110 protein-coding genes and 1 pseudogene (1 of these 111 only partly in view) are annotated in these 113495 nt (G+C 64.0%); 47 read left to right on the top strand and 64 right to left on the bottom strand.

Annotated features, from left to right (window positions below; all coding sequences use genetic code 11):
* Positions 1–228: the 3' portion of a flavin reductase family protein gene (locus IE116_RS17395; protein WP_229828256.1), read on the top strand. 393 nt of this gene lie to the left of the window's left edge; 228 of the gene's 621 nt are visible here — the last part of the coding sequence; the start codon falls outside the window, past its left edge; the stop codon is at positions 226–228.
* 22 nt (positions 229–250) lie between these two features.
* Complete coding sequence (locus IE116_RS17390; protein WP_189614179.1) at positions 251–892, top strand: DsbA family oxidoreductase; 642 nt, start codon at positions 251–253, stop codon at positions 890–892.
* 31 nt (positions 893–923) lie between these two features.
* On the opposite strand, the gene IE116_RS17385 is transcribed toward IE116_RS17390, so the two are convergent.
* Positions 924–2474: a cryptochrome/photolyase family protein gene (locus IE116_RS17385; RefSeq protein WP_189614731.1), complete on the bottom strand. Its 1551-nt coding sequence runs from the start codon at positions 2472–2474 to the stop codon at positions 924–926.
* Positions 2475–2529: 55 nt separating this feature from the next.
* A complete protein-coding gene (locus IE116_RS17380; protein ID WP_189614178.1) occupies positions 2530–2718 on the bottom strand; it encodes a DUF2256 domain-containing protein in 189 nt (62 codons plus the stop codon).
* A 240-nt stretch (positions 2719–2958) separates the two neighbouring features.
* Here IE116_RS17380 and IE116_RS17375 point away from each other — a divergent pair, with 240 nt between their 5' ends.
* The 6 genes from IE116_RS17375 (at position 2959) to otnI (ending at position 8412) form a co-directional block, all read left to right on the top strand.
* On the top strand, positions 2959–3756 hold the full coding sequence (locus tag IE116_RS17375) for an enoyl-CoA hydratase/isomerase family protein (protein WP_189614177.1): 798 nt from the start codon (positions 2959–2961) through the stop codon (positions 3754–3756).
* Between the two features lie 158 nt (positions 3757–3914).
* Positions 3915–4922 carry a Bug family tripartite tricarboxylate transporter substrate binding protein gene (locus IE116_RS17370; protein ID WP_189614176.1) on the top strand — a complete coding sequence of 336 codons (1008 nt, stop codon included), beginning with the start codon at positions 3915–3917 and terminating at the stop codon, positions 4920–4922.
* Between the two features lie 14 nt (positions 4923–4936).
* The gene (locus IE116_RS17365) at positions 4937–5740 is read left to right on the top strand and encodes a class II aldolase/adducin family protein (RefSeq protein WP_189614175.1); all 804 of its coding nucleotides are present in this window, start codon (positions 4937–4939) and stop codon (positions 5738–5740) included.
* Between the two features lie 37 nt (positions 5741–5777).
* On the top strand, positions 5778–6713 hold the full coding sequence (locus IE116_RS17360) for a 2-hydroxyacid dehydrogenase (protein WP_189614174.1): 936 nt from the start codon (positions 5778–5780) through the stop codon (positions 6711–6713).
* A 43-nt stretch (positions 6714–6756) separates the two neighbouring features.
* Complete coding sequence (locus IE116_RS17355) at positions 6757–7620, top strand: NAD(P)-dependent oxidoreductase (protein ID WP_189614173.1); 864 nt, start codon at positions 6757–6759, stop codon at positions 7618–7620.
* Positions 7621–7623: 3 nt separating this feature from the next.
* Positions 7624–8412 (top strand): 2-oxo-tetronate isomerase, encoded by a 789-nt coding sequence (gene otnI, locus IE116_RS17350; protein ID WP_189614172.1) that lies wholly within the window; start codon positions 7624–7626, stop codon positions 8410–8412.
* 106 nt (positions 8413–8518) lie between these two features.
* Here otnI and IE116_RS17345 read toward each other — a convergent pair whose 3' ends face one another.
* The 12 genes and pseudogenes from IE116_RS17345 to rpmH form a co-directional block, all read right to left on the bottom strand.
* Positions 8519–9445, bottom strand: a complete 927-nt coding sequence (locus IE116_RS17345; protein ID WP_189614171.1) for a LysR substrate-binding domain-containing protein — start codon at positions 9443–9445, stop codon at positions 8519–8521.
* Positions 9446–9506: 61 nt separating this feature from the next.
* Positions 9507–10901 (bottom strand): UbiD family decarboxylase, encoded by a 1395-nt coding sequence (locus IE116_RS17340; protein ID WP_189614170.1) that lies wholly within the window; start codon positions 10899–10901, stop codon positions 9507–9509.
* A gap of 30 nt (positions 10902–10931) precedes the next feature.
* Positions 10932–11936, bottom strand: a complete 1005-nt coding sequence (locus IE116_RS17335) for an ornithine cyclodeaminase family protein (RefSeq protein ID WP_189614169.1) — start codon at positions 11934–11936, stop codon at positions 10932–10934.
* A 7-nt stretch (positions 11937–11943) separates the two neighbouring features.
* Positions 11944–12942, bottom strand: coding sequence for a Bug family tripartite tricarboxylate transporter substrate binding protein (locus IE116_RS17330; protein WP_189614168.1), 999 nt, complete (start codon positions 12940–12942; stop codon positions 11944–11946).
* Positions 12943–13180: 238 nt separating this feature from the next.
* Positions 13181–13945, bottom strand: coding sequence for a histidine utilization transcriptional repressor HutC (gene hutC / locus IE116_RS17325; protein WP_229828252.1), 765 nt, complete (start codon positions 13943–13945; stop codon positions 13181–13183).
* Positions 13946–14174: 229 nt separating this feature from the next.
* Positions 14175–14546 (bottom strand): VOC family protein, encoded by a 372-nt coding sequence (locus IE116_RS17320; protein WP_189614167.1) that lies wholly within the window; start codon positions 14544–14546, stop codon positions 14175–14177.
* A 115-nt stretch (positions 14547–14661) separates the two neighbouring features.
* Positions 14662–15354 carry a helix-turn-helix transcriptional regulator gene (locus tag IE116_RS17315; RefSeq protein ID WP_189614166.1) on the bottom strand — a complete coding sequence of 231 codons (693 nt, stop codon included), beginning with the start codon at positions 15352–15354 and terminating at the stop codon, positions 14662–14664.
* A 108-nt stretch (positions 15355–15462) separates the two neighbouring features.
* Positions 15463–16932 carry a tRNA uridine-5-carboxymethylaminomethyl(34) synthesis GTPase MnmE gene (gene mnmE, locus IE116_RS17310; protein ID WP_189614729.1) on the bottom strand — a complete coding sequence of 490 codons (1470 nt, stop codon included), beginning with the start codon at positions 16930–16932 and terminating at the stop codon, positions 15463–15465.
* Positions 16933–17077: 145 nt separating this feature from the next.
* Entirely contained in the window at positions 17078–18757 is a 1680-nt protein-coding gene (yidC, locus tag IE116_RS17305) for a membrane protein insertase YidC (protein ID WP_189614165.1), read from the bottom strand.
* Positions 18758–18820: 63 nt separating this feature from the next.
* Positions 18821–19105 carry a membrane protein insertion efficiency factor YidD gene (gene yidD / locus IE116_RS17300; protein WP_229828494.1) on the bottom strand — a complete coding sequence of 95 codons (285 nt, stop codon included), beginning with the start codon at positions 19103–19105 and terminating at the stop codon, positions 18821–18823.
* Between the two features lie 181 nt (positions 19106–19286).
* Positions 19287–19679, bottom strand: a pseudogene (locus tag IE116_RS17295) (ribonuclease P protein component); the annotation flags it as partial.
* Between the two features lie 92 nt (positions 19680–19771).
* Positions 19772–19906, bottom strand: coding sequence for a 50S ribosomal protein L34 (rpmH, locus tag IE116_RS17290; protein ID WP_179582598.1), 135 nt, complete (start codon positions 19904–19906; stop codon positions 19772–19774).
* A 419-nt stretch (positions 19907–20325) separates the two neighbouring features.
* On the opposite strand from rpmH, the gene dnaA reads away from it, so the two are divergent.
* From dnaA to IE116_RS17255, 7 genes are all read left to right on the top strand, one after another.
* Positions 20326–21894, top strand: coding sequence for a chromosomal replication initiator protein DnaA (gene dnaA / locus IE116_RS17285; RefSeq protein ID WP_189614162.1), 1569 nt, complete (start codon positions 20326–20328; stop codon positions 21892–21894).
* Positions 21895–22063: 169 nt separating this feature from the next.
* Positions 22064–23170 carry a DNA polymerase III subunit beta gene (gene dnaN / locus IE116_RS17280; protein ID WP_189614161.1) on the top strand — a complete coding sequence of 369 codons (1107 nt, stop codon included), beginning with the start codon at positions 22064–22066 and terminating at the stop codon, positions 23168–23170.
* Between the two features lie 214 nt (positions 23171–23384).
* Positions 23385–25781 carry a DNA topoisomerase (ATP-hydrolyzing) subunit B gene (gene gyrB / locus IE116_RS17275; RefSeq protein ID WP_229828493.1) on the top strand — a complete coding sequence of 799 codons (2397 nt, stop codon included), beginning with the start codon at positions 23385–23387 and terminating at the stop codon, positions 25779–25781.
* Between the two features lie 264 nt (positions 25782–26045).
* The gene (locus IE116_RS17270) at positions 26046–26723 is read left to right on the top strand and encodes a hypothetical protein (protein ID WP_189614160.1); all 678 of its coding nucleotides are present in this window, start codon (positions 26046–26048) and stop codon (positions 26721–26723) included.
* Positions 26683–27594, top strand: coding sequence for a hypothetical protein (locus tag IE116_RS17265; RefSeq protein WP_189614159.1), 912 nt, complete (start codon positions 26683–26685; stop codon positions 27592–27594). The genes IE116_RS17270 and IE116_RS17265 overlap by 41 nt, the downstream gene beginning before the upstream one ends.
* Positions 27595–27632: 38 nt before the next feature.
* Entirely contained in the window at positions 27633–29087 is a 1455-nt protein-coding gene (gene dgt / locus IE116_RS17260) for a dGTPase (RefSeq protein WP_189614158.1), read from the top strand.
* Entirely contained in the window at positions 29087–29683 is a 597-nt protein-coding gene (locus IE116_RS17255) for a primase 1D-like protein (RefSeq protein ID WP_189614157.1), read from the top strand. The genes dgt and IE116_RS17255 overlap by 1 nt, the downstream gene beginning before the upstream one ends.
* Before the next feature lie 17 nt (positions 29684–29700).
* Here the strand turns inward: IE116_RS17255 and otsA are convergent, their stop codons facing one another.
* From otsA to IE116_RS17235, 4 genes are all read right to left on the bottom strand, one after another.
* Complete coding sequence (gene otsA, locus IE116_RS17250; RefSeq protein WP_189614156.1) at positions 29701–31068, bottom strand: alpha,alpha-trehalose-phosphate synthase (UDP-forming); 1368 nt, start codon at positions 31066–31068, stop codon at positions 29701–29703.
* Between the two features lie 17 nt (positions 31069–31085).
* On the bottom strand, positions 31086–31988 hold the full coding sequence (gene otsB, locus IE116_RS17245) for a trehalose-phosphatase (protein ID WP_308428247.1): 903 nt from the start codon (positions 31986–31988) through the stop codon (positions 31086–31088).
* Positions 31989–32065: 77 nt separating this feature from the next.
* On the bottom strand, positions 32066–33601 hold the full coding sequence (locus IE116_RS17240) for a glucosamine inositolphosphorylceramide transferase family protein (protein ID WP_229828250.1): 1536 nt from the start codon (positions 33599–33601) through the stop codon (positions 32066–32068).
* Positions 33602–34125: 524 nt separating this feature from the next.
* Positions 34126–35301, bottom strand: a complete 1176-nt coding sequence (locus tag IE116_RS17235; RefSeq protein WP_189614154.1) for an ABC transporter substrate-binding protein — start codon at positions 35299–35301, stop codon at positions 34126–34128.
* Between the two features lie 304 nt (positions 35302–35605).
* Between IE116_RS17235 and IE116_RS17230 the strand changes: the two genes are divergently transcribed.
* Positions 35606–37597 carry an NYN domain-containing protein gene (locus tag IE116_RS17230; protein WP_189614153.1) on the top strand — a complete coding sequence of 664 codons (1992 nt, stop codon included), beginning with the start codon at positions 35606–35608 and terminating at the stop codon, positions 37595–37597.
* Between the two features lie 79 nt (positions 37598–37676).
* Here IE116_RS17230 and IE116_RS17225 read toward each other — a convergent pair whose 3' ends face one another.
* The 4 genes from IE116_RS17225 to IE116_RS17210 all read right to left on the bottom strand — a co-directional run bounded on the left by IE116_RS17225 (position 37677) and on the right by IE116_RS17210 (position 42623).
* Positions 37677–38216: a hypothetical protein gene (locus tag IE116_RS17225; RefSeq protein WP_189614152.1), complete on the bottom strand. Its 540-nt coding sequence runs from the start codon at positions 38214–38216 to the stop codon at positions 37677–37679.
* Between the two features lie 236 nt (positions 38217–38452).
* Complete coding sequence (locus IE116_RS17220) at positions 38453–38806, bottom strand: DUF1428 domain-containing protein (protein ID WP_189614151.1); 354 nt, start codon at positions 38804–38806, stop codon at positions 38453–38455.
* 134 nt (positions 38807–38940) lie between these two features.
* On the bottom strand, positions 38941–40857 hold the full coding sequence (locus IE116_RS17215) for a hybrid sensor histidine kinase/response regulator (RefSeq protein WP_189614150.1): 1917 nt from the start codon (positions 40855–40857) through the stop codon (positions 38941–38943).
* A gap of 83 nt (positions 40858–40940) precedes the next feature.
* Positions 40941–42623 (bottom strand): GMC family oxidoreductase, encoded by a 1683-nt coding sequence (locus IE116_RS17210; RefSeq protein ID WP_189614149.1) that lies wholly within the window; start codon positions 42621–42623, stop codon positions 40941–40943.
* A 171-nt stretch (positions 42624–42794) separates the two neighbouring features.
* On the opposite strand from IE116_RS17210, the gene IE116_RS17205 reads away from it, so the two are divergent.
* Positions 42795–43745, top strand: a complete 951-nt coding sequence (locus IE116_RS17205) for a LysR family transcriptional regulator (protein WP_189614148.1) — start codon at positions 42795–42797, stop codon at positions 43743–43745.
* Here the strand turns inward: IE116_RS17205 and cuyB are convergent.
* Entirely contained in the window at positions 43742–45196 is a 1455-nt protein-coding gene (gene cuyB / locus IE116_RS17200) for a cysteate racemase (protein WP_189614147.1), read from the bottom strand. The genes IE116_RS17205 and cuyB overlap by 4 nt on opposite strands.
* A gap of 211 nt (positions 45197–45407) precedes the next feature.
* Here cuyB and IE116_RS17195 point away from each other — a divergent pair, with 211 nt between their 5' ends.
* The 3 genes from IE116_RS17195 (at position 45408) to IE116_RS17185 (ending at position 48749) form a co-directional block, all read left to right on the top strand.
* Positions 45408–46385: a Bug family tripartite tricarboxylate transporter substrate binding protein gene (locus IE116_RS17195; RefSeq protein WP_189614146.1), complete on the top strand. Its 978-nt coding sequence runs from the start codon at positions 45408–45410 to the stop codon at positions 46383–46385.
* Between the two features lie 84 nt (positions 46386–46469).
* Entirely contained in the window at positions 46470–47405 is a 936-nt protein-coding gene (locus tag IE116_RS17190) for an amidohydrolase family protein (protein ID WP_229828249.1), read from the top strand.
* 36 nt (positions 47406–47441) lie between these two features.
* Complete coding sequence (locus IE116_RS17185; RefSeq protein ID WP_189614145.1) at positions 47442–48749, top strand: LVIVD repeat-containing protein; 1308 nt, start codon at positions 47442–47444, stop codon at positions 48747–48749.
* A gap of 63 nt (positions 48750–48812) precedes the next feature.
* Here the strand turns inward: IE116_RS17185 and IE116_RS17180 are convergent, their stop codons facing one another.
* The 5 genes from IE116_RS17180 to IE116_RS17160 are packed head-to-tail and all read right to left on the bottom strand — an operon-like array spanning position 48813 to position 53593.
* Entirely contained in the window at positions 48813–49862 is a 1050-nt protein-coding gene (locus IE116_RS17180; RefSeq protein WP_189614144.1) for a 2Fe-2S iron-sulfur cluster-binding protein, read from the bottom strand.
* A 39-nt stretch (positions 49863–49901) separates the two neighbouring features.
* Positions 49902–50846, bottom strand: a complete 945-nt coding sequence (locus IE116_RS17175) for a PdxA family dehydrogenase (RefSeq protein ID WP_189614143.1) — start codon at positions 50844–50846, stop codon at positions 49902–49904.
* Positions 50843–51313: an aromatic-ring-hydroxylating dioxygenase subunit beta gene (locus IE116_RS17170; protein WP_189614142.1), complete on the bottom strand. Its 471-nt coding sequence runs from the start codon at positions 51311–51313 to the stop codon at positions 50843–50845. The genes IE116_RS17175 and IE116_RS17170 overlap by 4 nt, the downstream gene beginning before the upstream one ends.
* 2 nt (positions 51314–51315) lie before the next feature.
* The gene (locus tag IE116_RS17165; protein ID WP_189614141.1) at positions 51316–52563 is read right to left on the bottom strand and encodes an aromatic ring-hydroxylating oxygenase subunit alpha; all 1248 of its coding nucleotides are present in this window, start codon (positions 52561–52563) and stop codon (positions 51316–51318) included.
* Positions 52564–52615: 52 nt separating this feature from the next.
* Entirely contained in the window at positions 52616–53593 is a 978-nt protein-coding gene (locus IE116_RS17160; protein ID WP_189614140.1) for a Bug family tripartite tricarboxylate transporter substrate binding protein, read from the bottom strand.
* A gap of 150 nt (positions 53594–53743) precedes the next feature.
* Between IE116_RS17160 and IE116_RS17155 the strand changes: the two genes are divergently transcribed.
* The gene (locus IE116_RS17155) at positions 53744–54517 is read left to right on the top strand and encodes an IclR family transcriptional regulator domain-containing protein (RefSeq protein ID WP_189614139.1); all 774 of its coding nucleotides are present in this window, start codon (positions 53744–53746) and stop codon (positions 54515–54517) included.
* 7 nt (positions 54518–54524) lie between these two features.
* Here the strand turns inward: IE116_RS17155 and thpR are convergent, their stop codons facing one another.
* The 4 genes from thpR to IE116_RS17135 are packed head-to-tail and all read right to left on the bottom strand — an operon-like array spanning position 54525 to position 58135.
* On the bottom strand, positions 54525–55277 hold the full coding sequence (gene thpR / locus IE116_RS17150; RefSeq protein WP_189614138.1) for an RNA 2',3'-cyclic phosphodiesterase: 753 nt from the start codon (positions 55275–55277) through the stop codon (positions 54525–54527).
* Positions 55278–55279: 2 nt separating this feature from the next.
* Complete coding sequence (locus IE116_RS17145) at positions 55280–55984, bottom strand: GntR family transcriptional regulator (protein WP_189614137.1); 705 nt, start codon at positions 55982–55984, stop codon at positions 55280–55282.
* Between the two features lie 22 nt (positions 55985–56006).
* Positions 56007–57032 (bottom strand): tripartite tricarboxylate transporter substrate binding protein, encoded by a 1026-nt coding sequence (locus tag IE116_RS17140; RefSeq protein WP_189614136.1) that lies wholly within the window; start codon positions 57030–57032, stop codon positions 56007–56009.
* 26 nt (positions 57033–57058) lie between these two features.
* The gene (locus IE116_RS17135) at positions 57059–58135 is read right to left on the bottom strand and encodes a TauD/TfdA family dioxygenase (protein ID WP_189614135.1); all 1077 of its coding nucleotides are present in this window, start codon (positions 58133–58135) and stop codon (positions 57059–57061) included.
* Positions 58136–58443: 308 nt separating this feature from the next.
* Here IE116_RS17135 and IE116_RS17130 point away from each other — a divergent pair, with 308 nt between their 5' ends.
* The 4 genes from IE116_RS17130 (at position 58444) to IE116_RS17115 (ending at position 61957) form a co-directional block, all read left to right on the top strand.
* On the top strand, positions 58444–59673 hold the full coding sequence (locus IE116_RS17130) for a CaiB/BaiF CoA transferase family protein (RefSeq protein ID WP_189614134.1): 1230 nt from the start codon (positions 58444–58446) through the stop codon (positions 59671–59673).
* Between the two features lie 48 nt (positions 59674–59721).
* Positions 59722–60486 (top strand): enoyl-CoA hydratase-related protein, encoded by a 765-nt coding sequence (locus tag IE116_RS17125; RefSeq protein WP_189614133.1) that lies wholly within the window; start codon positions 59722–59724, stop codon positions 60484–60486.
* A gap of 66 nt (positions 60487–60552) precedes the next feature.
* The gene (locus tag IE116_RS17120) at positions 60553–61164 is read left to right on the top strand and encodes a glutathione S-transferase (protein ID WP_189614132.1); all 612 of its coding nucleotides are present in this window, start codon (positions 60553–60555) and stop codon (positions 61162–61164) included.
* 4 nt (positions 61165–61168) lie between these two features.
* Complete coding sequence (locus IE116_RS17115) at positions 61169–61957, top strand: enoyl-CoA hydratase-related protein (protein WP_189614131.1); 789 nt, start codon at positions 61169–61171, stop codon at positions 61955–61957.
* Between the two features lie 56 nt (positions 61958–62013).
* Here IE116_RS17115 and IE116_RS17110 read toward each other — a convergent pair whose 3' ends face one another.
* Positions 62014–62937 carry a LysR family transcriptional regulator gene (locus tag IE116_RS17110; RefSeq protein WP_189614130.1) on the bottom strand — a complete coding sequence of 308 codons (924 nt, stop codon included), beginning with the start codon at positions 62935–62937 and terminating at the stop codon, positions 62014–62016.
* Positions 62938–63159: 222 nt separating this feature from the next.
* Between IE116_RS17110 and IE116_RS17105 the strand changes: the two genes are divergently transcribed.
* On the top strand, positions 63160–64344 hold the full coding sequence (locus tag IE116_RS17105) for an MFS transporter (protein WP_373303049.1): 1185 nt from the start codon (positions 63160–63162) through the stop codon (positions 64342–64344).
* Positions 64345–64403: 59 nt separating this feature from the next.
* Here IE116_RS17105 and IE116_RS17100 read toward each other — a convergent pair whose 3' ends face one another.
* The 6 genes from IE116_RS17100 to IE116_RS17075 form a co-directional block, all read right to left on the bottom strand.
* Positions 64404–65417: a Bug family tripartite tricarboxylate transporter substrate binding protein gene (locus IE116_RS17100; RefSeq protein WP_189614129.1), complete on the bottom strand. Its 1014-nt coding sequence runs from the start codon at positions 65415–65417 to the stop codon at positions 64404–64406.
* Positions 65418–65466: 49 nt separating this feature from the next.
* Entirely contained in the window at positions 65467–66372 is a 906-nt protein-coding gene (locus IE116_RS17095; RefSeq protein WP_229828247.1) for an alpha/beta fold hydrolase, read from the bottom strand.
* 5 nt (positions 66373–66377) lie between these two features.
* Complete coding sequence (locus IE116_RS17090) at positions 66378–67361, bottom strand: Bug family tripartite tricarboxylate transporter substrate binding protein (RefSeq protein ID WP_189614128.1); 984 nt, start codon at positions 67359–67361, stop codon at positions 66378–66380.
* Between the two features lie 210 nt (positions 67362–67571).
* Complete coding sequence (locus IE116_RS17085; protein ID WP_189614127.1) at positions 67572–68402, bottom strand: amidohydrolase family protein; 831 nt, start codon at positions 68400–68402, stop codon at positions 67572–67574.
* A complete protein-coding gene (locus IE116_RS17080) occupies positions 68399–68968 on the bottom strand; it encodes a carboxymuconolactone decarboxylase family protein (RefSeq protein ID WP_189614126.1) in 570 nt (189 codons plus the stop codon). Before IE116_RS17080 ends, IE116_RS17085 begins: the two co-directional genes overlap by 4 nt.
* A 127-nt stretch (positions 68969–69095) precedes the next feature.
* The gene (locus IE116_RS17075) at positions 69096–70097 is read right to left on the bottom strand and encodes a LysR family transcriptional regulator (RefSeq protein WP_229828245.1); all 1002 of its coding nucleotides are present in this window, start codon (positions 70095–70097) and stop codon (positions 69096–69098) included.
* A gap of 97 nt (positions 70098–70194) precedes the next feature.
* On the opposite strand from IE116_RS17075, the gene IE116_RS17070 reads away from it, so the two are divergent.
* Positions 70195–70704 (top strand): cupin domain-containing protein, encoded by a 510-nt coding sequence (locus IE116_RS17070; protein WP_189614124.1) that lies wholly within the window; start codon positions 70195–70197, stop codon positions 70702–70704.
* Between the two features lie 191 nt (positions 70705–70895).
* Positions 70896–71171: a hypothetical protein gene (locus tag IE116_RS17065; RefSeq protein ID WP_189614123.1), complete on the top strand. Its 276-nt coding sequence runs from the start codon at positions 70896–70898 to the stop codon at positions 71169–71171.
* Here the strand turns inward: IE116_RS17065 and IE116_RS17060 are convergent.
* From IE116_RS17060 to IE116_RS17050, 3 genes are all read right to left on the bottom strand, one after another.
* On the bottom strand, positions 71158–71346 hold the full coding sequence (locus IE116_RS17060; protein ID WP_189614122.1) for a hypothetical protein: 189 nt from the start codon (positions 71344–71346) through the stop codon (positions 71158–71160). The genes IE116_RS17065 and IE116_RS17060 overlap by 14 nt on opposite strands.
* A gap of 12 nt (positions 71347–71358) precedes the next feature.
* The gene (locus IE116_RS17055; RefSeq protein ID WP_189614121.1) at positions 71359–72369 is read right to left on the bottom strand and encodes a Bug family tripartite tricarboxylate transporter substrate binding protein; all 1011 of its coding nucleotides are present in this window, start codon (positions 72367–72369) and stop codon (positions 71359–71361) included.
* 178 nt (positions 72370–72547) lie between these two features.
* Positions 72548–73303: a GntR family transcriptional regulator gene (locus tag IE116_RS17050; RefSeq protein WP_189614120.1), complete on the bottom strand. Its 756-nt coding sequence runs from the start codon at positions 73301–73303 to the stop codon at positions 72548–72550.
* Between the two features lie 106 nt (positions 73304–73409).
* On the opposite strand from IE116_RS17050, the gene IE116_RS17045 reads away from it, so the two are divergent.
* From IE116_RS17045 to IE116_RS17020, 6 genes are all read left to right on the top strand, one after another.
* Positions 73410–73739 (top strand): NIPSNAP family protein, encoded by a 330-nt coding sequence (locus IE116_RS17045; protein ID WP_189614119.1) that lies wholly within the window; start codon positions 73410–73412, stop codon positions 73737–73739.
* A gap of 45 nt (positions 73740–73784) precedes the next feature.
* The gene (locus tag IE116_RS17040) at positions 73785–74924 is read left to right on the top strand and encodes a mandelate racemase/muconate lactonizing enzyme family protein (RefSeq protein ID WP_189614118.1); all 1140 of its coding nucleotides are present in this window, start codon (positions 73785–73787) and stop codon (positions 74922–74924) included.
* Positions 74925–74945: 21 nt separating this feature from the next.
* Positions 74946–75941: a hydroxyacid dehydrogenase gene (locus IE116_RS17035; RefSeq protein WP_229828243.1), complete on the top strand. Its 996-nt coding sequence runs from the start codon at positions 74946–74948 to the stop codon at positions 75939–75941.
* A complete protein-coding gene (locus IE116_RS17030; protein ID WP_189614117.1) occupies positions 75938–77092 on the top strand; it encodes a mandelate racemase/muconate lactonizing enzyme family protein in 1155 nt (384 codons plus the stop codon). Before IE116_RS17035 ends, IE116_RS17030 begins: the two co-directional genes overlap by 4 nt.
* 51 nt (positions 77093–77143) lie before the next feature.
* Positions 77144–78121 (top strand): Bug family tripartite tricarboxylate transporter substrate binding protein, encoded by a 978-nt coding sequence (locus IE116_RS17025; protein ID WP_189614116.1) that lies wholly within the window; start codon positions 77144–77146, stop codon positions 78119–78121.
* A gap of 88 nt (positions 78122–78209) precedes the next feature.
* On the top strand, positions 78210–78938 hold the full coding sequence (locus IE116_RS17020) for a RibD family protein (protein WP_189614115.1): 729 nt from the start codon (positions 78210–78212) through the stop codon (positions 78936–78938).
* A gap of 20 nt (positions 78939–78958) precedes the next feature.
* Here the strand turns inward: IE116_RS17020 and IE116_RS17015 are convergent, their stop codons facing one another.
* The 9 genes from IE116_RS17015 to IE116_RS16975 all read right to left on the bottom strand — a co-directional run bounded on the left by IE116_RS17015 (position 78959) and on the right by IE116_RS16975 (position 90754).
* Positions 78959–80098, bottom strand: a complete 1140-nt coding sequence (locus tag IE116_RS17015; RefSeq protein ID WP_189614114.1) for a metallophosphoesterase — start codon at positions 80096–80098, stop codon at positions 78959–78961.
* Between the two features lie 79 nt (positions 80099–80177).
* The gene (locus IE116_RS17010) at positions 80178–82460 is read right to left on the bottom strand and encodes a xanthine dehydrogenase family protein molybdopterin-binding subunit (protein ID WP_189614113.1); all 2283 of its coding nucleotides are present in this window, start codon (positions 82458–82460) and stop codon (positions 80178–80180) included.
* Between the two features lies 1 nt (position 82461).
* Complete coding sequence (locus IE116_RS17005; protein WP_189614112.1) at positions 82462–83487, bottom strand: FAD binding domain-containing protein; 1026 nt, start codon at positions 83485–83487, stop codon at positions 82462–82464.
* Positions 83488–83490: 3 nt separating this feature from the next.
* A complete protein-coding gene (locus IE116_RS17000; RefSeq protein ID WP_229828241.1) occupies positions 83491–84156 on the bottom strand; it encodes a (2Fe-2S)-binding protein in 666 nt (221 codons plus the stop codon).
* 166 nt (positions 84157–84322) lie between these two features.
* Complete coding sequence (locus tag IE116_RS16995) at positions 84323–85312, bottom strand: Bug family tripartite tricarboxylate transporter substrate binding protein (protein ID WP_229828239.1); 990 nt, start codon at positions 85310–85312, stop codon at positions 84323–84325.
* 55 nt (positions 85313–85367) lie between these two features.
* On the bottom strand, positions 85368–86513 hold the full coding sequence (locus tag IE116_RS16990) for a CobW family GTP-binding protein (RefSeq protein ID WP_189614111.1): 1146 nt from the start codon (positions 86511–86513) through the stop codon (positions 85368–85370).
* On the bottom strand, positions 86510–86917 hold the full coding sequence (locus tag IE116_RS16985) for a hypothetical protein (protein WP_189614110.1): 408 nt from the start codon (positions 86915–86917) through the stop codon (positions 86510–86512). The genes IE116_RS16990 and IE116_RS16985 overlap by 4 nt, the downstream gene beginning before the upstream one ends.
* Entirely contained in the window at positions 86907–88664 is a 1758-nt protein-coding gene (locus IE116_RS16980; RefSeq protein WP_189614109.1) for a hydantoinase B/oxoprolinase family protein, read from the bottom strand. Before IE116_RS16980 ends, IE116_RS16985 begins: the two co-directional genes overlap by 11 nt.
* The gene (locus tag IE116_RS16975) at positions 88661–90754 is read right to left on the bottom strand and encodes a hydantoinase/oxoprolinase family protein (protein WP_189614108.1); all 2094 of its coding nucleotides are present in this window, start codon (positions 90752–90754) and stop codon (positions 88661–88663) included. Before IE116_RS16975 ends, IE116_RS16980 begins: the two co-directional genes overlap by 4 nt.
* A gap of 82 nt (positions 90755–90836) precedes the next feature.
* Between IE116_RS16975 and IE116_RS16970 the strand changes: the two genes are divergently transcribed.
* Positions 90837–91790 carry a LysR family transcriptional regulator gene (locus IE116_RS16970; RefSeq protein ID WP_229828237.1) on the top strand — a complete coding sequence of 318 codons (954 nt, stop codon included), beginning with the start codon at positions 90837–90839 and terminating at the stop codon, positions 91788–91790.
* Positions 91791–91799: 9 nt separating this feature from the next.
* Here the strand turns inward: IE116_RS16970 and IE116_RS16965 are convergent, their stop codons facing one another.
* Positions 91800–92699 (bottom strand): LysR family transcriptional regulator, encoded by a 900-nt coding sequence (locus tag IE116_RS16965; protein ID WP_189614107.1) that lies wholly within the window; start codon positions 92697–92699, stop codon positions 91800–91802.
* Between the two features lie 100 nt (positions 92700–92799).
* Here IE116_RS16965 and IE116_RS16960 point away from each other — a divergent pair, with 100 nt between their 5' ends.
* Genes IE116_RS16960 through IE116_RS16945 form a run of 4 tightly spaced genes read left to right on the top strand, consistent with a single transcriptional unit; the run spans position 92800 to position 96774 of the window.
* Positions 92800–93240, top strand: coding sequence for an ankyrin repeat domain-containing protein (locus tag IE116_RS16960; RefSeq protein WP_189614106.1), 441 nt, complete (start codon positions 92800–92802; stop codon positions 93238–93240).
* A gap of 31 nt (positions 93241–93271) precedes the next feature.
* Positions 93272–94240 (top strand): Bug family tripartite tricarboxylate transporter substrate binding protein, encoded by a 969-nt coding sequence (locus IE116_RS16955; protein WP_189614105.1) that lies wholly within the window; start codon positions 93272–93274, stop codon positions 94238–94240.
* Positions 94240–95019 (top strand): MBL fold metallo-hydrolase, encoded by a 780-nt coding sequence (locus IE116_RS16950; RefSeq protein WP_189614719.1) that lies wholly within the window; start codon positions 94240–94242, stop codon positions 95017–95019. Before IE116_RS16955 ends, IE116_RS16950 begins: the two co-directional genes overlap by 1 nt.
* A gap of 45 nt (positions 95020–95064) precedes the next feature.
* On the top strand, positions 95065–96774 hold the full coding sequence (locus IE116_RS16945) for a PHB depolymerase family esterase (RefSeq protein WP_189614104.1): 1710 nt from the start codon (positions 95065–95067) through the stop codon (positions 96772–96774).
* A 20-nt stretch (positions 96775–96794) separates the two neighbouring features.
* Here the strand turns inward: IE116_RS16945 and IE116_RS16940 are convergent, their stop codons facing one another.
* Genes IE116_RS16940 through IE116_RS16915 form a run of 6 tightly spaced genes read right to left on the bottom strand, consistent with a single transcriptional unit; the run spans position 96795 to position 101644 of the window.
* Positions 96795–97634 (bottom strand): alpha/beta fold hydrolase, encoded by an 840-nt coding sequence (locus IE116_RS16940; RefSeq protein ID WP_189614103.1) that lies wholly within the window; start codon positions 97632–97634, stop codon positions 96795–96797.
* Positions 97627–97947, bottom strand: coding sequence for an NIPSNAP family protein (locus IE116_RS16935; protein WP_189614102.1), 321 nt, complete (start codon positions 97945–97947; stop codon positions 97627–97629). The genes IE116_RS16940 and IE116_RS16935 overlap by 8 nt, the downstream gene beginning before the upstream one ends.
* A gap of 39 nt (positions 97948–97986) precedes the next feature.
* Positions 97987–98844 carry a sulfurtransferase gene (locus IE116_RS16930; RefSeq protein ID WP_229828235.1) on the bottom strand — a complete coding sequence of 286 codons (858 nt, stop codon included), beginning with the start codon at positions 98842–98844 and terminating at the stop codon, positions 97987–97989.
* On the bottom strand, positions 98841–99812 hold the full coding sequence (locus tag IE116_RS16925) for a Bug family tripartite tricarboxylate transporter substrate binding protein (RefSeq protein ID WP_189614101.1): 972 nt from the start codon (positions 99810–99812) through the stop codon (positions 98841–98843). Before IE116_RS16925 ends, IE116_RS16930 begins: the two co-directional genes overlap by 4 nt.
* A gap of 60 nt (positions 99813–99872) precedes the next feature.
* Positions 99873–100376, bottom strand: a complete 504-nt coding sequence (locus IE116_RS16920; RefSeq protein WP_189614100.1) for an aromatic-ring-hydroxylating dioxygenase subunit beta — start codon at positions 100374–100376, stop codon at positions 99873–99875.
* Entirely contained in the window at positions 100376–101644 is a 1269-nt protein-coding gene (locus tag IE116_RS16915) for an aromatic ring-hydroxylating oxygenase subunit alpha (protein ID WP_189614099.1), read from the bottom strand. The genes IE116_RS16920 and IE116_RS16915 overlap by 1 nt, the downstream gene beginning before the upstream one ends.
* Positions 101645–101750: 106 nt before the next feature.
* Between IE116_RS16915 and IE116_RS16910 the strand changes: the two genes are divergently transcribed.
* On the top strand, positions 101751–102680 hold the full coding sequence (locus IE116_RS16910; protein WP_189614098.1) for a LysR family transcriptional regulator: 930 nt from the start codon (positions 101751–101753) through the stop codon (positions 102678–102680).
* Positions 102681–102751: 71 nt separating this feature from the next.
* Positions 102752–103213: a response regulator gene (locus IE116_RS16905; RefSeq protein WP_189614097.1), complete on the top strand. Its 462-nt coding sequence runs from the start codon at positions 102752–102754 to the stop codon at positions 103211–103213.
* Here IE116_RS16905 and nhaA read toward each other — a convergent pair.
* From nhaA to IE116_RS16890, 3 genes are all read right to left on the bottom strand, one after another.
* A complete protein-coding gene (gene nhaA / locus IE116_RS16900) occupies positions 103131–104309 on the bottom strand; it encodes a Na+/H+ antiporter NhaA (RefSeq protein WP_189614096.1) in 1179 nt (392 codons plus the stop codon). The genes IE116_RS16905 and nhaA overlap by 83 nt on opposite strands.
* Before the next feature lie 165 nt (positions 104310–104474).
* Positions 104475–105440, bottom strand: coding sequence for an SDR family NAD(P)-dependent oxidoreductase (locus tag IE116_RS16895; RefSeq protein ID WP_189614095.1), 966 nt, complete (start codon positions 105438–105440; stop codon positions 104475–104477).
* Positions 105441–105474: 34 nt separating this feature from the next.
* The gene (locus IE116_RS16890; protein ID WP_189614094.1) at positions 105475–106236 is read right to left on the bottom strand and encodes an SDR family NAD(P)-dependent oxidoreductase; all 762 of its coding nucleotides are present in this window, start codon (positions 106234–106236) and stop codon (positions 105475–105477) included.
* 141 nt (positions 106237–106377) lie between these two features.
* Between IE116_RS16890 and IE116_RS16885 the strand changes: the two genes are divergently transcribed.
* Positions 106378–106962 (top strand): TetR/AcrR family transcriptional regulator, encoded by a 585-nt coding sequence (locus IE116_RS16885; protein WP_189614093.1) that lies wholly within the window; start codon positions 106378–106380, stop codon positions 106960–106962.
* A 98-nt stretch (positions 106963–107060) separates the two neighbouring features.
* Positions 107061–107249 carry a RidA family protein gene (locus tag IE116_RS16880; protein WP_189614717.1) on the top strand — a complete coding sequence of 63 codons (189 nt, stop codon included), beginning with the start codon at positions 107061–107063 and terminating at the stop codon, positions 107247–107249.
* 311 nt (positions 107250–107560) lie between these two features.
* On the opposite strand, the gene IE116_RS16875 is transcribed toward IE116_RS16880, so the two are convergent.
* Complete coding sequence (locus IE116_RS16875; protein ID WP_189614092.1) at positions 107561–108394, bottom strand: oxidoreductase; 834 nt, start codon at positions 108392–108394, stop codon at positions 107561–107563.
* Positions 108395–108499: 105 nt separating this feature from the next.
* Between IE116_RS16875 and IE116_RS16870 the strand changes: the two genes are divergently transcribed.
* The gene (locus tag IE116_RS16870) at positions 108500–109471 is read left to right on the top strand and encodes an AraC family transcriptional regulator (RefSeq protein WP_189614091.1); all 972 of its coding nucleotides are present in this window, start codon (positions 108500–108502) and stop codon (positions 109469–109471) included.
* Positions 109472–109555: 84 nt separating this feature from the next.
* A complete protein-coding gene (locus tag IE116_RS16865; protein ID WP_189614090.1) occupies positions 109556–110623 on the top strand; it encodes an SDR family oxidoreductase in 1068 nt (355 codons plus the stop codon).
* Here the strand turns inward: IE116_RS16865 and IE116_RS16860 are convergent.
* Entirely contained in the window at positions 110620–111585 is a 966-nt protein-coding gene (locus tag IE116_RS16860) for a GlxA family transcriptional regulator (RefSeq protein WP_189614089.1), read from the bottom strand. The two genes, IE116_RS16865 and IE116_RS16860, sit on opposite strands and share 4 nt — an antisense overlap.
* A 193-nt stretch (positions 111586–111778) precedes the next feature.
* Here IE116_RS16860 and IE116_RS16855 point away from each other — a divergent pair, with 193 nt between their 5' ends.
* Both IE116_RS16855 and IE116_RS16850 read left to right on the top strand, forming a co-directional pair.
* Positions 111779–112126, top strand: coding sequence for a DUF3817 domain-containing protein (locus IE116_RS16855; protein ID WP_189614088.1), 348 nt, complete (start codon positions 111779–111781; stop codon positions 112124–112126).
* Complete coding sequence (locus IE116_RS16850; RefSeq protein ID WP_308428244.1) at positions 112123–112542, top strand: CopD family protein; 420 nt, start codon at positions 112123–112125, stop codon at positions 112540–112542. Before IE116_RS16855 ends, IE116_RS16850 begins: the two co-directional genes overlap by 4 nt.
* A 30-nt stretch (positions 112543–112572) precedes the next feature.
* On the opposite strand, the gene IE116_RS16845 is transcribed toward IE116_RS16850, so the two are convergent.
* Entirely contained in the window at positions 112573–113469 is an 897-nt protein-coding gene (locus IE116_RS16845) for a LysR family transcriptional regulator (RefSeq protein ID WP_189614087.1), read from the bottom strand.
* Positions 113470–113495: the final 26 nt, after the last annotated feature.

The raw sequence follows: 113495 nt of genomic DNA, 5'->3' as shown, positions 1-113495 counted from the left end.
TTCGAATGCCGCCTGTCGCAGCTGATCCAACTGCAGAGCGCATCGGGTGAAAAGGTCGAGACCTGGCTGGTGCTGGGTGAGGTCGTCGGCATCCATATCGCGCCGTCCAGCTTGCGCGAAGGGATCTACGACACGGCACACGCGGGACACGTGCTGCGTGCCGGCGGTCCGGCGGACTATTTCGAAGTCCTGCCCGAAGGCCTGTTCAAGCTGCGCCGCCCGAAATAACCACCCAGTCCTGGAGAACACCATGTCCGACCTGCTCGACGTTCATATCACCTACGATTTCGTGTGCCCGTGGTGCTGGATCGGCCATCACCACTTGCGCGCGGCGCTGGCGCAGACCGGCATGGGGGATCAGGTGTCTTTGCACTTTCATCCCTTCGAGCTGAATCCCGGCCTGCCACCCGAAGGCATTGCCCGGCGCGACTACCGCACGCGCAAGTTCGGCAGCTGGGAACGGTCGCTGGCCCTGGACGCGCAGGTGGCGCAGGCGGGCGAAAAGGCCGGGGCCGTGTTTGCGTTCGACAAGATGGAAGTCACGCCCAATTCCCGTCTGGCGCACCGGCTGATCCGCTTTGCCGAGTCGCAAGGGGATGCAGCACGCAAGGTGCATCTGCACGACGCGATCTACTCCGCCTATTTCCAGCAAGGCCGCAACATCGGCAGCCCCGACGTGCTGGTGGACATCGCAGAACAGCAGGGCTACGCCGCCGCGGAGGTGCGCGCCTTTCTGGCCAGCAATGAGGGCGAGGCAGAGGTGATGGCCGAAGAAACCCAGGCGCACCAGGACGGCATCGACGCCGTGCCGCACTTTCGCGTGGGCTTGAACGATGTCAGTGGCGCGCAGCCCCCGGCGGTGCTGGCGCAGCTGTTGATGGCGGGAAGGTAAGCGTCAGGCGGGGGGTGGTCATTGACCATCGTCAATCCTGATCACGCTCAATCGCGCCGACTGACACGCGGTGCATCTCTGCCTGCCTGCGCACGGCGTCGCGCTGCTCGGCATCCAGCCGGTCCAGATGCTTCAGCGGCATGGTCATGCGCTCGTTGGTTTGCAATCGGTCTTCGTGCCGCAGCAGGAAGTCCCAGTACAGCGTGGTGAAGGGGCATGCCCGCGCCCCGGTCGACACGCCGGGGTCGAAGCGGCAGCCCTTGCAATAATTGCTCATTCGGTCGATGTAACGGCCGCTGGCCACGTAGGGCTTGCTGCCCATCAGGCCGCCATCGGCGTACTGGCTCATGCCGATGGTGTTGGGCATCTCGACCCATTCGACGGCGTCGACATACACGGCCAGATACCAGTAGTGCACATCGCGCGGCCGCACCCCCAGCATCATCGCGTACAGGCCCGTCACCATCAGCCGCTGAATATGGTGCGCGTAGCCATGTTCCAGCGTTTGACCGATGACCGCGCGCAGGCAGGCCATGTCGGTGTCGCCCGTCCAGTAGAAGGCGGGCAGATCGCGTGTGGCCTGCAGTTCATTCCGATCGACATAGCCGGGCATCTGCGTCCAGTACACACCACGGACGTATTCGCGCCACCCCAGGATCTGCCGCGCGAAGCCTTCAACCGATGCCAGGGGCGCATGCCCGGACTGCCACGCATCGATGGCTGCCTGAACCACTTCACGCGCATCCAGCAGCTTCAGGTTGAGCGATGACGACAGATGCGAGTGATACAGCCACGGCTCGTGTGTCCACATTGCGTCCTGGTGCGTGCCGAACTCGGGCAGGCGCTGCGCTACGAAGTCCTGCAATGCCTGCAAGGCCTGCGGCCGCGTTACCGGCCAGGCAAATGAGGCGAGCGAGCCGGGGTGGTCCGCGAACCGCGTGGTCACTTCGTCGATCACGCCTGTCGTGATGCTGTCGGGTTCGAATCGTGTGGGGGGCGGAACGTCTTTCGGGCCGGCTTTGCCGAATGACTTTCGGTTTTCAGTATCGAAGTTCCAGCGTCCACCCACGGGCTTGCCCTGCTCCATCAGGATGCCGAAGCGCTGGCGCATCTCGCGATACCAATATTCCATGCGCAAAGGACGATGCGTGCGCGCATGGTCGGCAAAGTCCCTGACGGTGCTGAAAAAATGCCGGTCGTCGGACAGGTGCAGCGGCAACTGATGGTCGCGCGCCACGTCGCGCAAGGCGTGCAGCACCCGCCAGTCGCCCGGCGCGGTCATGCCCAGCGCCTGCGGATGCAGGGCGCCGATTGCATCGGTCAGTGCCGCCTGCAGCGTCCCGGGGTTGCCCGGGTCGGACAGCGCCAGATAGTGCACCGTGATTCCGCGATCCACCAGCGTCTTGCGAAAGTGCCGCATGGCGCTCAAGAAGATGGCGATGCGTGGCTTGGTGCTCCAGACGTGGGTCGATTCTTCCGTGACCTCGGCCATCCATACGGCGTCCTGGGCGGGGTCGAAGCCATCAAAAGCCGAGGCTTGCGGATCGAGCTGGTCACCCAGCACGATCACCAGCCTGCGCAAGCCTGGTTGCGGTTGCGGTTGCGGCGGCGGCTGCGGCGTGGCGCTGTCCGGCGACTCAGTCACGGGATGGTCCGGCGTGGCCCGCTGCGCGGCAGCGGTCAGAGCAATAGCGCACCGATTCCCAGTTCTTGGCCCAGGCCTTGCGCCAGGTCATGAGTCGCCCGCAGGCCTGGCACGGTTTGCTCGGAAGGTCGGCCTTGTTGCCAGGGTGGCTGCTTTTGAGTCGGGTGTCGCCGCGAGGCATGAAAGGCTGGTGGGTCGATGAAGGGGAACAGGGTCAGGCAACTGCCTGTGAGTAGCATGCCACGGAAAATGCCGCCCGGGTCCTGGCTCACGCAACGGCCCGTTACGCCGTTGTCCGCCATCCTTTGGCACACTGACGCAACCGTTCGCCATGGGGTGCCTGTCGCCCCTTCCGCCCACGGGGCGTGCGCCGCATTTTCCCGCTACTGCGCGCGTACCGCCCCTTCCCTGAGGACCCGTCATGTCTTTTCCCCAGTACGCCACCCTGCTTGTTGAACATCGCAACGATCACGTCCTGCAGGTCACGCTGAACCGTCCGGAAGTTCTCAACGCGATCAACACGCAAATGGGTGAAGACACGCTGGACCTGTGGGCACGCCTGACGGCCAAACCTGGCGCACTGCGCTGCGTGGTGCTGACTGGATCGGGCGATCGCGCCTTCTGCGCCGGTGGCGACCTGAAGGAGCGCGACGGCATGACCAACGACGCATGGCGGGCGCAGCACGAGATCTTCGAACGCATGTTCGTCACGCTGCTCGACTGCCCCATCCCGGTGATCGCGGCCGTGAACGGCCACGCCTTTGGCGGCGGCTGCGAAATGGTGCTGGGCTGCGACTTCGTCTATGCGGCGCGTACGGCGCGCTTTGCCTTGTCGGAGACCAAGCTGGGCATCATGCCGGGCACCGGCGGCACGCAGACCCTGGCCCGCGCGGTGGGCGAGCGGCGCGCCAAAGAACTGATCTTCAGTGCACGTCCCTTTTCGGCGGACGAGGCGTACGAATGGGGCATGGTGAACCGGGTGTGCGACCCGGCCACCCTGCTCGACGACGCGTTCGCGACGGCGGACGCGATCGCGGCCAATGCACCTCTGTCAATCCGGCAGGCCAAGAAGTCCATCCACCATGGTTTGCAGGGCGATCTGCTGACGGGCTATCGCTTCGAAATCGAAGCGTACAACCGCCTGGTGACCACCGAAGACCGGATCGAAGGCGTGCTGGCGTTCAATGAAAAGCGCAAGGCGGATTTCAAGGGTCGGTGACAGGCGGGCTCGCGCCTTCGGGCACGAGCGATGCCGTAGCGGCATAACAGCTTGAAGCCTGCAGGGGGAGACGGGGCACGCCTGTCGCCGCACAATGCCGGAATGCGCGGATCACCGCCACATCACCGCATTCCACCGCCACCCCGGCAGGAGACGACATGACCCTCTCGACGACGCCCTGGTGGCGGCGCGGGCAGCGCCTGGCTGCCGCGCTGCTCGGATTGAGCATGCTCAACGTGGTGCAGGCAGCGCCCGCGCCCGCGTTTCCCGTCAAGCCCATACGGATCGTCGTCGGCTTCGGACCGGGTGGTCTGGGCGACACCGTGACCCGGGCCCTGGCGCAAAAGATGTCGGAATCCACCGGGCAAAGCGTCGTGGTCGAAAACGCGCCGGGTGCGGGTGGCATCACTGCGGCGTCCACGGTGGCGCGTGCCGCGCCCGATGGCTACACCTTGCTGCTGGTCAGCGGGCAGAACGCATTCAGCCCCTACCTGTTCAAGTCCCTGCCCTACGATCCGGTGCAAAGTTTTTCGATGATCTCGACCATCGGGACCTTCCACTTCCTGCTGGTGGTCGACAAAGACAGCCCGCTCAAGACCGTCGATGACCTGGTCGTTGCCGCCCGCAACGATCCGGCGCGGGTCAACATCGGCACCATCAGCGTGGGCAGTGCGCAGCATCTGTCCGCCAGCCTGTTCAGCACCATGGCCCGGATCCCGGTGCCTATCGTCCCGTTCAAGTCGACCGGCGAGGTCATTGGCGCCTTGCGGGGCCGCAATGTGCAGGTGGCGATGGAGACGGTGACCGGCGTGCTGGGTCAGGTCAAGGGCGGCGCCTTGCGCGCCATTGCCACATCGTCCACGCAGCGCCTGTCCTTCCTGCCCGACGTCCCGACCATTGCCGAAAGTGGCGTGCCGGGCCTGGCAGCCTATGAATCGGATTCCTGGAACGGCATCGTCGCCCCGGCCAATACGCCGCGCGAGATCGTTGCGCGTCTCAACCAGGAGATCGTCAAGGCGCTGCAATCGCCCGATCTGCGGCAGCGCTTCATCGACCTGGGTATCGAGCCCGGCAGCAGCACCCCGGAAGCGCTCAAGGCCGTCTTCGAGAAGGACGCCCGGAAATGGCGTACTGTGATTGAGCAAGCTCAAATCGAGAAACAGTAGGTGGACTCGTAAGGATGCGCATCATGCAAGCTCTGTTTTCTTCCCGCTCTGAACCGGTGATCACCGACGCCGAACGGCAACTGCGGATCGACCTGGCGGCGTGCTATCGGCTGGTGGATCTGTTCGGCATGAGCGACATGATCCTGAATCACATCTCGGCCCGGGTGCCGGGTGACGATGTGCATTTCCTGATCAATCCCTTCGGGATGATGTACGAGGAAATCACTGCGTCCAGCCTGATCAAGATCGATCTGGATGGCAACATCATCCACAACCCCAACACCGACTACACGATCAACCTGGCGGGCTACGTGATCCACAGCGCCATCCACGGCGCGCGGCACGACGTGGGCTGCGTGCTGCACACGCATACGCCTGCGGGCATGGCCGTGTCGGCGCTGGAATGTGGCCTGCTGCCGCTGAACCAGACCGCCATGCGCTTTGCGGGCGGCGTGGGATATCACGAGTTCGAAGGGGTGGCCGTCGACACCGACGAGCGTCGGCGCCTGGTCAGCAGCCTGGGCAACAAGGACGCCCTGATCCTGCGCAATCACGGCCTGTTGACCGTGGGGCAGGACGTGGCCGAAGCCTTCGTGAACATGCAGCGGCTAGAGCGCGCGTGCCAGACGCAATTGTTGACGATGTCCGCGAACAGCCCGATTCACATGCCGCCTCAGGCCGCGGTCGACAAGGCGTACAACCAGTTGCGGCGCGCACCGACCCCCGACATCCACGGCAACTTTCCGCCGCATGGCCGCCGCGAATGGCCGGCCCTGCTGCGCATGCTGGATCGCCGCGACGCGAGCTACCGCGACTGATGCCCTTTCCGATCCTTTCAAGCGAATCCCCTCACCCATGACCCACCGCCTGCTCCAGATCGGTCCCATCACACCCGCGGTCGACGCAAGACTGGCCGCCGAATACACCGTGCATCCGCTGTGGAAAGAGCCCGACCCGGCCGCCTTCCTGGCGCAACATGGCGCCGAGTTCGAGGCCGCCGCGACCCACCTGCGCTTGGCCTGTGACGCGGCGCTGTTCGCCGCCGTGCCCAACCTGAAGGTGCTGGCCAACTTCGGCGCCGGCTACGACAAGATCGACATCGACGCCGCGCATCGCCAGGGTGTGCAGGTGAGCAACACGCCCGACGTGCTCAATGGCTGCGTGGCCGACCTGGCCATGGGCCTGTTGATCGATGTGGCACGCGGCCTCAGCACCACCGACCGCTTCGTGCGCGCAGGCGGCTGGAAGACCGGGCAACGGCCGCTGATGACACGGGTGCATGGCAAACGATTGGGCCTGCTTGGTTTTGGCGGCATCGGCCAGGAAATTGCGCGGCGTGGCGTCGGCTTTGGCATGACGGTGCGGTATCACACGCGGCGACCGGTGGCCGACACGCCGCACGAGCATGTGGAGTCGCTACGCGATCTGGCCGAGTGGGCTGACTTTCTGGTGGTGGCCTGCGTCGGTGGCGCCGCCACCCGGCACCTGGTGTCGGCCGACATCCTGGATGCGCTGGGTCTGCAAGGCATCCTCGTCAACATCGCGCGCGGCAGCGTCGTGGATGAAGCCGCCCTGGTGGCGGCCTTGCAGGAAGGCCGCGTCGGTGGCGCCGGACTGGACGTGTACGAAAACGAACCCAACGTGCCGGAGTCCTTGCTGGCCATGGACCAGGTCGTGCTGATGTCGCACATTGCGGGCTTCACGCGCGAATCGCGCGCCGACATGGAGGCGCTGGTGGGTGACAATCTGGCGGCCTATTTTCAGACGGGCAAGGTGCTGACGCCGGTATGACGCAGCTATAGTGACAGTCCCTTTCCCCGCAGCAGGAGCCACCATGTCTTCTCCCACCCTTGCGATCCTTCACCCAGGTGCGATGGGCGCCGCGGTCGGCGCCTGCCTGCGCGGGCTCGGGCATCGTGTGCTCTGGACGTCCGAAGGCCGCAGCGAGGCGACGCGTCGCCGTGCCGACACGGCCGGCCTGGAAGACTGCGGCAGCCTTCAAGCGCTGGTCGAGAGCGCCGACATCATCCTGTCGATCTGCCCCCCGCATGGCGCACTGGCGCTTGCTCACGAAGTCGCGGCGCTGGGCTTCAAGGGCATCTACGTCGATGCGAATGCCATCTCGCCCGACACCGCGCGCGACGTGGCGCAGGCCGTTTCCAGTGCAGCGGGCTTTGTCGATGGCGGCATCGTCGGGCAGCCGCCCAAGGCCGCCGGATCCACCCGGCTGTATCTGTGCGGCGGCCAGGCGGCGGCGGTTGCGGCCCTGTTCGAAGGCAGCGCCTTGCAGGCCATTGCGATCGACGGGCCACCCGGCAGCGCGTCGGCCCTCAAGGTCTGCTATGCGGCATGGTCGAAGGGCGCCACCGCGCTGCTGGCCAACATTCGTGCGCTGGCCCGGCATGAAGGCGTGGAACAGGCGCTGCTGGATGAATGGCAGCTGTCGAGCACACCTACCGTCAAGCGGTCCGCCGAAGTCGCCGCCAAGGCTGACAAGGCATGGCGATGGGTGGCAGAAATGGAAGAGATCGCGGCCAGCTTTGCGGCGGCGGGATTGCCCTCCGGTTTCCATGAAGGCGCCGCCGACATCTATCGCCGGCTTGACCAGTTCAAGGATGCCCCGTCGGCGCCCGATATCGACACCGTACTCGATCAGTTGCAAGCGTCAACCAACGGCAAGACCCAGACAAAGCGCTAGCCCATGCCCAGATTCGCTGCCAACCTGACGATGCTGTATCCGGAACTCGACTTCCTGGACCGCTTCGAAGCAGCAGCCAACGACGGGTTCGAAGGGGTCGAGTTCTTCTTCCCCTATGCCTACCGTGCGACGCAACTGAGCACGCGCTTGCGGGACCATGGGCTGGAACTGGTGTTCTTCAATGCCACGCCGCGCGCCCATCCCGACGAGCGCGGCATTGCCTGTCTGCCCGAGCGCAAGGCCGAGTTTCGCGACGGCTTTCTGCGCGCGCTGGAATACGCCCAGGTGCTGTCGTGCCGCCGTCTGCACGTCATGCCGGGCATCGTGCCGCACGGCGCCGACGTGCAGCGTCTGCGCGCCACCTTCATCGAGAACCTGATCTGGTGCTGCGCGCAAGCCCGTGCGGCAGGCCGCGACATCCTGATCGAGCCCATCAATCCCCGAGACATGCCGGGTTTTCTGCTGAGTCGCCAGGATGACGCGCACGCCATCATCAAGGCGGTGGACGCGGGCAACCTCAAGGTCCAGATGGACCTGTATCACTGCCAGATCGTGGAAGGTGACGTGGCGCAGAAACTGCGCGCCTACCTGCCCACCGGGCGCGTCGGCCATCTGCAGATTGCAGGCGTGCCCGACCGGCATGAACCGGATACCGGCGAACTGTCGTATGGCTATCTGTTCGACCTGATCGATGAACTGGGCTACACGGGGTGGACGGGGTGCGAGTACCACCCGAGATCGGCCGCACGGGGCGGCACATCGGCCGGGCTTGAGTGGATGCGGGCCATATAGGGCATAGAGGCCATACAGGGCATGGAGGCCATGGAGGCCATGCACGCCCTGCGCCCGTCCCTGCCTGCGTCTATGTCGGCGCCTATGTCGGCGCCTATGCCGGCGCCTATGCCGGCGCCACCTCCGACATCGTCACCGGATTTTCCAGCAGCGTACTGACGAGTTCACGCAGCACCGACTGCATGGCCTGCTGCGTAAGCGTGGCCGGCCGCCTTGCGCTTACGCCGACCGCCAAGCGGGCACGCAGATAGGGGTCGACGATAGGCACGGCGTGAAACAGGTGCCGTCGTTCTGCCGTGTCGACGGCATTCCTGGACAGTACGGCGGCGCCTGCGCCATCCGCCACCAGATCCAGGATCGCCGCGATACCGTCGATCTCCAGCGCGATACGAGGGCGTTTGCTCAGCCGCGCCAGCTCGCTCTCGACAAGCATGCGGATCGTGTTGGGCCGCGTGGGAATGACCAGTGCGTTGTTGGCCACGTCGCGCAGCGCAATGCTGTCCGCGCCGTTGTCCTCTTGCTTGCGGGTCACGAAGTAGAAGTTCTCTTCCAGCAACACCGTGCTTTCGATGTCGGCTGATGCGGGCGGGTTGTAGAGCAAGGCGATGTCGAGCCGGCCGCTGACAAGCGACTCGTGCAGGGACGTCGACAGGTTCTCGGTAATGGACAGCGTGGCATTGGGCATGCGCTCGCGCACCGCGCGTGTCAGCGGCACGGTCAGGATCTTGGCAAAGCACGGCGGCAGGCCCACTGCCACGCGTCCGGCCAGCGCGCCACTGACGCGGCCCAGTTCTTCGCGGGTGCGCGACACCTGGTACAGGATGCCGCGCGCGTGCTCCAGCAATTGCTTGCCGGACTCGGTCAGCGTCACGCCCCGCCCGTTCCGGATGAGCAGGGTGTGCCCCAGCTCGACTTCGAGCTGACGCACCTGCCGGCTGAGCGCAGGCTGCGCGATATCGAGCGCGATGGAAGCTCGCGTGAAACCGCCCAGCTCTGCGACGCGGATGAAGTATTCGAGTTGTTTGAGGTCCACGCGGCAGTATAGGGAGCCTTGCGTCTGGTCAGGGCATCGGACAAACCCTTGCAGTCCTCAACTATTTCAGCAGCGCATCGGCCAGACGGCGCGCTTCCTCGGTGGACTCCCGGGGCAAGGAGTGCCTGCGGGGGAAGGGCTTTTTCTTGATCGTGGCGTCAATGATCAGCTTGGCGGTCTGCCCCGCATGGTTGGACGGGTCCAGGATCGCCCCCATGCCGACCTTGATGGTGTCGGTGTCGGTGTCCGCCTGGAAACGCGTGGCCATCGCCCAGATCACTTGCTGCTCGTTGAACACATCGATGTCATCGTCAACGACCACCACCAGCTTCAGGCTCAGGTTGTCGCCCAGGGCCGCCAGCGCAATGTTGCGGGCTTCGCCGGGCGCCGGGTCCTTGACCGACACATACACATGCAGCAGGCAGGTCCCGGACTTGGGGTAGTGCACGGCGGTCACGTTGGGGTACTGCACCCGCAGCGTCTTGAGCTGCCGCGCCTCTTGCGAGATGCCCAGCAGCATCGTGTGTTCATCGGACATCCCGCCCACGATCGTGTGATAGAAGGCGTCCTTGCGGTGCAGAATGGCGGTCACCTCCAAGGCATGGCGCGTCGACCGCTCGGACGCATAGCCCGTGAACTCGCCGAACGGCCCTTCGTCTTCATCGGCATCGAGCAGCAGGCGCCCTTCGATCGCGATCTCGGCAAACGCAGGAATGTCGACCGGACCCGTCACGCCTTCCACTACCTTGAGCGGTTCGCCCAGAAAGCCCCCCGCGGCTTCGTACTCGTCCGCATCGATCGGACCCTTCCACAAGCCGGACCCGATCGTGATGAGCGGATGGCAGCCGATCACGACCACCACCGGCAGCTCGGTCAGGCCCATTGCCTTGGCCTTGCGCGCGTAATTCCACAGATGACGGCGGCTGTGCAGGCTGGTGCCGAAGCGGGTCTTGCCTTTGACATGCAGCCGGTGGAAGGACGCGTTGCGCACACCCGTTTCCGGGTCCCTGGCGATGAACATCGCGTTGGTCACGTACGGGCCGCCGTCTTCCACAAAATTGCGCATGATGGGCAGGTAGCCGAGGTCGACATCGTCGCCCGTCAGGACCACGTCCTTGATCGGTCCGGTTGTCAGGACATCCGGAGGAAGCGGCCGGGTGTCGGTCGATGCCCAGGCCTGCGGCAGCTGCTGCACGGTCACGCCCAGGGCCGCGGCGTAGCGGTCACGCGCGCCGAACAGGTTCATCAGCACCGGAAACCGCGAGCCGGTCACGTTGTCGAAGATCAGCACCGGGCTCTGCTTGCGTGCTTCAAGTTCGAAGGCCAGCGCCACGGTGTCGTAATCGAGCGCAACCGGTTGCGAGACGCGCATCACCTGGTCTGGATGGCTTGCTTCGTACTGCGTCAGGAAGCTGCGAAGGTCCTGCTTGTCGTACTGGGGCGTGGCGGTATCCATGGTGGCGGCCTCGGCTAGGGAAATGCGGAATCAGGCGAACTTAAGTGTCTGGCCGAGGCCCATCGCACGGGCCTTGACCAGCATGGCGTGGCCGAGCGCAATGTCGGTGGTCGACAGGCCGCGATGCCAGAACAGGATGGTCTCGTCGTCGCGTTCGCGGCCGGACTTCTTGCCTGCCACGATCTGGCCCAGTTCGGCATGCAGGTTCTGTTCGCTCAGGCGGTCGCTCTCGACATGCGGCCGCAGCGCGCCGAAGGGCAGGCCCTTGCGGCACTGGCCCCAGTCATCCACCACCATCTTGCTCATGATATCGGTCAGCGACAATTCGACGGCGCTCATCGTGCCGTAGGGCACGACGAAGGCGCCGGGTTTGATCCATTCCGTCTTGAGCATCGGTGTCGGCTCGGGCAGGCGCGAGGCCTCCACCACGATGTCGGCCCCACGCACGCACGACTCCCAATCCGTCGTCACGATGATGGGCTTGCCCAGATCCTGCTCCAGCCGCGCCGCAAACGCTTCACGGCTTTCCGGGCGGCGCGAATGCACGCGGATCTCATCGAAGTCGTACAGGCTGTCGAGCAGCCGCACGTTCCAGTACGACGTGCCGCGCGCGCCGATGTGGCCAAGGATCTTGCTGTTCTTGCGCGCCAGGTGCTTGGCCCCGAGCGCCGTCATGGCGCCCGTGCGCATGTCGGTGATGGCAGTGGCGTCAACCACGGCCAGGGGCTTGCCGGTGTCCGGATCGAACAGGTTGAGCAGCGCCATTTCCGACGGCAGGCCGACCTTGTAGTTGTCGACGAAGTCGCTGACCACCTTGACGCCAGCCACGTGCAGAGGCTTGATGTAGCCGCGCAGCACATTGAAGTGCCCCTTGTCGGACGATTCCGGCACCAGGTGCATGCGCGGTTCGATGACCGTCTCGCCGCGGCCCTGCGCATCGAGCGCTGATTCGACGGCAGCCAGGATTTCGGCGTCCGTCAGCGCAAGCGCCTTGACGTCCGGGCCGTTCAGATAAGTGATGTCTATGGATTGCATGGCGCGCTTACTCCAGCGGTTGGATGTTGGCTTGGCGGACGATGTCCGTCCACTTCTTGGTTTCGACCTGGATCATGCGGCCGAACTCGGCCGGCGTATTGCCCAGCGGGTCGACACCCATCGCGGCAAACTTGGCCTTGATGTCGTCCTGCTTCAACGCGCTTGCAATGTCCTGCTGCAGTTTCTGCACGATGGGGGCGGGCGTGGCAGACGGCACGACCAGCCCGTACCACGAGGTCACGTCGAATCCGGGGTAGCCGCTTTCGATCACGGTGGGCACGTCGGGCAGCACCGCCAGCCGCTTGGGCCCAGCCACGGCCAGGGCGCGCAGGCGGCCCGACTGCACGTGCTGCACGATGGTCGAGACGCCGGCGAACATCATCTGCACCTGGCCGCTCAGCACGTCGTTCACAGCCGCTGCCATCGCGTTGTAGGGCACGTGGACGGCGTCGATGCCGGCGCTGATGTTCAGCAGTTCACCTGCCAGGTGGGCGCCGGTGCCGGTGCCCGGCGACGAGTAATTGAGCTTGCCGGGATGCGCCTTGGCGTACGCGATCAGCTCGGGCATCGTCTTGACGGGCAAGGACGCGTTCACGACCAGCACGTTGGGCGACGTCGCCAGCACCGTCACGGGCGACAGGTCCTTTGCCGTGTTGAAGGTCAGCTTGGGAAACAGCAGCGGGTTCACGGTCAGGTTGCCCGATGGCGCCAGGGTCATCGTGTAGCCGTCAGGCGCCGCGCGGGCGCCCGCTTCCATGCCGATGTTGCCCGCCGCGCCTGCACGGTTCTCCACGATCACCGGAACGCCCCATTGTTCGGACAATCGCTGTCCGACGATGCGTGGCAGGCTGTCGGCAATCCCCGCCGGGCCGAATGGCACGATGATGCGGACGGGCTTGTTCGGGAAGGGTTCGGCGGCGGACGCGCTGGCGGCAAGGCCTGCGGTGGCTGCGATCCCGGATGCCAGCGCAACGATGCGGGCGACGGTCTTGATCCCTGCTTTCATGTGACTCTCCAGATTGACAAGATGCTTGCCGGCACGACCCTTCAGGCCAGGCCGGATGGTGATGCGTAAACACTGTGTCTCCCGTGCGCCGGTCGGGCCGGTTTCTTTGATCGGGTGGAGCGATATGCGGGTAGTTAGGAAGTGGGTGGTGCGGAATGCGGGGGTGCCGAGGGTAAGTTGCCGAGGATGCGGGTGGCGACGATGCGGTGCTTGCGCGGGGGTGCCGGACGGCTTCAGATCAACGCACGCGCTTGAACGCGGCTTTTCCCTGCTGCGGTTGCAGCACCACCATACCCCCGCCCAGGCGGTACCGCGAGCCCGGATGAATCAGCCGTGCAAAGGTCGCGACCTCGCCCTGCGACCACGTGCGGCGATTGACTTGCAGGCACGCTTCGCCAGGCGCCAATGCGAGCCACTCTGCCATCTCGGCCGACGGGGTCACGGCTTCCACCGTGTGCTCCGCCGCGCCCAAGGGAGCCACGCGTGACAGGTAGGCGTTGGGGGTCTGCTGGGTGAAGTCCTGTAGCAGATAGTCGGGCGCCACCGCGGGATTGGTATAGCGGTCTTCCAGCTGCACCGGCACCTGGTTGTCCAGGTGCACGATGATGGAATGATGGATGGGCGAGCCGGTCGCCACGCCCAGGTACAGGGCCATGACTTCTGAAGCCTGCTCAGTTTTGAGCACGATCACCTGGTTGCTGTAGCGATGGCCGCGCTCGGCGATTTCGTCGGCAATGTTGCGCACCTCGAGCACCGACAGCATCGGCTTGCGGTCCGCCACGAAGGTGCCGATGCCCTGGCTGCGCATCAATACGCCGTCTTGCGTCAGTTCAAGAATGGCGCGCCGCGCGGTCATGCGCGACACACCAAATTCCGCGGCAAGTTGATGTTCCGAGGGCACTCGCGCACTGACCTCCCACTCGCCTGAATCGATCCTGCTCAGGACATGCATCTTGATGCGGGCGTACGGGGCTTGCAGCGCGGCAGAATGTGTCGGGGACATGACATCTCGCTAAGGCATGTCCCGACTTTATGTTGGCTAGACTTGCATAGTCAAGCACCAATTGAAGCGGTAACGCGGGCGAAAACCCGGGCACCAATGTGATGCATGCTCGAAATCGAACATGCTCGAAATTGAACGCGTTCGGGACTATGCAATGAACGTCACCTGGACGGAAGCGATTGGCGAGCACACGCCGGGGGTGGCTCGCGTTGTCATGCCTGGCGGTGTGTCAGGCCTCGATCATCGTGTAAACACGCACACGGTGGCCGTCGGGATCGGCGACCACGAAGGTGTAGCCGAAGTCGAGCAGCACGGGCGACTGCAGCACCGTCATACCGGCCGCCGACCAGCTTTGATACAGCGCGTCCACCGCGGCCCTGTCGTCGACGACCATGGCCAGTTCCGACCCACCGCCGGTGGTGGCCGGCGCCGGCGTGCACGTGTGTTTGGACCACAGGCCCAGCTTCAGGCCATTGGCAAGAACAAAAAGCAGGAATGTAGTGGACGCTTCGATCGGTTGCTGGCCGAGCAGGCGCGCATAGAACGCCCCGCTCTGTTCGGCGTTGTCGACATACAGAATGGTCATGGAAGGGACAGGCATGGAAGGCTCCGGAAGGGGAATAAGGACCGCGCTGATCCGACGGGTTCGTCTCAGTGCAGGGTCTTATCTTCTTCCAGACCACTGACAGATTCTGTCAGTAGTGAACGGGGCAGGATCACTGCTCGCCCGTGATCCCCATCTCGGCGCGCCACCGCTTCAGCAAGCCCAGCCGGCGCTGCGGGTAGCGCACGTTCTGCGTCGTCAGGCTGACCAGGCGATCCGCGCGAAAATGCCGGAAGCCCTCGCGCGTCTCGCACCACGCGACCACGACCCGTTGCCGCTCGAAAAAGCCGAGTGCAAACGGCCAGATGGTGCGCGAACTGGCCGCCCCATTCGCGTCGGTGTAGTCGATATCCAGCTTGCGTTCGCGCCGGATCGCGTCCCGCAATTGCGGTAGATGCTCGGTCAACCCGGGCGGATCGGCGCGCGGCCCCACCAGCAAGGTGTTGGCGTCCAGCTCGCGCCGCATCTCGGCCGGCAACACCGACGAAATCTTGGCCATCGCCTGCTTCGCCGCCGCACCCAGTTCGTCATCGGTGCTGCGATTGACCCACCGCATGCCCAGCACCAAGGCTTCCAGCTCGGTCACCGAAAACATCAACGGCGGCAGCAGATAGCCGGGCTTGAGCACATACCCCACCCCCGGCTCGCCCGTGATGTCGGCGCCCTGCGCCTGCAGGCTCGCAATGTCGCGGTACAGCGTACGCACGCTGATGCCCATCTGCGCCGCGAGCGTCGTCCCGGTCACCGGATGTTTGTGGCCGCGCAGATGCTGCATGAGGGAGAGGAGACGTTCAGCGCGGGACATCAGTTGTCCGGGTCCCGGCGCAAGGGTCCGACAGCGTGGTGGACCATTGCCGTGTCGGGCCATGCAAGCCGCGACGTCCATGCAATCCACGACGTGAAAGCACCGCGATCACTTTCCAATACAGAAGCGCGAAAAGATGACCCCCAGCAGATCATCACTCGTGAACTCTCCGGTGATCGACGTCAACGCGCCGTGCGCCAAGCGCAATTCCTCGGCAAACAGATCCAGCACCCGATCGCTCAGCGCGGCATGCTCGCCGGCGATCTCCAGGTGCCCGGCGGCCTGCAGCAGGGCCTGGATATGCCGTTCGCGCGCCAGGTAGGGCGATTCGCCTGACGGGTTCCAGCCGGCGATGGCGAGCAACTCCTGCCGCAGCGTATCGAGCCCTTCTCCCGTCAATGCCGAGATGCCCAGGCGCTTGGCGGGGTGGCCGGCGACATTGGCGTTGACATCGACCCCCGGGGCGCCGCCTGCGACGACGTTGGCATCAATGCGGGCATCAGCGCGGGCATCAACAGCATCCCCTGCGCTATCCCGCGCCCCATCGTTGCCGCCCTCAACCAGATCCATCTTGTTGATAATCTCAAGCACCGGCGTCCTGGCTGGCAAGCGCGACGTGATCGCCGCATCCAGCTCAGGCTGCGGCTGCGTCGCATCCAGCAGGTGCAAGATCACATCGGCCTGTTCGATCTCGGCCCACGTCCGCGCAATGCCGATCTGCTCGACCGTATCCGTCGTCTCGCGCAAGCCTGCGGTATCGACGATGTGCAGCGGCACGCCTTCGATCGTGATCTGCTGCACGACCTTGTCGCGGGTGGTCCCCGCAATCGGCGTGACGATGGCGGCTTCGAAGCCGGCCAGCGCATTGAGCAAGCTCGATTTGCCGACGTTGGGCTGGCCGGCCAGCACCACGTGCAACCCTTCGCGCAGGATCGCGCCCTGGCGCGCCTGGGCAAGCAGGTGCGACAGGTCCGACGCGATCGCATCGAGCACGCTGCGGGCCTGATACTTTTCCAGGAACTCGATCTCTTCTTCGGGAAAATCCAGGGTCGCTTCAACCAGCATGCGCAGGTGCACGATGCGGTCGGCGAGGCCAGTCACCTGCTCCGAAAACGCACCCGTCATCGATGCCGCGGCACTGCGCGCCGCCGCTTCAGACGACGCATCGATCAAGTCCGCAACGGCCTCGGCCTGGGCCAGGTCCATACGATCATTCAGGAAGGCGCGCCGCGTGAATTCTCCGGGCTCGGCCAGCCGGATGCCTTGCTCGCGCCCGGCTTCCAGGCAGCGCGCCAGCAAACGCCGCAGCACGACCGGACCACCGTGGCCCTGGAATTCGACCACGTGTTCGCCGGTGTACGAATGTGGCGCCGGAAAGGCCAAAGCGATGCCTTCATCGATCAGCACGCCGTTGGCATCCTTGAACGGCAGGAAGTGCGCATGCCGCGGCGTGAGCGGCCTGCCAACAATCGCTTCAATCAACGCATCCAGCCGGGCAGGCGACGACACGCGCACGACGCCGATGCCGCCGCGGCCGGGAGCAGTTGCAATCGCAACGATAGGGTCGTGATCGGAAATCATCGGAAGATCCTGAAGAGAAAAACGAAGCCAACGGAAACGACGCCGCAAACAACACAGGCCGCCCGGAAACCGTGGCGGCCTGTGAAGTGTACTGACAGTGGGTCCGAACGAAGAACCCGGTCAGCTTGGCAATCCTACGACATTACGCTGCTGCCAGCGCCTTGTCCGCCTGCTTGCCCACATACCATTGCTGGGCGATGGACAAGAGGTTGTTCACCACCCAGTACAGCACCAGGCCGGCCGGGAAGAAGAACATCATGCCGCCGAACACCAGGGGCATGAACATCATGACCTTGGCTTGCATTGGGTCCGGCGGTTTCGGGTTCAGGCGCATCTGCAGGAACATCGTGCCCATCATCAATGCAGGCAGGATGAAGAAGGGATCGGGCGAAGCCAGGTCACGCACCCAGCCGATCCACGGCGCATTGCGCATTTCGACCGAGGCCAGCAGCACCCAGTACAGCGAGATGAACACCGGAACCTGAACGATCATCGGCAGGCAGCCGCCCAGCGGATTGATCTTCTCGTTCTTGTACAGCTCCATCATCGCGGTGTTGAGCTTGGTGCGATCGTCCTTATACTTGTCGCGAAGCGCGGTCATGCGCGGCGTGACCTTCTTCATGCGGGCCATCGAACGGTAGCCGGCGGCCGACAGGGGATAGAAGGCCAGCTTGATCAGCACGGTCAGCGCCACGATGGTCCAGCCCCAGTTGGCCAGGATCGAGTGCAGCCAGGTCATGAGCAGGAACACGGGCTTGGCGATGATGGTCAGCCAGCCGTAGTCGACGACCAGGTCCAGGCCTTGGGCAACCGCAGCCATGGCCTGCTGATCTTGCGGACCGATCCAGAGCTTGGCTTCGACGCTGTTGCCCGTACCCGGGGACAGGGTGCCCACGGGTTGCACGGCGCGAACGGCGTACAGGCTGCCGTCGAGCTTGGTCATGTCGTACGTGCGCGCCGCGCCTTCAGGCGGCACCCAGGCCACGGCAAAGTAGTGCTGCACCATGCCCAGCCAGCCGTCGTTCGCGACCTTGTTGAACGTCGCCTTGTTCTTGTCGATGTCGCTGAACTGCACCTTCTGGAACTTGTGTTCCGAGGTGTAGATGGCCGGACCTGTGAACGTGCTGTAGAAGTGGCTTTCGCCGGGCGGCTTGCCGCCGTCGCGCGTCAGCTGCAGGTACAGCGACGGTGCAAGCGGTGCATCGCTGACGTTGGACAGGTCGTGGCGCACGTCGATGTCGTAGCGGCCCTGGCGCAGCGTGAAGGTCTTGATGACCTTGACGCCGCCGCTTTCGGCTTCGAACGACACGTCCATGGCGTCGCCCGACAGCTGGCGCGCGTCGGTGACGGGACGGAACAGGGTGCGATGCGTCGGGAACGCCGCGCCTGCCGGTGCACCGACCACGCCGCTCTGGGCAAGGTAGGTGCGGCTGGCCGATTCGTCGAGCAGCACGGTGGGCTTGGTCTGGTCTTCGACGTCGGGCTGCTTGAGCAGCTCGGCCTTGACGATCTGGGCGCCCAGGGTATCGAAGGTCAGGCGCAGCACGTCGGTCGTGACGACGATCTTTTCAGCTTTGGCTTCGACTGGCGCCGGCGCGGGGGCCGAGCCAGGCACCGCGGTGCTGCCGGCCACCGCGCCAGGCGCGGCCGACGGAATGCTGCCGTCAGGCGCAGTCACCGGCGGCTTGGCGTCGGTGGTCGCGGTCTTGACCGGCGTCGTGCCGAACATGGACGGCTGTCCATTGTATTTTTGCCATCCATCCCATAGGAACAGGAGGGAGAGCGAGAAGATCATCCAGAGGATGGTGCGTTGCATGTCCATGGACGGTTGGTTCCAGTCGTCGCGGCAAAGTCCGCTAGTTTAGCTGCCTTGAGCTGACAGATCTCATACAGGCGGCTTGGAAGTGGAATGATCGGTGGAGGATGTGTCGGCAGTGCGTCGGCCAGCTGCGCCGGGCACGGGCGGCACGGGATCCAGACCACCCGGAGAAAACGGGTGGCACCGGCAAATACGCTTGAACCCCAGATACACGCCGGCCCCCGCGCCATGCGTCTCGATGGCTTCCATCGTGTACACGGAGCAGGTGGGCGTGAACCGGCAGGACTGGCCGATCCAGGGGCTCAGGAAATAACGGTAGAAACGGATAGGCCATATCAGCAGGCGCCGCAGCGGCGTCGATCCACGAGGAAGGCCGCCGCCCTGGCCTTCTGCAGCCTGGCCCTGGGCGTCCTGCTGAGCTTGGGCATCCTGTTCAGACACGAGTTCCATCACGTTCCGCACCTTTGTCGGGCGTCACTGCGTTGTCCACGGCCCGCGGGCGGGGTTCGGGTGGGCGGTCGGCACGACTGGCCCGGGCCGCGCGCAGCCAATGCCCGTCCATCTCCAGACGGGTCATGTGCTTGAGCGCGGTCAACGAGACAGACGGGATCCGCGTGTGCAGCCGCACCACGTAGTCGCCCGCAGGCAGAGCCAGCCGCTTGTGGCGGAAGGCTTCCCGGATCACGCGTTTAATCGCGTTCCTGCTGACCGACAGGGGTGCATAGCGTTTGCCGATGACCAGGCCCAGGCGCGCCTGGGGCGCCGCCGCAGGATCGGCCATCGTGGCGTCGGCACCCGCAGGTGCGACGCTCAAAACAAAAAGCGCCCCTCTTGCAAGGCGGCGCCCTTTTAGCGCAGGGGCGAATTCCGCCGGACTACGCAGCCGCGCTGTGCCGGGAAACGACGCGCGCGATGTCAACGACATGACCTGGTCACGAGGTGGTTGATCCCATACCTGTTCTGTTCAGCGGCAAGACACGCCCGCCAAGGCACGGACACCCCGTGTGGACGTGGCGTTTATACAGCCAGGCGCTTGCGGCCCTTGGCGCGGCGCGCGTTGATGATCGCGCGGCCTGCACGGGTGGACATGCGCACACGGAAACCGTGGGTGCGCTTGCGGCGGGTAACTGAAGGCTGATAAGTACGTTTCATGACGATTCCGGTTGGTGGTTGGCCGCCCCGGAGTATTGCCTAGCTCGCTGCCGCCCCCATCTACCAGTACGTGAACGTACAAGACAGGAACCGCAGGCCTGCTACCAACCCAGGGCCTTTCCGATGATTCTTGCGGTGACTTTTACTGCGACTTCTCGTCCGATTTGGGCGCAAGCAAGCGCTCCAAACTCCGGACAGCCTTACATTTCATCAAACTTCTGAGCGTCTGTCAATGCCGCAGCCGCCTGAAGACGTGGGGAATAGTGGCTTCCCTGTGGATAACTTGGTCCTGGAGGAGTAGAATGGATCGTTTCGGATCGGCGTTTTACCGCTTCGCGTGAGCCCTGCGTACGGCAGTCATCGGCTCCGCCCAGGCAAGCTGCCCGTCCTGTACCTGCCCGACCCCTCTAGCGAGATTCATGGAAGATTTTTGGCAAACCTGCGCCCAGACGCTCGAGCGCGAACTGCCGCCACAGCAATTCAGTGCGTGGATCCGGCCGCTCGTTCCGGTGGCCTTCGACGAGTCCGCCGGGGTCTTGCGTGTGGCTGCGCCGAACCGGTTCAAGATGGACTGGGTACGCAGCAACTACTGCGGCCGCATCGAATCGATCGCGGCTGAATGGTTCCAGCGGCCGATACAGGTGAAGTTCGAGCTCGACGCCCCTCGCGCGGTCGAACCTCCCCCGCCCCGGTCGCAAAATGGCCTGCAGCACCTGCAACAGCCCAGCCAGGGGCACAGTCATGCGCCCTCGCAGCCGCGCGCCCAGCAGCCCACCTATCCCGGCGACGGCCCCAGCTATAACGGCCAGGGCAACGGCAACCTGCCGGCGCAGCAGACGGGCCCCTACTCCGGCCCGTATACAGGTCCGAGCAATGGCGGCGGCCAGCAAGGGTCCGATGGCGGCGGTGTTCGCGCGCCTGTGCATAACGCCAAGTCTGATCTGAACGAAGCCACGGGTATTTACGAGCGCTCGCGTCTCAATGTCGACCTGACCTTCGACAACTTCGTGACGGGCAAGGCCAACCAGCTGGCTCGCGCCGCGGCGTTGCAGGTGGCCGAAAATCCCGGCACGTCCTATAACCCCCTGTTTCTATATGGCGGCGTCGGGCTGGGCAAGACCCACCTGATCCACGCGATCGGCAATTCCATGGTGGCCGACAACAGCGGCGCCCGGGTGCGGTATATCCACGCCGAACAATTCGTGTCCGACGTGGTCAAGGCCTATCAGCGCAAGGCGTTTGACGAATTCAAGCGGTATTACCATTCGCTCGATCTGCTGCTGATCGACGACATTCAGTTCTTTTCGGGCAAGAACCGCACGCAAGAAGAATTCTTCTATGCGTTCGAGGCGCTGGTATCGCTGCGCAAGCAGATCATCATTACCAGCGACACCTATCCAAAAGAACTGGCCGGTATCGACGATCGCCTGATTTCGCGGTTCGATTCCGGTCTGACCTGCGCGATTGAACCGCCGGAACTGGAAATGCGGGTCGCCATTCTGCTCAAGAAAGCAGAAACCGAAGGCATGCCGCTGCCCGAAGAATGTGCATTCTTTATTGCCAAACATTTGCGCAGCAATGTGCGCGAACTGGAAGGCGCGCTGCGCAAGGTGCTGGCCTATGCCAAGTTCCACGGCCGCGCCATTGGCGTGGAAGTGTGCAAGGACGCCCTGAAGGATCTGCTGTCGGTATCCAACGGGCAGATCACCGTGGAAAACATTCAGAAAACGGTCGCCGACTTCTACAAGATCAAAGTCGCTGACATGTATTCGAAGCGCCGGCCGGCCAATATCGCTCTGCCAAGGCAGATCGCCATGTATTTGGCCAAGGAACTGACCCAGAAAAGCTTGCCGGAAATTGGCGAGCTGTTTGGCGGCCGCGATCACACCACCGTATTGCACGCCGTACGAAAGATTTCAGAAGCCCGGACCAAACAGGCCGAGCTGAACCACTCGTTGCATGTCCTCGAACAGACGCTGAAGGGCTGACCGCCGCCCGTGACGCGCACGGATGACATGGTCCTTCGGCATACTCGCGCCACGCTTGCGGCAGGGTCGCCCCGCAGAGCAACCAAGCTGTTGATTTAAAATACGATTTGCTGATGTTCGAGTTATCCACAGGCTCCTATTTAACGACCAACCCCAAGAAGGATTGGATATGCAATTGGTGAAAGCCTCACGCGACGCCCTCCTCAAGCCGCTCGCGACCGTGTCAGGGATCGTGGAGCGTCGGCACACGCTCCCCATCCTCGCCAACATCCTGTTGCGCAAGGACGGCAGCCGCGTGTCGTTCGTATCGACCGATATCGAGGTTCAGATCACCACCCATGCCGACTTCGGCGTGGGTGATGCGTCTGAATCGACGACGGTCGCGGCGCGCAAGCTGCTGGACATCCTGCGCGCCCTGCCCGATACGGGCGACGTTTCGCTGTCGCTGGCGAACAAGAAACTGTCCGTGCAATCCGGCAAGAGCCGCTTTGCGCTGCAGACCCTTGCCGCCGAGGAATTCCCCACGGTCGCCCAGCCGGCGACCTGGAATGCGTCGCTCACCATGACGCAAAAGTCGTTCAAGCATCTGCTGAACATGGTCCATTTCGCAATGGCCCAGCAGGACATCCGGTATTACCTGAATGGCATGCTGCTGGTTATCGACGGCTTTGACGTGCGCTGCGTGTCGACCGACGGTCACCGCCTGGCCTATTGCTCGGTCACGACCGAGACCGAATCGCCCAAGCAGGAAGTCATCATTCCGCGCAAGACCGTGCTGGAACTGCTGCGCCTGCTGGATGATTCCGAAGAACCCGTCCAGATCGACGTGGCCGCCAACCAGATCCGTTTCCGTTTTGCGGAAATCGAACTGATCTCCAAGCTGGTCGAAGGCAAGTTCCCCGACTACCAGCGCGTGATCCCCAGCGGCTACACCAAGCATTTCCTGATCGCCCGCGAAGCCCTGCAACGCAGCCTGCAGCGCGCCGCCATCCTGACCACCGACAAGTTCAAGGGTGTCCGGATGCAGATGGCCGATCACGTATTGAAAATCTCGGCCAGCAACGCCGAACAGGAAGAAGCGCAGGAAGAACTCGATATCGACTTCAGTTTCGAGGCGCTCGATATCGGGTTCAACGTCAGCTACCTGCTCGACGTGCTGGGCAACCTGAAAGCGGAAACAGTGCAGTGGGGCGTCGGTGACGCCAACTCGTCGGCGCTGATTACGCTGCCCGACAACGCTGACTTCAAGTACGTCGTGATGCCCATGCGCATCTGACGCGCCGCAGTCTGCTTTCTATCGTCTTGTAGTTTTTTAACTGCCCGGCCCGGTGTCACAGGGCTCGGCAGTGTGGATGGTTTACACGCTTATGACCGAACAGAACACTTCGCCGGAAAATGGCGCCACGGATAACAGCCACCTGACGTCGAACACGGCGATCGATGCCCACATCGTGGGGGCGTCGGATGCCTATGGCTCCGACTCGATCAAGATGCTCAAGGGGCTGGAGGCCGTGCGCAAGCGGCCAGGCATGTACATCGGCGACACGTCCGATGGCACCGGCCTGCACCACATGGTGTTCGAGGTGGTCGACAACGCAATCGACGAAGCGCTTGCCGGTCATTGCGACGAAATCGTCGTGACCATCCACACCGACAATTCCATTTCCGTGACCGACAACGGCCGCGGGATTCCGACCGACATCCACAAGGACGACGAATTCCAGCGCAGCGCTGCCGAAATCGTCATGACCGAACTGCATGCCGGCGGCAAATTCGACCAGAACTCGTACAAGGTCTCAGGCGGCCTGCACGGCGTGGGCGTGTCCTGCGTGAACGCGCTGTCCGAATGGCTGCGCCTGACCATCTACCGTAACGGCGACGTCTACAAGATGGAGTTCCGCCAAGGCGCGCGCGTCGAACCGCTGGCCAAGGTCGGCCCGACCGAAAAGCGCGGCACCGAAGTGCACTTCCTGGCCGACGTCAGCATCTTCACGAACGTCGAATTCCACTACGAGATCCTGGCCAAGCGCCTGCGTGAACTCTCGTTCCTGAACAACGGCGTCAAGATCAAGCTGGTCGACCAGCGCCAGGGCAAGGAAGAAGACTTTGCGTTCAGTGGCGGCGTGAAGGGCTTCGTTGACTACATCAACCGTGCCAAGACCGTGCTGCACCCGAACGTGTTCAACGTTGCCGTGGAATCGGCCGCCGGCGGTGTGCCCGTGGGCGTCGAGATCGCCATGCAGTGGAACGACAGCTATACCGAAAGCGTCCTCTGCTTCACGAACAACATTCCGCAGCGCGACGGCGGCACCCACCTGACCGGCCTGCGCGCCGCGATGACGCGCGTGCTGAACAAGTACATCGAACAGAACGACATGGCCAAGAAAGCCAAGGTCGAGACCACCGGCGACGACATGCGCGAAGGCCTGACCTGCGTACTGTCCGTCAAGGTGCCCGATCCCAAGTTCAGCAGCCAGACCAAAGACAAGCTGGTCTCGAGCGAAGTGCGCCCCGCGGTGGAAGACGCCGTGGGCCGCGCGCTCGACACCTGGCTGCAGGAACGCCCGATCGACGCCAAGGCCCTGTGCGCCAAGATCGTCGAAGCCGCGCGTGCCCGTGAAGCCGCCCGCAAGGCCCGCGAAATGACCCGCCGCAAAGGCGTGCTCGAAGGCGCCGGCCTGCCCGGCAAACTGGCCGACTGCCAGGAAAAAGACCCGGCACTGTCCGAAATCTACGTGGTCGAGGGCGACTCGGCAGGCGGCTCGGCCAAGCAAGGCCGCGACCGTAAATTCCAGGCGATTTTGCCCCTGCGCGGCAAGGTGCTGAACGTCGAAAAGGCCCGCTTCGACAAACTGATCGCGTCCGAACAGATCGCCACGCTGATCACCGCGTTGGGCACCAGCATTGGCGCTGAAGACTTCAACATCGACAAGCTGCGCTACCACCGCATCATCATCATGACCGACGCGGACGTCGATGGCGCCCACATCCGCACCTTGCTGCTGACCTTCTTCTATCGTCAGCTGCCCATGCTGATCGAACGCGGCCACATCTACATCGCCCAGCCGCCGCTCTTCAAGGTCAAAGTCGGCCGCGAAGAAAGGTACCTGAAGGACGAGGACGAAGAAACCGCGTTCATGCTGACGCTGGCGCTCAAAGACGCCAAGCTCTACCCCACCGAAGGCGCCGACCCCATCGCCGGTGACGCACTGACCGAACTCGCCCGTCAGTACAACCTGGCCGACGCCGTCATCGCCCGCGTCACCCGCTTCATCGACGAAAAGACCTTAAGTGCGATCGTCCAAGGCACCGTCGTCGACGTCACCAACGAAGCCGCCGCCGCGGCCTCCGCCGAGCGTCTGCAAACCGCCCTGGAAAATCCGTCGCTGCCCGGCATGGTGCAGGTCTACGCCAAGTACGACGAAGCCGCCGAAAAATGGCGCCTGGAAGTCCACCGCAACCACCACGGCAACATCCGCGTCAGCGTGATCGACGAAGCATTCGTTGCCGGGTCGGATTACGGGATTCTTCATCACGCTGCGGAAACGTTCCAGGGCTTGATTGGCGAACGTGGTCGCATTGTTCGCGGTGAAGGCGAGAAGGCCAAGGAAATGTATGTGAATGACTTCCGTGAAGTCATGCACTGGCTGCGGGCCGAAGCGGAACGGTCGATTTCCAAGCAGCGGTATAAGGGCCTGGGTGAGATGAACCCTGCGCAGCTGTGGGAGACGACGATGGATCCGACCGTGCGGCGTTTGATGAAGGTGCAGATCGAGGATGCTATTTCAGCGGATGAGATTTTTACAACGCTGATGGGGGATCATGTTGAGCCACGACGTGCGTTCATTGAGAAGCATGCGTTGATGGCGGGGAATATTGATATTTAAGTGTTCGCCGTTTGAAAAGAAAAGCCGTCGACAGACGGCTTTTTTTGCTTCAGTTGTTCACGCAGTGCAAATATCGTCTGGGTAGATTGCTAAGCAAGCACAGACGCTAATCTAGTCAGCCGCGCTAAGTAAACACTCGTGCACAGCGCTAAGTGTACTTTGAGGCCAGCTAATCTGTTTTGGATCGCACGCACTGTTTGTTGCCAATACTCACCAAGCAAGGTATAAATACTTACGAATACGAACAGGTGAGGAGAGACGAATATGAAAGGTCCAGAAGTGCGGGCAATACTTGAACGGCATGGCGTCAGAGGACTACATCATGCAAACAGCGTGAAAACCAGTTGCAGCCTCCTTGAGATAGGCGGACTTGCATCAAGGCAAATAGTGGAACAACGGGGTCTACCGCAGTCAGTTCAATACACTGATGCACTTGATCAACAGTTAGGAGTTTGGGGCGATATATTTCTGGACACGGTCGACATACATTCAAGAATATCAAATATCAATCTTTATGGTCCGGTACTGTTTACGTTCGACTTGGACTTCCTCGACGATTTGGACGAAGAGACTCGTGTGCTTATTACTCGGTCAAATCCGACACGATGGAAAACCACGACGTCACATGAGGACCGGTACTTCGCAGATGCCGATCGCCTGGACGAGGGGTTCAGTGCAGGAGATTTTAATCAGATGTTGGTGATACGTACTCCAACTAAAGTGATTAAATTTTCTGATAAATTGGACAGAATCGTTCTAGATTACCCGAGCTTAAATAAAGATGCAGAGGAAATTTTTGACAAAGCACAGCATGCTTTAGTTCGAAGCCTCGGCAAGAGTCTGGTCGGAACGGACGTCATAAGACGGCACTGCAGAATAAATTGCAAGTGTGGTGCCACATATGAAGCAAGTTCAGCACGGACACAGTATTTTGAAGTCTAACTGTTTTGAGGTGAATTTGAGAGCATTGTTGCGGTCGGCTCTACAAAAAGCGGTTCGCAGAGGTAATATAGAAATTGTAGAGAAAGTGGCAGGCAAACTAGCTTTGATGTCAGACTCTTCTTGGCTTAACAGTCGTGCTCAAATTATATTGTTCGAAGAGTGTTGGCGGGATGCCAAATTGCTTGCTAAAAGCACACCCAGCATAGCGAGATTAAGCAGCATTGCATCGAAGACTAAGAATAAAAGTGCCGCTGGTCTTGGCACGCTCGCGCACGCACTGGTTGAGGGCGACTACTCAGTCCTCGATTTTGCACCTGAGCGTAAGGCTCTGAAGATCGTTGCCGCAGCGTGCGAGCGACCAAACGACTTCTTTAGATGGGCGATCGACCTTGCTCCCCCGGAGGATCACAGCTTTGTTTATGCTGCGAAGAGGGCTTTCTCACAGGCGAGTTGGCCGTGGGACAAGGCATTCGTGCTCGCAGGTACGTACTTCACCGTCACGGAGAAACCAGCATTGGCCTCCGAGACATATGCAACCGTGCCCCCGTTTCCCTACTGGGTGGCAATAGACAAACACACAAAGCCAGGAAAGCTGGCATTTCGTCGTGCAGCGGTGGATCTTCGGATTTCCGAAACGCTATTGAGCTGGTCGAGTTTTTACTTTGAGGGCGCCAAGACGAACGCCGTAGACCCATCGCTGTGGTGGGACGCGGAATTGTACTGGCGATTTGCCACCGTTAAATCTTCACCAGAAGACGCACAGAATCTATGGCGCAACGTGATAGCGCGAATTCAACATGAGGTGAGGTCTGAATCTGCTGCACTGAAGGAAGTGATCGAGGGCTGCAAGTTCGGCCTTCTAAGAGATTAGGCACTGTGTTTTGTTGAACAAGCTACGGGAAAACAATAATGATCGATTATCAAAAGCTTCTGAGCAATGATCGCTTGCGGCAGTCCACAAGGACAGGCCGAAGTATTCTAACAGAGTCCGAAAGCGATCGTGGCCGCGTGCTTTTTAGTCCTGCATTCCGACGACTTCAACAGAAAGCTCAAGTCTTCTCAATGGAACCCAACGCAGCGGTTCGCAGTCGCCTTACCCACTCACTGGAGGTGTCGCAATTAGGCCGGTATATAGCCGATGAAATTGGTCAAAATTTGGTGCAAAATCAGGTTTTATCCGCATTGCAGCAAGGAGCCTTGGTCAATTTCGTCGAAACTGCATGCCTGATGCATGATATTGGCAATCCGCCGTTCGGCCACTTTGGCGAAAGCGCTATTCAGGAATGGTTCTCTGGCAACGGCTTAATTTGTCTTCGAGCTGCGATCAACTGGCGAGATAAAGACGAGTCCCCATTAGACGACGCATTGAATGACTTTCGACGCTTTGATGGCAACCCTCAGGGTCTTCGAGTTGTAAGCAAACTGCAGTGGAATCGGGACGAATTCGGATTGAATTTAACGAAGACTACGCTAGGAGCGTTTTTAAAGTACGTCGGAAGTCATAACAGTGCGCCAGCAGATCGCATTGGGTTTGCTAAACGAATGGGTTTTTTCTCGACCGAATGGACCATCGTGCAATGTATTTGGGATGATTTTACTGAGTCCAATCCTCGGCGCCTTCCACTCGCCTACATTATGGAAGCAGCGGACGATATAGCATATTGCATAAGTGATCTCGAAGATTCGTTTGAAAAAGGAATAGTCCAGCAAGAACCTGCCTTGCGCGAAATTGAAAGGCGTTACTTAGCCAAAGAATTTGCAACCGATGCTCCTATGCATGCCGAAATCGCGAAGGCGTTGGCTAATATGCGCGCTCTGTCGGCAACGAATGAGTACACATATACAGATTTTCGCACTATCTTGAATGCGGGTATTGTGCAATATACGGCGAGGCGATTTCTCGAGAATGGGGCTGAGATCGCTACGGGAACCATGGGCCCGCTGCTCACTGAAAGCGAACCACCCGGGTTCATTCTTAAGGTTCTAAAAGATTATTGCCGTGAATACGTATACACACACGAGTCTATTCAACGTGTAGAAATTGCAGGCTTCAATGCGATAACGGGGCTTCTGGACCAAATTAGTCCATTATTAAGGCTGTCTGATAAGGACTTTAAGCGTGTGTGCGATGGAGAAAGCACCGATTCCAATGGAAGAAAGTTTTTGTTGGAGCCAAAATTGTTGAAGTTATTTCCGCCCCGCTATCTCAAGGTGTATCGGCACGATCTTGGGCTAATGCAAAATAGTACCAATAGCATCATTGAGTGGAATGCGCGGGCCCATTTGGTGGTAGATTTTATCTCTGGTATGACTGATGATTTCGCCATGACAACATATAGAACTTTATCAGGAATGCGACTTTGATGTTCGAGCTGCATCCTTATTGGCATGTGCGACGTGTTATTCAAAGCGTCAATGGGGTCGCTTCGATCCCATTTAGTTATTATTGTTATGAACCGCGTACCGTAGCGGACGCGCGGCACATTTTCTATGTTAGTAAAGCTCAGTTCGCCGATCCCAGCTTTATCGTTGATCTAATGGCCGGGACGCCGCTGCATCATGAATTGGCATTGCACTCGGATTTGCGGATGACGGACGGCAGCGTTCGCCACCTATCAATGATCGACATGGCGACGTCCGCTCGCGCTCATCTGATGAAGTTGGAAGGTTTTCTACAGTCAGCAGTCCCGCAACCATTTATCTGGTTCGAGAGCGGTAGATCTTTTCATGGCTATGGCACAGATTTGCTCAACACACAGTCATGGGTGAAATTCATGGGTTTGCTGCTGCTCGCTAACGCCCCTAGATTCGACGCCACAGTTGATCCTAGGTGGATTGGTCACCGCCTGCTAGCTGGCTATTCCGCCCTTCGATGGACTAAAAATACGTCGAATTACGTTGGTCTACCGCGCAGAATCCACACGGGCAGACAATCATGGACTTTATTTTCCGCTGATTGAGTTTCCCGCTATCGCAATCAAACCGCCAAATCCCCCAAAAACCGCCTCCACCAAGCCCCCAAATCATTCGTCTTCAACTGCTGCAACATCGACGAATGCCTTTCCTTCCTCTCTTCCTTAGGCATCGTCAACGCGCGATGCATCGCCTCAGCCATCCCCAGCGTGTCATACGGATTCACCAGCAGCGCGCCATCAAACTCCGCAGCCGCACCGGCGAACCGTGACAACACCAGCACGCCCGGATCATCCCGATGCTGGGCCGCGACATATTCCTTCGCGACCAGATTCATGCCGTCCCGCAGTGGCGTAACCGCCCCGACCTGCGCACCCCGGAAAAACGCCATCAACGTACTGCGCTCGTAATTCCGGTTGATATACCGGATCGGCGTGTAATCAATATCCCCGAACCGACCGTTAATCCGCCCGGCCTCGCCTTCCAGATCATGACGGATCTTCTGATACGTCTTGATATCCGACCGGGACAGCGGCGCGATCTGCACCATCGACAACGCGCTACGGTGCGAGGGCTGAATCTCCATCAGCTTTTCAAACGCACGAAACCGCTCGAACTGCCCCTTGGAATAATCCAGGCGGTCGACGCTGATGATCAGTTTGCGGTCCATCAAGCTTTGTCGCAGGCGGCGCAGGTGGCGGCGGCTGGCGGCGGTGTGGGCCTGGTCGTCGATTTCGTCGGGGTAGACGCTGATGGGGTAGACGCCGGACCGCACGATGCGGCCTTCCATCTGCAGGTTGTCTTCGTCCAGTTTGCAGGCGCCGGATTCGCGGGTCAGGCAGTCGACGAAGGCCTGGCGGTCGCTGGGGGTCTGGAAGCCGACGAGGTCGTAGTGGCTCAGCGCGCGCAGCAGTTCCGTCGACGGTGGAATGCAGGTCAGGATGGGCTGGGTGGGGAAGGGAATGTGCAGGAAGAAGCCGATCTTGTTCTTGATGCCCATGGCGCGCAGGGCGGCCGCCATGGGGATCAGGTGGTAGTCGTGCACCCAGATGACGTCGTCGGGCTTAAGCAGGGGGAATAGTTTTTCGGCCAGCCAGAGGTTGGCGCGTTGGTAGCCTTCGTATTCGTCGCGCTGGTAGCGGATCAGGTCGCTGCGGTAGTGGAAGGCTGGCCACAGAACGTTGTTGGAAAAGCCGAGGTAATACTGTTCGTAGTCTTTGCGGCTGAGGCCGATGGTGGCCAGGGTGATGTTGCCGTGTTCGGTTACCTGGACCTGTTCCGGGGACTGCGGCGAGGTTTCGCCGTTCCAGCCGAACCAGAGTCCGCCGGCTTTGCCGAGGACGTCGCCGATGCCGACGGCCAGGCCGCCGGTGGACGCTTTGCCGGGGGTGATGGAAGCCACCCGATTCGAAACGATGACCAGACGGCCCATGGTGTTTCTCCTTTTTGTTAGTGGGCTGACGGCGCGTGTGCGGCGAGGTCGGCTAACCAATGATGAACGGCGGCGACGTCGGGCAGGCGGCAGGGCGCTTGGGTCGGACCTTCGCCGACCTTGACGCCGATGCCGCCGCGATCTCCACCGCCACTCAGGCGGCGCAGCGCGGCAAAGCCTTTTTCGTCGGTCAGGTCGTCGCCCAGAAAGACAGCGCGTCGTCCGGCGAACGGGGCTTCCTGCATGAAGGCGGCAATGGCGCTGCCCTTGTCGAGGCCGCGGGGTTTGATTTCGACCACCATCTTTCCGGGTTGCACTGTGAACGAGCGGCGGCGCGGCGCAATCAGGGTGATCGCGAGCCTGCGCACGGCGTCGGCGTGTTCGGGTGCCTGGCGGTAATGGATGGCAATGCCGATGCCCTTGTCCTCAAGGAGCAATCCTGGGGTGGCATCCACGAAGGCTTGCGCGGCGTGGCGCATGACGGCGACTTCATTGCGATCGACGTCGAAGCGGCGGATGGTGCCGTCCAGGCTGCGCCGCTCTGCGCCGTGCAAACCGGCGGCGGGCAGGTTCAGGGGGGCAAGGTAGTGGTCGATTTCTGCGATGGGACGACCCGAGACGAGCGCCAGGGCGCCCCCGGTTCGTGCAGCAAGATCGCGCAACGAATGGCGCACGGGGTCGGGCAGGTGGACGAGATCAGGGCGCGGTGCGAGATCGACTAGGGTGCCGTCAAAATCGAGGAATAGCGCCAGACCGTCAATGGAAGTAGGCAGTTGGTGCATGCTTGCGATTATGCGCGCACGAACGTAAGGAAGGTTTAAGGCTCGGTAACAGACTGCTGGATTCGTCGTGCACGCAAGGGGTCGGATTGGCTCGACCGTAGATGGCGCAGCTGCAATAAAAAGGACCGGCATAAGCATTGCTGCCTGTGCCGGCCTGGAGCGAGCCGAGTCAGAAGTCCAGGTGGTATCGCGCCATCGAACGTGGCGCTACCGCCTTACTCCCTGAAGCCGAAATCGAATACCGCATACCCGCCATGCCGGTGGAAGTGATGCATGGACGGATGCTGTTCCTTGACGAAGTCCGGATATTGCACCGCGCCGCTTTCTTCCCGATACGTGGTCGGCGTAAGTTCGACGATGCGGTTCAAGGACAGGCCTTTGCCATAGTGGCAGAAGCCCTGGTATTGCGCGGTGCGAACGATGTCACCGTTCTCGGTGATGATGATGCCGCCGTTGCGTGCCTTGTCGGGATCGCAGACGATCGGGTTCAAGGCATGCGGCGTCCATTCCGTCGACGTGGGCGAGTCCGCGTAGAACGCGAACAGTTCGTCGCTGTGGCTGCTGTTGTTGGTGCGATCAATATTGGTCAGCATCCACCAGCGCTTGTCGTGCGGGAAGAGGATGGTGTCGACCGCCGAGATATCGCGCATCAACGTCGTTGCCAGTTCCCATTTCAATGGGAATTCGGTACATCGCCAGAGTTCGATCGTGCGGTTGCCGCAGGTCTCGGGCAGCATGTACAGCTCGCCTTCATGTTCGAACAGGAAGGGGAACGACAGGTGATACGGCAAGTCCAGCACGACGCCCAGGAACTCGAATTGTCCGTCTTTGCAGACAGCTGCCGAGATCTTGCCGCGGCCTTCCGCAAAGGCATAGTCTTCGAAGAAAATGTAGGGCTGGCCTTGATGCGTGTAGACGAACGGGTCCGCAAAGAAGCGGCCTTTCGGTGGACGCAGCGTGGCCGGGATGGCGCCGGTGGGCGTGCCATTGGTGAGCGCGACGCGCCACACCACGTCTTTCTTTTGATACCGGCGCATCAGCATGCCGGCCATGACGGACGACTGGCGCGTGACGTAGCTCGCAATCTGCCAGCCTGGCTTGAGCGCCTGTTTGTTGCGCTTGGACAAGGCATGCGGTGCAGGCACACGGGACCCGCGGGACTGCGCGGCGGGTGCGGCGTCGAGTTCAGCCAGCACGTCGAGCAGGGCGAGATTGCCCAGGCTCAGCGCGCGGGCCTTGTTCTTCAGCCAATAGAATTCGGTATTGAAGCTGCGCGAGATGACACGTTCGTCACTGGCCGCATCGGCGCCAAGGCGCACGATCGACAGCGTGGAGTGATCGCGGGCGCCGCGCACTTCCCAGAAGCCGGCATGGCGATCGGTGCTCAGCGACATGTCGGAATGCTGGATGGTCCAGGTGCCCAGGCGCGGCATGTTGACGACGTCGCCCCGCACGATCGGCATGCCCAGCACGAGCACGAGGTCGAACTCGCCCGAGGCCCGCAGCTGGCGGGTATCGTCGGTGGTCCACTCCCGTGGCGCGGTCGCCGACGGCGTAACGACCAGACCACGCACCCGGGCATTCGGAACCTGGGGACGCATGTCTTCGCGATGGAACAGCTGCACTTCGGCCGCGTTCAACAAATGCGATTCTGCACGCTGCAAGGCGCCAAGCGCGAGGTCGGACAGCTTTTCGGAAAGCGAGTCCTTGGGGAGTTCATTGATCTGATACTCCGCCAGTATCAGAGTCAAACTTTCGGTGTCCGGATCTTCGGACAATCGAACAGCCAGATCGCGAATCCAGCCCGGTTGGTCGATGCGGTCAATGAGTAGACCGATCCGACGTTTCCGTGTTCCTGTTGTGTGCATGACGCCCCCTTGAAGGCTTACACCTGTCTTTGCGCAGGGTTTCAGTGGTTCGGGCCCGGCATTCGGTGATGTCGGCAAGTGGGGTCATGCTGCGCCCGGAACCCCTGTGAAGCCAGCGTGCGATCGGCCTAGGGCGAACGTCGGTGCAATCCCACGGATCGCTTAGCGGATGGCTACGGACGAGCCGTTATGGACGAGCGCCGTTTGGGGTGGAGGCTGAGATGAGATACGCAGTAAACGGGGCTGAATCTAAACTGAATATGCACCTAGCGTACGTACGAACTCGTGCACTGACGCGGGTTTCGCGCTCAGCGGCAGATAGTCTCAAAAGTTGAGGTAATTGTTCGCGAGGTGGAACGAGAGGTGGGGCTGGCCGCCCAAGAGGGGACGGCCAGCAGGACGAGAAATTATTTGATTTTTGCCGGGTCCTTGACGGCTTCTATCTTGTCGAACGGCACGTTGTACAACGCGCCGTTGACCCGTTCAACTTTGCTGATATAGATGTTCTGGACGATCTCGCGCGTGGCGCCATCGAGCATGACCGGACCGCGCGGGCTCTCCCACTTCAGGTTCTTCATGGCGGCCAGCAGCGTATCGCCCTTTGCGTCGCCCTTGGTGGCTGCCAGCGCGGCGTAGATGACGTGCATGCCGTCATAGCCGCCCACGCTGTGGAAGTTCGGACGCAGGCCGTTGTTGGCCTTGCCGAAGGCCTCGACATAGGTCTTGTTGGCCGGCGTGTTCAGCGCCGCCGTGTAGTTCATCGAGGTCACGACGCCCATCGCGGCGTTGCCCATGTCGTTCAGCAGATCGTCGTCGGTCACGTCGCCGGTGCCGATCAGCTTGATGCCGGCCTTGTCCAGACCGCGCTCGGTAAACTGCTTCATGAACGCGGCGCCGACACCCGACGGCACGAACACAAAGACCGCATCGGGCTTGGCGTCACGCACACGTTGCAGGAAGGGCGCGAAGTCCGGGTTGCGCACGGGGACGCGGATCTCTTCGGCGATCGTTCCGCCACCGGCCGTGAATACCTTCTTGAAGGAGTCCTGTGCGTCGATGCCCGGACCATAGTCGGACACCAGCGTCACGACCTTCTTGATGCCGTTCTTGGGCGCCCATTGCGCGATGCCCAGGGTGGCTTGCGGCAGGGTGAAGCCGGTGCGCACGATGTACGGCGACTGTTCGGTGATCATGGCGGTGGCAGCGGCCATCACGACCATCGGCACCTTGGCCTGCGTGGCGATCGGGGCCGTCGACAGCGCGAGCGGCGTCAGGCCGAAGCCGGCCAGCACGTTCACCTTGTCGTTCACGACCAGTTCCTGCGCCATGCGTTTGGTGGTGTCGGCCACGCTGGCGTCGTCGCGCACGATCAGTTCGATCTTCTTGCCGGCGACGGTGGAGCCGTGCTGCGCCATGTACAGGCGGGCGGCGGCCTGGATCTGGCGGCCGGTGGACGCGAACGGACCGGTCATCGGCAGGATCAGGCCGACCTTGACGACTTCCTGGGCCTGGGCCGGCGTTGCAGCCGCGCCCATTGCCATGATGGCCGCAGCGAGTTTGAGCAGATTGCGTTTGTTATTCATGAGATCTCCGTAAAACGTGTGGGGTGAGCCGGGCGCGCGCTACGGCATCGCACGTCGCGGCAGGCGCAGGAATCGCCTGAGCAGGCTCTGGCGGAATCGTAGCGGGTTTCCAGGGGGAATCCCCAGGATGTAAACCCGAATATGACCGGGATTTCCCCGTGGGGATGGCCGAGGGGGCGGCGGGTGCCTGCCAGGGGCCGAAGGACCCTGTTGCGTTCGCTTGCGGCTGCCTCGGGCCGTAATGGCTATGATGGAAGCGCCTGAGCCGTGTCGCCTTCCGGCCGCGCCTTTTAATGGATACCTTATGACCTCATCCCAAGACAACGTCAGCATGGCGGTGTTCTGCGACTTCGAAAACGTCGCCCTCGGCGTGCGGGACGCCCAATACGAAAAGTTCGACATCAAGCTGGTGCTTGAGCGCCTGCTGCTCAAGGGCAGCATTGTCGTCAAGAAAGCCTATTGCGACTGGGACCGCTACAAGAACTTCAAGGCGACCATGCACGAGGCCAATTTCGAGCTGATCGAGATTCCCCACGTGCGCCAGTCGGGCAAGAATTCGGCCGACATCCGCCTTGTGGTGGACGCGCTGGACCTTTGCTATACCAAGTCGCATGTCGACACCTTCGTGATCGTCAGCGGCGATTCAGACTTTTCGCCGCTGGTGTCCAAGCTGCGCGAGAACGCCAAGAAGGTGATCGGGGTGGGCGTGAAACAGTCCACGTCGGACCTGCTGATCGCCAACTGCGACGAATTCATCTTTTACGACGACCTGGTCCGCGAGATCCAGCGCGCCGCGGCCAAGCGCGAGACGCGCGCGGTCCAGGCCGCGCCGGCCCGCCGCACCCGTGAGGACGAGCCGGCCAAGAAGCGCCGCGACGATGTCGACACGCGCCGCACTACGGCGGTCGAGATCGTGTCCGAAACCTTCGAGGCCCTGGTGGCCGAACGGGGCGACAGCGGCAAGATCTGGGCGTCGGTGCTCAAGGAAGCCATCAAGCGCCGCAAGCCCGATTTCAACGAGGCCTACTACGGCTTCCGGGCCTTTGGCAACCTGCTGGAAGAAGCGCAGTCGCGTGGCCTGCTGGAAGTCGGTCGTGACGACAAATCCGGCACCTTCGTCTACCGCGGCAATGGCGCGGGAACGTCGGTGGCCCCGGACAGTGCGTTGGTCGATGCGCCCGAGGAATCGTCGGCACGCGGCGAACCCCGTCGGCGTGGCCGCGGCAGCCGCCGCAACGAGCGCCGCGATGACGATACGCCAGGCCTGTTCGAGGATGGCGGCGATGCCATGGCCGCGAACTTTGTGTCGCATGACCTGACCGAACCGGTGGTGGACAAGCCTGTCGGGACGGGCCACCCGCTGCCGGATGTGCGTTTCGACGCCGAGGCCTTGCAGGAGGCGGCGCGGTCGCACAATGACGATGACGATGACGAGTTCGTGGATGACCCGTTCGATGGTCGCAGCAATGCGCGACGCAGCGATGCGCGGTCGGAACCCGTGCAGTCGGATTACCGGCTGGCGGATGACGACGACGTGGAGGACGATGACCCGCCCACGCCCTTGGCGAGGGGCACCCGTGCACCGCGGGGCAGCCGGGCACATGCGGTGGAGGCCGGTGCCGATGACGTTATGGCGGACGGTGCAGGTACCGATGATGCCGCCACCGGGGGCGCCATGGCCAGTGATGCAACGACCAACGATGCGGCCGCGCCGGCGCCTGGCAATCGCCGGCAGCCACGCGGCCGACGCAAGGCCGGGGCTGCCGCAAAGACGTCGGCGGATGCCGCGGACGAGGGATCGTCCGATGCCGCTGCGCCTGCTGACGCCCCCGCTTTTTCGCAGGCCGATGCCGATGTGTCGGGCGGTGCAGCCGGCGTGCGGTTGGGCATGGATGAATCGCCCGCTCCGGTAGGCCGTCGCCCGGGCCGCAATGCGCAGCGGCGGCGCAGTAATGCCGAGACGACGCCGTCGTCGGACGCCTCGTCGACCCCGGGCATGCCGGAGTCGGTTGAAGGCGGAGCGGGTTCGGCCCCTGCGGCGGCTGAGCAGGGGGATGACGCCCGGCCGGCATCCGCGGGGACTGGCAACGCTGGCAACCCGGGCGATACCGGCACTCCCGGCACTCCCGACAATCTCGGCGCTGCGGACGGCAACACTGCCGGCGGCACGGCCGATAACGGCGACAGCACGGGCGACACCGCCGCCCCCGCCAAACGCGCCGCCAAGTCCGCGCGCAAATCGCCTCGCCCGGCCCCGGCACGCAGCCGCCTTCCGCGCAAACCCAAGGAAGGCTGACAGCGTCGCGGCGGCTTGGCCGGCCCGTAGATCGGCCGGCCTGCCTGCCTGCCCCCGCGCCGCTGCAATCCCGCCACTGTCATCCTGCGATCACGGCCGCCAACCGTTTGGCGGCGTCCGGCTCACCGAGCCTGACCCCGTCGACGGCGGCAAGCAGGGCGTACAGCCGGGCATCTTCGCGCGCCGCGTCGGGCGCAGACCAGAACAGTGGTACGACAGCCGGTCCGCCGCCTCGTCCGGCCGGATCTGGCCACACGGGCGCCAAGGCATCGCCTGCGGTCAGCCGCGCCGGACCGGGTATGGCGGCGCCGCCGGTCATCATCCCGCGCGTCAGGGGCCCCGGGGTTGCCGGGTAGACATAACGCAGCCCGTGCGTCAGGAATTCAATCAATGCCGGCCGCACCGGCAGCGGAATATCCGTGCGCACGTCGCGCCTGGCCAGGCCATTGGCAAAGCTGCGCTGCAAGGACAAGGCCACTTCGGACTTGCTGATGCCCGTGGACAAGGCCAGCGCCCGCACGCTGTGCAGGGCGATCAACGCCGGATCGGTCCAGTCGTCCCGCTCGGGCGTCTGGATGCTGACCAGCTTGAGCAGCAGCAGGATGTCTTGAGGTTTCATGCAGGAACAGTAGCGGACGGCGGAAATGACTGCAGAAATGACTGCAGAAATGAATGCAGAAATGACTGCAGGAAACGGTCACGGCGCGCGTCCCTGAGTCGGGGACAGTTCCGCCAGTGTAGCCGTCAGCGCCACGGCCCTGCCCGCCTGGCCCAGTCACCGTCAAACACCAGGCAACTGCCCGGCACCCCGTCGTCGTGCCCTTGCCTGCGCATCATCGCCCGCCGGCAACGCCATCACGCGTCCACGACCACCTGAAACCCCCCGTAGATCATCCGCTTGCCATCGAACGGCATGGGCTCCACGTCGGACTTCAGCCTGGGGTCGTTCATGACCTTGTCCATGCCCACGTCCCGTACGGCTTTCGACGGCCACACGATCCACGCAAATACGACCGTCTCGTCGTCGCCCCGTTTCACCGCCATGGGAAACGACGTCAGCGTGCCCTCGGGCACATCGTCTCCCCAGCATTCCACCACCTGCAACGCCCCGAAGTCCTTGAAGACTTCGGCCGCCCGTTCGGCATGGGCAATGTATTGCTCGCGATTGGCGTTGGGTACGGCGGCTACAAATCCATCGATGTAGTTCATGACGTCTCCTGATGCAAAGAAGGCGCCGGTGGCGGCTGCCCCGGCGTGGAAGGCGCGGCGCGCCTTCCTACCCCTTCGACGATCGGGAACTCGTCAGATCGACACGATGCATGACGATCCGAACCACTCAGGCATCACGCCCGCAGTTTCCTCGCGAGATCCGCCAGCCGATAGGGTTTATTGATGAACGCAAACTGATCGAGGTCGTCGAAGTCGGTCTTCAATGCAGGCAAGGGGTAACCGGACGCCAGCACCACTTTCACCCCTGGCGCGATGCCCAGCGACAGCCGGGCCAGCTCGATGCCGCTCATGCCCTGGGGCATGACCACGTCGGTGAACAGGATGTCGATGTCATTGCGGCGGCGCAGCAGTTCCAGCGCGTCCGGCCCGTTGCTGGCGGTGATCACCGCGTAGCCGATGCTGCGCAGCAGTTCGGCTGCGGCATCCATGACGTCGGGTTCGTCATCGACCAGCAGCACGGTTTCGACGGTGGTGTCCGGACTGGCATCGGCGTCGGCGGGGGCGTCGCCGGCAATGGCAGGCAGGTAGGCCGTGACAGTGGTGCCGTGGTCGGGCGATGTATCCAGGGCGATGTCGCCGCCCGACTGCACAAAGAACCCGTAGACCTGGCTCAGGCCAAGGCCGGTGCCCTTTCCCACCGCCTTGGTGGTGAAGAAGGGCTCGAAGGCGCGCGCGGCCACGTCGGGCGGCATGCCCGATCCGGTGTCGCGCACCGACACTTTCACATACGGTCCGGCCGGCAGACGCCCCACGGCATGTTCCGCAAGGTCGACGTCGACGGTGGAAATGATCAGTTCGCCGCCCTCGGGCATGGCGTCGCGTGAATTGACGACCAGGTTCAGCAGCGCCGCTTCGAAACGCGCGGCGTCGACCTGCACCAGGCGCAGTTGCGGCGCCAGGTTCAGATCAAACCGTACTGATGAATTTCCGGCGCGCTGCAGGACGGATTCGAAGCCGCGAATGACGGTGTTCAGGTTATGCGTGTCGACCTTCAAGGGTTGCTGGCGGGCGAACGACAGCAGCTGCTGAGTCAGTGTGGCGCCCCGGTCGACGGCGCGCCGCATGGCGTCCAGGATGCGCACGTCGGCATGCTCATGCAGCCGCGTGGCCAGTACTTCCAGGCTGTTCGATACGACCGACAGCAGGTTGTTGAAGTCATGCGCAACCCCGCCTGTCAGCTGGCCGATCGCTTCCATTTTTTGCGCCTGGAACAGCGCGGTGTTCGCGCGTTCCAGGGCTTCGGCAGCCAGCTTGCGTTCGGTGACGTCACGCGTCACTTTCGCAAAGCCGACCAGCTCGCCCTGCTCGTGAATTGCATCGACCACCACATGCGCCCAGAAGCGCGTTCCGTCCTTGCGCACGCGCCAGCCTTCCTGTTCGTAGCGGCCTTCTCTTGCGGCCAGCGCCAGGCTGCGCGTCGGCACGCCGTCCTCGCGATCGCTCTCGGTATAGAAACAGGAAAAATGCATGCCGATGGCCTCGGTCGAGCTGTATCCCTTGATCCGTTCGGCGCCCTGGTTCCAGTTGGTCACCACCCCTTCGGGCGACAGCATGTAGATGGCGTAATCGGTCACGCCTTGCACCAGGCGACGGAATTGATCTTCGCTCTTGCGCAGCGCGTCCTGCGCCGCCTTGCGATCGGTGATGTCGCGCGTGATCTTGCCGTAGCCGATCAGCACGCCCTGATCGTTGCGAATCGCATCGATCACCACACTGGTCCAGAAGCGGGTGCCATCGCGACGCACCCGCCAGCCTTCGGATTCGAAGCGGCCTGTCTCGCGCGCGATGGTCAGCGCCCTGGCCGGCAGGCCGCTTGCGCGGTCGTCATCGGTATAGAACACGGAAAAATGCTGGCTGATGATCTGGTGCGGCAGATACCCCTTGAAGCGTTGAGCGCCCAGGTTCCAGCTGCTCACATAGCCATCGGGATCCAGCATGTAGATCGCATAGTCGGTGACACCCTCCACGAGGAGGCGGATACGTTCGGACTCCGCGAGATCGCGCAAGGTCTGGGGAGGCGGGCTGGTCATCGAAGTAGCGGTTCCGTCAAGAAGATTCGTGGTGCGGGCGTGATGCCATGACGTCCTGGCCGGCCGATAATCTCACAGATTTCTTACGCAGTCGCAAGAGACGGTACAGCCGATAGGGCTTTTGCACGATCGTCGAGTATCCATCCGGCCGCCTTCTCGGCAATCATCAGCGTGGGCGAATTGGTGTTGCCGCTGACGATGGTGGGCATGATGCTGGCGTCCACCACGCGCAGTCCCGCGACCACACCGCCCCGGCCATTCCGCACGCGCAGGCGCGCGTCGACCACGGCATGCGCATCATCCAGACGGCCCATGCGGCAGGTGCCCACCGGATGGAAGATGGTCGTGGCAATGTCGCCTGCCAGGGTGGCCAAGGCTTCATCCGACTGGTACTGCAGACCGGGCTTGAATTCCTCAGGCATGAAGGGCGCAAGCGCCGGCTGCGCAACGATCCGACGCGTCACCCGCAAGGAATCCGCGGCAACCTTGCGGTCTTCTGGCGTGCTGAGATAGTTGGGCGCAATGGCAGGCGCATCGCTCGCGCGCGGGCTGCGCAGCGTGACGCTGCCGCGGCTGGTCGGATTCAGGTTGCACACGCTGGCGGTAAATGCGTCAAAACGGTGCAGCGGCTCGCCAAAGGCATCAAGGCTCAGCGGCTGCACATGGAATTCCAGATTAGGATGCGGCTGGTCGGGTGAGCTGCGGGTGAAGGCGCCCAGCTGACTCGGCGCCATGCTCATTGGACCCGTACGGTACAGCGAGTATTCCAGGCCGATACGTGCCTTGCCCCACAAGGTCGACGCCAGCGTGTTGAGCGTGCGCGTATTGCGCAGCGTGAATACCGCGCGGATCTGCAGGTGGTCCTGCAAATTGGCCCCCACGCCGGGCAGGTCGTGACGCGGCGTGACGCCATGCCGCGCCAGCAAGGCGGCAGGACCCAGCCCCGACAATTGCAGCAGATGCGGCGACCCGATGCTGCCCGCCGACAGCACGACTTCGCTGCGGGCGGTCACGTCGATCCGCCGCCCGTCACGCACCACCGTGGCCCCGGTGCAGCGCGTGCTGCCATCGGGTTGCGAGGTCATGGTCAGGCCCTGCACATGCGTGCGTGTCCACAGGGTAAAGTTGCGCCGCTGCATGCAGATGGGACGCAGGAATGCCTTGGCCGTGTTCCACCGCCAGCCATTCTTCTGGTTGACCTCGAAGTAGCCTACCCCTTCGTTGTCGCCCTGGTTGAAGTCATCGGACGCCGGAATGCCGGCCTGTTCGGCCGCCTTTGCAAAGGCATCCAGGATGTCCCACCGCAGCCGCTGTTTTTCGATGCGCCATTCGCCGCCCGCGCCGTGCAGGGCGTTGGCGCCGCGGTAGTGGTCTTCATGTTTCATGAAGGCGGGCAGGACGTGATTCCACCGCCAGGTGTCGTCGCCGGTCGCCTTGGCCCAGCCGTCGTAGTCCCGCGCCTGGCCGCGCATGTAGATCATGCCGTTAATGCTGGAGCATCCCCCCAGGGTCTTGCCACGCGGGTAGCGCAGGCTGCGGCCGTTCAGGCCGGCGTCGGGTTCGGTGGCATAGAGCCAGTCGGTGCGCGGGTTGCCGATGCAGTACAGATAACCGACCGGAATGTGGATCCAGTGGTAGTTGTCGTTGGACCCCGCTTCGATCAGCAACACCCGGCAGGCCGGATCCGCGCTCAGCCGGTTTGCCAGCAGGCACCCGGCCGACCCCGCGCCAATGATGATGTAGTCGAACGCTGCGGAGTCGGTCATGAAAGCTCGCCCGGGAAGGAAGAAGGAATCCCGGCGACGATATCAGTTGCTGAGCGGTGGATTGCAGCGTCTAGGGTATGCCCCAGGCTCATCCAGGATCGGGGAAACCACGTATCGCCTGCGAGCGGCTTGCGCTACGGTAAGCGCTTCCTTGGTAGCCGGCCCGCCGTCATGCTGGATCTGAACGAATTCGTCACCTTCGCGGCGGTTGCCGACCTGGGCAGCTTTTCGCGCGCCGCGGCCAAGCTCGACCTGTCGAAGGCGCTCGTCAGCAAGCACATTGCCGACCTGGAGCGCACCCTGGGCGTGAAGCTGGTGAACCGCACCACGCGCCGCGTCGGCCTGACCGCGGCGGGCGAGATCTTCCATCGGCGGTGCCACGAACTGATCGCCCACGCCAACGGTGCACGGCACGAGCTCGAGCAGTTTCGCGATGCGCCCGGCGGCACGGTCAAGGTCAGCGCGTCGATCTCATTCGGCCGCCTGCATCTGGTGCCGGCCATCGCGCGCTTCCTGAAGCGCTACCCGAATGTATCGATCGAACTCGAGCTCAGCGAAAAGTTTGCCGACCTGGTCAGCGGCAACACCGACGTCGTGGTGCGGCAGGCCGAAGAACCGCGCTTGCTGTCGTTCGTTGCGCGGCGTCTGCTCCCCTTGCGGCAGGTCGTGTGCGCCACGCCGGCGTACCTGGAACGGCACGGCCGGCCTGCCACCCCCGAGGACCTGACGCGTCACAACTGCATTGTGCGGACCACGAACAGCAAGGGGGAATGGCGGTTCGAAGGCCCGTCGGGATCGCAGACGATCCGGGTCACGGGCAACCTGCGTGCCAACAATGCCGACGCGGTATTGCAGGCCGTGTTGCAGGACCTGGGCATTGGCGCCATGCCATCGATGGTGGCGGGCGATCCGCTGCGCGACGGCCGGCTGGAACGGCTGCTGCCGGATCATGCGTTGCCTGACCTGGTGCTGTATGCCGCGTATCTGCCCAACCCCACCATGGCCACGTGCGTGCACACCTTCGTGGACTTTCTGGGCGGGGCGTTCGGGCAGCCGCCGTATTGGGATGAAGGCCTGGGCTTGTGGCCGGCGGGTGACCGGCGTGGCGGTGACCGCGCCTAGGGCTTGGCGAGCGCCACGCAGCGGATCGCCAGGATGGTGGTCGGGTCCACGAACGCCACCGTCGTCCCGGCCAGTTCCACTGCGGGGGCATGCGCGGCGATCAGCGGCAGCTCGGTGCACCCCAGGATCAGCACCCGCGCGCCGCGGCCCACCAGGTGCCCGGCCGCGGTCATCAACTGGTCGACGCACACCCCTTCAGACCACCCCGCTTTGACGCCATGCTCGCCATAGATGGCGCTTGTCACCAGGTCCTGGTGCGCGGGGTCGGGCACGATCAATTGCAGGCCGACGGCATCGGCCGCGTCGTGATACACGCGGCTGGCCACCGTGCCTGCCGTGGCCAGCAGGCCGATCGGGAGGTCGGCGCCGTGCACCCGGCGGATGTACGCCACCGTCTCGGTCAACATGTTGACGATGAGGATCGTCAGATGGGGTTCAATGCGTTCAACGAAGGCATGCGCCGTGTTGCACGGAATCGCAATGGCATGCGCCCCTTCGCTTTCCAACCGCTTGCAGGTCGCGTACAGCGCGACGCTCGGGTCGGCCTCCTGGTGCAACAGATGCGCGGTGCGATCGGGGATTTGCGGGTTCTGTTCGACCACCATCTTGATGTGGTCCTGATCGCGCCCGGCGGGTGTGTGCCTGACCACCTTGCCCATGAAGTCCACGGTGGCGGCCGGACCGATGCCGCCGACAATGCCCAGCTTGAAGGGCGCAGGCGCTGCCACGGTGCGCGATCGGGTGGCGTAGTCGGCGTACACCTCGTTGACGTCCACAAAGGGCACGCCGCGTTGCTGCAAGGACGAGCTGACCAATGACAGTTCCGTCATGCCCGGCAGCACCAGTTCGGCGCCCTGCCCCATCACGTCCAGGCTGGCGCTTTCCACGTATTCCAATGCGGGTCCATCCAGGCGCCCGGCCTTGATGCCCTGCGCGCCATAGACCGCGTCCATCAAGTGTTCCTGCGCCGCGGCGCCGGGGTACACCAAGGTGTAGCGGTCACCGAAATACCGCTCGAACAGCCGGCTCTGGCGCACGTAGTCCGAGGTCAGCACACCCAGGCGCGTCGGCTGCAGCGGACTGCGATCCACGTGCTCGCGCAGACCCGCCATCATGTCGATCAGGGCGATGCCCAGTTCGGCCTGCAGTTCGTCGCGAAAGGTATGCGTCGCGAAACACGGCAGCAGCACGGCGTCCACCTTGCGGGTCTGGAAGGACTGGCAGACCTGGAACACATAGAACTTGCGCGACGTCATGCTCGCGTGCGGCGTGAGCGGCACCGACACGTCCTTGAACGGGTGCTGTTCGAACAGGAAGTGGTAGGTGCCCTGGTCGGCCAGCACCGGCTGGCTCTTGACCAGCTTCAGAAACAGGTCTGCACCCGCCAGTGACCCGAGCCCGCCGATGATGCCCAGGAAGGTGTTCGCTTGGGGGTCGGTAGAAAGCGGCATGGCAGGGGTCCGTGAAGGTCGGGGGTGATGCAGTCTACCGGTTCCCGGGGGATCTCGGCTGCGCCGGGAGCGGATCACCCCGATCCGGTGAACACACTGTTCACCGTAAGCCGTTGCGGATGTCATCGGGTTTGACCACACTGTGTCGCATCCGTGGCGCAAGACTGCGGACCGGTATACACGCCGGCGCATCGGCGGTCTGGAGACACGCATGGTCATGCAACGCCTGATGGCAGCGATCGCTGCCCTGCTGCTGGGGGTCGCTCCGGCAGTCGCGCAGACCGAGAAGGCCTGGCCCGACAAGCCGATCAATCTGGTGGTGGGATTCACGCCGGGCGGACCCAGCGACGTGCTGGCGCGGCTGGTGGGCAAGAAGATGGGCGACGCGCTGGGGCAGACGGTGGTGGTGGTGAGCCGGCCCGGCGCGGGCGGCAACATCGCGGCGGCGGCGGTGGCCAAAAGTGCGCCGGATGGCTACACCTGGCTGTTCGGCAACAACTCGATCCTGTCGACCAATGCGGCCCTGTACAAGACGCTGCCCTTCGATCCCGAAAAGGACTTTGACGCCGTCGGACTGGTGGCGGTGCAGCCGAGCATTCTGGTTGTGAACAGCAACGTTCCGGCCAAGTCGGTGCAGGAATTGATCACGCTCATCAAGGCAAAGCCGGGCGAGCTGAACTATGCGTCGTCCGGCGCGGGCGCCGCGGCGCATCTGGTCGGGCAGTGGTTCAAGACGTCGGCCGGGTTGGTGCTGGAGCACGTGCCGTACAAGGGCGCTCAACCGGCGTTGACCGACCTGATCGCCGGACAGGTGCAGATGATGTTCGCGACGTCGGCATCGGCGCTGCCGTATATCAACCAGGGCCGCTTGCGGGCGCTGGCAGTGACGGGGCCGAAACGGATGGACGAGCTGCCGCAGGTGCCGACCATGGTCGAGGCGGGCATGCCGCAGTTCGTGGCCGAGAGCTGGCATGGCATCGTGGTGCCGGTCGGGACACCACCGGCGATCATCCAGCGCATGAACCAGATCATGGTGAACGCGCTCAATAGTGCGGAGGTGCGCGCGCAGTTCCGCGAACTGGGGGTGGATGCCTCGCCCGGCACGCCCGAGGCCTTTGCGTCGTTCATCCGGTCCGAGACACCCAAGTGGACGCGGCTGGTGCAGGACTCGGGCGCGTTCGTGGAATGAGGCGCGATGACCGGGTGAGCAAAAACGGTGCATGATCTGAGCGGACCTCACTTCCTGCGATTGCCTGCCCTGGAACTTCTGCCCATGCCCCTTTCCATGCCGACCCAGACGCCCTCTTCCGACCCGACCCTGCAAGGCGCGCCGCTGTGCGCTGCGCCCGACCCCGCACCGCGCGCGCCCGCGTTGACGGTGCCCACCGGCGGCTGTGACTGCCATGCCCACATCTGCGGCCCGGCCGATCAGTACGCGTATTCACCCGACCGCATCTACACCCCGCCCGACGCGCTGCTGCCGGCCTACCGGTCGATGCTCAGTATGCTGAACCTGACGCGCGGGGTGCTGGTGCAGCCCAGCGTGTACGGCAGCGACAACACGGTGCTAATGGCGGCGCTGCAAGCAGGCGGCGATGCGTTCCGCGGCGTGGCCGTGATCGACGACACGATGGATGCCGACGCGTTGCAGGCCATGCATGCGGCAGGCGTTCGCGGTGTGCGCGTCAACATTGTCGATCGCAAGACCGGCAAGGGCGAACTGCCGATGGATGAGGTGCGCGCCCTGGCGGACCGTATCGCGCCGCTGGGCTGGCATCTGGAACTGCTGATGCACGTCGATGCCTTTCCGGATCTGGCGACGTCGCTGGGCGATTTGCCGGTGCAGCTGGTGTTCGGGCACCTGGGCTACATGGCCCCCGGTGCAAGGGTGGACACGCCCGCGTTCCAGGGGCTGCTCGAGTTGATGGCGCGTGGCCGCGCGTGGGTCAAGCTGACCGGGCCCTACCGCATCTCGACCGGATCGATGCCCTACCCCGATGTGCAGCCGCTGGCCGAAGCTCTGCTGAGGGCAGCGCCCGATCGGGTGGTGTGGGGCAGCGATTGGCCGCACGTGATGGTCAAGCGCGACATGCCCAATGACGGGGACCTGCTCGACCTGTTGCAGACGTGGGCGCCCGATGCGGCCCTGCGGCGCCGCGTGCTGGTCGACAACCCGTCCGCGCTTTACGACTTTCCGCCGCTGCCCTAGGGGCGGCGTTCCCGCTTTGCTTTCCAGGAGTCCACCGTGTCCGCCCACCCGCCGCTTACGCAGAACATCAACCGCCTGTCGCGTCTGGAACTGCCCGGCGCGGGCCAGGTGACCGTGCAGGGCAACCATACCTACGTGGGCCACATCCCGAACAAGGCGGGCCTGGGCACGAGCATCCTGGACGTATCGGACCCGCGCAACCCCCGCATCGTCAGCCAGATCATGCTGGACGATCCGGAGTCGCACACGCACAAGGCGCGGGTGGTTGGCGACATCATGATCGTGAACAACGAACGCAACATGACCTTGATCGGGCGCAAGGCCGACGAGTTGCCCGGGCTGCGAATCAAGCTGCGCGAGCGCTTTGGCCGCGCCGCGACGCACGCCGAACTGGCCGACGCACTGAACGTGCGCGAGGTCGATATCCCGGCGGTCGAGGCCGCCGAAAAGCAGCCCTACGATCGCGGCGGCTTCAAGATCTACGACGTGTCGGACAAGACCCGCCCTCGCCTGCTGTGTCACCAGAAGACCGGCGGCATTGGCGTGCACCGTTTCGACATGGATGAAAACTATGCGTATATCTCTACGGAAATGGCCGGCTATATCGGCAATATCCTGGTGATCTACGACATCCGCAATCCCGTCAAGCCCCAGGAAGTGTCGCGCTGGTGGATTCCGGGCCAGCACCTGGCGGGCGGCGAGACGCCCACCTGGAACGGGCGCCGCACCCGCCTGCATCATGCGCTGCGCTATGGCGATGAGTTGTGGGCGGGCCTGTGGCATGGCGGGGTCGGCATCATCGACATCCGCGACATCACGCGGCCAACCACGCTTGGCATGTACAACTACCATCCGCCCTTCCCCGAGCCATCGCATACCTTCATGCCGCTGGAAAAGCCGATAGGCGGGCGGCGCATCGCACTGGCGATCGACGAAGAAGACCACGCGCACGATGCCGAAGAACTGGACCGCCGCAAGGGCCGGCCCCACGGGTGCCTGTGGGTGATGGATGTGACCGATCCGGCCCACATCCAGGCGCTGTCCAGCTACGAGGTCAGCGAGCTCGATTCCCCGTGGAGCCGCGCGACGCCAGGCCGGTTTGGCGCCCATCAGTTCCAGGAACAGCGCCGCGGCACGATGGTGTATTGCGCCTGGTTCGCGGGCGGCCTGCGGGTGGTGGATGTGGCCGACCCGATGTCACCGCGCGAAGTGGGCTACTTCATTCCGGACCCGGCGGAAGGCCGTGCGGCGCCGCAGACCAATGACGTGTTCGTTGACGATGACAACCGGATCTACATGGTGGACCGGTATGCGGGCTTCGACATTCTTGAGCATGCTCGGTAACGCCAGCGGCCCCGGCGTCGGTGACCCCGGCGCCCCCGGCGAGCCCGGCAAGCCCAGCGAGCGTCAAGCCGGCGTGAACACCTCGTCGGGCATCACCGCGGGCACGAACGCGTCGCAGAAGAAGGCGTCGCGCGGCAGGCCGCGGTCGTCCACGAAGGCCTGCCGTGCGGCCTGGATCATGACGGGCGACCCGCAGGCGTAGACCTCGTGCGCGGCCAGGCTGGCATGGTCGTCCAGCACGGCCTGGTGCACGAAACCGGTGCGGCAGCCCTCCAGGGCCGCGCCGCCCCCGTCGCTATCACTATCCGACAGCACCGGCACGAACCTGAACCACGGATACTTCTGCGCCCACTTGGCGGGCAGGTCCGCCAGGTACACATCGGCCGCCTTGCGCGCGCCCCAGTACAGCGTCATGGGCCGCGTGGTCTTGCGTTTGATGGCGTCTTCAACGATGGCCTTGACCGGCGCAAACCCGGTGCCGCTGGCCAGCAGGATCATGGGCTTGTCGGTCGCGTCGCGCACCGTGAAGTCACCGAAGGGCAAGGTCAGGTCCAGGTAGTGCCCCACCTGCATCTCGCCCGCCAGATGCGCGGTAAAGCGCCCGCCGGCCACGTGCCGGATATGCAGTTCGACGCCATCGTTCTGCTGGGGCGGATTGGCCATCGAGTAGTGCCGCACGGTGCCGTCTTCCAGGCGGGCATGCAGGTACTGCCCGGCCTTGAAGCGCACCTTGGTGCCCGCCGGAAAGCGCAGGTGCACGATCGTGACGTCAGGCGCGGCCTGCGTCAGCTTGTGCACCTTGGCCTTGATCGACTTGGTGGCGTCGGGATTGCGTTTTTCGATATCACGCACGGCGATTGTCAGGTCGGAACAGGCCTGCGCCTGGCAGAGCAGCACGTGGCCTTCGCGGCGTTCGTCATCGCCCAGCACGCCCACGCCGCTGCCGCCTCGCACCTCGCCGGCAACCACCTTGCCGCGGCAACTGCCGCAGATACCGCTGCGACAGGAATACGGGATCTCGTATCCGGCGGCCAGCGCGTTGTCGAGCACCGACCGGGACGCGTCGGCGGCAAAGGCAATGTCGTGATCGGCGATCTGGATGGTGTGTGCCATGGGGGTCTCGGAAATGAAAGCCGTGCGGGCGTGCAAGGGTCAGCCAGCCAAACCGGCCAGGGATCGCACGGTGCGGATCGTGGCGGTGGCATCAGCCACGCCGCGACCTGCAATGTCGAAGGCGCAGCCGTGGCCGACGCTGCTGAAGAAAATGCCGCCGCCGACCGACAGCGCGCTCGACTGCAGCGGGCTGAGCAGCTTGACCGGGATGTGGCCCTGGTCGTGGTACATCGCCAGGTAAACGTCGTGCTTGCGCTGCGACAGCAGCAGGTCGGCGCCTATGGGGCCGTCGACCTGCAGGCCGCGCTCGCGCAGCAGCGCCACGGCGGGCTTCGTGATGGTTTCGTCTTCCGTGCCGAACAGGCCGTCCTCGCCCGCATGCGGGTTGATGCCGAATACGCCCATGCGCGGGTTCGGCATACCCAGTGCGCCCATGGCCTCGGCCATGGCCACGGCCGCATCCACGACCAGCTCGGGCGTCAGCCGGGCCAGCGCCGTGGTCAGCGGTTCGTGCAGCGTCACGTGGCCGATCTTGAGTTCCGGACACACCAGCAGCAGGAACACCTGATCGGGCGCGGTGCCGGTCAGTTCGGCAATCAGGCCGGGGTAGCCCGAAAACGGGATGCCGGCCTGGTGGATGGACGTTTCCGAGTGCGGGCACCCGACCACGGCATCCACTTCGCCACGCTGCGCCATGCCGACCGCCGCACGCACATAGGCCACGGTGGCCGCGCCCGCTTCGGCACGCACCTGGCCGGGCACGAAGGCATCGCGCGGCAAGGCGGGCACGTCCACGATGGTGACGGCATCGGCGCCCTCCCCCATGCGGTCCAGTTGCGCCTGCAGCACGTAGGCATCCCCGACCAGCAGCACGTCGACCGGTTCGTTGCGCAAGGCCAGTGCGGCCTTGACGGCGATTTCCGGTCCGATGCCGTTGGCGTCGCCCAGCGCGATCGCGATGCGTTTGCGCGCGCCGGTCGTCATAGCGGGATCGCCAGCAACGTGTCGATGTTGTGGCTGTCGCACACGGCGATGCGTTCCGCGAACTTCAGCGTGCCCGCCTCGTCCACGATGCGATCCACGTAGCGGCCGCTGGCGAACACATCGGTCTGCCCGTCACGCATGATGCGCACGACCAGGAAGGGTGTTTCGGCCTGCGCGCCCTCTTCCGAGCGTTCCAGCACCAGCGGCGTGCCGACGATATGCCGGTAGCGATGCTGCTCATAGATGTTGGCGTCACGCAGGGCCGACACACGGTCATGCAGCATGGCGCGGCTGTCGGCGTAGATCACGCCGGCCTGCATGCCCTGCGCATAATTGTCGGCGGTGTTCACGACATACAGGCAGCGCTCCACAAAGAAGTCGGGCCATTGTTCGACCGCATCGTTGTCGATGCACCGAACATACTCGGCATTGAGCACGCTCAGGCGTTCACTGGAAAAGTCGGCCATGCTCAGATCTCCATGTAGTTGCGGTAGGCATTCCAGAAGCCGCGCACCGATGCTTCGGTGGTGCGGTTCTCTTGCGTCTCGATGCCCGCGCCGCCCATTTCCAGGATGGCCTCTTCATTGGCGACCGTGCCGGCAATGCCGCGCTGCACGAAGCCGCCCACGGCCCCGTCTTCCATGGACACGAAGCCCGCCGGACCGGTCAGGTTCGATTGCTTGAGCCGCATGCGCCGCAGTTCGGGCGTGTCGTCCTTGAACCCCAGATAGGTCCAGTTCAGTACCGTCTTGTCGATGCCGGACGGCAGCACCTGGCGGATCGCCAGCGTGTTCTGGATCTGCGCCAGCACGAACCCCGGAAACACCGACAGGATCTGCAGCGTGATGCCGTCGCGGAATTCATCACAGCCGTCCAGCATGGTGGGGTCGGCCAGGGCATAGTCTTCCTTGTCGGACCGCAGCTTTTCCGCGCTGTATTCGGTGCTGGCCTGCGGCTGGTGCGACACCTTGGAATAGCTGACGTGGTGCGCGCCGCTTTCGCTCACGATCACACCGCCCTTCTGCGACAGCCGATTGATGTTGAACGTGGTGAAGAACACGTGCAGCAGACTCGCGTGGTACGAGTCCTTCACGTTTTCCATGTACAGCTTCCAGTTGTTCGGAATCGTCTGCTTGAAGCGGCCGATCACCTCGACCGGTTTGCACATGACTCGCTCGATGCGCTCGACGATCTCGTCACCCAGGTATTCCTCGATGTCGGGCACGTCTTCATGCAGGCTGCCGAACACGATGCCTGACACGCTGGCGGTGCGCAGCTTGCGCGGGCCGTGGTCTTCCTTGCAGAAGTCGGGTGGCATGCCGCCCTTCCCGTTCACGCCGTTTTCAAACGCGACGCCTTTCAGGTTGCCCTGCAGGTCGTAGCGCCACGCGTGGTAGACGCAGCTGAAGTCCTGCGCCTTGCCGCCTTCCTTGAGCGCGATCAATGCGCCGCGATGCGCGCAGCGATTTTCGAAGGCCTGCAGATCGCCTTCTTCATCGCGCACCACGATCACCGGCATGTCACCAACGAATGTCGTTCGGTAATCGCCAGGTTCTGAAATCTCGGCTTCCAGGCACAGGTAATTCCAGGTCGGGCCCTGAAAGACCTTCTGCTGCTCCTCGCGGTAGACGGGTTCGTCGCGGTACAGCCAGTACGGCACGCGGGTCAGGCCGGGCGCCCACTGGCGGGCGTCCTGAAGGGGATGGATATCGCTCATGCGCGGTCCTTTGGTGATGTCGGTCTGGCAGGAAGATCAGTTGATGGCGGTGTCAGTTGATCGAAACGTCGGCAGTGGCGATGGCCTTCTTCCACTTGATGCGCTCGGCATCCAGGAACTCGCCCATCTGCCTGGGCGTGTCGCCCACCACCTGCGCGCCCTGCTCGATGAATTTCTGCTGCACGTCGGCCATCTTCAGGACTTCGACGATGCCGGCATTGAGTTTCTGCACGACCTCGGCAGGCGTGCCTGCGGGGGCGACCACGCCGAACCAGGTGCTGACGTCAAAGCCCGGCAAGCCGGACTCGGCCAGCGTCGGCACCTTGGGCAGCAAGGGGCTGCGGGTGTTGCTGGTCACGGCCAGGATGCGCACCTTGCCGGCTTCGTGCTGGCGGTAGGCCGAGCTGATGTTGTCGAAAAAGGCGTCCACCTGCCCGCCCATCAGGTCGGCCAGTGCGGGCGCGGTTCCCTTGTACGGCACGAAGACGAAGCTGGCGCGTGCCTGGTTCGCGACCATGGCGCCCGTCAGGTGCGACGTGGTGCCGTTGCCTTGGGTGGCCACCGTGACGTGGCCATTGCGGGTGCGCGCGTAGTTCAGGAATTCGGTCGCCGACTTGGGCGGCAGGTTGTTCTGCACCGCCAGCACATTGGGCACCTTGGCCAGGATGGTCACCGGCACAAAGGCTTCGGGGTCGAACGGCAGATTCTTGTACAGGTAGCGATTGATGGCCAGCGGCGCGGGGGGCGTGGCCATCAGGGTGTAGCCGTCGGGCGCGGCCTTGGCCACCATGTCGGCGCCGATGTTGCCGCCTGCGCCAGGCCGGTTGTCGATGATGACCGGCTGGCCCCACATGGCAGTCAGCTTTTCGCCAATGATCCGCGGCAGCACGTCGGCGGTGCCGCCCGCCGAATACGGCACCACGATGCGGATCGGTTTGGTCGGGAAGTCGGCGGCGCCGGCCAGCGGAGCGGCAAGGGCAAACGTACAGGCAAGGGCCGCCGTACAGGCGGTCAGCAGGGGGTGTCTCATCCGGGTGTCCTCAGATTCGTGCAACGCCAAAAGCGTCGCATCTTGTTTTGTCGAACAGTTTGTCGCAAAGCGAACACTAGTTCGTCCTATTTGGTCGGTCAACGATTCCGGCTACTATGTTCGCAAATCGAACAAACGGCGGGATGGCACATGGTTGAGGAAGTCCGCAGCAAGGAAGACAAGGAATATGTCGCCGGCCTGGAAAAGGGGCTGGCGGTGATCGAGGCCTTCGGTATCCGCAATGGCCCGCTGACGCTGAGTGAAGCTGCGGAAATCACCGGGCATCCGCGCGCCACGACGCGGCGATCGCTGTTGACCCTGCAACGGCTCGGCTATGTCGAGACGGACGGCAAGACCTTCCGGCTGGCGCCGCGGGTGCTGCGTCTGGGCCATGCCTATGTCACCTCCAGCCCTTTGCCCAAGCTCGTGCAGCCGGTGCTGGAAGCGATCAGCGAACGGACGCAGGAATCCAGTTCGCTGGCGGTGCTGGACGGAACGAACGTGGTGTTCGTCGCGCGTGCCGCGACACGGCGCAGCCTGTCGCATGGCCTGGGGATGGGGTCACGGCTGCCGGTGCACAGCGCCGCGACGGGCAGGGTGCTGCTGGCCGCGCTGGCGCCGGAGGAAGCCGAGCACATCCTGCTGCGGATGGCGCGGCGGCCGCTGACGCCGCGTACGCGCATCGATGTGCCCGAGCTGCTGGCCCTGCTGGACGACGTCCGCCGCGAGGGCTACGCCGTCAGCGATGAAGAGCTGGAGCTCGGGCTGCGGTCGATCGCGGTGCCCGTGCAAGACATGCATGGCCGAACGGTGGCCGCCATGAGCATCGTCGCGTCCACCTCGCGCTTTACGCTTGCGGCGATGATCGACACCTTGCTGCCCGAAGTGCAGCGCGGCCGGCGGATGTTGACGGCGATGCTGTGACGCGGCGTCAAGCCATCGGTGCGTGTAACGGCACCTGCGCCAGCACGCGATAGCGCGGTCCGCCCGGGGCCTCTGACCGCGTGTACAAGGCCAGGTGGGTGAAGCGCGAAGGGGGCAGCCGGCACGCGGGCGAAGGCCCGAGTGGGGGATCGGAGACCTGGGTCGGGACACCTGCGACATCGAGCGTGACGGGCGCGCGCCGCAGGTAGCGCGCCAACGTGATGTGCGCGCGGAAAGGTCGCGAGTCGACGGGCAGGCCGGCGCCCGAGACCAGTAGCTGGACGTCATCCACCAATCCGGCAAGCAGCGGCGGCACACGATAGGTCGCCACCAGCACACGCGGCGCATCGCCTTCGGGCCAGCGTTCCAGCCCGTCGAAGGGCAGGGCGGGCAGGTCGACGACCGGTGCGGCCAGGCCGGGCAGGGCGGCGGCAAGGTGTTCGGCCTGCTGCTGCGTCAGGCCGCCCACGAACGCCAGCGTCAGGTGCAGGTCATCGAACAGCGTGGCCCGCGCGCGGGGTGGCGTGCGATAGGCCGCCAGGGTGGTCCGGGTGGGCAGGTCGGGGGCAAGCGCGATGAAGCAGCGTTGCCACGCCACGCGCGCGGTGTTGTCGGTGGCGTCGTCACGGTCGTTCGCGGCGGGGCCGGCTTCCGGATGACCAGACGCAGGCGGATCGGACACGGGTTGATCGGGCGCAGAAAAATCGTGTGCGCGATTCATGTCGGCAGTCGGGTCCTGCCTGGAAGAAGAGGCGATCATGGTCAGGCCACGGATTGCCGAGCTACCCGTGCATCGGCAAGCTGCAAGGCAAAGGCTGCAGTCGCCATCGTGACATGTTGCGCGGCGGCGGCCGCAGCCCACGCATCCCTGCGCTCCATGGCCGCCAGCATATCGCCCCACAAACGATTGGACTCGCGCCGCCGCTCGATCGTCGACTGGCCAAGAAAGCAGTAATACCAGAGCAGGCGCTGCCGGAAGTCGGTCACCAGGCGGTGCAGGTAGCGGTTGCCGGTCATCTCGGACAGCATCGCGCTCAACGCGGCGGTGGCCTGTTTGTAGTCGCGTTCATCGCCACCGGCTTCCGTCAGGGCCGACAGCCCGTCGATGGCGGCTCGCACGGCGGCCAGCTGCGCCGGGTCACCCTGGACGACGATGCGCTGCACGCACATGGCCAGCAGGTCGGCGCGGATCTCGAACAGTTCCCGTACTTCATCGCGGGTGTAGTCCGTCACGCACACGCCGCGCCACGGCATCATGCGGATCAGGCCATCGCGCTCGAGCAGGCGGAAGGCTTCGCGCAGGGGCGCACGGCTGGTGCCGAAGCGCGCGGCAATGTCCTGTTCCTTGAGTCGTTCACCGGGCAGGTACACGCCCGTGACGATGTCGTCGGCCAGACGCAAGGCGATCTGCTCGACCAGCGAATGGGTCGGGACGGGCGTCGGCACAGCAGAGCGCAGCGTGGCCATGTCGGATTCCTGAGCCGCGTGATCAGAGCGTGATGTCGAGTTGCTGCACGAGCGTGCCCCACTTGCGCACGCCTTCAGTGATCGATGCGGCCGCATCGTCGATGCTGCCACCGACCGGGTCGGCCCCTTCGGCGGCCAGGCTGGCGCGCACTTCGGGTGTCTTCAGGATACGGTCGATATCGGTGTTGAGCTTGCTCAAAATCGAGCGCGGCGTACCGGCAGGCGCCATCAGCGCAAACCAGCCGATGGCCTCGTAGCCGGGCAAGCCGGCTTCGGCCACGGTCGGCACCTGGGGCAGGGCGGGCGAACGTCTCGCGCCGGTCACCGCCAAGGCCTTGAGCTTGCCGGCCTTGATCTGTTCCAGCACCAGCGGAAAAGGTGCGAACGACAACTGGATCATGCCGCCCACCAGATCGTTGACAGCCGGGCCGCTGCCCTTGTACGGCACATGCGTCATCTTGACATTGGCCATCGACGCGAACAGCGCGCCAAACAGGTGGTTGGACGACCCGCTGCCCGATGACCCGTAGTTGAGTGCGCCCGGGTGGGCCTTGGCATGGGCGATCAGCTCGGTTACGGAATTGACCGGCACGCCCGGATGCACGACCAGCGCGGTGGCGGGCTCGGCCAACAGAATGACGGGGGCCAGGTCCTTGACCGGGTCGTACGGCAAGTTCTTGTACAGCCCCGGCGCCGTCAGAATGTTGCCGAAGGTGCCCAGCACGATGGTGTAGCCGTCGGGTTTCGATTTGGCGACCAGGTCCACGCCGATCGTGCCCGCCGCCCCGGCGCGGTTTTCGACCACCACGGATTGCTTCCAGGCATCGCCCAGCTTCTGCGCGATCACCCGGGCCAGCAGGTCCGTATTGCCGCCCGGGGTGTAGGGCACCACCAACCGTACCGGCCGGTCGGGATAGGCCTCGGCGGCGCGGGCGACGCCCTCCGGCAATCCGGACAGCAGGCACAGGCCGAGCACCAGCGAAAGCGCGCGTTTGAGCATGGTCATTTTTCCAGGAAGGTAGCGCAAGGCAATCAGCAGGCCGGCCATGAAGGCCGGCCAATGCACGCTGGCGATCAGGCGGGCAGGGCGTCGCCATGACGGCTGGCGTAGGACTGCGAAAATTCGCGCGTCAACCCAAACACTTTTGGCAACGGCCGGCCGTTCGGCAAGGTCAGCCACGCGCGCAACAGGTGGCGGCGCCGCGCCGGATCGTCCACGTCTTCGTACTTGCTGCGCGCGTGCAGCACCGAGTAGTTGTTGGCGATCTGGATGTCGCCCGCTTCCATATAGAAATTGAGCTGCACGTCGGGATCGTTGCAGAGGCTTTCGATCAGGTCGATGGCGTCCTGCTGCGCCCGGGTCAGGCGGGGCACGTCCGGATTTTCCTGCGCCAGACGCAGGTAGCGGCGCTTGTACAGCGCGCTCAGCCGGCCTTCGTGGAAGTTCAGGATGGGCACGGACTGTATCTTCATGCCGGTCGGGTGCTGGCCGCGCGTATCGAAGTGGAAGGGTTCCTGCAGGGTGGCGACCAAGTCGGGCCGACGCCGCAGGACCTCGTTGTACAGGTGCGCGACGCTGACCAGTTTGCTCATGCCGCCCGACTTGGCAGGCCGCAGGCAGAGGAGCATGAAAGCATCGCCGCCGTCGTTGTGAAACGTCAGCTCGTCGTCGGTCTGGAAGCTGCGTACCGAGTTGCCTGGTTCGACGCGCATGCCGGTGTTGGTGACGCTGTGCATGCGGTTGCCGGCGCCGTCCTGGCCTTGCGGATCGCCCAGGTGCTGGGCCAGTCCCCAGAACAGCAGCCGGCCGTCGGCATCGGAATAGTCCGCCATCGGCAGGCCGCGCAGCAGGGCAAAGCCCCGGCCGCCTTCCAGCGTGTCGCGCACTTCGGCCAGGCGTTCGGCAACCAGGGGAATCCGGAAGTCACTTGCGTCGAATCCCATGTCGGGCGTGCCGGCCGACTTGAGCGCGGCCACCGCGCCAGCCAGTTCGGCGATTTCGGCCGGCGTCAGGTGGGTGATCCAGTCGGTGCGGTCGCGCAGGCTGGCGCCACTCCAGACTTCGGGGCCGTCCAGGGGGCGGACGGGAAGCCCGCTTTGGATACCGGCCGAAGGACCGGCGTGCTGCGGGGCAGAGGGCGTCGTCAACATGGTCTGTCTCCTGATGACTGCAGGCCCGTGCAGGCGTTCAGGCCTGGCCGGGCAGTGACGCGCGGTGGCGGCTTGAGGCCGCCCCGCGTGTTCGTCAGGCCAGTTTTTAGGATTGTCGACAATCTGTCAATCCTGGGGTTTTCCAGCGCCCATGCGGGTTTGCAGGGGTTCAGCCGGGCAATGCATAGCAGGTTTGATGCGGCCCGGGCTGCCTTTCCAGGCCTGCGACTTGCACACTTCGAGTGAACGGGCGCCATCGCCCCCCAAATCATCGCGGCAGCACCGACTGCCGCCGGAGACATCGTGGAATGAATGCCGGTCGTGGGCCACTGTCGCACCTGAAGGTGCTCGATCTGAGTCGTATCCTTGCCGCGCCGTGGGCAGGCCAACTGCTTGCCGACCTGGGCGCCGAAGTGATCAAGGTCGAACGCCCGGGCGCGGGCGACGACACGCGGTCCTGGGGGCCGCCGTTCCTGAAAGATGCCGAAGGCCACGATACCGCCGAGGCCGGCTATTACCTGGCGGTGAACCGGGGCAAGCAGTCGATCACCGTCAGCCTGGATCATCCGGACGGCCAGAAGATCGTGCGCGAACTCGCGGCCAACGCCGACATCGTGCTGGAAAACTTCAAGGCCGGGACGCTGGCGCGATATGGGCTGGACGCCGCGTCCTTGCGGGCGATCAACCCCAAGCTGATCTATTGTTCGGTGACCGGTTTCGGCCAGACCGGCCCGCGCCGCGATCAGCCCGCCTACGACTTCCTGATCCAGGCCATGGGCGGTTTGATGAGCGTGACAGGTGAACGCGACGGGCAGCCCGGTGGCGGTCCACAAAAGGTCGGCGTGCCCATCGTCGACCTGATGACGGGCATGTACACGGCAGTGGCCGTGCTGGCCGCGGTCGCGCGCCGCGACCAGACGGGGCAGGGCGAGACCATCGACATCGGCATGCTGGACGTGCAGGTGGCGACGCTGGCCAACCAGGCCATGAACTACCTGGTGTCCGACAAGGTGCCGCAGCGCAATGGCAACGCCCACCCGAACATCCAGCCGCAGGACGTATTCCGCTGCAACGATGGCAATGTGATCCTGGTGGTCGGCAACGACGGCCAGTTCGCGCGGCTGTGCGACGTGCTGGGCAAGTCCGACTGGGTGCGCGACGAACGCTTTGCCACCAATGCGCAACGTGTACGGAATATCGGTGTACTGAAGGCCATGCTGGACGAGGCGTTCTCGGGCTATTCGCGCGCGGAGCTGACTGCCGCGCTGGACCGCGTGGGCGTGCCCTGCGGGCCGATCAACACCGTGCCCGAAGTGTTCGAAGATCCGCAGGTGCGTGATCGCGGCATGCTGATGCATCTGCCCCATCCATCGGGCCGCGATGTGCCGCAGGTGGCCAATCCCATCCGCTTCAGCGACGCGCCGATCCAGTACGACCTGCCGCCGCCGCTGCTTGGTCAGCATGCTGACAAGATTCTGCGCGACCTGGGTTACGACGAGGAAGGCATCGCCGGCCTGCGCGCATCCGGCGCGATCTGAATCCACGAATATCCCCTCCACATAACGACACCGAGACAGGAAGACCCCATGGACGGCATCATCGTCGAGAAAGCCCATCGTATTGCCACCGTTACGCTCGACTACCCGCCGGTCAACGTGCTGACACTGGCGCGTTACTCCGAGATCACCCGCGTGTTCGACGAGATCAGCACGATGGACGACGTCAACGTGGTGGTGTTTACCGCGAAGGGCACCAAGGCTTTTTGCGCAGGCCTGGACCTGCAGGAATTTCTGGCCGCCACGCCGGAAGAAGACCCGCATCGCGCCAGCATCGTGCGCGCCACCTTCAAGGCGATCCGCCATTGCCGCGTGCCGGTGATTGCGGCCGTCAACGGTCCGGCGCTGGGCGCGGGGTGCGTGCTGGCGGGCGCAAGCGACATCCGCATCGCGTCCGAAAAAGCCACCTTTGCCATGCCCGAGATCAACGTCGGCCGCTGTGGTGGCGGCGCGCATACCGGGCGCCTCGTGCCGCAGGGCACGTTGCGGCTGATGGCCTTTACAGGCGAGCCGATCAGCGCGTGGGAAGCGCACCGGGTCGGCATGGTCGAGCAGGTGGTGACACCGCGCCGCCTGATGCCAACCGCCATGGATCTGGCAGGCATCATTGCCAAGAAGAGCCCGATCGGATTGCGCCTGATGAAGGAAGCGTTGAACCGCATCGAGACCATGCCGGTGGACGAAGGCTACGAGCTCGAACAGCAGTACAGCACCCGTCTGATGATGACGGAAGACGCGCGCGAGGCCACGCGCTCGGTGGTCGAAAAGCGCGCGCCTGTGTTTACTGGCCGCTGATCCGACGCACTTGACCTACCCATCAAAAACGGCCCGCCGGCGTTGGCGCGGCCTGGAGACACTCCCATGAAATTGCACTGGTCGCCCAAGTCGCCCTATGTGCGCAAGGTCATGATCGTTGCGCAGGAAACCGGCCAGCTCGGCGCCTTTGAAAAGGTGCGGTCGGTCGCCGCGATGCTCAAGCCCAACGAAGCCCTGATGCGCGACAACCCGCTCAGCAAGATCCCGACGCTGGTGCTCGACGACGGGTCCACCTTGTTCGACTCGGTGGTGATCTGCGAGTACCTGAACGACAAAGCCGGCGGCACCTTTTTTCCGACGGGCGACGGGAAGTGGCCCGCGCTGCGCTGGCAGGCCCTGGGCGACGGCATGCTCGATGCCGAAATCCTGTGGCGCAACGAACGCGAGCGCAGCGACGCATCGCGCTCCGACGTGCTCATCGCGGCGTTCGAAACCAAGACGATCGCGGCGCTCGCGCTGCTCGACAACGAGGCCGAAGCATTGACCCGGACCCCGTTCGCGATCGGTCACGTGGCCGTGGCGTGCGCGCTGGGTTACCTCGATTTCCGCTTCGACGCCTTCGGGTGGCGTGCGCGCGCGCCAAAGCTGGCGGCATGGTTCGCCACGGTCGAGGCACGCGACGCCTACCGCGACACGTCGCCCGACCTGGGTGAGTGACGCCATGACATCGAAGGACCCGGCGCGCCCGTTGGTGCGCAGCGAGCGGCAGGGCAAGGTAGGCATCGTCACCATCGACCGGCCTGACCGCAAGAATGCGCTGAATCTGCAGGTGAAGCAGGAACTGGTCGAGGCCTTCCAGGCGTTTGAAGCCGATGACCAGGTCGCGTGCGTGGTGTTGACGGGCGCGGGCGGCTACTTCGTGGCGGGTACCGACATTGTCGAGATGTCGGACATGCGGCCGACCGATCACGTGCTGCTCGAAACCGACAAGGTCTTCCGTGTACTGAAGGGTTTGAGCAAACCGGTGATTGCGGCCGTGGAAGGCTATGCATTGGGCGGCGGGTGCGAACTGGCGCTGGCCTGCGACATCGTGATCGCGGCCGAGGGCGCCAGCTTTGGCCAGCCCGAGATCCGCGTGGGCATCATGCCGGGCGCGGGCGGCACGCAGCGGCTGTTGCGCGCGGCGGGGTCGTATAAGACCCTGCTGTGGACACTGACGGGGGAACGCATTCCGGCCGCGGCCTTCCATGCCGCGAATCTGGTGAGCGATCTGGTGCCCGAGGGCAAGGCGCTGGAGCGTGCCCTGGCTGTGGCGGCGCAGATCGCCGACGCGCCACCGCTCGCCGTCAGAGCCATTCGGGAGGTGGTCCGCTTTGGGGGTGACGCCAGCCTGGATGCCGGACTGGCGCTGGAGCGACGGGCGTTCGAGCGCCTGTTCGACAGCGAGGATCAAAAGGAAGGCATGCGGGCGTTCATGGAGAAGCGCGCGCCGCAGTTCAAGGGGCGGTGATCGAGGGGGTGCTGAAAGGGTCGCTGAATCGAGGGCCTTGATTCAGAGGGCCTGCATCAGGGGGCTGTGATCCAAAGGCCGCCCGACTCCGGACTGGTCGGAAAGACGTGCGCGCTCAGGTAATCCACCAGGGCGCGCAGCTTGGGTGACGGATGCTTGCTTGCTGGCCAGAGCACATGGAACGCGCCGGTGCGGCCCACGTGTTCCGGCAGCACCACCACCAGCCGGCCATCGGCAAGATGGGACCGCACGGCAAAGTCCGGCAGGCAGGCAATGCCCAGTCCACGTTCCGCAAAACACACCCGCGTCTCGCAGTTGTTGCACACCATGGATATCGGCAATTCCAGGCCGGGCGTGCCGTCGGGCAAACGCAGCGGCCACGGTTCGACCTTGCCGGTGTGGGTATAGCGATAGTGCAGGCAATCGTGGCCCAGCAGGTCCTCGGGAAACTTGGGCGTGCCGCGCCGCGCCAGGTAATCCGGAGCAGCAACGATGACTTGCCGGAAGGCCCCCAGGCGCCTGGCCGACAGTCGCGAGTCGGTCGGATCGCCCGTCCGCACGACGGCATCGAATCCTTCTTCGATCACGTCCACCAGCCGGTCGGTAAAGTCCAGGTCCAGTTCGATGTCGGGGTACTGCCGCATGAAGTCGGCCAGGATCGGCAACATCAGTTCGCTGACAAGCGGCAGGCTGACGCGCAGGCGGCCGCGCGGTGCGGCGGTGGTGGCCGACAGTTCCAGCTCGGCTGCTTCAATCTCGGCCAGAATGCGCCGGCTGCGTTCCAGGAACAACAGGCCTTCGGCCGTCAGGGTGATGCTGCGTGTGCTGCGGTGGAACAGGCGCACGCCCAGCTTGTCTTCCAGCCGCGCGACACTTTTTCCCACGGCCGAAGCCGACACGCCCAGCTGCCGGCCGGCTGCCACAAAACTGCGGGTGTCGGCCACTTGCACAAACACCACGAAGCCGTTCAGACTGTCCATGCGCCATTCCCATTGCGGACGCCCGTGTCCGCACAACGCGGAACTCTACCCCACTTTTTCTTTAATCGCCCGCTGACTATCGTGGCGGCAACGATCATTGAAGAGAGAGTTTCCGTGTCCTTGCCTGCTACGCCGACCTGTGACGAGCTGCCTGCCGCGCCTGTGCCTACGGCGTCGCCACGTGCGGCATCCCCCCTTGCTGCACCTTCTTCTGGTGCGTCACTGCATCCATCGCATCATCAAGTGGACCAGGCCGACCGCCTGCCCCTGGCATCGCTGCTGGCGCTGGCCCTGGCGGCCTTCATCACGATCCTGACCGAAGCCTTGCCCGCAGGTCTGCTGCCGCAGATGGCCGCAGGCCTGGCGGTGTCCGAATCATGGGTTGGCCAGACCGTCACGATCTACGCGATCGGGTCTTTGATCGCGGCGGTGCCCCTGACGCTGGCCACGCAACACGTGCGGCGCCGCCCCTTGCTGATGGCGGCCTTGGCAGGCTTTGTCGTGGTCAACACGATCACCACGGTGTCGACCAGCTTTGCATTGACGATGGCGGCACGCTTTGTGGCCGGAGTGTCCGCAGGGCTGGTGTGGGCGTTGCTGGCAGGCTATGCCGCGCGCATGGTCCCGGATCACCAGAAGGGCCGCGCGATCGCGGTTGCCATGGTCGGCACGCCGCTGGCCCTGTCGCTGGGCGTGCCTGCAGGCGCCTTTCTGGGCACGATGCTCGGATGGCGGGTCGGCTTCGGGATCATGAGTGCCCTGGCGCTGGTCGTGCTGGCCTGGGTGCGGATCCAGGTGCCGGACTTTGCGGGCCAGGCCTCGGGCAAGCGGCTGGCGCTGGGCCATGTATTCCGGCTGCCGGGCATCCGCAGTGTGCTGTTCGTGGTGCTGTCCTTCGCGCTGGCGCACAACCTGCTCTACACCTACATTGCGCCGTTCCTGGCGGCGTCGGGCATGCCGGGCCGCACCGACACCGTGCTGCTCGTGTTCGGCATGATGTCGCTGGTCGGTATCTGGATCATCGGTGTACTGATCGATCGTCATCTGCGTACATTGACACTCGTCAGCACACTGATGTTTGGCCTGGCGGCATGCACGCTGGGCGTGGCAAGTGATGTACCGGTGCTGGTCTATGCCGCCGTGGCCGCGTGGGGCGTGGCGTTCGGTGGCGCCGCGACCTTGTTCCAGACGGCGCTGGACAAGGCTGCGGGCGACGCGGCCGATGTCGCACAGTCCATGCTGGTCACGGTGTGGAACCTGGCGATTGCAGGCGGAGGACTGCTGGGCGGAGTGCTGCTGGACCGGGTGGGCACGGGAGCGTTTGCGCCGGTCCTGGTGGTGCTGCTTGCGGCCGCCGTGTGGGTGGCCTGGGCGGGGCGCGCGGGCTTTCCATCGAACAGCCGTTGATGCCGCAGCGCTAGGTCGCCACCCTGAGTCCTGCAGATTCAGGCCCGCAGCGAATCGCCTCAGTCCACCGTCGCGCCCGACTTCTTGACGACTTCCGCCCACTTCGGGATCTCTTTGACGACCAGCGCCTTGAAAGCCTCGGGCGTGCTGGACGTGGTTTCGATGCCGCTGGCGGCCAGCTGATCGCGCGTGGCCTTGTCGGACGACGCCTTGACCACCGCCGCGTTCAGGCGCGCGACGACATCCTGCGATGTGCCCTTGGGAGCCAGCAGGCCAAGCCAGTTCGAGACGTCATAGCCTTTCAGGCCCGACTCGGAGATCGTCGGGATATCGGGCGCGCTGGTGATGCGGGTGATGCTGGTCACGCCCAGTGGCCGGACCTTGCCGCTCTTGATGTGCTCGCCATAGACCGCGTACGAATCGAAGGTCATGGACAGGCGGCCGGCGATCAGGTCGTTGAGCAAGGGGGCGCTGCCCTTGTACGGTATGTGCAGCATTTCGACGCCGGCCATCGATGCGAACAGCGCGCCCGACAGGTGGCTCGAACTGCCATTGCCGGCCGACCCGTAGGTGAGCTTGCCCGGGTTCTTCTTGGCCAGGACGATCAGTTCCTGCACGGTCTTGGCATCGACCGACGGATGCACGACCAGCACGCGGGGCGTGGTGTGGGTCAGGCTGACGTATTCGAAATCCTTGACCGGGTCGTAGCGCAGCTTGGGGTATAGGGCCGGGTTGATGGCCTGCGTGCCCATGGTGCCAAAGAACAGCGTGTAGCCATCGGGGTTGGCCCCGATGGCCGCTTCGGCTGCGGTCGTGCCGCCGGCGCCGCCCCGGTTGTCGACCACCACTTGTTGGCCAAGCTGTTCCGACAGCTTTTGCGCCAGGCTGCGGGCCATCATGTCGGCCGCGCCGCCGGCAGGAAAGGGCACGATCAGGCGGACGGCGCGCTCCGGGTAGGCGGCGTGCGCGGGTGCGGCGGCCAGCATCAGAAAAGCGCCAAAGGTGGATGCGATCAGGCCGGCACTCAGGCTTGCCGCAAGGCGGCGGCGCAGGGAAGGGCGGTGCTTGGACATGGGCGTCTCTCTTGTGATTGAGTTGTTATGTGTTTTTTTGATTAGCGGTCTAGGGATGTTTTGGCAGGACTCTGTCGGCAAAGTCCGCAAGGGCCTCTGCGACTGCGGCAGGCTGGTCGGGCAGCAGGGCATGACCCGCCGGTCCGACCACGCGCACCGTGACGCGATCGGCGCCCAATTCATCGCGCAGCAAATGGGCACCACTGGCGGGCGCAAATGGATCGTTGGCGGCCTGCACATCCAGCACCGGCACGCGGCCGGCCGTCCACCAGCCAGCGACCGGCGTGGCGGCCGACGCGGCGCGCTGCGCGCGCGCGACATCGGGATACCAGCCATCGAGCCAGGGTGATGGATCGCCGCCCGCCGAAAAGAAGGCCGCGCGCAGATGCGCCAGGCGCAGGTCGCGCTCCAGGCTCACGTCCATGGCGCCATCAATGTGGGCACGCAGCTCGCGCGGAAAGTCCTTGTGGGCTGCCGCCAGCACGGCCACGGCCGCGACGCGATCGGGATGATCGATCGCCGTGTTGCGGGCGACCCAGTTGCCGAAGGCATGGCCCGCCACCAGCGCAGGCTGCGCGCCCTCATGTGCAATGACGGCGGCGATGTCGTCGGCAAAGTCATGCAGGGTGATGCCGGTCAGCGGCCCTACGCTCCCGCCAATACCGCGCGGGCTGGGCATGACGGCGCGATAGCCGCGCGCGGCCAGCAGCGGCGCGATGGGAAAGAAGTCTTCGACATCCCGGCCCAGGGAGGGCAGCAACACGATGACCGGGCCACTGCCGCACGTGGCGACGGCGATGCGGACATCGCCATGCGTCACGGTATGTCCGGAGAGGGAATGAATGCCAGCCTGCGCGGCATGCACGGCAGATGACGCCGCAGCCGCCGCAACATCGGCCGCCGCATCAGCCATCGCACCGGCGGCACCCGCATTCAAAATTTGCATCGACGTCATCGACATCAGTCCCACTTGATTCCCAATTCCTTGGTCAGCCCGCCCCACACGCTGCTTTCCTTGGCCAGGAAGGTTGCGAATTCGGCCGACGAACTGGCCACGGCATCAGCGCCCTCCTTCTCCAGGCGTTGCTTGATCTCGGGCATGTCGATGGCCTTGCGGATTGCGGCATGCAGCGTCTGCAGCAAGGCGGGCGACATGCCGGCCGGGCCGACGATGCCGTGCCAGTTCGACACGACCATGCCGGGCACGCCGGCTTCCGCGGTCGTTGGCACCTTGGGCAATTCGGACACCCGGGCCGGCCCCGCCACGGCGAGGCCGACCAGGCGACCGGCTTCGATATGCGAGCGGACCAGGGTGATGTCGGACACCATCATCTGCACCTGACCGGCCAGCAGGTCGTTCAGGGCCGGGCCCGAGCCGCGGTAGGGGATGTGCACGATGTCGATCTTGGCGGTGCGCTTGAGGAGCTCGCCGCCCAGATGCGGGATGGTGGCATTGCCGGCCGACCCGAAGTTGACCTTGCCCGGATTGGCGCGCGCATAGGCAATCAATTCCTGCAGCGTGTTCACACCCAGCTTGGGATTGACGACGATGATCTCGGGCACGGCCACGACTTGCGACACCGGCGTCAGGTCGCTCATCTGGTAGGGCATGCGCGTAGCGATGTGCGGTGCGACCGTCAGGGCGCCTGCCAGCGAATAGCCCAGCGTGTAGCCATCGGGCTTGGCGCGCGCGACTTCCGACAGGCCGGTAATGCCGCCGGCGCCCGGCTTGTTTTCCACCACCACCGTCTGGCCCAGCACCTGGCTCAGCCCATTGCTGAGCAGGCGGCAGACCGCGTCGGCCGAGCCCCCCGGCGCCAACGGCACGATGATGCGCAAGGGACGGTCAGGCCAGCCCGCCTGCGCCAGGGCGCGCGTGGACAGCGACGCGAAGGGCAGCGCGAGCGCGCCCAGGACGAGGGTACGGCGTGTAGTGTTGGTCAATGCTGTCTCCCGACGGTGTTGTGTCGCGGCCGGGCGTGGGGGACACGCTCGCGGTCACGCGTTTTCCGTCATGGTGGCAGAAGCTGGCCGCCAAGCCAGCCGCCGGGAGAGCAAAGCAGATATGCCTGACGGGCGGGAAGGCCCGGCCGGACGGGGGCACCTGGCTCGCATCGGCAGGCCCTGTGCCCGGTCAGGTGCGCCGGTCCGGGCTCACGCGTACAGGCGGGCCGGGTTGTCGATCAGCACAGCGCGCACGCGCTCGTCGCTGCCGGCCCAGCGCCGGAAGGTGGCCAGCAGTTCGGCGGCGTCGGGCGCGGGGTTGACCCGCAGGTGCGGCCAGTCGCTGCCCCACACCAGGCGATCCGGATTGGCCGCCATCATCGCTTCCTGAAAGGGCTGCGCCTGTTCCAGCGAGCCGCCCAGCGTGTTCCGATAGGCGCACAGCTTGACCCACACCTGCCCGCTTTCCAGCAAGGACAGCAGGGCGCGAAAGCCAGGCGCATCGACGCCGGCTTTCACATCGAAGCCGCCCATGTGGTCGATCACGACCGGAATGGGCAGCTTTCCGATCGAGTCGGCCAGGGTGTCCAGGGTCAGGCAGTCGGTCCAGAGCTCCGCATGCATGCCGGCATTGGCCAGGTCAGGCGCCATGGTCTGCAGATCGGCGAACGACGCGCTGCCCGCAAAGTTGGCCCCCGCGCCGCTGCGCTGGCTGAATCGGGCGGCACGCACGCCCAGCTCGCGCAGCTCGACCAGTTCCGGGCGCGTGGCGCGCTGCTTGACGATCACGCCCCGCCAGTCCGGATGCGCAGCCAACGCATTGCGCAGCAGGCTGTCGTCCTCGCCGTAGGCGCTGGGGTGGACCAGCACGCCATGCTTCAGTCCAAGCCGGGCCAGGTGCGCCACGTAATCGTCCTGGGTGGCTTCGGGCGGCGTGTAGCTGCGGTCATCGGCCAATGGAAAGTCCGCATAGGGGCCGAACACATGCGTGTGGCAATCCCATCCGCCTGCACGCAGGTCGGCTTCGAGATCCAGATTCATTTGAGTTCCTCGTGTTGCGGCAGCGGGAAGGCCGGCGCCACGCCTTCAGGCAACGGGATTTCCTGCGAGTTCAGGGTCATCGCCACCAGCGTGTAATAGCCCACCAGCGCGGTCAGTTCGACCGTGCCGCGTTCGTCCAGGGCTTCCACGGCGGCCGCGTGGGTCTTGTCCGATACCGAGCGGTACTGGTTCAGTTCCATCGCATAGCGGTACACCGCAAGATCCGCGCCGGCCAGATCGGGCGTGCGCTGCGCCAGCAGGTCTTCAATGATGGCGGTTTCCAGCCCGGCTTTTTCGGCAGCGGGGCGATGCGCGAACCACTCGAACGGCGAGCGGCAATAGCGGCCCGTCACCATGATGGCCAGTTCGGAATGGCGCGGCGAGAGCGTCGTGCGATAGCGCAGCAGGGCGCCCATGGCCTGCCAGCAATCGGCCAGTTCGGCATTGACCAGGGCCGCACGCAATGGCCCTTCGATCTTGCCGCGCGGGCCGTTCACGACCTTGTCGTAGACGGCGCGCTGGTCGGCGTTCATGGTATCGGGGGAGGGCAGCGTAATACGTGGCATGGCGTGGGTGCGAACGAAAAGATGCGGTCAGAAGGATGGGCCCGGAAGAGCCCATGGCGGCGCGGCCGGCGACCGCGTCCCTAGCGTAGCGCCCGTGCGCCGCCGTGGCCATGTCGCTATCGCCAATTCAGGTTTGCGCGGGTGTCCTGGCCTGTTCCGGGTCATCCAGGCGGTGCCACATGCCGCTGCGCCCCATGTCGTTGACGATGTCCACGATCGCGGACGCGACCTCGGCCACCGCGCGAGCCGGGCCTTTGGACTTCGACAAGGACATGGATATCGTGCGCGCCATGCCGGGTCCGATCACCTTGGATGCCTGCAGCGTGCCTTCGGATACCTCGTTCCACACCGCATGCAGCGGCAGCACGGTGTACAGGCCGTCTTGCGCCACCAGCAGCTTCTGCAGCGGCAACGAATCCGCTTCCATCCGCGGCTGCAGCGTCAGCTTGTGTTCCTTTGCGGCGCGGTCCAGCGCGTTGCGCAGGCCATTGGGCGCACTGGGCAGAATGAAGGGCAGCTTGTCGAACACATCGAAGGACACCTCGGGTGATCGCGTGACCGGGTCGCCCTTGCCGCCGATCAGATAGGTGTCAACGATCGCCAGGGCCTGATCGCCTTCCGGCAAAGTCGCGCCATAGCGGTACAGGATCGCGATATCGACCCGCGCATCGGCCAGCCATTCTTCGACCTGCCCGCTGGACCCTTCCAGCACCTTCAGATGAATGCCGGGAAAGCGCTCGCGCATGCGCACGAACAGATTGTGGATCAGCGGATTGGAGATCGACGGGATCAGCGCGATGGTGACCTGCCCGGTGGGCACGCGCGACTCGCCCTTGATGTCGGCTTCAAGCTGCTCCGCATCGGACAGCAGGCGTTTCACGTTCGGGAAGATGCGCGCGCCGACTTCCGAGAGCTCGACGCCGCGGCCGGTCCGGTTGAACAGCCGCGCGCCGCATTCGCGTTCCAGCGCGTTGATGCGGCGGCTCAGTACCGATTGGTCAACATCGAGATACAGCGCCGCGCGCGTGAGGCTGCCCAGTTCGGCAATGGCCAGGAAGGCGCGCCATTTGTGCAGGTCCGCCGTGACGTCCAGCTGGATGCCCGTCGCCTTGTTGATGGATGGGTGCAAGCGTGTCTCCGCCTCTGTAATCGGGCCATTGTAGGGGCCGGCCCGGCAGGGCGATAATCCTTTCTCTGCCTTACCCCTATGCTGGAGACGCCGCACCATGTCCTATTCCCTTGAAGCCTTCGTTGCCGATTGCCGTGCCGCGCTGCAACACGATCCGGGTCCCGCCGGGCGCGACGTGGTCAAGCAACTGGTCGAACGTGCCACGGGCGATGCGCAATTCGTCGAAACGAATATCCGCCCCGATCAGGAAAAGGAACGCCACCTGCTGTACGAAGATCCCGATCTGAAATTCTGTGTGCTGGCGCACGTGTATCACGACGCCAAGGGCAGCTCGCCGCACGATCATGGTCCCAGCTGGGCGATTTACGGCCAGGCGTCGGGCACGACCGACATGACCGATTACCGCATCATCGAGAAGGCCCATGACGGCCAGCCTGGCAAGGCTGTTGCGGTCCGCAATTATGCGCTCACGCCTGGTACGGCGTACGTCTACAACGAGGGCGATCTGCATGCGCCCAGCCGCTCCGGGCCGACCCGGCTGCTGCGCATCGAAGGCATCAATCTGCTGGGCGTGAAGCGCGATAAATACGAGGTCGTGCAAGGCTGACGAGCCACCATCGTCCGTAAGGATGACGGGGCGTTTGTACGGTTAGGGATACTCTGCGGTACCACGCTGCGGCACCCTGCCGCGGCAACGGACGCGGCACGTTTTCTCCATGACAAGTCATAAAAAGTTCATCTTTTTAGGACCGGTATTTGCAGGGATGACTCGCGTCCAACCGAACAGGAATTTTTGTCATGCGCGCCATCAAGAAAGCCCGGAAGTACATCTCCGAACACCCCGAAAAGCAGGATGCCAAGACCCTGGCCAAACTGGCCGTCGCCTTGCAGTCCAATGAAGAGTTTCCGCTGCACGAGCTGTATGAAATGAAGCTCGAAACCTTCGAACTTGCTCTGGAAGTACTGAGCGACTGGCGGCTGGACCGCTATTACACGGGCAAGGAAAGGCTGGTGGAAGTGGCCTCCGGCATCAGCAGCAACGACGAGCACAGCGGCATCATCATTGCGCAGTGAACGTTGTGGCCTGTGCCAGCTGGATGCCCAGGCCGCCCAGTGACTTGCCGCCGTCCACGAACAGGGTCTGCCCTGTCATGAACCGGGTGGCGGCGATGCCCGACGCGGCGCCCGTGACGAAGGCGACTTCCGGACCCTGGTCGATGTCGGCGTCGTGCCGGGCCGTGTCGTTCATTGCGGGACCCCTTCAGTCGGCACGAATGCCGAAGTCCTTGATGATCTTGCTGTAGCGGGCGTCTTCCGCGGCGATGACCGCGCCCATCTGCTCGGGCGTGCCACCGGTCGGCGAGATGGCCAGCGCCTTCATGCGATCGACCACGTCGGGCATCTTCAGGATGTCATTGACGGCCAGATTCACCTTCTGGACGATCTCGGGCGGCAGGCCGCGCGGGCCAAAGACGGCCTGCCATGCGCTGACTTCCACGTCCTTGTAGCCCAGCTCGGCAAAGGTCGGGACATCGGGCGCGAAGGGCGACCGCACCTTGTCCGCCACGCCAAGCAGCCGCAGCTTGCCGGTCGCGACGTACTGCGCCAGCGGGCCGATCGTCGAGTACATGACCGGCACCTGGCCACCCACCAGGTCGACGATCGCAGGCGCGCTGCCGCGATAGGGAATCTGCGTCAGTTTGATGCCAGCGGACCGGTCGAACAGTTCCGACAGGATATGCATGGGGGAGCCGCTGCCGGGGCTGGCGTAGCTGGTGACCTTGCCCGCGCGCGCTTCCTTCACGACTTGGTCCACCGACTTCAGGCCCGCGTGATCGGCGCCGACCATAAACAGGGATTGGCGGCCGATTTCCGAGATGGCCGTGAAGTCGGTCTTGGCGTTGTACTCGCCGCCGCTGCCGGGCTTGAGCACATAGGGCGCGATGGCCAAGGTGTTGGGCGCCACCAGCAGGGTGTAGCCGTCGGCGGGCGTTCGAGCCACGTAGGCACTGCCGATCGACCCGGCTGCGCCGGTCCGGTTTTCCACGACCACCGGCTGGCCCCATTTCGCGGCCAGCTTTTCGGCGATCCACCGTGCGATGACATCGGTGTCACCGCCTGCGGGATAGGCCACGACGATCCGGACCGGCTTGACGGGGTAGTCGGCCGCATGGGCAGGTGCAGTCAGGGACAGAAGGGCCGCGAGGGAAGTCGCGAATGCGGTCGCAAAGGACGCTGCAGAAAGGGGGCGACGAAGGGCGGTTTTTTTCATGGGTGTCCTTGGTGGACAGGTCTAGGTGACCTGCGACAGTGCGTGGTGCCGTATCCCCGTTTTATATGAACGCGTAGTCCATATAATTTATGAAAAAATTATAAATTATTGTGCCCGTTGTATTAGCAGGGTTTACCCGCGCTCAAACCGCAGGATGGCGGTGCGTGACCGCGCCCTGTCAGCTCACCACCAGCTTGCGCGGATTTGGCGGGATCGACAAGGACTGGAAGTAGACCGCTTCGCCGCGCCGGTCGAAGGCCGAGATGTCCAGGGTCGCGCCTGCCGATCCCTTGGGCAGTTTCAGCAGCTTGCACACCGCGGGCGGAAACACGCTGACCGACAGCTTTTCCGAAAACCGCGTCGCCGGCCGCCGGTACTCGCGCTCCAGCAGTTCCTTGATGTTGACGCCGCTCAGGGCATCCAGCGGCGAGTCGTCCAGCAACGGAAAGACGCCGCGCACGATATAGGCGCGTGTGTAGACATCGAACTCGTTGTTGATCGAAAAGATGCGTTCGATGCACACATGTTCGTCGCCCCGCAGATGGTCGCTCCATGCGCCGGTGCCGGTGACCACGGTGCGGCCGAGGATGCGCGAGTAGATCGGCAGGATCTCGCCCGAGGCCTCATCCAGGAACTTGCAGTGATAGAAGGGCGCGCGCATCGGCGCTTCCTTGTCGGCCACGAAGGTGCCCGACCCTTGCTTGCGTGTCAGCAGGCCATCGTCCACCAGCACGCTCAGTGCGCGTTGCACGGTGCCAAGACTGAACCCGCTCATTTTTACCAGGACCTCTTCGGCCGGCAGCTTTTCGCTTTCCGTCAGGGTCGTATCGGCGATGGCATCGGAGATGGCCTTGCGCAGTTGCAAGTACTTGGGCAGGCCGGATCCAGCGTCGTTCTTCAGGCGGCCCGCGAGCCAGTTGGGGGCGGTGGTCATGGGCTGCATTCTACAAAAAGCCGGTGCGAAGAATGATTGACATGCGTTTCCTCAAGCCTATAATCCAAATCACTATATAGGACTATAGTAATCGAGAGGAGACCTCGTGATCGTCGAAGAACGAACCTACACCTGCCATTGCGGCAAATCCCTGCCCTACGTCCGCGCTTATGAAGCGGAAGGGCTGGCCATCCAGCGGCCCATCCTGGGCCACCTCGTCGGGTACTTCACCACCGAGATCGGCACGCTCAATCAGGTCGTGCACCTGTGGGCCTACGACAGCCTGGCCGACCGCGCCGCGCGCCGCGCCACCCTGCTGCAGAACCCGGACTGGCAGGCCTATGCGGCCAAGGTCCAGCCCTACGTGCTGACGCAAGAGAACCGCATCCTCATGCCCGCGCCGTTCTCGCCCTGGGCCGATGGCCCTGCGTACTGAACGCCGCCATTCCCTTTTCCAAGACTTCCTGTTCAAGAGCCCCTCATGAAAATTACCGATGTCATCACCCATCAGCTGCTGGTCAATGTCGATGAGCCTTTCACTTCGTCGCGCGGCTGGTTCTACAAGACCAAGGGCGCGCTGGTCGTCGAGATCGTGACCGACGAAGGCGTGATCGGCTGGGGCGATTGTTATGGTCCGGCCGCGGTCAACAAGGCCATCGTCGACACCGTGCTGCGCGCGAGCCTGATCGGCCGCGACCCGTTCGACGTCGAAGTGATCTGGGAAGAGCTCTACAACAAGGTCAAGGACTACGGCCTGACCGGCATGACCATCTCGGCGATCAGCGGCGTCGACATTGCCCTGTGGGACATCATCGGCAAGGCCGTCGGCAAGCCCATCCACAAGCTGATCGGCGGCGCCTTCCGCACCGAACTGCAGGCGTATGCGACGGGCCTGTACTTCAAGGACATGGACCGCCTGAACGAACAGGCCGTGGAAGAAGCGCGCGGCTATGTCGACCAGGGCTTCAAGGCCATCAAGATGAAGATCGGCCTGGGTTCGTTGACCAAGGACATCGACCGCGTGGCGGCCGTGCGTGATGCGATCGGCAACGACGTCCAGTTGATGGTCGATGCCAACCATTGCTTCACGGTGCCGCAGGCGATCAACATCGGGCGCGAACTGGAAAAGCTGGGCGTGCACTGGTTCGAAGAACCGATCTCGCCAGAAGATCTGGACGGCTATGTGGAAGTCTCGCGCAAGCTGGACATGGCTGTTGCCGGCGGTGAAAACGAGTTCACCAAATTCAGCTTCCGCCGCATCCTGGAAAAGCGGGCGATGGACATCGTGCAACCCGATGTGTGCGCCGCGGGCGGCATCACCGAATGCAAGAAGATCGCGGCACTGGCGCAGGCGCAAGCCATTCAGTGCGTGCCGCATGCGTGGGGCACGGCCATCGGCCTGGCCGCGACCATGCACTTCCTGGCTTCGTTGCCCAACACGCCGCCGTGCCTGGTGCCGCAGCCCCCCATGCTCGAGTACGAGCAGACCTTCAACCCTTTCCGCGATGAACTCAGCAGCACCGCGCTGACCCATGTCGGCGGCATCGTGCATGTGCCGACCGGCCCAGGCCTGGGCATCGAGATCAGCCGCGCCGTCCTCGACAAATACCGTGTCGCGTAAGCCGGCATCAAGGAGACTCCGATGACCCGACCCGTGGTGCTCTGCACCCTGCCCATGCATCCTTCCGGCGACGCCCTGCTTGCCGGCATCGCCGACATCGTCGTCGCGCCCGATACGCAGGCGGACACCTTCCGCCGCATGGTGGGCGACGCCGACTACCTGCTGGTGCGCAATCATCTGCCGGCCGACCTGCTGGACCGGCCGCACCGGCTCAAGGGCATCGTGCGCAATGGCACGGGCCTGGACATGATTCCGGTGGCGGCCGCGACCGCGCAAGGCGTGCCGGTGGCCAACGTGCCGGGCGCCAACGCGCAGGCCGTGGCCGAATACGTGGTGGGCAGCCTGCTGCATGCCGCGCGCCAGTTCGGGCCGATCGATCGCAGCCTGCACGATACCGATTGGGGAACGGCGCGCGCGTTGTCGGGCGCCACCTTCGAATGGTCGGGCAAGACCATCGGCATCGTGGGCGTCGGCGACATCGGCCGGCGTGTCGCGCGGATCTGCCACGATGGCCTGGGCATGAAGGTGCTGGGCTATCAACCGCATGCCACGGACCTGCCGGACTATGTCGAGGCGGTGTCACTTGAAGACCTGCTGGCGCGCAGCGATGCGGTCACGCTGCATTGCCCGCTGACCGACCAGACGCGGCACATGGTTACGCTCGATCGCCTCAAGACCATGAAGCCGTCGGCCTGGCTGGTCAATGCCGCGCGGGGCGAAGTGGTGGATGAACTGGCGCTGGCCGAGGCACTGAATGCGGGCGTCATTGCTGGCGCCGCGATCGATGTCTATGCCAACCAGCCACTGCGCCGCGACCACCCGCTGCTGACTGCGCGCAACGCGGTGCTGACGCCGCACGTGGCGGCGCTGACCGAAGAAAGCTCGGTCAAGATGAGCGAGGGCGCCGCGCGGCAACTGGTGCAGCTGATCCGCGGCGAACGGCCTACCTACCTCGTCAATCCGGAAACGTGGGAAGGCGCGGCGGCCCGTCAGCACGCGAAAGAGGGCGCCGCATGATCAACGCCGACAGCAGTCTGAAGATCGCGCGCATCGAAGGCTTCGCGACCTCGTTTCCGGTCAAGCAGGGTGTGACCTTGGGCATCGGCCGCGCGGTCAAACGCGATGCGCTGATCGTGAAGGTCACGACCGAAAGCGGCATCGTGGGCTGGGGCGAATCGCATCACGGCCGCTGCCCGGGCGCCATTGTTCAGCTGATCAACACCACGCTGAAGCAGCTGGTGCTGGGCATGGACGCATCCGACGTCGTGGGCGTCTGGTCGCGCATCTATCAGCGGCAACTGGCCAGTCATGGCATGGGCACGGCCTGCGCGCTGGCCATGAGCGGTATCGACCAGGCGCTGTGGGACATCCGCGGCAAGGCCGTGGGCTGGCCGCTCTACAAGCTGCTGGGCGGCAGCCGCAAGCCCTTGCCGGCCTATGCCGGCGGGATCTCGCTGGGCTTTCAGCCACCGTCCGAACTGGTGGACGAAGTCGAAGCCCTGCGGGCGCAGGGGTATCGCACGGTCAAGCTGCGGTTCGGCGACACGGCCAAACGCGACATCGAGCGCCTGACCGCGGTGCGTGAAGCCTGCGGTGACGACCTCGGCATCATGGTCGACGCCAACACCGGCTACACCCTGGCGGACGTGCGCAAGGTCATGCCGGCACTCGATGCGCTGGGCGTGCTGTGGCTGGAAGAGCCCTTTGCGCCGCACGATTACCGCAGCTATATGGATGCGTCGCAGCTTGGCGCGGTGCCGCTGGCCGCGGGCGAAAACCACTTTACGCGCTTCGAGTTCAACCGCCTGATCGCCGAAGGCGCCGTGCAGGTGCTGCAGCCCGATCTGTCCAAGACGGGTGGCATTACCGAAGCCCTGCGCATCGCCGCAATGGCCTCCAGCGAAAAGCTGCCGATCCATCCGCATACGTCGGCAAGCGGTCTGAACATGTCCGCCAGCATCCATTTCCTGGCTGCCATCGACAACCCGGGCTACTTCGAAGCCGATGTCGCCAAAGAGAACCTGTTTCGCGACGCACTGACTTCGCGCCCCGATCTGCTCGACGAAAACGGCTGCGTCACCCCCGGCGACAGGCCCGGCCTGGGGGTGGACGTGGACGAAGACTTTTTGCGTGCCCATCCGGGCATTGAAGGACCTGCCTACGTGTAGTACCTGCACCCCAAACCAAGTGGCCCGACGAGGCCTATGGAGGAGACGACCATGAACACCCGCATCTTGATGACTGCCTGCCTGGCGCTGGCGACACCTTTGGCCATGCCGCTGACTGCCTTTGCGCAGGCTTTTCCCAACAAGCCGATCCGCATTATCGTGCCGTATGTGGCGGGCGGCACGACCGACCTGCTGGCGCGTGCCGTGGGCCAGCGCCTGTCCGAACGCATGGGGCAGACCGTGGTGGTGGAAAACCGCCCGGGCGCCAACGGCATGATCGGCGCCGACGCCGTCGCGAAAGCCGCGCCCGACGGCTACACCCTGGGCATTGCATCGCCCGGCACCCATGCCGCCAATGCCAGCCTGTACAAGAACGTGACGTATGACACCATCAACGACTTCACGCCCATCTCGTTGGCCGTGTCGGCGCCGCTGATCTTGATTGCGCATCCGTCGCTCAAGGTGCGCGACGTCAAGCAGTTGATCGCGAAGGCCAAGGCGTCACCCGGCGGCATCAGCTACGCGTCGGGCGGCGGCGGCTCGTCGCAGCACCTGGCCATGGAACAGTTCGCGCACATGGCGGACATCAGCATGGTGCACGTGCCGTACAAGGGCTCGTCCAATTCGTACACCGACCTGCTGGGTGGACGGGTCGTGCTCGAATTCGACGTGTTGCCCACGGCCATGCCCCATGTGAACAGCGGCAAGTTGCTGCCCTTGGCGGTGGCGTCGGCCCAGCGCCTGCCGTCGCTGCCGGATGTGCCGACGGTGGCCGAATCCGGTGTGCCGGGATATGAGGCGACGTCGTGGTACGGCTTTGTCGGCCCGGCCAAGATGCCCAAGGACGTGTTGAGCAAGCTCAATGCGGAAATCGTGGCCGCGTTGAGGGACCCTGGCATCCAGGAGACCTTGACCAAGGCAGGCGTGCTGATCGTGGCGAGTTCACCCGATCAGTTCGCGACGCACATCAAGTCCGAGATGGACAAGGCCGCGAAGATCATTCAAGTGGCGAATGTCAAACCGGACTGACCTCCGGGGGTGACGCCGGATTGACAGCCCTGGGTGGGGTCAGGTCCGGAATCTGCTGGTCCATGGCATACGATTCCGGAGTCACCCTATGAAGCCCCACCTGATCTGCCACATGCTCAGCCCCCTGGATGGACGCCTGCACGTCGAGTCCTGGGCGAAGGAAGGCAGCACCCTGTATGACGCCATGCTGGCCGAGTACGGGCGGCTGCACACCAAGTTCAACGCCGACGCGTGGCTGGCGGGCACCACCACGATGACGGAGTTTGCGAAAGGCAAGGCTCCCAAGGATAAAACCACCAAGGACAAGGCCGCCAAAGCCGCCAGGCGGGACGCCGCGCCGCCCCGGCCCTGGCATCTTGCCGACCCTTCCGCGCGCCACTTTGCGATTGCGATCGACCGCAAGGCACGCCTGCACTGGGACAAGCCGGTGGCCGACGAAGGGCATGTGGTGGTCGTGCTGGCATCAAGCGTGAGCGACGACCATCTGGCCGAACTCATGGATGCCGGTGTGTCCTACCTGGTGATGCCGGGCGACGACATCGACCTGACCAGGATGCTGAACGATCTGGGACAGCGGCTGGCCTTGAAGACGGTGTTGCTGGAAGGCGGCGCCAGAATGAACGGCGCTTTTCTGAGGGCCGGGCTGGTCGACGAGATCAGCTTGCTGCTGTGCCCGGCCATCGACGGAACGTCGGGTTCACCTGCGATTTTCGAGGCCGGGGACGATGGCTTCAAGGACTCGGTCAAGCTGGAGCTGATGTCGGCCGACGCAGTGAAGGCGGGCGCCGTTCATGTGCGCTACAAGGTCGTGAAATGACCGAGTGGTGACGTCAATCGTCAAGGCCTCGCAGCATCCGCTTTCAGCACGAACTCGGTGATCTCGGACGGCACGCCGAGCCGTACCGGGAACCCATTCCACAGACCGGTGCCATTGCTGACATACAGCGCCATGCCGCCCATGTCATATCGGCCGGACACCACGCCGCCATTGGCCTGCCGCACGATCAGGTCGAAGCCGCGGATCATGCCGCCGTGTGTGTGCCCCGATAGTTGCAGGCTGACGCCCGCGGCGGCGTTGCGCAGCATGTCGACCGGACGGTGGCTCAGCAGCACGACGGGTGCGCCGGCAGGGATACCGCTCATGGCACGACTCAGGTCGGGCGCGTTGTCCAGGCCGAAACGTGTCGCCACCATGTCGGTCACGGCGGCCACATACAACGCTTTGCCCGGCGCGCCGATCGCGGCGTGCTCGTTCACCAGCACGCGCATCCCCAGCCGCTGGAATTCGGCCGTCCATTCGGGCGCGCCAAAGTAGTACTCGTGGTTGCCCAGGCTGGTGATCACGCCATGCCTTGCCTTCAGGTCCGACAAGGGCTGGATGTCCGCACGGCGTGCGTCCACCGTGCCGTCGATCAGGTCGCCGGTGATGACGACGAGGTCGGGCGACAGCGCGTTGGTGCGCGCCACGACCTGCGTGGCCCATTCCCTGTTCATCAGCCGCTGCAGATGCAGGTCGGTCAGCTGCACCATCTTGAATCCGTCCAGCTCCGGCGGAAGGTTGCGGATCGCAACTTCCACGCGGTGCACGTCGGGTACTCGCAGCGCCTGCTGCATGCCGATCGTCGCCAGCAGCAGCGCAACGATCATGACCGCATACCGGCCCCGCGTCCGGGCGGTGCGCGACAGTGCGCGGCCTTTCCGGACTGCCCACGACACGATCAGACCGACATCGAAGAGCGCAGTCAGGACGATCATCAGAAAGAAGCCCACAAACAGCCAGCCCATGACCAGCACGAAGGGCCGTGGCATTTCGGGCGAGTACATCGTCCCGAAGGTCCAGACCTGCAGCAGGTGGTATTTGGAGACGATCAGCAGCACGACGGCCAGCACCGCGCGCCCGGCAACCGACCAGGGCAGTGGCAGGACAAGGCGCGCGACAACGTACAGGAAGGCAAGAAAGAGATTGACGTGGAACACGACGGGGCATCTGCAAGGCAGGAAGGGCCGACGATGATAGCCGCTGCGGCGGCGCACCGCCGCAGCGCCCCCTGCGTTGTTACAGCAGCTTTTCAATCCGCACGGGAAGTTCGCGGATGCGCACGCCGGTGGCATTGAAGATGGCGTTGCACACGGCGGCTGCCGTGCCGACGCAACCCAGTTCGCCAATGCCCTTGATGCCGAGCGGGTTCACTTCGCGATCGGTCTCGGCAACGAACAGCACATCGACCTTGGGCACGTCTGCGTTGACCGGAATCAGATACTCGGCCAGGTTGTCGTTCGTATAGCGCGCGTTGCGATGGTCGATCTCGGTGGCTTCATGCAGTGCCGAGCTGATGCCCCAGATCATGCCGCCCATGAGCTGACTGCGCGCGGTAATGGGGTTGATGATGGTGCCCGCGGCAAAGGCGCCGACCATTCGCGACACCCGCACTTCGCGGGTGAGCCGGTGCACCCTGACCTCGACAAATTCCGCCCCGAAGGCATATTTGACGAAGTCTTCCGCCATGCTGCCGCCGGTCATCATCAACCGGCCCTTGCGCAGCCCCGCCAGGGCTTCGGGCGGCAGGTTCTTGGGGTTGTTGCCCACCATGGCCTCGACCCCGCCGCCGGCGCGGGCTACGGCGGCAGCAAGCGGTTCGCTCTGTCCACTTGCTGCGCGCAGCTGTCCGTCCGCCAGTTGCACGCTTGCCAGGTCGCGGCGGTACAAAGGGCTTTTTTGATCGGCGATTGCGGCCGACGCAAGTTGTTCGCGGATCCGGGTGCACGCCATTGCGATGGCGTTGCTGATGCTGGCCGCATTGTTGCTGCCCCCGGCAACGGGCGCGGGTGGCAGCCGCGAGTCGCCCATGACGACCTCGATCTTGTCCACCGGAAGCCCTAGCATCTGCGCGGCGGTCTGCGCGTAGATGGTGTAGGCGCCGGTGCCGATCTCATGCCCGGCGACCTCGACTTTGGCACCCGTGTCCGACAGGCTGACCCGCGCAAAGCTGGGCGCAATCATCGAGGGATAGCAGGCCGTGGCGCAGCCCCATCCGATCTGCCAGTCGCCGTCGCGCATCGACATGGGCTTGGCGCGGCGGTGATCCCAGCCGAAAGCCTTGGCCGCGGCGTCGTAGCACTGCACAAGTGACCGGCTGCTGTAGCGGCGCTTTTCGATGGGTTCGATCTGCGCATCGTTGATACGGCGCACTTCAACCGGATCCATTTGCAGCGCAATCGCCAGTTCATCGATCGCGCTTTCGAGCGCGAACATGTAGGGCACTTCGGCCGGCGCGCGCATGAAGCCCGGCGTGTTGCGATCCGCGTGCTGCACCGTCACCTTGGTCGAGACGTTGGGGATGGCATACATGCGGGACGTCGTTTCCGTCCCGCCAACCTTGTAGCTGTCCAGACGGCTGCTGACTTCGTCGCCTTCATGCACCAGCGCGGTGATCTTGCCGTCGCGCGAGGCGCCCAGCTTGATCAGTTGCCGCGTTTCGGCGCGGTAGGTGGCAATGGTGAACCCCTGGTCCCGGGTCGCAACCATCTTGACGGGCCGGCCCAGTTTGCGCGACGCCAGCGCGATCAGGCCGGTGCGGCTCGTGGTCATGCCCTTTGCGCCAAAGGCGCCCCCGACATACTTGCTGATGATCCGCACCTTGGCGGGATCGATCCGCAGCGCCGCCGCAATCGTGTTCTGCGAGCCGACCAGAAACTGACTGGGCTCAAAAATGGTCAGCTCGTCACCCTGCCACTGCGCGGTGGTGGTGAAGAGCTCGATCGCATTGTGATGCTGGATGGGCGTCGCGTAATGGTGTTCGATCTTGACGGCGGCCGACTGCAGCGCCGCTGCCGCATTGCCCACATTGCTGTTCTTGAAACGGGGACCGTCCTTCTGCAATTCGGGGCCAAGGCCCGTCGATCCGAAGGTGGCGGTCGGCGTGCGCGCGGTGTAGCTCACGCGCAGGCGATGGGACGCATCCCGCGCCGTTTCGTAGTCTTCGGCCAAAATCACCGCAACGATCTCGCCATCGTGATGGATGTCCTCGGACTGCAGCACCGGGATCGAAGTGCTGCCGCCCTTGGACGGTGGCACGGTGTCGAGCATGCCCGCGGTATTGCGCCAGGTCAGGATATCCACGACGCCGGGAAGTGCGCGCGCTTCCTGCTCGTCCAGGGTTTCGATGCGGCCCAGTGCAATGCTGCTGGTGTGGAAGTAGGCGTACAGCGGCCGTTTGACGGTCACGTCCGATGGATATTCCGCCGTGCCGGTCACCTTGGCGGGTCCATCGACGCGCGTCACGCGCGCGCCGATACCGCCGGCGCGGGTCGCCGGATTGGGGTCTGTCAGCGTTGCCATGTCAGATTTCCTTCGCTTTGGCTTGCAGCAGCGCGCGCACCAGGGTGCGGCGGGCCAGCTCCGGCTTGTAGTCGTTATGCCCGTGCGTGACCGCGCCCCGAAGGGCCATGTCGGCAGCGGCGGACGCGCTGGTCTCGTCCAGCAGCTTGCCTTTCAAAGCAGCTTCGGCCGCCGCGGCGCGATACGGTGCGTAATGGATGCCGCCCAGTCCGATCCGCGCATCGCGCACGGTGCCATCGGCCGCCAGATCGAGCGCAACGGCAGCCGATGTCAGGGCAAAGGCATAGGACTGCCGGTCCCGCACCTTCACATACGTGGACCGGCGTGTGTACGGACCGGCAGGCACGAAGATCGAGGTGATCAGTTCGCCCGGACGCAGCGTGGTTTCGGTTTCAGGGGTGTCGGCAGACGCAAGGTGCAGTTGGGCGAACGGAAACATGCGGGGACCGTTGGGCCCGAGCACCTGGACTTCGCTGCCCAGGGCGATCAATGCCTGGGCCAGGTCGCCCGGGTAGCTCGCAATGCATTTGGACGTTGTGCCAAGCACCGCATGGATGCGGTTGACGCCTTCCATCGCGGCGCAGCCGCTGCCGGGCGCCCGCTTGTTGCAGGCGGCGTAGCTGGTGTCGCGAAAGTAGGAACACCGGGTGCGCTGCAGCACGTTGCCGCCGATGCTGGCCATGTTGCGCAGCTGCCCGCTGGCCGCCAGCGCAAGGCTTTCGGCAATCACGGGGTAGTCGCGCAGCACCACCGGATGATCGGCCACATCGGCCATGCGGGCCAAGGCGCCAAGGCGCAGGCCTCGCGCGTCGGCGTCGATGCCGCCGTGCGTCGCCGCCAGCGCATTGATGTCCACGAGTGTGCGCGGACGCATCACGTCGAGCTTCATCAGGTCGACCAGGGTGGTGCCGCCGGCCAGGTAGACGGTGGCGCCGTCGGCGCGCAGGTCGGACCCGCCCGGGGCCGGCGTGGCCGCCCTGACCGCTTCCAGTTCGTTGGCTGCCTGTTGGAATGCAAAGGGACGCATGGCTCAGCCCCCCGCCGGCGACGTCGTCGTCGCGGCCATCTTGCCCTTCGCATCGTTGATGGCGTCAACGATGTTGGGGTAGGCCGCACAGCGGCACAGGTTGCCGCTCATGGACTCGCGGATGTCGTCGTCGTTCCTGGCGTGGCCTTCGTTCACGATGGCCACGGCGCTCATGATCTGGCCGGGCGTGCAGTAGCCGCACTGGAACGCGTCGTGATCGATGAATGCCTGCTGCATCGGGTGCAGCCGGCCCGGGCTGGCCAGGCCTTCAATGGTCGTGATTTTCTTGCCCTGGACGGTGACGGCAAGTGTCAGGCAGCCCAGCACGCGTTTGCCGTCCACATGGACCGTACAGGCCCCGCATTGTCCCTGGTCGCATCCTTTTTTCGAGCCGGTCAGTTCCAGCTTTTCGCGCAAGGCGTCCAGCAGGCTGAGACGCACGTCGCCATAAAAGCGCCGGGGCTGGCCGTTGACGTCCAGCGTCATGGGCATCTGGACGGCCTGGGTGGTGCTGGCGGCCTCGCCCACAACGGGCGAGGCGGAAGCGGCCATGGGGTTGTCAGCCGCCACGGACGCACAGCCCGTCACGGCGGCAACGGACGCGGCGCCGGCACTGTAACCAAGAAACGAACGCCTGCCCGGTTTGAACTTGTCGTCGGGTTGATTCATGTGATCCCCTCTGCGGCGGCGGTCGCCGTCGCCGGAACCGTCTCGTGGAAAGGATTCAATCTACTCGACTCATCGACAGGAAATCGAGTGCCGCTTTCAATTGGAAATCACTGAGGCGGCCGCCCGGGCGTTCGTCCGGCTCTTCGGCCACCTCTGCGCCGACCTCTCAGTCCACCTTGATGTTGGCCGCCTTCACCAGCTTGTCATACTTGGCGTTTTCACTTTTGACATGAGCCGCGAACGCCTCGGGGGTCGAGCCGCGCGGAATGAAGCCCTGTTCGCTCAACACCTGTGCCACCCGCTGAGACTTGAGCGCCTTGACCACCTGTTCATGCAGCTTGTGCGTGATGTCGGCGGGCAGCTTGGCGGGACCCCACAGGCCATACCAGGACACCATGTCGAAGCCCTCCAGACCCGATTCCGCCACGGTCGGCACCTCGGGCAGCGACGGCAGCCGCTGCGCGCTGGTTACCGCCATCGCCTTGAGCTTGCCGCCTTTGACATGGGGCAGGGAGGACGGAATGGCGTCGGTCATGGCGCTGACGTGGCCGCCCATGGTGTCGGTCAGGGCGGGGCCCGTGCCCTTGTACTGGACGATGCCGATATCGAGCTTGGCCTCGTACTTGATGGCTTCTTCGGCCAGGTGGCTGGCGGACCCCACGGCGGACGAGCCGAAGTTGTACTTGCCGGGATTCTTGCGCACCAGCGCAATGAACTCGCGCAGGTTGCTGGCCGGAATGCCGGGGTAGGCCGTGACCAGCAGGGGCACGTCGCCCAGATTGGTGATCGGGGTGAAATCGCGGTTGATGTCATAGGGCAGGTTTTTCATCAACAGCGGGCTGGCCGCAAAGGTCGACGCGTTCACCAGCAGGGTGTAGCCGTCGGGCGCGGCGCGCACCACGGCTTCGCTGCCGATCGATCCGCTGGCGCCCGCGCGATTTTCCACCACGAAGGTCTGGCCCATCTGTTCGGTCAGGCCTTCGGCCACCACGCGCGCGACCGCGTCAACGGTGCCGCCGGGCGGGTAGGGCACGATGATGCGGACGGGGCGGCTGGGGTAAGCCGCGTCGGCCGCCATGACAGGCGCCATCACGGGCGCCGCGGTTGTGACGGCGCACAGCAGCGCGCCGGTGAGCAGGGTTTTGCGCTTGTTCAAGATAGTCTCCACCAGTGTTGTGGGCCCGTGCGGCCCGTTTTTCTTGTTCACGCGATCATCGGCGCGTGCGCCGGCTTTCGAAAATCCTGAGCGTGTCTTCGACCAGATCGCGTTCGATGTCGCGGGTGATGAAGACGATCCGTGTGCGGTGATCCGCGTCCGGCCACGCCCGCAGGAAGGCCGGCGGATGAAAAAGGTGCTGCACGCCGTGGATCACGACGGGCCGGTCCGGGTGTTCGATGACGTTGACGATGCCCTTGACGCGCAGCAGATCGTCACCCCGCATGCCGGCGATCATCTCCAGCCAGGTCTGCAGACCGGCCCACGACACGGGCTGGTCGCGGATGATCGAGAACGCCTTGATGTGGTCGTCGTGGCGGTTGCGGTCGTGGGTATGGGCGTGGGTATGTTCGTGCGTATGTTCGTGGCCGTGGCCGGCGTTTTGAGCGTGCTCGGATTCGTCATCGTGATGATCATGAGCCTGCTCAGGGTTGTCTTCCGCGCCATCCTCATACGCCGCCACCCGCAACCACGCTTCCACATCCGCGCCGCGCCGCGCCGGGTCATAGGTGTCATCGCCCAGCAGCGTCGCCGGATGCGCGATGGCTTGCGCGACATCCACGATGTCTGCCGCCGGGTTGATCGCGCGCAGCCGCGCCACCAGGCGGTCGCGTGTTGCGGCATCCACCAGATCGGTCTTCGTCAGCAGCAACCGGTCCGCCACCGCCACCTGCTTCACCGCTTCGGCGTGGCGATCCAGCGTGCCTTCGGCATTGACCGCATCGACCGTGGCCACCACATTCGCCAGCCGGTACATCGCGGTCACAGCAGGATCGCTCATCAAGGTGTGCAGAATCGGCGCCGGGTCGGCGAGGCCCGTGGTCTCGACGATCACACGTTCCACGGGCCGCCCGCCCGCGCCGTCGACCTCGGCACGTTGTTCGGCCAGCATCGTGAACGCGCCGATCAGGTCGCCGCGCACCGTGCAGCAGATGCACCCATTGGCCAGCAGCACCAGGTCTTCTTCGGTGCGCGCGACCAGATGGTGATCCAGGCCGACTTCGCCAAACTCGTTGATGATGACCGCGGTATGCCGCAGCGCCGGCTGCACCAGCAGGGCATTGAGCGCAGTGGTCTTGCCGCTGCCCAGAAAGCCGGTCAGGACGGTGACCGGCGTGGGCGAGGATGGAGTCGTGGTCATGTCGTGGTCCTTACCGTGCTCGCCGCCGTTCCGCCATGCAGCTTGGCAAACGAATTGAGCGTGCGTTCCAGCCGTTGCAACAGCCACTCGACCACCGCGGGCGACGCCGGCGATTCCGTATCGGCCATGGCCCGCAGCACCTTGACGATCTCGTCTTCGCCCGGCGGGTCGAACTGTACGTGCTGCAAGAGCAGGGCCAGCACGTCCGCCTGCTTGAGCCGTTCCGCCTCGGCCACCAGGTAGTCGGCGATATCGTGCTCGAAGTCCTGCAGCCGCACTGTCACCCCGCCAATGCCGCAGGCGCAACCGCCGCCCATCGATACGTGCTGGCGCGCCAGGTCTTCCCACATGCGCAGCAACACACGCGTGCGGCCGCCCGTGCCGGGTCGGACATCAGCCGGCATGATCGGCCGTGGCGCGCAGTCGGCGCGTCGCCTCGTTGTCGACCGACCCATCGGCCAGCAGTGCCACGCGGTAGATCTCGCGCGCCACCTCCGCACTCACATAGCCTTCGCGCACATCTTCTGCCACCAGCGCGGCATCGCGTTCTGCCGGGTTGCCAAAGCCGCCGCCGCCGCCCGACATCATCTTGTAGGCGTCGCCGCGCTCCAGCCGCACGTTGAAGATCTTGGCGTTGGGCATGTCCGAATTCCACTCGCCCTTCTTGCGAATCGCAATGCCGTTGCCCGCGGCCTCGCCACCGCCATGCAGGCCCCAGGGCTTGCAGTGCACCCGATCGATCCGTGTCGTGACCGAAAACGGCGACAGTGCCTGCACGATCATCTCGGCGCCCAGGCCGCCGCGCTGCCGGCCCGCGCCGCTGCTGTCGTCGCGAATCGCGTACTTTTCGACCAGCACCGGGTACTTGGCTTCCAGCTGTTCGGTCGGGCTGTTGTGCGTGTCGCCATCGTTGATGCAGACCGTGACCGATACGCCATCCTCGGACGACTTCGCGCCCCAGCCGCCACCCAACGGGCCGATGCCCACGATGAACAGCCGGCCGTCTTCGGGTGAAATTCCGTGGATGTTCGGAAACACCAGGTCGGCATGGTGACCGGCAATGACCCGATCCGGAATCGCGGTGGCCAGTGCCTTGAAGATGGTGTCGATCACCGTCATCGGGAACGTCATCCACACCCGCATCGGGAAGGGACGTTCGGCACTGATCACCGTGCCCATCGGCATGATGACTTTCAATGGACGGAAGCTGCCGTCATTGACCGGGTAGTCCGTCGGCGTCGTCAGGCATTTGTAGGCCACCTGCGCGCATGCAATACCGGTCGTGAAGCCCGAGTTGTAGAAGCCTCGCACCTGCCGGCTCACGTCCGACAGGTCGATCGTCATCTCGTCGCCCTTCTTGATCACCTTGACGCGGATCGGGATGCGCTTGCCTACCTCGACGCCGTCATCGTCCATATAGGACTCGGCTTCGTAGGTGCCATCGGGAATGCTCAGTGTGTTCTGTCGCGCAACGGCTTCGGACTGGTCCATGATCTGCGCGATCGACGCCTTGACCTCGGCCGCGCCGTAACGCTGCACCAGTTCCAGAAAGCGGCGCTCGCCGGTCGTCACGGCCGTGATCTGCGCGCGCAGATCACCCATCGCGCGTTCGGGCAGCCGCACATTCATGGCGATGATGTCGACCAGATCCTGGTTCACCACGCCCTGCTTGCGGTACTTCACGATCGGGATCTGGATGCCTTCCGAGAAGATGTCGGTGGTGACCTGGCCCAGCGTGCCGCCCACATCCAGCCAGTGCGCCATGCAGCACGTGAAGCCGATGATCTCGTCTTCATGGAACACCGGCATGGTGAACGTGAAGTGGTTCAGGTGGCTGCCGGTCGTGTACGCATCGTTGGTGACCAGGATGTCGCCGGGGTGGATGTTTTCCAGCCCGAAGTGGCGGATCTTGGCCTTGACCGTTTCCGACATCCCGCGAATGAACATGGGCAGGCCCAGGCCGATCGATACCGTGTCGCCTTCGACCGTGAACAGGCCGACCGTAAAGTCCAGCGCTTCGTAAATGATGAGGTTGTAGGCCGTCCGCATCAGGTTGGTCTTCATTTCTTCCGTGACGGCAAAGAGGCCGTTGCGGACGATCTCGACGGTGACTGGGTCGACCGTGGCGTGGGGTTGGGCAAGGACGCTCATGAACGATCGCTCCCGATGGTGAGTTGCAGGTTGCCGCAGGTATCGACTTCCAGGGTGTCCAGAGGCTGGAGCACGGTGGTCGATGCATGCTCTTCGATCAGTGCGGGACCGGTAATCCGGTTGCCACTGCAGAGCTTGTCGCGGATGTAGACGGGGGTTTCGACAAAGCCACTGCCGCGAAAGTACACGGCCTTGGTGGCGCGGATCGCATCGGCCGCAGGGGTGGCGTCACCCACCGGCACGGCATGGCGCGGCGGCTTGCGCATCGTGCCCAGCAAGGTCACGCGCAGGCTGACGATGTCCGACGGTTCGTCTGGCGCGGACGTGCCGTAGCGCACGGCATGGATCTCGTCGAAGTGGCGCTTGATGGCTTCGCGGTCTTCCTGCTCGAAAAAGGCGCGTGGCAGATCCACCGTGACCGCATGTTCCTGGCCCACGTAACGCATGTCGGCGGCACGCTCGATCACGATGCCTTCCGGCGTCAGTTCTGACGCCCCGATCGCGGCGCGGCCTTCCTCTTCCATCGACGCGTACATGGCTTCGATCTCTTCGAACGACAGGTCTTCCAGACGGCGGAATACCGACCGCACATAGTCGTAACGCAGATCGCTGAACAGCATGCCGTAGGCCGAAAAGTAGCCGGGCGCAAACGGGATCAATACCTTGCGGATCCCCAATTCACGGGCGATTGCCGACGCATGCAGGGGGCCCGCGCCGCCGTACACCACCATGGTGAAACGGCCCGCATCCAGCCCGCGTTCGGTCGTCACGGCCTTGACTGCATGCGACATGGCCGTCACCGCGATCCGCAGAATGCCATCGGCCGCCGCCACCGGTTCCAGGCCCAGCGGACCGGCGATGCGTTCGTGCATCGCCGTCATGGTGGCCGCATGGTCCAGCGGCATGTCACCGCCCAGGAAGTGATCCGGGTCGAGCCGGCCGAGCAGCAGGTTCGCGTCCGTCACGGTCGGTTCCTTGCCGCCCCGGCCGTAGCACACCGGACCGGGTGACGATCCCGCACTGCGCGGACCCACCCGCAGCGATTGGCCCAACTCGATACGCGCGATACTGCCGCCCCCCGTGCCGACCTCAAAGATATCCATCATCGGGATCTGGATCGGCAGCGCACGCTCGTACCCACCGATCAGTGCACTGCCGGTCGTCAACGGCTTGCCGTCGCTGATCACGCCCGCCTTGGCCGTCGTGCCGCCCATGTCGAACGCGATCGCATCGCCCAGGCCCAGTTGCGCGCAAATGGCCTGCGCACCGATCACGCCCGCAGCCGGTCCCGACTCCAGCATCCGCACACAATCGCGGCGCGCATGCGCCACCGGGAACAGGCCGCCCGTGGACTGCACCGCATAGAAGGCGCCGCCAAAACCGCGCTCATGCAGATGCGTTTCCAGCTCACCCAGATAGGCGGACACGCGCGGGCCGACATAGGCATTGGCCACCGCCGTCGAGGCGCGTTCGAACTCCCGATATTCCTGCGACAGTTCATGCGACGCCGTCACGAAAGCACCCGGCAACTCTTCCTGCAGGATCGCCTTCACGCGCTGTTCATGCGCGGGATTGCGATAGGAATGCAGCAGCAACACGGCCACGGCCTCGATGCCCTGGCCCTTAAGCGCCTTGGCGGTCTCGCGCACGTGGTCTTCATCCAGCTCGCGATGCAGGCTGCCATCGGCACGCAGGCGTTCACGCACTTCATAGCGCTGCGAGCGCTTGACCAGAGGCACGTGCTTGCCGAAAAACAGGTTGTACGCGTCGGGCCGATTCACCCGCCCGATCTCGTAGATGTCGCGAAAGCCCTCGGTGATCAGGAGCGCGGTATTGGCGCCATTGCGCTCCAGCAAGGTGTTGATCGCGATGGTCGATCCGTGCAGGAACAGGTAGCCATTCGCCAGGTCGACCCCTGCGCTGTCCAGCGTGTGCTGGATGCCGTTGACGAGCTCGCCGTGCGTCGACAGCGCCTTGCCGAACGACAGCTGTCCAGTCTTCTCGTCGAAGGTCGCGAGGTCGGTAAAAGTCCCGCCAATGTCCACTGCGATACGCAGGGCGGCGGAACCGGGTGTCTCCTGATTGCTCATGGCATTTCCTGTCCGGTCATCTTGGAACGCAGTCTAGGCAAGCGCTCGATATCTGAATAGACTGGCAGCGGAGATTTCAGACATGCCAAAAAACAGATATCAGGCCGGACCGGAAGCCATGGATCCCGCCGCGCTGCGCCTGTTCGTCGACGTTGTCGAGGCGGGCAGCTTCACCAAAGTCGCCGCCGCCCGGCAGACCGTGCAGTCGCACATCAGCCGCCAGATCACCGACCTGGAAACCGCCTGCGGCGCGCGCCTCTTCCGCCGCACCGGCCGCGGCGTCGTGCTGACCGAACAAGGGGAAACCATCGTCGTGCGCGTGCGCGCCTGGCTGGCCGATTCCGAGCAACTGTTCCGCGACATCCGGTCCACGTCCAGCGTGCCCATGGGCGATGTCCGCCTCGGCATCCTGCCGTCCGCCGCCCACCCCCTGCTGACGACGCTGTACGCGCGCCTGCACGACCGCTACCCGTCGATCCGATTGAACGTGCGTGAAGGACAGGGCGGCGAACTGGACACCCTGCTGGACGGCGGCGCCGTCGACATGGCGATCCTGTTCCGCTACCGGCGACCCGACAGCGCCGAAGAACGCCTGCTGGCCAGCGTCGGCACCTACCTGGTCGGGCGGCCCGGCGACGCGTTGACGCGTGCCCCGTCCATCGACTTTGCGCGCCTGGCCGGCCTGCCCCTGGTGCTGCCCCGCCGCCCCGCGCACTGGCGGGCCATGCTGGACGAAACCGCGCGCAGCAAAGGCTTCGTGCTGCAGGCAGCGGTCGAAGCGGATTCATTGACGCTGCAAAAGGAACTGGCCGCCAGCCAGCCGCTGTACGCGGTGCTGGGACCGTATTCATTCGTGTCGGAGCTGCGCGCAAAGCGGTTGCAGGCGACACCTATCGTCACGCCCAGTTTGAAGCGGCACGTGACGCTGGCCCTGCCCAAGCACGGGAAGATGACGACGGCCTGCCAGATCGTGTCGGAGATGGTGCAGGAGATCGTCAAGACGTGGGGCGGGAATCTGAGTCCGCCGCAGGAATGATGCCCCGACCTAAGCCGTATTCAACATCTGCCATAACCGTTCCGCGCCGGATCCCAGGAACTTGTCATCGCGGTAGAGCTTGATCGCCACCGGGATGCTCCATTCCGGCCCTGCCGCCGGGACCAGCGCGCCGCTGCGCAGGTCGTCTTCGACGAGTGTTTTTGGCAGCCATGCAATGCCACGCCCATCGAGCACCATCGGACGCAGCACCGATGCCAGGTGCGCGGTGAACACCGTGCGATAGACAAATTTGTCGAGGCGCCGATCGAGCAGTGCATGCATGATGCGGCCAAGCCCGGACTCATCGCTGTATCGCAAAATCGGCACGACATGATCCTGGTCGTCGCGCAAGGGATGCAGGGCCTTGCCTTTGCCATCGGCCACCGAAAGCGGAAGCAAGACGTCGGTGCCGATCTGCGTGGACGTGAATGGCGCAGCGTCCAGCACACCCCGCGCGTCCACGTGGGCATGGCTCAGAACGAACTGCACCTTTCCGTTCAGCATCAACGCTTCGCATCGCTGAAGGACGTCCGACATCAACTGCACGGGGCCGAGCGGTGTATTCGATTCCAGGCTGCGCAGCCAGCGCGGCAGGAACGTGAACGACAGCGCATGCGTGGCCGCAAGGCGCAGCGTGGCCGAGTTGGCCTCTGCAAGCCGCTGGGCTTCTTCGGGCACGCGGGCGACACGGGCCAGGATTTCCTTGGCGACTGCACTGAACCATTCGCCGGCCTCGGTGAGTTCGGCGGGTTGGGAGCTGCGGTCCAGCAGCTCGACACCCACCCAGGATTCAAGCGCACGAATGCGGCGGCTGAACGCCGGTTGCGAGCAGTGCCTGTCCTCCGCTGCGCGCGAAAAATTCCCCGTGGCCGCTACCGCCAGAAAGTCTTCGAGCCACAAGAGATTCATGATCGGTTCGTCCGGTGCATGGTTTGAGAAGAAATTAGCATTGGTTGTAAATGACGAAAGACCTCACTATTGAAAAGCGATTCAGAGTAGGAGACCCGTCATGCACACCATGGGAATGCGCTCCAGCAACAACCCAAGCAGTGCCTCGAATCATAAGCCCGGCGCCAGTCTGAAGCCAGCCCATGCATTGCTGCACGCGGCCGAGACCGGGCAGGTGGACGTGTGTCGGCAGCTGCTGAAAGACGGCGCGGACGCCAATTGGAAGGCAGCAGATGGACATACGCCGCTGCACCTGGCCGCCAAGGCAGGGCACACTGAAATCATCAGCATGCTGATCGATCACGGTGCCGACCCGACCCTGCAGACACCCCTTGGCAACACGCCCCTGCACGGCGCGGCGTACACCGGGCATGTCGATGCGGTATTGATCCTGCTGGCGTCGGGCGCAGATCCGGCGCTAAGGAACGGCAAAGGGCAGACCGCCCGGGACAGGGCGCAGGAGTGCGGCATGACCGAGGTGGTGCGACGACTGCCCGAATGACCCGCACGAACAACAAGATTCAGGAGACAGCATGAAAACCATTGCACTCGCGTTGGGTAGCCTGGCGTTGACCTTGACGTCAGCCGTGTCGGCGCAAAGCTGGCCAAGCCGCCCCATCAAGGTCGTTGTGCCGTTCGCGGCAGGGGGTAACGCCGACATCACGGCGCGCCTGATCGCCAGGCAGCTGTCGGACGATCTGAAGACACCGGTCGTTGTTGAAAACAAGCCGGGCGCGAACGGGATCATTGGTCTTGAAGCCGCGCGTATGGCTGCGCCCGATGGCTACACCCTGCTCGTCGCACCCAGCAGTCCGCTGGTGGTCAATCCTGTCTTGTACAAGAAGGTGCCGTACGACAGCGTCAAGGACTTCGAGCCGATCAGCCAGATCATCACGTACCAGTATGTCTTGGTAGTCCCGACGGCATCGAAGATCACGACGCTGCCCGAACTCGCCAGGCAAGCCAAGGAAAAGCCGGGTGCGCTGACCTACGGGTCGTCCGGCGTGGGGGGTGGCGGCCACTTGGCGGGTGAACTGCTGGCGTTGCAACTGAATGCCAAGCTCAACCACATTCCGTACAAGGGGACGGCGCCCGCCCTTGCCGATCTGCTGGGCGGCCAGCTGTCCTTCACCTGGGACACGGTCATGACGACCGTGCCGCAGGTTCAAGGAGGAAAGCTGCGGCCGATTGCGGTGTCGGGGCCGCAGCGCACCGCGTCGCTGCCCGATGTGCCGACCATGCGGGAGCTTGGGTACAACAACTACGAGATCACGCAGTTCGTCGGCTTGCTGGCGCCCGCCAGGACGCCGCCGCACATCATTGAACGACTGCACGCCGGAGTGCAGAAAGCGATCAAGGCGCCCGAGGTCATCAAGGCGCTGAAGACCGATGGCGGCAACGACCTGGTCGGAAGTTCACCTGCAGAGTTCAAGAGCCTGATCGCAAGTGAGCTGGCCTTCTATCGCAAGCTCGTCAACGACGCCAACATCAAGGAAGAATGATGTACGAGGTGAACGTATTGGTACAAGGCTTTCCCGGGCGCGCCGTGTGCCATGGCGGGCTGGGGTGGAGCACCGTGACCCTGCTTCGCGGCGAAGGGCGCACGATCCTGGTCGACGCAGGCGGGTATGCCACGCGCCCCGAGATCGGCAAGCAATTGACGCGGCTGAAGGTGTCGCCAACGGATGTGACCGACGTGGTGCTGACGCACGCGCATCACGATCACGCATGCAACTTCACGCTCTTTCCCGGTGCCACCGTGTGGATCGGCCGCAAGGAACTGGAGTGGGCCATTGCAGAAAAGCCCGGCTTCAATCCGCTTGCGGAACTGCATGCGCGCGAGCTGTCGATCCTGCCGCGCGTGAATCGCCTGGAAGGCGGGCAGCATTTCATCGATCATTTTGAAGCGGTGGACGTACCGGGTCATACACCCGGCCATCTTGCCTACTACTTCACCGGGAACCCGCAGCCGATTCTGTTCACGGGCGATGCGGCAAAGAACCGCGCCGAATTGCTTTCCAAAGACGTGGCGATGACCCTGGACGCAGCGGTCAGCGCCAGCAGCATCGACAAGATCTGGCAGTACTGGCGGGCGCAGCCGGGAACCATCCTGATCCCGGGGCATGACCTCAGCATGACGCTGGATGCGCAGGGCAGGCCGCAGTATCAGGGCGAACGGCGGGCAGGCATCGAAGCCTGGTTTTCCGAAACCATGGAAACGACCACGCTGTTTGACCTGACCGACAACGGTGGCGCCTGGGCGCGATACCGAGACGAATGATCAGAAAAGGCGAAAAGCCTGATGTGCCATGAGAGGAGACAAATCTTGACCACGACTTCGACGCGCGCAATGGTTGCCGCAGTGTTTGCCACGAGTACCTTGTTCCTGAGCGCCTGTGGCGGTGGGGGCGACGACCCCGTCGGCACCAGTCCTCCGGCGACGCAGGAGCCGTCCACGCCGATTGCTGTGAACCCGGCGACTGTGACGGTGAATGGCGCCGAGCGCAGCTACGTTGAATATGCGCCTGCCAAGGTGGCCGACCTGCGTGAATACGATGCGCGTGGTGTGCGTGTCGTGATTGCCCTGCATGACGATGGCAGCGACGGGAACGAGTACGCACAGCGGACCCGCTGGACCGAACTGGCCGACGAACACGGCTTCGTTGTCGCGTTTCCGAATGCCGTGCAAAAGAAGTGGAACCTGTCGGGCGACGCCAATGCCGGCGACGAACTGGCCTACATCAATGCAGTTGCCGCAGCCATGCGGACCAAGTACGCGCTGGTCGCAACCATCCCGACCTACCTGACCGGTACGGGTACAGGCGGATCGCTGGCGCAGCAGCTGGCCATGAGGGCGCCGAATCTGGCGGCCGCAGTCGCATCGATCAATGGCGTCGCCCAGGCGTCGACGTTCAACAGAACGGACTTTCCTCCGTCAGCCATGGGCGCGTGGATCATCCGGTCCGCTGACACGCCACTCACCACGACGGAAACCCTGCAGGCCGCCTATTGGCAGAAGGCAAACCAGACGGATCAGGCACCCAAGGTCGAGACGACGGACTTGGCGACAGAGACCACCTATGCCAACAAGGACAACGCCCTCCAGCAAGTCAGGATTTCTTCGTTGAAGCCCGGGGTGGCCCCGGATGGAAGCGCCGTGACCCGGATGATCTGGAATTCGATGTTCGACGGCGTGGTGCGTTTTGCCGATGACACCCGGGTCAATGGCACCTTGCATGCCAACCAGACGATCGCATCGATGAAGCTGATCGAGACCGTCAAGGAATTGCGGCCGGGCAGCACCCGTCGATGGCTGACCTACGTGCCGTCGAACTATGAGGCGCTCAAGGCGTCAGGCAAGAAAGTGCCCTTGCTCTTTTCCTATCATGGCCGCAACGGCTCCGCCCGGTTCCAGGCGTTGATCACCGAGTGGCCCAAGGTCGCGGAAGAAAAAGGTTTCATCGTTGTCTTTCCGCAGGGCATTGGCGCGACATGGGCCGTGCCGATGGAAGCCGACGCGCGCGACATGGTCTTCTTCCAGGACCTGTATGCCGAGGTCACCAAGACCTACAACATCGATACGACGCGGGTGTATCTGAACGGATCGTCGATGGGCACGGCAATGAGCAATCGCATTGCGGTCCAACAGCCCAACCTGTTCGCGGCGTTGGCACTGTGCTATTCCGGCCACCTTGGCGCCGCCAGCTACGCCAACCCGATCGCACGGACGGACATTGCCATGCCAGTCTGGCAATGCCGCGGAGGGGATGAACTGGATTCGGAATTTCCCGGCAGTGAGCCCGCGGCACGCGAGTTCTGGCGCTCGACCGTCAACAAGCACAAGTGGCCGCCCACCAACATTGTCGATGGCCGTCGAAAGATCGAAGTGTGGTCCGATGGCCTGGCGGAATACCGCTGGCAGGTGACCGACAAGATCGGGCATTTCTGGCACCCAGGGCAGGCAAAGCTGATGTGGGAGCAGATGCTGTCGAAGTATTCCCGCGCGCCGAATGGAGCGTTGCAACGGCAGGAGTGAGGCGGAGCATATCTGTGCGATCAAGGCGGCGTCGCTGGCGAGCCTGCATGGATTTCCATGTGCCGCAGCAGCGCCGTGTTGAACTCGGCGGGATTCTCCAGGTTCGGAAGATGCCCCGCGTTGGCAATCACGGTCATCACCGACTGCGGAATCTGCGCCGCGAGCGCGGCCATTTCGGCAGGCAGGACGCCGTCGTTCTCGCCGCAGATCAACGTGACCGGCACGTCTACCTCGCCGAGCCCTTGCCTGAAATCAAAGTCCTGCAGGGCGCGAGCCGTACCGATGAACCCTTCGACGGGCGTATCGCAAATCATCTGGTACAGAGCGCGCGCCGAATCCGATACGCGAAACTGGGCGCCTGCCCAGCGGGCGATCGTGGGGGACGCGAGCGGCTGCATGCCTTGGTCTTTTGCCAACGCGATGCGTTCGTCCCAGGGTCGGGCAAAGAAGTCGGGGCTGTCGGCACGGGCGTCGCAAATGACGGCGCTGGACAGGCGCTGCGGATAGCGCGTCAGCAAATCGAACGCGATCATGCCGCCCAGCGATAGCCCGACAACATGTGCGCGCGCAATGTCCAGGGCATCGAGCAGCGCGATCGCATCATCGGCCAGTTGCTGCATGCGGTAGGGCGAAGGCAACACCGTGCTGCGTCCATGGCCACGAGCGTCGTAGGCCACTGTGCGGTAGCCGGCGTGCGACAGCAGCTCGATCTGCTCTCGCCACATGGCATGTGTCGTCATGATGGAGTGGCTGAACAGCACGCACGACGCGGAAGCAGGTCCGGTATCCGCGACAGCGAACACCGCGTCCCCCACTCTGACCGGACGGGTTTCCAGGGGCACCAACGCAGCGTCAGCCATGGGGGGAGAACTCCGCTGGAACCAGCGCGACGGTGGTCTGCGCACTCAACAACGGGCCATCGACCTCGCTGCTCGCCTTGACGCGCTTCCATTCTGCATCCGTGCTGAACGCCTGCAACGCGGCATCGCGTGCTTCGGCCGACGAAAAGCGGGTCAGATACCAGAACGCGTCAGGTGCGGCGGGTTCGGTCCAGCAATGGAGCACGTCGATGCCCAGCCGGGCAAAGATCGGCAGGGTGTGCGCTTCAAAGCGCTGTTTCAGGGCGTCTGCCTTGCCAGGGTGGGCTGTGTACTTTTTCAGTTCGTAGATCATCGGGGAGTCCTTTCTTCAGATGTGAAAAGCAAGTGAACGTCAGGGGCCGGTGGCCACCGGCAAGCCAGGGGTCGATCCCCATTCGGTCCATGACCCGTCGTAGACCATGGCCGATGGCGCGCCCAGGCGCGCCAGCGCCAGCCGGATGACGCAGGCCGTCACGCCGGAACCGCAGGTGCAGATAACGGGCATGGTCGGGTCGACACCTGCACGTTCAAAGGCCTGCTGGAGATCTTCGGCTGGCAGCAGCGTCCCATCGATCGGGTCGAGCAGGGCGGTGTACGGAAGGTTGCGGCTGCCCGGAATGTGGCCGCTGCGCAGCCCCGGACGCGGTTCAGCGTCGTCGCCCCGATAGCGCCCCGGGCTGCGTGCGTCCACGATTTGTGCGCCTGTCTGGCTCGCGTGCAGCACCTCGGCCTGCGTGCAGGCGTGCGCCCAGGGGTCGGCGGCCAGGTAGTCACGGGGCGGCAGCACGACGGGCGCACTGTCGATCGGGCGGCCTGCCGCAAGCCACCGCGGCAGGCCGCCGTCGAGCACGGCAACACGATCGTGCCCATACGCCTTGAACAACCACCAGGCGCGGGGTCCCGTGTGCATGCCGGCGCGGTCGTAGATCACCACCGCATCGTCATTGCCGATTCCCAATGCGCCGACCACGCGCCCGAAATGCTGCGCGGGTGCAAGGGCATGCGGCAGGCTGCTGCCCGGATCCGCGGTTGCGTCCAGGTCCAGGAAGACGGCGCCTGGAAGGTGGCCGGCCTGGTACGCGTATCGGGCAGCCGACGCCGGACCGCCCATCGACCACGACGCATCGACGATGCGCAATCCGGGTGTCGTCAGGTGGCGTGCGAGCCAGTCGGCATTGACCACGACGGGTAGATGTTCCAGCGTCATCATTCGATCCTGATGCCTGTGCGCTCGACAAAGGCGCGCCACTTTTCCGATTCCGCTTCCATGAATGCCTTGAACTGCGCCGGTGTGCTGCCACTCGGTTCGGCGCCGATGTTCATCATTTTTTCTTTGAGCGCGGGATCCTTGAGGCCGGCCGACACGACCTTGTAGACCTTGTCGATGATGGTGGGCGGAGTGCCCCGGGGGGCCAGCAGGGCACTCCAGCCCTGCACATCGAAACCCGGCACACCCGACTCCGCGATGGTGGGGATGTCAGGCGACTGCGGGAAACGCTGCGCGCTGGTGAGCGCGATCGGACGCAACTTGCCGGACTTCATCCACGCCAGCGCGTCCGAATAGTTGGCGAACGTGATCTGCGTTTCTCCGGCAGCGGCGGCCGTGACCGCCGGCGCTCCGCCGCGATAGCCGACATGGGTGATCTTCGCGCCCGTCATGTGCTTGAAGATCTCGCCGCTGAATTGCGTGAGCCCGCCCGCGTCGGAGAAGAAGATCTCTCCGGGTTTCTTTTTTGCGAGTGCGATCAGGTCCTGCACCGAATGCACGGGTAATGAGGTGTTCGCCATCAGCACCAGGGGATTGGTGTTGAGCAGCGTGATGGGTGCGAAGTCTTTGACGCCGTCGTACGTGACCTTGTAGATGTGCTGATTCAATGTCTGCGGCGCTGCCAGTGCAAGCAGCAGCGTGTAGCCATCCGGCTCGGCCCGGGCGACAAACTCGGTGGCCAATCCGCCGCTGGCGCCCGGCTTGTTTTCGACGATGATGGGTTGCCCGAGGCCTTCCTGCAGCACCGGGCTCAGCATGCGTGCCAGGATGTCGGCGATACCGCCGGCGGCAAACGGCACGATGATGCGTATCGGCTTGGTCGGCCAATCCGCCGCCTGTGCGGCAGGCCCCAAGGCCAGCGGCAGCGCACAGGCCGCCATGGCGGCAAGCCGCCGGGTGATCTTGTTCATGATTGTCTCCCCCAGACCTGTTCCGATCGGGTGTGTGTTGTCGGTCAAGCAAGCCGATCGTCAGATCGGGAACACCAGCAGGGTGTCAATGCGCCGCGAGTCGACGATCGCACGTCGTTCCTTGAACCGCAGCCCGGCTTCGTCGTGCCGGATGACATCGAGGTATTTGCCGGTTGCAAACAATTCCACCCGGCCGTCGTACATGGTTCGGTAGACGACGAAGTTGGAGCGAACGGTAAAGAGCCCACCGGTCTCCCCCAGCACGGTGGGCTGCCCATTGATATGGCAGTACACGTGGCTTTCGTAGATGTTGGCGACCTTGAGCGCCTTGATGCGATCCAGCAGCATGCCGCGGCCTTCGCAGTAGATGATGCCGACGGGATACCCCGCCTCTTCGTTTTCCCGCGTGGTGATCTGATAGTTGCCGTCGTCAGTGAAGAAGTCGGCCCATTCGTCGACCCGTCCGTCGTCCAGCGCATCGGTATAACGGGTCAGGAAGGCGGCCACGTCGGCATGCGCTGCATGGGTGATCGCACGGGCTTCTGTTGCAGTCGAAGAGGTCATCACGCGGCCCCTCCCAATCCCATGATGTCGCGATAGCCGTGCCAGAAGCCGCGTACGGCCGCTTCCGTTGCCCGGGACGATTCATTGGACTCGGCAACTCGCCCGCCCATTTCGATGAACGCTGCGCGGTCGGGACTGCCGTACGTGCCACGCTGCACGAAGGAATTGATGCAGCCATCTTCCAACGCGACCAGGCCCGCCGCGCCAGTCAGGTTGGCCTGCATTACGCGCATCTTTTCCTGTTCCGGTGTGTCATCTTCGTGGCCCAGGAATATCCAGAACAGCTCGGTTTTGTCGACACCGCGCGGCACGAAGAAGCGGACTGCAAGCGAGTTCAACGTGAGCTGGATGACCAGCGTCGGAAACACCGTCTGGATGCTGTGGGTGATGTTGTCCTCGTACGCATTCCAGGCTTCGAGCAATGCCGGGCCGTCCAGCTGCGAATCGTATTGCGCCGAGTGGACGTTGGATTCCTGATATTCGGCCGACGCCTCCAGCGTGGCGCGCTTGGAATAGCTGATGTGGTGCCACTTCTTGTCCGACAGGATGATGCCGCCGTCCATGTCCAACCGATTCACCTGGAAGGTCGTGTAGAACGTGTGCAGCAGCGTCGCGTGGTAGGAGTCGCGCACGTTCTCGGCATACAGCTTCCAGTTGTTGTGGATGATCTGGCTGTGCTTGCCCAGGACCTTGAGGGGCTTGTCCATGTTGCGCGCCAGGAAGGCGGAGATCTTCTCTCCCAGGAACTGCTGCAGCGGTTCGGTCTCGTCCGACAGGGTCCCGAACACGATGCCGCCAAAGCGCTCAATGCGCAGAGGCTCCAGCTTGTGGCGGCTGGGGTCGAAGTCATCGGGCATGCCGCCCTTGCCGCGCACGCCGTTGCGGAATGCAACCGTCTTGAGCCTTCCGTCCAGGGCGTAGTTCCAGGCATGGTAGACACAGGTCAGCGAGCGCTGGTTGTCATGGTCTTTCAGGCACACCAGCGCGCCCTTGTGCGCACAGCGATTAATCATGGCGTGCACACGATCTTCTTCATCGCGCGTCACGATGATGGGTGTGTCGCCGAGCCACGTCGTGCGGACGTCACCCTTGTTGGGGATCTCCGCTTCCAGACACAGGTAGTGCCAGATCGGCCCGCGAAAGATCTTCTGCTGCTCCATCGCGTAGATCTCGGGATCGGAAAAGACCTGGAACGGAACACGGGTGACGCCGCCTTCCGGCCACGTAAGCGAAGGGTGGGGCGGCGCCACTTGTTGGGGAGTATGCATGTCGGGTCTCCGTTGTTGATATCAGTGGGCGCCAGACTAACGACGTGAGCTAGATTTCTCAATGGCATGAAAGTTATATTCAATATCTTGAAAGGAGATAACGTTCATGAACCTGGACATCCACCTGCTGCGGGTTTTTCTTGCGGTGTATGAGACGCACAGTGTCGGACGGTCCGCGCAGTTGCTGGACATGAGCCAGCCTGGCTTGAGCACGGCATTGCGCCGGCTGCGTGGCCTGCTGGATGACCCGCTGTTCGTGAAGACCTATAACGGCATGGAGCCGACCAGCCGCGCTCGCGAACTGCTCGCGCCGATACGTGGCATCGTCCAGGCGGTCGACAATGAATTGTTTGCCGTCCCCCTGTTCGATCCTGCGTCGTCCGCGCGAGAATTTCGGCTGAGCCTGACCGACATCGGCGAAGGCATCTACCTTCCGTTCATCGTGCAGGCGATCGAGAAGGCCGCGCCGTCGATCTCGTTACGATCGACCTACCTTCCGCCGCGGGAGATGGAAGAGGCGATGGCGGCGGGTGATGTGGATCTGGCCTGTGGGTACTTTCCTGACCTGACCAGCAGTCAGTTTTTGCACCGCCGGATCGGCTTGCACTCGTTCGCTTGCATCATGCGCGCGGATCATCCGATCCGGGATGCGGCGCTGACGATGGCGCAGTACATCAGCCTGGATCACGTCGAGGTCGAAGCGCCCGGACGCAGCCTCGAAGTATTCGAAAACTTTCTGCAGAAGAAGAAACTGCGCCGCAAGGTGGTGCTGCGGACGCCGCACTTCATGAGCATTCCGGTCATCGTGGGCAGCACCGATGTAGTGGCCACCGTTCCGCAAGCACTGGCGGATTTTTTTGCGTCGATGAAGGAGTTGCGGCAGGTCAGGCTGCCTTTTCGTCCGCCGACGTTCCAGGTGAACATGTACTGGCATAGGGGCCAGACGAACGATCCAGGCAATCAGTGGCTGCGGCAGGTGATCGTGGATCAGCTGGAAACGCTGAAAGCTCGGGCCTATCACCGCAGCGGAAAGTAGCGGGCTTGCGACGCTGCCGTGACCCGGTAGAATCTAACCAATTACTCACGCTGGACCCACAGGTAGCCCCAATGAGCCCGCAAGAGCCTCTTTTGTCATCGGCGTCAGGCAAGCGCGTTCTGATCGTGGATGATGACGCCATGATGGTCGACATTCTGGCGGAATTGCTGGAAGACGTGGGCCATGCGGTGAGCACTGCGAATGACGGGCAGGCGGCGCTGCTGGCGGCGCGAGAGCGCCGTCCTGACGTCGTGCTTCTGGATATCGATTTGCCGGTAATGGACGGTTATGAACTGGCGCGCCAACTGCGCAAGGATCCGCATATGGGGACCGTGACGATTGCCGCGCTGACCGGGCACGGGCGCCGAGGCGATAAACGCCTTGCCTTCGAGGCGGGTATCGATCGGCATTTTTGCAAGCCGGTGAGCATCCAGGAATTGATTGCCTTCGTCAACCAACCGGGCGCTGCGACCTCAGCAGCAGCACCGCCAGAAGCGTCGACGCCAGCGACCCTGCCAGCACGCCCAGCTTGAGTTGATCCTGTAGCAGCGGCGAGTCGGGAAAGGCCAGCAGGCCGATGAACAGGCTCATGGTGAATCCGATGCCGCACAGCGCTGCCAGACCGTACATCTGCTTCCATGTGGCCTGTGCCGGAAGGGTCGCCAGTCCCAACTTGATGACCGCTGCGCAAGTAAAGAACACACCCAACTGCTTGCCTACGAACAGGCCCAGCGCGATACCCAGTGGCACCGGCTCGATCAGCGCCGACAGGCTCATGCCGGCAAACGACACGCCTGCATTGGCGAAACCGAACAGCGGAACGATCAGGAAGGTGACCCACGGCTGGATGCCATGCTCCATCGTCAGCAGCGGTGAGCCGGAATCCGGCTTGGACAGGGTGCGGAGCGGGACCGTAAAGGCAAGGACGACGCCGGCCAGCGTGGCGTGGATGCCAGACTTGAGCACCAGGAACCACAGCAGCGCACCCAGTGCAATGTAGGGCAGCAGCCGGTTGACGCCGGCGCGGTTCATTGCAATCAGCGCAAGCGTGACCAGTCCCGCGCCGCCCAGTGCCAGCGCATCCAACGACGTTGTGTAGAACAAGGCGATGATGACCACCGCGCCCAGATCATCGATGATCGCCAGCGCCATCAAAAATACGCGCAGAGATACCGGCACGCGCGGGCCGAGCAGCGACAGCACGCCCAACGCAAAGGCGATGTCGGTGGCGGCGGGAATGGCCCATCCGCTCGGGTGTCCCGTCGGCCCTAGGTTGAACGCAAGGTAGATCAGTGCAGGCCCGACCATGCCCCCTAGCGCGGCACTGCCCGGCAGGATGCGTCGTGGCCAGGATGACAGCTCGCCTTCCAGCACCTCGCGTTTGATCTCGAGGCCGACCAGAAGAAAGAAGACGGCCATCAGCCCGTCGTTGATCCAATGCAGCACGGACAGCCCGCCGACGTAGGACGCAAGCGTGCTTTGGTACAGATCCACAAGCGGAGAGTTGGCAACAAGGATGGCCAGCGCGGCGGTGACCATCAAGATCACGCCGCCGGCAGCACTGTGTGCCAGAAGGGACCGAAGAAACAGGGTGGGTCGTGCAAGGGAATAGGGCGTGCGGTCAGGCATGCTGCGGAGTTCCTATGTGAAGTTCAACAGGTTCTCCGTTTTTATGAATCCATGATCATTGACCTGGATTCAAAGCACACGCAGCACGTCCTATGTGTTCATTTTAGCTTGGGTAGCCCGAGCCATCTGTCACGAAATGTGCCGGTGCAGCATGCCGCCTGTGGCTCAGGCCGTGCCGACGAGTGCTTCGCTCTTTGTCCACAGCTGCCCGGCCCGGGTGGGGTCCACTGCATACGACCGCACGCCATCCGCAAACGGGTTGGGCGTGTCGTTGACCGCCGCCACCGCGACGTCTTCGAGATACTTGCCGCCGATGTGGTCAGGGTCGGCAACCACCGCAGCCCATACGCTGGTTGCGGCCGCTTGCGAGATGTCCTTGAGCAAGGGCGGAGGAAGTCCTGCATCGGCGCGGGCCTTGCCGACGGTGGCGAACAGGCCTTGCAGTTCTTCCTGCGAAAAATGGCGAGGAAGGTCGGTCAGGCTGTTGCCCGGCATCACCGACGACGCACGGATTCCACGATCACGATGGCGTCGGTCGAACTCCACGGCGAACAGGGCGTTGGCGGTCTTGGAGCGGCCATAGGCCACGAAAGGATCGTAGTCCTGACGTTCGAAATTGGGGTCGTCGAGGTCGATGTCGGCAACCCGATGCGCCTGCGACGAGACGACCACCAGACGCCCGCCGTCGGCGAGCACCGGCGCGATGCGTGTCACCAGCGCGAAGTGGCCAAGGTGATTGATCCCGAACTGGGTCTCGAAGCCGTCTGCCGTCTTGCCCGCTGGCGTCGCCATCACGCCTGCGTTGGCAATGATGGCGTCGAAGCGAAGGCCGGTGGCAAGCAGCGTGTCTGCAGCGGCGCGCACACTGCGAAGCGAGCCCAGGTCGAGTGCGATCAGCGTCAGATCGCCGCCGCCTTGCGATGCCGCATCACGCACGGCTGCCGTTGCGGATTCGCCCGTGGCAAGGTCCCGGACCGTTCCGACCACGGTGGCGCCATGGGCTGCCAGCGCACGCGCCGTTTCCCGCCCGATACCCGAGGCCGCCCCGGTGACGAGGTAGCGTTTTCCTTTCAGATCGACACCGGCAAGAATGTCGTCGGCCGTCGACGTCGCGCCAAATGGGTGGGTCATTTTCTATCCTTTGGTGTTGGGAAAAAGGGTTGGATCAGATGCCCAGACCGCCTGCGACGTCGATGACGCCGCCGGTCATGTAGCCCGCAGTGGGTCCGGCCAGGAAGCAGACCGCAGCAGCAACTTCCGCAACGGTCGCGATCCGGCGAATGGGATGCATGTCCAGGAACGCGTCCGGCGCGTTCGTGTCGCCAAAGACCTCCGCCATCATGTCGGTCGGCATGGCGCCTGGCTGGACAACGTTGACGGTAATGTTGCGGGGTCCGAGGTCCCGCGCCGCGCCTCTGGCGTAACCGTTGATGGCGGCCTTGGTGCCGGCGTAGTCGGCGACACCGGAGGTGATGGAGCGCGTGCCGTTGATCGACCCGATGAAGATGATGCGGCCCCCGTCAGCGAGTACCGGCGCCGCGGCGCGGGTCGTTGCCACCGCACCCATGACGTTCACGCGCCACTGACGGTCGAGCGCCGCGGTGTCAAGGTCGGGATCGCCAAGGATCCGGCCCTTGGCGACGATCGCGGCGTTGTTGACCAGAATGTCGAGGTGGCCGAAGTGCCGCATGACGTCATCGATCAGTGATGTGGCCGCGGCCATGTCTTCCTGATCGCTGCGGACCGCGATGGCGCGCACGCCCCGGGCCTTGAGTTTCTCGACCAGGGCTTCGGCCTTGTCCGCGGAAGCAACGTAGCTGATCGCCACGTCCGCGCCCCGGTCGGCCAATGCTTCGGCAATCGCAGCGCCCAGGCCGCGCGCGCCACCTGTCACCAGAGCGACCTTTCCTTTCAGTTCGTTCGACATCTCCGTCTCCTCGCATCCGTGCGTTCATGGGCTGACATTGTTATCGTAATGTTCATTACGATAACGGATGGTATGGAAAGTGGACAGAAGGTGTCAAGCGACTTATAACAGTCGTTATGAAAAAAGAAGGGAGAGGGACCGATGGGTCGTCACCGGGAATTTGATGTCGACAAGGTGCTGGATGCGGCGCTGTGCGTCTTCTGGCGCAAGGGGTACGAGGGCGCCTCGTATGCCGACCTGGTCGAAGCCGCCGGCGTCGAGCGGCCGGCGTTGTATTCGGCATTCGGCAACAAGGAAGCGCTTTTCCTGAAAGCACTGGCTCGGTATGACGAGCGCTATCTCGACTACTTTCCAGAAGCGCTCGAGCAACCAACCGCGCGCGAGGTGGCGTCACACCACCTGCACAAGGCACTTGAACTCAATACACGCTTTTCTGATCGGACCGGATGTCTTGGCATCAATGGCGCCCTGGCGGCCTCGGACGATGCGGAGCCGGTGCGGCAAGCGCTGGCGAAGTTTCGCGCGGCCGCTCAGGCGCGCCTGGCCGAACGCTTCGAGCGGGCCAGGCAGGAAGGCGATCTTCCCAAGGCGGCCAAGCCCGACGTGCTGGCCGCCTACATCATGACCGTTGCGCAGGGAGTCGCGGTGCAGGCCAAGGCCGGGGCAAGCCGTGACATGCTTGACGCCGTGGTGGAACAGGCGCTGGCTGCCTGGCCGGTTGCATGACGGGCACCTGAGCCCGTCGTCGCGTCATGAAGCTGCCGTGATCGCGTTCTTGAAGGCGGTGCCGCCAGCGCTCACATAGCACAAGCCATCGGTGGTCGCTGTCGCGGCTCGTCGTTGCACGCCTGTTCTGCACGTCGCCGGAAGGCGCGGCCGGGATGAACCAGGCATGGGAAGAGTCGTTCAAGGGCGAGGTCCCCCCGGCCCGCACGTCGGTCATCGTGGCCGGGCTGCCCCTGGGCGCTGAAGTGGAAATCGAGTTCCAGCTGGTGGTCGCACAAGCCACCTAGTGCATGACTGTGGGGCGGCGCGGGCGGTGTCCGCCCCATTGCGCCCCGCCGGGCATACCCTTTCAAATCAAAATTTCCGGAAATCTGCCACATTTGCCATAGCAGCGGGTTGCTCGGCAAATGTGGCAAAAAATTGGGAAATTGATTTAGGTAGGGTCCCCCGGCGCGCCTCTGAGAACCCTTTCGGCCGCCTTTGGACCCTCGGGAACCCCTTCAGAACCCCTTCGGAACCTCTCCGGATCGCCTCGGGATCACCGTCCAGATCACCTCCGGACAGCTGTGGACAGCTCCGGAGCCTCTCCAGGGCCCCTTCATCCATCCGTCGACACGGTCACCGCTTCCCACGCTTCGATCTCACGTTCCAACGCTGCCATCTTGCTGCGCACCAGCCGCAACGCATCGCTGCCGAGCAGCAGGTGCGCCGGCGGCTGGTGCGCGCTGATGGCCGCGAGCATGGCCCGTGCAGCTTTGGCGGGATCGCCAAGTTGCTTGCCGCTGACCTCTTCCCGCGCTTTGCGGATGGGGTTGAAGATGGCGTCGTAATCGGGAATGGAGCGAGGCGTGCGCGCCATGGACCTTCCGGCCCAGTCCGTCCGGAACGATCCGGGCGCCACGGCGGTGACGGAGATGCCCAAGGCGGCCACTTCCTTTCCAAGGGCCTCCGAGATGCCTTCCAAAGCAAACTTGCTGCCGCAGTAATAGGTGATGCCCGGCAGGGTGATGTGCCCGCCCATGGACGTGATGTTGAGGATGTGGCCGCGGCGGCGCGCGCGCATGTGGGGCAGCACGGCTTTGATCATGGCGACGGCGCCGAACACGTTGACGTCGAACTGCCGCCGCATGGCGGAGAGCGGCGATTCTTCCATCGTGCCTTCGTGACCATAGCCGGCGTTGTTGACCAGAACGTCGATCGGCCCGACGATTGCCTCGATCTGTGCAACGACGCCGTCGATGGCGTCAAAGTCGGTCACGTCCAGGACGCGTCCGATAGCGGCATGGCTCGAGAGAGCCTCGAAGTCCTGTCTGGCTTGCAGGGTTCGCACGGTTCCTACGACAGTGTGGCCTGCGGCCAGCGCTTCCTGGGCGAGCGCGCGGCCGAAGCCGCTGCTGACGCCGGTGATGAGCAAGGTCTTGGTGGATGGCATGATGCGGTCCCTGAAAGTTGTGCAGGGAATGCATGCTAGTCTGAACTATCGCACCAAATAAGCGACGTTTCGCTGAATTTCTTGCACAAAACTATGGGCGCAACGATGAGCGTCTCTCCATCTTCCAAAGGCATGGCGCCACCGCCTGTCTCCATCCAGCACCGCATCGTGACCTTGCTGCACGCGCTTGCGCCTGCCGAGGGCTACAGCCTGACGCCGCTGCCCAGCGTGCGGATCTTGCGATCCGATCGGGCGCTTGCGCGCACGCCTGTGCTGTACGACCCGGGTGTGGTGATCGTCTGCCAGGGCCGCAAGCGGGGGTATTTTGGCGATCAGCTGTACCTGTATGACGAGCGGCATTATCTTGCCGTGTCGGTACCGGTACCGTTCAGCATGGAGACTGATGCGACCGCCGAGCGCCCGCTGCTCGCGCTGTATCTGCACCTGGATTTCGCGCTTGCAGCCGACGTGGCGGCGCAGATCGATCGCCTGGGCGGGACGCGCCCTGTACAGCCGCCGCAAAGCATGATGTCAACGCCGATGGATGACGCCATGCAGGTGTCCGTGCTGCGGTTTCTTGAGGCGATGCATGACCCGCTGGAAGCCGCCGTGCTGGGTCCCGCCTTGCTGCGCGAGCTGTACTTTCGTGTGCTGTCCGGCGCGCAGGGCGGTTCGATGCGCGAGGCATTGGCTGCGCGGGGCCAGTTCGGCCGCATTGGCAGATCGCTGCGCCTGATTCACGCAAGCTATGCGCAGCAGCTCGGCGTGACGGAGCTGGCGAAGGCAGCGGGCATGAGCGTGCCAAGTTTCCACACTCACTTCAAGGCCATTACGCAGGTGTCGCCAATGCAGTATGTAAAGTCGACACGCTTGCACCAGGCTCGCCTGTTGATGGTGCGCCAGGACCTGACTGCAGAGGCCGCGAGTCTTGCCGTGGGGTACACGAGCCCGGCGCAGTTCAGCCGGGAGTTCAAGCGGTTGTTTGGGCTGACGCCAGCGGCGGAGGCTCGGCGGCTGCGGCAGAGCTTCGCGTTGCCGGCCGCGTTTGCGGATGCAACATTTGTCTCGTCGCATTGACCATGCGGCCCGCGCGGTCGGTGGGTCAGGCACGCGGAGTGCTGAATGGGACGATTGCGTTATCCAAACTGAAAGGAACAAAGCATGCAACGAACCGCTTTGGTGGTAGGTGTGACAGGGATAGGCGGCAACCATGTTGCGCGCGAGCTGCTCGTCAGTGACTGGAAGGTGATCGGCCTGTCGCGCCGGCCACCTGGCGATCTGCCCGAGGTGCAGCATGTCGCGGCTGACCTGCTCGACCCACAAGCTTTGAGCGCGGCGCTCGCCGATGTGGCGCCGACGCACGTCTTCATCACCACCTGGATGCGGCAGGATACCGAAGCAGAAAATGTCCGCGTCAACGCCGCACTGGTGCGCAACCTGCTGGATGCCCTGGCGCCCAAGAAAAGCGTGCGCCATGTGGCCTTGGTCACGGGCTTGAAGCACTACCTTGGGCCGTTCGAGGCGTATGCAAAATCCGGCACGCTGCCGGATACGCCGCTGCGCGAAAGCCAGCCGCGCCTGCCGCTCGAAAATTTCTACTACGCGCAAGAAGACGAAGTCTATGCGGCCGCGGAGCGCGACCGCTTTACGTGGAGCGTGCACCGTCCCCACTCCATCATCGGCCAGGCAGTCGGCAACGCCATGAACATGGGCACGACGCTGGCGGTCTATGCCACGATCTGCAAGGAAACAGGCCGCCCTTTCCAGTTCCCCGGGTCCGAAGCTCAGTGGAAAGGCCTGTCCGACGTCACGGACGCGCGCATGCTGGCCAGGCAGCTGGTCTGGGCGGCGGATACCGATGCGGCAAAGAACGAAGCCTTCAATATCGTGAACGGCGACGTGTTCCGCTGGAGCTGGTTGTGGCCGAAGCTGGCCGAGTGGTTCGGCGTCGAGGCAGCCGGCTATAGCGGACAGGTCCAGCCATTGGAAACGGCAATGGCACAGGATGCGCCGCTGTGGCGCGAGATCGCGACCCGCCATGGCCTGGTCGAGCCAGACCTGGATCGGCTCGCCTCGGCCTGGCACACCGACCTGGATCTGGGCCGCCCGCTGGAAGTCATGACCGACATGGCCAACAGCCGTCGCCTCGGCTTTACGGCCTACCAGGCTACCGATGCGTCATTCTTCGAATTATTCGAACGCCTGCGCGCGCAGCGGCTGATCCCTTAAGCCCTTGCAGGTCGCCCGTCGGGCGCCGGGTCGCTGAAACGCCGGCGATAGGCGCTCGGCGTCAGCCCCACCGTTCTTTGAAAGCGGCTTCGGAACGTCACGGGCGAATCGAAGCCGGCGGCGCTGGCGACCCGGTCGATGGAAGACGCCGTTGTCTCCAGCAGTTCTTGCGCGCGGCGCACCCGATGCGTCAGCAGCCACTGGATGGGTGTCGTCCCGGTCTGGTCCTTGAACCGTCGGGCGAAGGTGCGCGGTGTCATGCATGCGCGGGCGGCCAGCGTGACGACGTCGAGTGGCTGATCCAGGTGCGCCAGCATCCAGTCGATCAGCGGAGCCAGGGTGCTGCCCGGCACTGGTTCAGGCTGGCGGATGAAGGGGGCCTGGCCGCCCTCGCGGCGAAGCGGCGCAACGGCCATTCTTGCCGCATGCGCCGCGACCGCCTGGCCATGCTGGCGACCGATCAGATGCAGACACATATCCAGGCCGGCGGAGGATCCCGCCGACGTCACAATGTTGCCTTCGTCAACGAACAAGGCGTCCACATCCACGGTGACCAACGGAAACCGGCGGGCAAGTTCGCCCGCTGCGGCCCAGTGCGTCGTTGCGCGCCGATGGTCCAGCAGCGCTGCTCCTGCCAAAGCGAACGCCCCGGTGCAGATGGACGCGAGCAATGCGCCGCGTTCATGCGCCAACCGAAGGGCACGGACCACCGCAGGCGAGGGCGCCCGGGCGATGTCCTCGGTGCCGGGGACGACGATGATGTCGGCGTCGCTTAACGCGTTCAGCCGCGACCGCACATTGACGACGAAGGGTCCCGCCTCGACTTGCCGGGTTTCGCCGCAGACGTCGACCGAGTAAGCGGGATCACCGTTGGCCAAGCGGACATACCGGAACACATCGCAGGCGATTCCCAGGTCGGAAGGCAGGACGCCAGGCAGCGCCACCACCACAATTTTTTGCATACGTCGGCACCCTGTGTAGACAGTTGGGCATCATAGCGCAGCTTGGCAGTAATTCAGCATAGTTTGTCGTTCCTGCCACTCACGCGGGGTGGTGTGGGAAAGCTATAAAGGTCGGGTTGCTGATACCGATCAAACCATGCCGACCCTGCCGCCACGACCCTCTCGCACATCTTCCATTCCTTCATCCTCACGCATGGCGGTTCCTGACGGCGTGGACGTCCATGACGAACTGTTCCACCTGAGGCGTCTCAGGATGGCGTCGTTCCTGGAAGGGTCGACCTTGCTGGTCCTGCTGCTGATCGCAGTCCCGCTCAAGCATGCGGGCGGGTGGGCGACCGGCGTGCAGGTCATGGGGCCGCTGCATGGATTCGCCTTCCTGGCTTACGCCTGGCTGGTGCTGCAAATGACGGCCTCGGCGACGGACTGGAGCTGGCGCGATGGCGCGCGGCTGATTGCGCTGGCGACGGTGCCAGGCGGCGGCTTCTTCAGCGGTGTGCTGCTGTCCAGCAAGATGGCCCGACTGCGCACGGCCGCACGATGATGTCGCCGGCCGATTCCTATCCATGGATCAAGGCGCTGCACGTGGCCTCCGCATTGATCTTCGTTGGCGGGCTGGTCGGAACGAGCCTGTTCATTCGATCCGTCGTATTTGCGTCGGAATCGGCGAGCGCCATGGCCGTCATCGTTCGCTGCTGGGACCGCGCGGTGACGCTGCCCGCCATGGGGCTGGTATGGGCGTTCGGCCTCGGCCTGGTCATGTCGGGTGGGTGGGCAGGCGGCGCCTGGCTTCCCGTCAAGGCAGGCGTCGTCCTGGCCCTGTCCGCCCTGCACGGCATCCAGGCCGGCCAACTGCGTCGCATCGTGAACCGGACCCAGACGTGGGCGTGGCGCACCGGGCCCTGGTTGATCGGGGGGATTGTTGCGGTTGCGGTGCTGGCGGTAGCCAAGCCATTCTGAGTGGGGCCGTCCGAGCATCCGACCCTGTGCTCAATCCCGAGCCAGATACGCCGCGAGTTCCTCCGGCGTGCCATTGGGAAACGCCGACTTCAGGTACTCCAGGAATGCCGACACGCGCGCGCTCAGCAGCCGCCGCGACGGGTACAGCGCCCACAAGGCGACTTCGGAGTCGTCCACGTCGCCCCACAGCGCCAGCCGGCCTCTGTCCAGGTCCTGGCTGACCAGTGAGATCGGCAGGCGTGCGGCACCCGCGCCTGCCCGCACCGCATCCCGCACCATCAACAGCGACGTCAGGCGCAGCACGGGGTCGACGGCGATCATCGTTTTGCGGCTGCCTTTCATTATCGTCCACTCCGTCATGCCGGCGCCGGGTCCGTACACAACGACAGGCGCCGCCTTGCCTTTGACCGGCGCACGCAGGTCGGGATGGGCCACCACCACCAGACGGTCGCGCAGAAAGATGCGGCCGACCAGGGTTGCGTCGGGGTCGGGATTCACGCGGATCACCAGGTCGTAGCCTTCTTCCACCATGTCGACCGCACGGTCTTCCGCAGTCACTTCCAGCCGCACGTCGGGGTAGGCCAACGCGAATCCGCCGGCCAGCTTGCCCATAGCGGCCTGCGAGAACAGATTGGGCGCGCTGATGCGCAGCCGGCCGCGCGCCGTCGCGCCGCCCGAGGCGAGGGCAGCCGCCGTTTCGTCGACTTCGGCAAGCAAGGCGCTCGTGCGCTCGTACAAGGCCTGGCCTTCTTGCGTGAGTTTGAGCACGCGCGCGCCGCGCTCCATCAGGCGCAGTCCCAGACTGCTTTCCAGTTCGACCACCCGCCGCGACAGCGTGGCCTTGGGGCGGCCGGTGGCACGCGCCGCACGGCCGAAGCCGCCGTGGCGCGCCACCAGGTTGAAGTCAGCCAGCGCCAGAAGATCCACGCGTTCCACCTTTGAGACGGTATGTC

This window comes from Pigmentiphaga litoralis (assembly GCF_014651835.1).
Taxonomy (GTDB): Bacteria; Pseudomonadota; Gammaproteobacteria; order Burkholderiales; family Burkholderiaceae_B; genus Pigmentiphaga; species Pigmentiphaga litoralis.
This window is presented reverse-complemented; position numbering and strand designations above follow the sequence as displayed.

What these genes read in the sequence shown, in the direction of transcription:
- IE116_RS16915 (WP_189614099.1), bottom strand. Translation starts at nt 101,644, where the DNA reads ATGCATACTCCCCAACAAGTGGCGCCGCCCCACCCTTCGCTTACGTGG.
- IE116_RS16985 (WP_189614110.1), bottom strand. Translation starts at nt 86,917, where the DNA reads ATGCCGGCTGATGTCCGACCCGGCACGGGCGGCCGCACGCGTGTGTTG.
- IE116_RS17120 (WP_189614132.1), top strand. Translation starts at nt 60,553, where the DNA reads ATGAAATTGCACTGGTCGCCCAAGTCGCCCTATGTGCGCAAGGTCATG.
- IE116_RS16850 (WP_308428244.1), top strand. Translation starts at nt 112,123, where the DNA reads ATGATGTCGCCGGCCGATTCCTATCCATGGATCAAGGCGCTGCACGTG.
- IE116_RS17265 (WP_189614159.1), top strand. Translation starts at nt 26,683, where the DNA reads ATGAAGCAAGTTCAGCACGGACACAGTATTTTGAAGTCTAACTGTTTT.
- IE116_RS17355 (WP_189614173.1), top strand. Translation starts at nt 6,757, where the DNA reads ATGTCTTCTCCCACCCTTGCGATCCTTCACCCAGGTGCGATGGGCGCC.
- IE116_RS16890 (WP_189614094.1), bottom strand. Translation starts at nt 106,236, where the DNA reads ATGTCGAACGAACTGAAAGGAAAGGTCGCTCTGGTGACAGGTGGCGCG.
- rpmH (WP_179582598.1), bottom strand. Translation starts at nt 19,906, where the DNA reads ATGAAACGTACTTATCAGCCTTCAGTTACCCGCCGCAAGCGCACCCAC.
- IE116_RS17335 (WP_189614169.1), bottom strand. Translation starts at nt 11,936, where the DNA reads ATGCAATCCATAGACATCACTTATCTGAACGGCCCGGACGTCAAGGCG.
- IE116_RS17320 (WP_189614167.1), bottom strand. Translation starts at nt 14,546, where the DNA reads ATGCCTGTCCCTTCCATGACCATTCTGTATGTCGACAACGCCGAACAG.
- IE116_RS16955 (WP_189614105.1), top strand. Translation starts at nt 93,272, where the DNA reads ATGAAAACCATTGCACTCGCGTTGGGTAGCCTGGCGTTGACCTTGACG.
- IE116_RS17220 (WP_189614151.1), bottom strand. Translation starts at nt 38,806, where the DNA reads ATGAACTACATCGATGGATTTGTAGCCGCCGTACCCAACGCCAATCGC.
- IE116_RS16885 (WP_189614093.1), top strand. Translation starts at nt 106,378, where the DNA reads ATGGGTCGTCACCGGGAATTTGATGTCGACAAGGTGCTGGATGCGGCG.
- dnaA (WP_189614162.1), top strand. Translation starts at nt 20,326, where the DNA reads ATGGAAGATTTTTGGCAAACCTGCGCCCAGACGCTCGAGCGCGAACTG.
- IE116_RS16975 (WP_189614108.1), bottom strand. Translation starts at nt 90,754, where the DNA reads ATGAGCAATCAGGAGACACCCGGTTCCGCCGCCCTGCGTATCGCAGTG.
- IE116_RS17180 (WP_189614144.1), bottom strand. Translation starts at nt 49,862, where the DNA reads ATGGCACACACCATCCAGATCGCCGATCACGACATTGCCTTTGCCGCC.
- IE116_RS17255 (WP_189614157.1), top strand. Translation starts at nt 29,087, where the DNA reads ATGTTCGAGCTGCATCCTTATTGGCATGTGCGACGTGTTATTCAAAGC.
- IE116_RS17050 (WP_189614120.1), bottom strand. Translation starts at nt 73,303, where the DNA reads ATGACCACCGCCCCCAACTGGCTCGCGGGCCGCCTGAAGAACGACGCT.
- dgt (WP_189614158.1), top strand. Translation starts at nt 27,633, where the DNA reads ATGATCGATTATCAAAAGCTTCTGAGCAATGATCGCTTGCGGCAGTCC.
- IE116_RS16950 (WP_189614719.1), top strand. Translation starts at nt 94,240, where the DNA reads ATGTACGAGGTGAACGTATTGGTACAAGGCTTTCCCGGGCGCGCCGTG.
- IE116_RS17065 (WP_189614123.1), top strand. Translation starts at nt 70,896, where the DNA reads ATGCGCGCCATCAAGAAAGCCCGGAAGTACATCTCCGAACACCCCGAA.
- IE116_RS17160 (WP_189614140.1), bottom strand. Translation starts at nt 53,593, where the DNA reads ATGAGACACCCCCTGCTGACCGCCTGTACGGCGGCCCTTGCCTGTACG.
- IE116_RS16935 (WP_189614102.1), bottom strand. Translation starts at nt 97,947, where the DNA reads ATGATCTACGAACTGAAAAAGTACACAGCCCACCCTGGCAAGGCAGAC.
- IE116_RS17380 (WP_189614178.1), bottom strand. Translation starts at nt 2,718, where the DNA reads ATGCCTCGCGGCGACACCCGACTCAAAAGCAGCCACCCTGGCAACAAG.
- IE116_RS17375 (WP_189614177.1), top strand. Translation starts at nt 2,959, where the DNA reads ATGTCTTTTCCCCAGTACGCCACCCTGCTTGTTGAACATCGCAACGAT.
- IE116_RS17005 (WP_189614112.1), bottom strand. Translation starts at nt 83,487, where the DNA reads ATGCGTCCCTTTGCATTCCAACAGGCAGCCAACGAACTGGAAGCGGTC.
- IE116_RS16960 (WP_189614106.1), top strand. Translation starts at nt 92,800, where the DNA reads ATGCACACCATGGGAATGCGCTCCAGCAACAACCCAAGCAGTGCCTCG.
- IE116_RS17095 (WP_229828247.1), bottom strand. Translation starts at nt 66,372, where the DNA reads ATGACGTCGATGCAAATTTTGAATGCGGGTGCCGCCGGTGCGATGGCT.
- IE116_RS17190 (WP_229828249.1), top strand. Translation starts at nt 46,470, where the DNA reads ATGCCCCTTTCCATGCCGACCCAGACGCCCTCTTCCGACCCGACCCTG.
- IE116_RS17175 (WP_189614143.1), bottom strand. Translation starts at nt 50,846, where the DNA reads ATGACGACCGGCGCGCGCAAACGCATCGCGATCGCGCTGGGCGACGCC.
- IE116_RS17370 (WP_189614176.1), top strand. Translation starts at nt 3,915, where the DNA reads ATGACCCTCTCGACGACGCCCTGGTGGCGGCGCGGGCAGCGCCTGGCT.
- IE116_RS17195 (WP_189614146.1), top strand. Translation starts at nt 45,408, where the DNA reads ATGGTCATGCAACGCCTGATGGCAGCGATCGCTGCCCTGCTGCTGGGG.
- IE116_RS16980 (WP_189614109.1), bottom strand. Translation starts at nt 88,664, where the DNA reads ATGAGCGTCCTTGCCCAACCCCACGCCACGGTCGACCCAGTCACCGTC.
- IE116_RS17030 (WP_189614117.1), top strand. Translation starts at nt 75,938, where the DNA reads ATGATCAACGCCGACAGCAGTCTGAAGATCGCGCGCATCGAAGGCTTC.
- IE116_RS17055 (WP_189614121.1), bottom strand. Translation starts at nt 72,369, where the DNA reads ATGAAAAAAACCGCCCTTCGTCGCCCCCTTTCTGCAGCGTCCTTTGCG.
- IE116_RS17080 (WP_189614126.1), bottom strand. Translation starts at nt 68,968, where the DNA reads ATGCCACGTATTACGCTGCCCTCCCCCGATACCATGAACGCCGACCAG.
- IE116_RS17135 (WP_189614135.1), bottom strand. Translation starts at nt 58,135, where the DNA reads ATGTTGACGACGCCCTCTGCCCCGCAGCACGCCGGTCCTTCGGCCGGT.
- IE116_RS17315 (WP_189614166.1), bottom strand. Translation starts at nt 15,354, where the DNA reads ATGTCCCGCGCTGAACGTCTCCTCTCCCTCATGCAGCATCTGCGCGGC.
- IE116_RS17210 (WP_189614149.1), bottom strand. Translation starts at nt 42,623, where the DNA reads ATGACCGACTCCGCAGCGTTCGACTACATCATCATTGGCGCGGGGTCG.
- yidC (WP_189614165.1), bottom strand. Translation starts at nt 18,757, where the DNA reads ATGGACATGCAACGCACCATCCTCTGGATGATCTTCTCGCTCTCCCTC.
- IE116_RS17025 (WP_189614116.1), top strand. Translation starts at nt 77,144, where the DNA reads ATGAACACCCGCATCTTGATGACTGCCTGCCTGGCGCTGGCGACACCT.
- IE116_RS17225 (WP_189614152.1), bottom strand. Translation starts at nt 38,216, where the DNA reads ATGAAACCTCAAGACATCCTGCTGCTGCTCAAGCTGGTCAGCATCCAG.
- IE116_RS16970 (WP_229828237.1), top strand. Translation starts at nt 90,837, where the DNA reads ATGCCAAAAAACAGATATCAGGCCGGACCGGAAGCCATGGATCCCGCC.
- IE116_RS16910 (WP_189614098.1), top strand. Translation starts at nt 101,751, where the DNA reads ATGAACCTGGACATCCACCTGCTGCGGGTTTTTCTTGCGGTGTATGAG.
- IE116_RS16865 (WP_189614090.1), top strand. Translation starts at nt 109,556, where the DNA reads ATGCAACGAACCGCTTTGGTGGTAGGTGTGACAGGGATAGGCGGCAAC.
- IE116_RS16990 (WP_189614111.1), bottom strand. Translation starts at nt 86,513, where the DNA reads ATGACCACGACTCCATCCTCGCCCACGCCGGTCACCGTCCTGACCGGC.
- otsA (WP_189614156.1), bottom strand. Translation starts at nt 31,068, where the DNA reads ATGGGCCGTCTGGTCATCGTTTCGAATCGGGTGGCTTCCATCACCCCC.
- IE116_RS16895 (WP_189614095.1), bottom strand. Translation starts at nt 105,440, where the DNA reads ATGACCCACCCATTTGGCGCGACGTCGACGGCCGACGACATTCTTGCC.
- IE116_RS17035 (WP_229828243.1), top strand. Translation starts at nt 74,946, where the DNA reads ATGACCCGACCCGTGGTGCTCTGCACCCTGCCCATGCATCCTTCCGGC.
- IE116_RS17010 (WP_189614113.1), bottom strand. Translation starts at nt 82,460, where the DNA reads ATGGCAACGCTGACAGACCCCAATCCGGCGACCCGCGCCGGCGGTATC.
- IE116_RS17125 (WP_189614133.1), top strand. Translation starts at nt 59,722, where the DNA reads ATGGACGGCATCATCGTCGAGAAAGCCCATCGTATTGCCACCGTTACG.
- IE116_RS17155 (WP_189614139.1), top strand. Translation starts at nt 53,744, where the DNA reads ATGGTTGAGGAAGTCCGCAGCAAGGAAGACAAGGAATATGTCGCCGGC.
- otsB (WP_308428247.1), bottom strand. Translation starts at nt 31,988, where the DNA reads ATGCTTATGCCGGTCCTTTTTATTGCAGCTGCGCCATCTACGGTCGAG.
- IE116_RS17115 (WP_189614131.1), top strand. Translation starts at nt 61,169, where the DNA reads ATGACATCGAAGGACCCGGCGCGCCCGTTGGTGCGCAGCGAGCGGCAG.
- IE116_RS17145 (WP_189614137.1), bottom strand. Translation starts at nt 55,984, where the DNA reads ATGGCCACGCTGCGCTCTGCTGTGCCGACGCCCGTCCCGACCCATTCG.
- dnaN (WP_189614161.1), top strand. Translation starts at nt 22,064, where the DNA reads ATGCAATTGGTGAAAGCCTCACGCGACGCCCTCCTCAAGCCGCTCGCG.
- IE116_RS17060 (WP_189614122.1), bottom strand. Translation starts at nt 71,346, where the DNA reads ATGAACGACACGGCCCGGCACGACGCCGACATCGACCAGGGTCCGGAA.
- IE116_RS16870 (WP_189614091.1), top strand. Translation starts at nt 108,500, where the DNA reads ATGAGCGTCTCTCCATCTTCCAAAGGCATGGCGCCACCGCCTGTCTCC.
- hutC (WP_229828252.1), bottom strand. Translation starts at nt 13,945, where the DNA reads ATGTCCCCGACACATTCTGCCGCGCTGCAAGCCCCGTACGCCCGCATC.
- IE116_RS17085 (WP_189614127.1), bottom strand. Translation starts at nt 68,402, where the DNA reads ATGAATCTGGATCTCGAAGCCGACCTGCGTGCAGGCGGATGGGATTGC.
- IE116_RS16875 (WP_189614092.1), bottom strand. Translation starts at nt 108,394, where the DNA reads ATGCCATCCACCAAGACCTTGCTCATCACCGGCGTCAGCAGCGGCTTC.
- IE116_RS16860 (WP_189614089.1), bottom strand. Translation starts at nt 111,585, where the DNA reads ATGCAAAAAATTGTGGTGGTGGCGCTGCCTGGCGTCCTGCCTTCCGAC.
- IE116_RS17110 (WP_189614130.1), bottom strand. Translation starts at nt 62,937, where the DNA reads ATGGACAGTCTGAACGGCTTCGTGGTGTTTGTGCAAGTGGCCGACACC.
- IE116_RS17070 (WP_189614124.1), top strand. Translation starts at nt 70,195, where the DNA reads ATGTCCTATTCCCTTGAAGCCTTCGTTGCCGATTGCCGTGCCGCGCTG.
- IE116_RS17140 (WP_189614136.1), bottom strand. Translation starts at nt 57,032, where the DNA reads ATGGCCGGCCTGCTGATTGCCTTGCGCTACCTTCCTGGAAAAATGACC.
- IE116_RS16905 (WP_189614097.1), top strand. Translation starts at nt 102,752, where the DNA reads ATGAGCCCGCAAGAGCCTCTTTTGTCATCGGCGTCAGGCAAGCGCGTT.
- gyrB (WP_229828493.1), top strand. Translation starts at nt 23,385, where the DNA reads ATGCTCAAGGGGCTGGAGGCCGTGCGCAAGCGGCCAGGCATGTACATC.
- otnI (WP_189614172.1), top strand. Translation starts at nt 7,624, where the DNA reads ATGCCCAGATTCGCTGCCAACCTGACGATGCTGTATCCGGAACTCGAC.
- IE116_RS17270 (WP_189614160.1), top strand. Translation starts at nt 26,046, where the DNA reads ATGAAAGGTCCAGAAGTGCGGGCAATACTTGAACGGCATGGCGTCAGA.
- cuyB (WP_189614147.1), bottom strand. Translation starts at nt 45,196, where the DNA reads ATGCCGCTTTCTACCGACCCCCAAGCGAACACCTTCCTGGGCATCATC.
- thpR (WP_189614138.1), bottom strand. Translation starts at nt 55,277, where the DNA reads ATGATCGCCTCTTCTTCCAGGCAGGACCCGACTGCCGACATGAATCGC.
- IE116_RS17170 (WP_189614142.1), bottom strand. Translation starts at nt 51,313, where the DNA reads ATGGCCGACTTTTCCAGTGAACGCCTGAGCGTGCTCAATGCCGAGTAT.
- IE116_RS16930 (WP_229828235.1), bottom strand. Translation starts at nt 98,844, where the DNA reads ATGATGACGCTGGAACATCTACCCGTCGTGGTCAATGCCGACTGGCTC.
- IE116_RS17215 (WP_189614150.1), bottom strand. Translation starts at nt 40,857, where the DNA reads ATGACCAGCCCGCCTCCCCAGACCTTGCGCGATCTCGCGGAGTCCGAA.
- IE116_RS17000 (WP_229828241.1), bottom strand. Translation starts at nt 84,156, where the DNA reads ATGAATCAACCCGACGACAAGTTCAAACCGGGCAGGCGTTCGTTTCTT.
- IE116_RS17390 (WP_189614179.1), top strand. Translation starts at nt 251, where the DNA reads ATGTCCGACCTGCTCGACGTTCATATCACCTACGATTTCGTGTGCCCG.
- IE116_RS17235 (WP_189614154.1), bottom strand. Translation starts at nt 35,301, where the DNA reads ATGAATAACAAACGCAATCTGCTCAAACTCGCTGCGGCCATCATGGCA.
- IE116_RS16965 (WP_189614107.1), bottom strand. Translation starts at nt 92,699, where the DNA reads ATGAATCTCTTGTGGCTCGAAGACTTTCTGGCGGTAGCGGCCACGGGG.
- IE116_RS17040 (WP_189614118.1), top strand. Translation starts at nt 73,785, where the DNA reads ATGAAAATTACCGATGTCATCACCCATCAGCTGCTGGTCAATGTCGAT.
- IE116_RS17165 (WP_189614141.1), bottom strand. Translation starts at nt 52,563, where the DNA reads ATGAGCGATATCCATCCCCTTCAGGACGCCCGCCAGTGGGCGCCCGGC.
- IE116_RS17130 (WP_189614134.1), top strand. Translation starts at nt 58,444, where the DNA reads ATGAATGCCGGTCGTGGGCCACTGTCGCACCTGAAGGTGCTCGATCTG.
- IE116_RS16855 (WP_189614088.1), top strand. Translation starts at nt 111,779, where the DNA reads ATGGCGGTTCCTGACGGCGTGGACGTCCATGACGAACTGTTCCACCTG.
- IE116_RS16940 (WP_189614103.1), bottom strand. Translation starts at nt 97,634, where the DNA reads ATGGCTGACGCTGCGTTGGTGCCCCTGGAAACCCGTCCGGTCAGAGTG.
- IE116_RS17205 (WP_189614148.1), top strand. Translation starts at nt 42,795, where the DNA reads ATGCTGGATCTGAACGAATTCGTCACCTTCGCGGCGGTTGCCGACCTG.
- IE116_RS17330 (WP_189614168.1), bottom strand. Translation starts at nt 12,942, where the DNA reads ATGAAAGCAGGGATCAAGACCGTCGCCCGCATCGTTGCGCTGGCATCC.
- IE116_RS17100 (WP_189614129.1), bottom strand. Translation starts at nt 65,417, where the DNA reads ATGTCCAAGCACCGCCCTTCCCTGCGCCGCCGCCTTGCGGCAAGCCTG.
- IE116_RS17340 (WP_189614170.1), bottom strand. Translation starts at nt 10,901, where the DNA reads ATGGATACCGCCACGCCCCAGTACGACAAGCAGGACCTTCGCAGCTTC.
- IE116_RS17230 (WP_189614153.1), top strand. Translation starts at nt 35,606, where the DNA reads ATGACCTCATCCCAAGACAACGTCAGCATGGCGGTGTTCTGCGACTTC.
- IE116_RS16920 (WP_189614100.1), bottom strand. Translation starts at nt 100,376, where the DNA reads ATGACCTCTTCGACTGCAACAGAAGCCCGTGCGATCACCCATGCAGCG.
- IE116_RS16925 (WP_189614101.1), bottom strand. Translation starts at nt 99,812, where the DNA reads ATGAACAAGATCACCCGGCGGCTTGCCGCCATGGCGGCCTGTGCGCTG.
- IE116_RS17360 (WP_189614174.1), top strand. Translation starts at nt 5,778, where the DNA reads ATGACCCACCGCCTGCTCCAGATCGGTCCCATCACACCCGCGGTCGAC.
- IE116_RS17020 (WP_189614115.1), top strand. Translation starts at nt 78,210, where the DNA reads ATGAAGCCCCACCTGATCTGCCACATGCTCAGCCCCCTGGATGGACGC.
- IE116_RS17365 (WP_189614175.1), top strand. Translation starts at nt 4,937, where the DNA reads ATGCGCATCATGCAAGCTCTGTTTTCTTCCCGCTCTGAACCGGTGATC.
- nhaA (WP_189614096.1), bottom strand. Translation starts at nt 104,309, where the DNA reads ATGCCTGACCGCACGCCCTATTCCCTTGCACGACCCACCCTGTTTCTT.